The sequence below is a fragment of the Burkholderiaceae bacterium genome (assembly GCA_024235995.1).
In the GTDB taxonomy this organism is placed as follows: domain Bacteria; phylum Pseudomonadota; class Gammaproteobacteria; order Burkholderiales; family Burkholderiaceae_C; genus Ottowia.
This window is the reverse complement of sequence record JACKLI010000002.1, coordinates 1-112071: the sequence shown is the minus strand read 5'-3', so window position 1 is coordinate 112071 and position 112071 is coordinate 1. Positions and strand designations below refer to the sequence as shown.

103 protein-coding genes, 1 tRNA gene and 4 pseudogenes (1 of these 108 only partly in view) are annotated in these 112071 nt (G+C 68.4%); 37 read left to right on the top strand and 71 right to left on the bottom strand.

Annotated elements, in window-relative coordinates:
• A pseudogene (locus tag H6927_18255) lies at window positions 1–307 on the top strand (RNA pyrophosphohydrolase) (it extends 337 nt beyond the left edge of the window).
• Window positions 308–316: 9 nt separating this feature from the next.
• A complete protein-coding gene (locus H6927_18250) occupies window positions 317–841 on the top strand; it encodes a hypothetical protein (protein ID MCP5220024.1) in 525 nt (174 codons plus the stop codon).
• Here the strand turns inward: H6927_18250 and H6927_18245 are convergent.
• The 4 genes from H6927_18245 to rplU all read right to left on the bottom strand — a co-directional run bounded on the left by H6927_18245 (window position 835) and on the right by rplU (window position 3804).
• On the bottom strand, window positions 835–2007 hold the full coding sequence (locus tag H6927_18245) for a glutamate 5-kinase (protein MCP5220023.1): 1173 nt from the start codon (window positions 2005–2007) through the stop codon (window positions 835–837). The genes H6927_18250 and H6927_18245 overlap by 7 nt on opposite strands.
• A 52-nt stretch (window positions 2008–2059) precedes the next feature.
• Entirely contained in the window at window positions 2060–3124 is a 1065-nt protein-coding gene (gene obgE, locus H6927_18240; GenBank protein ID MCP5220022.1) for a GTPase ObgE, read from the bottom strand.
• Window positions 3125–3207: 83 nt separating this feature from the next.
• The gene (gene rpmA, locus H6927_18235) at window positions 3208–3471 is read right to left on the bottom strand and encodes a 50S ribosomal protein L27 (protein MCP5220021.1); all 264 of its coding nucleotides are present in this window, start codon (window positions 3469–3471) and stop codon (window positions 3208–3210) included.
• 15 nt (window positions 3472–3486) lie between these two features.
• Entirely contained in the window at window positions 3487–3804 is a 318-nt protein-coding gene (gene rplU / locus H6927_18230) for a 50S ribosomal protein L21 (GenBank protein MCP5220020.1), read from the bottom strand.
• A 238-nt stretch (window positions 3805–4042) separates the two neighbouring features.
• Between rplU and H6927_18225 the strand changes: the two genes are divergently transcribed.
• Together H6927_18225 and H6927_18220 are read left to right on the top strand one after the other, a co-directional pair.
• Window positions 4043–4972 carry a polyprenyl synthetase family protein gene (locus H6927_18225; GenBank protein MCP5220019.1) on the top strand — a complete coding sequence of 310 codons (930 nt, stop codon included), beginning with the start codon at window positions 4043–4045 and terminating at the stop codon, window positions 4970–4972.
• A 21-nt stretch (window positions 4973–4993) separates the two neighbouring features.
• A tRNA-Pro gene (locus tag H6927_18220) sits at window positions 4994–5070 on the top strand.
• A gap of 576 nt (window positions 5071–5646) precedes the next feature.
• On the opposite strand, the pseudogene H6927_18215 reads toward H6927_18220, so the two are convergent.
• Window positions 5647–5934: pseudogene (locus tag H6927_18215) on the bottom strand (hypothetical protein).
• 115 nt (window positions 5935–6049) lie between these two features.
• Here H6927_18215 and H6927_18210 point away from each other — a divergent pair.
• Complete coding sequence (locus H6927_18210; GenBank protein ID MCP5220018.1) at window positions 6050–7576, top strand: IS21 family transposase; 1527 nt, start codon at window positions 6050–6052, stop codon at window positions 7574–7576.
• Window positions 7545–8384 carry an ATP-binding protein gene (locus H6927_18205; protein MCP5220017.1) on the top strand — a complete coding sequence of 280 codons (840 nt, stop codon included), beginning with the start codon at window positions 7545–7547 and terminating at the stop codon, window positions 8382–8384. Before H6927_18210 ends, H6927_18205 begins: the two co-directional genes overlap by 32 nt.
• 14 nt (window positions 8385–8398) lie before the next feature.
• Here H6927_18205 and H6927_18200 read toward each other — a convergent pair whose 3' ends face one another.
• The 8 genes and pseudogenes from H6927_18200 to H6927_18165 form a co-directional block, all read right to left on the bottom strand.
• A complete protein-coding gene (locus H6927_18200) occupies window positions 8399–9814 on the bottom strand; it encodes an ISL3 family transposase (protein ID MCP5220016.1) in 1416 nt (471 codons plus the stop codon).
• Window positions 9815–9838: 24 nt separating this feature from the next.
• Window positions 9839–10234, bottom strand: a complete 396-nt coding sequence (locus H6927_18195; GenBank protein ID MCP5220015.1) for a hypothetical protein — start codon at window positions 10232–10234, stop codon at window positions 9839–9841.
• A gap of 66 nt (window positions 10235–10300) precedes the next feature.
• Window positions 10301–10723 carry a hypothetical protein gene (locus tag H6927_18190; GenBank protein ID MCP5220014.1) on the bottom strand — a complete coding sequence of 141 codons (423 nt, stop codon included), beginning with the start codon at window positions 10721–10723 and terminating at the stop codon, window positions 10301–10303.
• Between the two features lie 193 nt (window positions 10724–10916).
• A pseudogene (locus tag H6927_18185) lies at window positions 10917–11120 on the bottom strand (site-specific integrase).
• 191 nt (window positions 11121–11311) lie between these two features.
• Entirely contained in the window at window positions 11312–12058 is a 747-nt protein-coding gene (locus tag H6927_18180; GenBank protein MCP5220013.1) for an amino acid ABC transporter ATP-binding protein, read from the bottom strand.
• Window positions 12055–12735 carry an amino acid ABC transporter permease gene (locus H6927_18175; GenBank protein ID MCP5220012.1) on the bottom strand — a complete coding sequence of 227 codons (681 nt, stop codon included), beginning with the start codon at window positions 12733–12735 and terminating at the stop codon, window positions 12055–12057. Before H6927_18175 ends, H6927_18180 begins: the two co-directional genes overlap by 4 nt.
• A 31-nt stretch (window positions 12736–12766) precedes the next feature.
• Window positions 12767–13573, bottom strand: a complete 807-nt coding sequence (locus H6927_18170) for an amino acid ABC transporter substrate-binding protein (GenBank protein ID MCP5220011.1) — start codon at window positions 13571–13573, stop codon at window positions 12767–12769.
• A gap of 134 nt (window positions 13574–13707) precedes the next feature.
• The gene (locus H6927_18165; GenBank protein ID MCP5220010.1) at window positions 13708–14139 is read right to left on the bottom strand and encodes a MarR family transcriptional regulator; all 432 of its coding nucleotides are present in this window, start codon (window positions 14137–14139) and stop codon (window positions 13708–13710) included.
• Between the two features lie 145 nt (window positions 14140–14284).
• Between H6927_18165 and H6927_18160 the strand changes: the two genes are divergently transcribed.
• The 3 genes from H6927_18160 to H6927_18150 are packed head-to-tail and all read left to right on the top strand — an operon-like array spanning window position 14285 to window position 17624.
• Window positions 14285–15247, top strand: coding sequence for an ABC transporter substrate-binding protein (locus H6927_18160; GenBank protein MCP5220009.1), 963 nt, complete (start codon window positions 14285–14287; stop codon window positions 15245–15247).
• Between the two features lie 26 nt (window positions 15248–15273).
• The gene (locus H6927_18155; GenBank protein MCP5220008.1) at window positions 15274–16248 is read left to right on the top strand and encodes a tripartite tricarboxylate transporter substrate binding protein; all 975 of its coding nucleotides are present in this window, start codon (window positions 15274–15276) and stop codon (window positions 16246–16248) included.
• Window positions 16249–16301: 53 nt separating this feature from the next.
• Window positions 16302–17624, top strand: a complete 1323-nt coding sequence (locus H6927_18150; protein ID MCP5220007.1) for a sulfatase-like hydrolase/transferase — start codon at window positions 16302–16304, stop codon at window positions 17622–17624.
• A gap of 11 nt (window positions 17625–17635) precedes the next feature.
• Here H6927_18150 and H6927_18145 read toward each other — a convergent pair whose 3' ends face one another.
• Window positions 17636–18229 carry a DUF4124 domain-containing protein gene (locus H6927_18145; GenBank protein MCP5220006.1) on the bottom strand — a complete coding sequence of 198 codons (594 nt, stop codon included), beginning with the start codon at window positions 18227–18229 and terminating at the stop codon, window positions 17636–17638.
• A gap of 99 nt (window positions 18230–18328) precedes the next feature.
• Here H6927_18145 and H6927_18140 point away from each other — a divergent pair, with 99 nt between their 5' ends.
• On the top strand, window positions 18329–20011 hold the full coding sequence (locus tag H6927_18140) for a SulP family inorganic anion transporter (protein MCP5220005.1): 1683 nt from the start codon (window positions 18329–18331) through the stop codon (window positions 20009–20011).
• Window positions 20012–20065: 54 nt separating this feature from the next.
• Here the strand turns inward: H6927_18140 and H6927_18135 are convergent, their stop codons facing one another.
• The 16 genes from H6927_18135 to ubiE form a co-directional block, all read right to left on the bottom strand.
• The gene (locus tag H6927_18135) at window positions 20066–20947 is read right to left on the bottom strand and encodes an EamA family transporter (GenBank protein MCP5220004.1); all 882 of its coding nucleotides are present in this window, start codon (window positions 20945–20947) and stop codon (window positions 20066–20068) included.
• A gap of 22 nt (window positions 20948–20969) precedes the next feature.
• Window positions 20970–21392 (bottom strand): BLUF domain-containing protein, encoded by a 423-nt coding sequence (locus H6927_18130; protein ID MCP5220003.1) that lies wholly within the window; start codon window positions 21390–21392, stop codon window positions 20970–20972.
• A 4-nt stretch (window positions 21393–21396) separates the two neighbouring features.
• Window positions 21397–22125 (bottom strand): GTP cyclohydrolase I, encoded by a 729-nt coding sequence (locus H6927_18125; protein ID MCP5220002.1) that lies wholly within the window; start codon window positions 22123–22125, stop codon window positions 21397–21399.
• Window positions 22126–22193: 68 nt separating this feature from the next.
• On the bottom strand, window positions 22194–22967 hold the full coding sequence (locus H6927_18120; GenBank protein ID MCP5220001.1) for an endonuclease/exonuclease/phosphatase family protein: 774 nt from the start codon (window positions 22965–22967) through the stop codon (window positions 22194–22196).
• Window positions 22964–23452 carry a dihydroneopterin triphosphate diphosphatase gene (gene nudB / locus H6927_18115; protein ID MCP5220000.1) on the bottom strand — a complete coding sequence of 163 codons (489 nt, stop codon included), beginning with the start codon at window positions 23450–23452 and terminating at the stop codon, window positions 22964–22966. The genes H6927_18120 and nudB overlap by 4 nt, the downstream gene beginning before the upstream one ends.
• Before the next feature lie 22 nt (window positions 23453–23474).
• A complete protein-coding gene (locus H6927_18110) occupies window positions 23475–23804 on the bottom strand; it encodes a hypothetical protein (GenBank protein MCP5219999.1) in 330 nt (109 codons plus the stop codon).
• The gene (locus H6927_18105; protein ID MCP5219998.1) at window positions 23801–24175 is read right to left on the bottom strand and encodes a phage holin family protein; all 375 of its coding nucleotides are present in this window, start codon (window positions 24173–24175) and stop codon (window positions 23801–23803) included. The genes H6927_18110 and H6927_18105 overlap by 4 nt, the downstream gene beginning before the upstream one ends.
• A gap of 37 nt (window positions 24176–24212) precedes the next feature.
• On the bottom strand, window positions 24213–24524 hold the full coding sequence (locus H6927_18100; GenBank protein MCP5219997.1) for a DUF883 family protein: 312 nt from the start codon (window positions 24522–24524) through the stop codon (window positions 24213–24215).
• A 112-nt stretch (window positions 24525–24636) separates the two neighbouring features.
• The gene (gene aspS, locus H6927_18095) at window positions 24637–26430 is read right to left on the bottom strand and encodes an aspartate--tRNA ligase (GenBank protein MCP5219996.1); all 1794 of its coding nucleotides are present in this window, start codon (window positions 26428–26430) and stop codon (window positions 24637–24639) included.
• 30 nt (window positions 26431–26460) lie between these two features.
• Complete coding sequence (locus H6927_18090; GenBank protein MCP5219995.1) at window positions 26461–27144, bottom strand: DUF502 domain-containing protein; 684 nt, start codon at window positions 27142–27144, stop codon at window positions 26461–26463.
• A gap of 18 nt (window positions 27145–27162) precedes the next feature.
• The gene (locus H6927_18085) at window positions 27163–27507 is read right to left on the bottom strand and encodes a zinc ribbon domain-containing protein (GenBank protein ID MCP5219994.1); all 345 of its coding nucleotides are present in this window, start codon (window positions 27505–27507) and stop codon (window positions 27163–27165) included.
• 81 nt (window positions 27508–27588) lie between these two features.
• On the bottom strand, window positions 27589–29037 hold the full coding sequence (locus tag H6927_18080) for a sodium:solute symporter family protein (protein ID MCP5219993.1): 1449 nt from the start codon (window positions 29035–29037) through the stop codon (window positions 27589–27591).
• Between the two features lie 120 nt (window positions 29038–29157).
• A complete protein-coding gene (ubiB, locus tag H6927_18075; protein MCP5219992.1) occupies window positions 29158–30726 on the bottom strand; it encodes a ubiquinone biosynthesis regulatory protein kinase UbiB in 1569 nt (522 codons plus the stop codon).
• Window positions 30723–31256, bottom strand: a complete 534-nt coding sequence (locus H6927_18070) for a hypothetical protein (GenBank protein ID MCP5219991.1) — start codon at window positions 31254–31256, stop codon at window positions 30723–30725. The genes ubiB and H6927_18070 overlap by 4 nt, the downstream gene beginning before the upstream one ends.
• An 80-nt stretch (window positions 31257–31336) precedes the next feature.
• Window positions 31337–32311 carry a Tim44 domain-containing protein gene (locus H6927_18065; GenBank protein MCP5219990.1) on the bottom strand — a complete coding sequence of 325 codons (975 nt, stop codon included), beginning with the start codon at window positions 32309–32311 and terminating at the stop codon, window positions 31337–31339.
• Window positions 32312–32422: 111 nt separating this feature from the next.
• Window positions 32423–33157, bottom strand: a complete 735-nt coding sequence (gene ubiE / locus H6927_18060; GenBank protein ID MCP5219989.1) for a bifunctional demethylmenaquinone methyltransferase/2-methoxy-6-polyprenyl-1,4-benzoquinol methylase UbiE — start codon at window positions 33155–33157, stop codon at window positions 32423–32425.
• 96 nt (window positions 33158–33253) lie between these two features.
• Here ubiE and ppc point away from each other — a divergent pair, with 96 nt between their 5' ends.
• Window positions 33254–36067 carry a phosphoenolpyruvate carboxylase gene (gene ppc / locus H6927_18055; GenBank protein MCP5219988.1) on the top strand — a complete coding sequence of 938 codons (2814 nt, stop codon included), beginning with the start codon at window positions 33254–33256 and terminating at the stop codon, window positions 36065–36067.
• A gap of 15 nt (window positions 36068–36082) precedes the next feature.
• On the opposite strand, the gene H6927_18050 is transcribed toward ppc, so the two are convergent.
• The gene (locus tag H6927_18050) at window positions 36083–36544 is read right to left on the bottom strand and encodes a DUF971 domain-containing protein (GenBank protein ID MCP5219987.1); all 462 of its coding nucleotides are present in this window, start codon (window positions 36542–36544) and stop codon (window positions 36083–36085) included.
• A gap of 129 nt (window positions 36545–36673) precedes the next feature.
• On the opposite strand from H6927_18050, the gene H6927_18045 reads away from it, so the two are divergent.
• A complete protein-coding gene (locus H6927_18045; GenBank protein ID MCP5219986.1) occupies window positions 36674–37771 on the top strand; it encodes an AI-2E family transporter in 1098 nt (365 codons plus the stop codon).
• Between the two features lie 73 nt (window positions 37772–37844).
• Here H6927_18045 and H6927_18040 read toward each other — a convergent pair whose 3' ends face one another.
• Both H6927_18040 and serA read right to left on the bottom strand, forming a co-directional pair.
• On the bottom strand, window positions 37845–41720 hold the full coding sequence (locus H6927_18040) for an FAD/FMN-binding oxidoreductase (protein ID MCP5219985.1): 3876 nt from the start codon (window positions 41718–41720) through the stop codon (window positions 37845–37847).
• A gap of 256 nt (window positions 41721–41976) precedes the next feature.
• A complete protein-coding gene (gene serA / locus H6927_18035) occupies window positions 41977–43206 on the bottom strand; it encodes a phosphoglycerate dehydrogenase (GenBank protein MCP5219984.1) in 1230 nt (409 codons plus the stop codon).
• A 271-nt stretch (window positions 43207–43477) separates the two neighbouring features.
• Here serA and ugpB point away from each other — a divergent pair, with 271 nt between their 5' ends.
• The 5 genes from ugpB to ugpQ all read left to right on the top strand — a co-directional run bounded on the left by ugpB (window position 43478) and on the right by ugpQ (window position 48535).
• The gene (ugpB, locus tag H6927_18030) at window positions 43478–44794 is read left to right on the top strand and encodes a sn-glycerol-3-phosphate ABC transporter substrate-binding protein UgpB (protein ID MCP5219983.1); all 1317 of its coding nucleotides are present in this window, start codon (window positions 43478–43480) and stop codon (window positions 44792–44794) included.
• A 142-nt stretch (window positions 44795–44936) separates the two neighbouring features.
• The gene (ugpA, locus tag H6927_18025) at window positions 44937–45818 is read left to right on the top strand and encodes a sn-glycerol-3-phosphate ABC transporter permease UgpA (GenBank protein MCP5219982.1); all 882 of its coding nucleotides are present in this window, start codon (window positions 44937–44939) and stop codon (window positions 45816–45818) included.
• Between the two features lie 5 nt (window positions 45819–45823).
• Window positions 45824–46678, top strand: coding sequence for a sn-glycerol-3-phosphate ABC transporter permease UgpE (gene ugpE, locus H6927_18020; protein ID MCP5219981.1), 855 nt, complete (start codon window positions 45824–45826; stop codon window positions 46676–46678).
• 11 nt (window positions 46679–46689) lie between these two features.
• Window positions 46690–47712, top strand: coding sequence for a sn-glycerol-3-phosphate ABC transporter ATP-binding protein UgpC (gene ugpC / locus H6927_18015; protein ID MCP5219980.1), 1023 nt, complete (start codon window positions 46690–46692; stop codon window positions 47710–47712).
• 79 nt (window positions 47713–47791) lie between these two features.
• On the top strand, window positions 47792–48535 hold the full coding sequence (gene ugpQ / locus H6927_18010; GenBank protein ID MCP5219979.1) for a glycerophosphodiester phosphodiesterase: 744 nt from the start codon (window positions 47792–47794) through the stop codon (window positions 48533–48535).
• Between the two features lie 12 nt (window positions 48536–48547).
• Here the strand turns inward: ugpQ and H6927_18005 are convergent, their stop codons facing one another.
• Window positions 48548–48820 (bottom strand): hypothetical protein, encoded by a 273-nt coding sequence (locus H6927_18005; protein MCP5219978.1) that lies wholly within the window; start codon window positions 48818–48820, stop codon window positions 48548–48550.
• Between the two features lie 71 nt (window positions 48821–48891).
• Between H6927_18005 and H6927_18000 the strand changes: the two genes are divergently transcribed.
• Complete coding sequence (locus H6927_18000; GenBank protein MCP5219977.1) at window positions 48892–50184, top strand: glutamyl-tRNA reductase; 1293 nt, start codon at window positions 48892–48894, stop codon at window positions 50182–50184.
• On the opposite strand, the gene H6927_17995 is transcribed toward H6927_18000, so the two are convergent.
• The 6 genes from H6927_17995 to pilV are packed head-to-tail and all read right to left on the bottom strand — an operon-like array spanning window position 50181 to window position 57756.
• Window positions 50181–50738, bottom strand: a complete 558-nt coding sequence (locus H6927_17995; protein ID MCP5219976.1) for a GspH/FimT family pseudopilin — start codon at window positions 50736–50738, stop codon at window positions 50181–50183. The two genes, H6927_18000 and H6927_17995, sit on opposite strands and share 4 nt — an antisense overlap.
• On the bottom strand, window positions 50729–51175 hold the full coding sequence (locus H6927_17990; protein ID MCP5219975.1) for a prepilin-type N-terminal cleavage/methylation domain-containing protein: 447 nt from the start codon (window positions 51173–51175) through the stop codon (window positions 50729–50731). Before H6927_17990 ends, H6927_17995 begins: the two co-directional genes overlap by 10 nt.
• A 12-nt stretch (window positions 51176–51187) precedes the next feature.
• Window positions 51188–55312, bottom strand: a complete 4125-nt coding sequence (locus tag H6927_17985) for a hypothetical protein (GenBank protein ID MCP5219974.1) — start codon at window positions 55310–55312, stop codon at window positions 51188–51190.
• A 10-nt stretch (window positions 55313–55322) separates the two neighbouring features.
• Window positions 55323–56006 carry a hypothetical protein gene (locus H6927_17980; protein ID MCP5219973.1) on the bottom strand — a complete coding sequence of 228 codons (684 nt, stop codon included), beginning with the start codon at window positions 56004–56006 and terminating at the stop codon, window positions 55323–55325.
• 8 nt (window positions 56007–56014) lie between these two features.
• Entirely contained in the window at window positions 56015–56983 is a 969-nt protein-coding gene (locus H6927_17975; protein ID MCP5219972.1) for a PilW family protein, read from the bottom strand.
• A complete protein-coding gene (gene pilV, locus H6927_17970) occupies window positions 56980–57756 on the bottom strand; it encodes a type IV pilus modification protein PilV (GenBank protein MCP5219971.1) in 777 nt (258 codons plus the stop codon). The genes H6927_17975 and pilV overlap by 4 nt, the downstream gene beginning before the upstream one ends.
• On the opposite strand from pilV, the gene prfA reads away from it, so the two are divergent.
• The 4 genes from prfA (at window position 57755) to H6927_17950 (ending at window position 60614) form a co-directional block, all read left to right on the top strand.
• Entirely contained in the window at window positions 57755–58837 is a 1083-nt protein-coding gene (prfA, locus tag H6927_17965) for a peptide chain release factor 1 (protein ID MCP5219970.1), read from the top strand. The genes pilV and prfA overlap by 2 nt on opposite strands.
• Window positions 58838–58919: 82 nt before the next feature.
• Window positions 58920–59780 carry a peptide chain release factor N(5)-glutamine methyltransferase gene (prmC, locus tag H6927_17960; GenBank protein ID MCP5219969.1) on the top strand — a complete coding sequence of 287 codons (861 nt, stop codon included), beginning with the start codon at window positions 58920–58922 and terminating at the stop codon, window positions 59778–59780.
• A 34-nt stretch (window positions 59781–59814) separates the two neighbouring features.
• The gene (locus tag H6927_17955) at window positions 59815–60204 is read left to right on the top strand and encodes a BON domain-containing protein (protein MCP5219968.1); all 390 of its coding nucleotides are present in this window, start codon (window positions 59815–59817) and stop codon (window positions 60202–60204) included.
• Between the two features lie 56 nt (window positions 60205–60260).
• Window positions 60261–60614, top strand: coding sequence for a BON domain-containing protein (locus tag H6927_17950; GenBank protein ID MCP5219967.1), 354 nt, complete (start codon window positions 60261–60263; stop codon window positions 60612–60614).
• 137 nt (window positions 60615–60751) lie between these two features.
• On the opposite strand, the gene H6927_17945 is transcribed toward H6927_17950, so the two are convergent.
• From H6927_17945 to H6927_17890, 12 genes and pseudogenes are all read right to left on the bottom strand, one after another.
• Window positions 60752–61666 carry an SAM-dependent methyltransferase gene (locus tag H6927_17945; protein ID MCP5219966.1) on the bottom strand — a complete coding sequence of 305 codons (915 nt, stop codon included), beginning with the start codon at window positions 61664–61666 and terminating at the stop codon, window positions 60752–60754.
• Window positions 61663–62223, bottom strand: a complete 561-nt coding sequence (locus tag H6927_17940; GenBank protein MCP5219965.1) for a DUF1415 domain-containing protein — start codon at window positions 62221–62223, stop codon at window positions 61663–61665. Before H6927_17940 ends, H6927_17945 begins: the two co-directional genes overlap by 4 nt.
• Window positions 62224–62248: 25 nt before the next feature.
• On the bottom strand, window positions 62249–63454 hold the full coding sequence (locus H6927_17935) for an MFS transporter (protein ID MCP5219964.1): 1206 nt from the start codon (window positions 63452–63454) through the stop codon (window positions 62249–62251).
• Window positions 63455–63512: 58 nt separating this feature from the next.
• Window positions 63513–64667 (bottom strand): deoxyguanosinetriphosphate triphosphohydrolase, encoded by a 1155-nt coding sequence (locus H6927_17930; GenBank protein ID MCP5219963.1) that lies wholly within the window; start codon window positions 64665–64667, stop codon window positions 63513–63515.
• A 54-nt stretch (window positions 64668–64721) separates the two neighbouring features.
• Complete coding sequence (aroB, locus tag H6927_17925) at window positions 64722–65843, bottom strand: 3-dehydroquinate synthase (GenBank protein MCP5219962.1); 1122 nt, start codon at window positions 65841–65843, stop codon at window positions 64722–64724.
• Window positions 65844–65884: 41 nt separating this feature from the next.
• On the bottom strand, window positions 65885–66409 hold the full coding sequence (locus tag H6927_17920) for a shikimate kinase (GenBank protein MCP5219961.1): 525 nt from the start codon (window positions 66407–66409) through the stop codon (window positions 65885–65887).
• A gap of 69 nt (window positions 66410–66478) precedes the next feature.
• Entirely contained in the window at window positions 66479–68029 is a 1551-nt protein-coding gene (locus H6927_17915) for a putative Ig domain-containing protein (protein ID MCP5219960.1), read from the bottom strand.
• Window positions 68030–68084: 55 nt separating this feature from the next.
• Complete coding sequence (locus H6927_17910) at window positions 68085–70280, bottom strand: type IV pilus secretin PilQ (protein ID MCP5219959.1); 2196 nt, start codon at window positions 70278–70280, stop codon at window positions 68085–68087.
• Window positions 70232–70774 (bottom strand): pilus assembly protein PilP, encoded by a 543-nt coding sequence (locus H6927_17905; GenBank protein MCP5219958.1) that lies wholly within the window; start codon window positions 70772–70774, stop codon window positions 70232–70234. Before H6927_17905 ends, H6927_17910 begins: the two co-directional genes overlap by 49 nt.
• Entirely contained in the window at window positions 70774–71460 is a 687-nt protein-coding gene (locus H6927_17900; protein ID MCP5219957.1) for a type 4a pilus biogenesis protein PilO, read from the bottom strand. The genes H6927_17905 and H6927_17900 overlap by 1 nt, the downstream gene beginning before the upstream one ends.
• A gap of 52 nt (window positions 71461–71512) precedes the next feature.
• Window positions 71513–72091 (bottom strand): annotated as a pseudogene (locus tag H6927_17895) (PilN domain-containing protein).
• Window positions 72088–73158 (bottom strand): pilus assembly protein PilM, encoded by a 1071-nt coding sequence (locus tag H6927_17890; protein ID MCP5219956.1) that lies wholly within the window; start codon window positions 73156–73158, stop codon window positions 72088–72090. Before H6927_17890 ends, H6927_17895 begins: the two are co-directional and overlap by 4 nt.
• 314 nt (window positions 73159–73472) lie before the next feature.
• Here H6927_17890 and H6927_17885 point away from each other — a divergent pair, with 314 nt between their 5' ends.
• Genes H6927_17885 through lysA form a run of 3 tightly spaced genes read left to right on the top strand, consistent with a single transcriptional unit; the run spans window position 73473 to window position 77453 of the window.
• A complete protein-coding gene (locus H6927_17885) occupies window positions 73473–75875 on the top strand; it encodes a penicillin-binding protein 1A (GenBank protein ID MCP5219955.1) in 2403 nt (800 codons plus the stop codon).
• Window positions 75876–75918: 43 nt separating this feature from the next.
• Entirely contained in the window at window positions 75919–76158 is a 240-nt protein-coding gene (locus H6927_17880; GenBank protein ID MCP5219954.1) for a lipoprotein, read from the top strand.
• Window positions 76155–77453 (top strand): diaminopimelate decarboxylase, encoded by a 1299-nt coding sequence (lysA, locus tag H6927_17875; GenBank protein ID MCP5219953.1) that lies wholly within the window; start codon window positions 76155–76157, stop codon window positions 77451–77453. Before H6927_17880 ends, lysA begins: the two co-directional genes overlap by 4 nt.
• 101 nt (window positions 77454–77554) lie before the next feature.
• Here lysA and H6927_17870 read toward each other — a convergent pair whose 3' ends face one another.
• The gene (locus H6927_17870; protein ID MCP5219952.1) at window positions 77555–79189 is read right to left on the bottom strand and encodes a long-chain fatty acid--CoA ligase; all 1635 of its coding nucleotides are present in this window, start codon (window positions 79187–79189) and stop codon (window positions 77555–77557) included.
• 234 nt (window positions 79190–79423) lie between these two features.
• Here H6927_17870 and H6927_17865 point away from each other — a divergent pair, with 234 nt between their 5' ends.
• The 7 genes from H6927_17865 (at window position 79424) to H6927_17835 (ending at window position 85536) form a co-directional block, all read left to right on the top strand.
• Window positions 79424–80020, top strand: a complete 597-nt coding sequence (locus H6927_17865) for a hypothetical protein (protein ID MCP5219951.1) — start codon at window positions 79424–79426, stop codon at window positions 80018–80020.
• Window positions 80017–80571: a TlpA family protein disulfide reductase gene (locus tag H6927_17860; GenBank protein MCP5219950.1), complete on the top strand. Its 555-nt coding sequence runs from the start codon at window positions 80017–80019 to the stop codon at window positions 80569–80571. Before H6927_17865 ends, H6927_17860 begins: the two co-directional genes overlap by 4 nt.
• A 97-nt stretch (window positions 80572–80668) precedes the next feature.
• Window positions 80669–81118, top strand: a complete 450-nt coding sequence (locus tag H6927_17855; GenBank protein ID MCP5219949.1) for an acetyl-CoA carboxylase biotin carboxyl carrier protein — start codon at window positions 80669–80671, stop codon at window positions 81116–81118.
• A 19-nt stretch (window positions 81119–81137) separates the two neighbouring features.
• A complete protein-coding gene (gene accC, locus H6927_17850) occupies window positions 81138–82487 on the top strand; it encodes an acetyl-CoA carboxylase biotin carboxylase subunit (GenBank protein ID MCP5219948.1) in 1350 nt (449 codons plus the stop codon).
• Between the two features lie 90 nt (window positions 82488–82577).
• Window positions 82578–83465, top strand: a complete 888-nt coding sequence (prmA, locus tag H6927_17845; GenBank protein ID MCP5219947.1) for a 50S ribosomal protein L11 methyltransferase — start codon at window positions 82578–82580, stop codon at window positions 83463–83465.
• Between the two features lie 62 nt (window positions 83466–83527).
• Window positions 83528–84598: a zinc-ribbon domain-containing protein gene (locus tag H6927_17840; protein MCP5219946.1), complete on the top strand. Its 1071-nt coding sequence runs from the start codon at window positions 83528–83530 to the stop codon at window positions 84596–84598.
• A gap of 26 nt (window positions 84599–84624) precedes the next feature.
• Window positions 84625–85536, top strand: coding sequence for a carbohydrate kinase family protein (locus H6927_17835; protein ID MCP5219945.1), 912 nt, complete (start codon window positions 84625–84627; stop codon window positions 85534–85536).
• A gap of 111 nt (window positions 85537–85647) precedes the next feature.
• Here the strand turns inward: H6927_17835 and H6927_17830 are convergent, their stop codons facing one another.
• From H6927_17830 to ccsA, 8 genes are all read right to left on the bottom strand, one after another.
• Window positions 85648–86112 (bottom strand): histone, encoded by a 465-nt coding sequence (locus H6927_17830; protein ID MCP5219944.1) that lies wholly within the window; start codon window positions 86110–86112, stop codon window positions 85648–85650.
• A 161-nt stretch (window positions 86113–86273) separates the two neighbouring features.
• Entirely contained in the window at window positions 86274–87410 is a 1137-nt protein-coding gene (locus H6927_17825) for a ribonucleotide-diphosphate reductase subunit beta (protein MCP5219943.1), read from the bottom strand.
• Window positions 87411–87542: 132 nt separating this feature from the next.
• The gene (locus H6927_17820; protein ID MCP5219942.1) at window positions 87543–90443 is read right to left on the bottom strand and encodes a ribonucleoside-diphosphate reductase subunit alpha; all 2901 of its coding nucleotides are present in this window, start codon (window positions 90441–90443) and stop codon (window positions 87543–87545) included.
• 204 nt (window positions 90444–90647) lie between these two features.
• Window positions 90648–91253, bottom strand: a complete 606-nt coding sequence (gene ampD / locus H6927_17815) for a 1,6-anhydro-N-acetylmuramyl-L-alanine amidase AmpD (protein ID MCP5219941.1) — start codon at window positions 91251–91253, stop codon at window positions 90648–90650.
• On the bottom strand, window positions 91225–92748 hold the full coding sequence (locus H6927_17810) for a sigma-54-dependent Fis family transcriptional regulator (GenBank protein MCP5219940.1): 1524 nt from the start codon (window positions 92746–92748) through the stop codon (window positions 91225–91227). The genes ampD and H6927_17810 overlap by 29 nt, the downstream gene beginning before the upstream one ends.
• Entirely contained in the window at window positions 92748–94556 is a 1809-nt protein-coding gene (locus H6927_17805) for a PAS domain-containing sensor histidine kinase (GenBank protein MCP5219939.1), read from the bottom strand. The genes H6927_17810 and H6927_17805 overlap by 1 nt, the downstream gene beginning before the upstream one ends.
• Window positions 94549–94776, bottom strand: coding sequence for a hypothetical protein (locus H6927_17800; GenBank protein MCP5219938.1), 228 nt, complete (start codon window positions 94774–94776; stop codon window positions 94549–94551). Before H6927_17800 ends, H6927_17805 begins: the two co-directional genes overlap by 8 nt.
• Window positions 94773–95582, bottom strand: coding sequence for a cytochrome c biogenesis protein CcsA (ccsA, locus tag H6927_17795; GenBank protein ID MCP5219937.1), 810 nt, complete (start codon window positions 95580–95582; stop codon window positions 94773–94775). Before ccsA ends, H6927_17800 begins: the two co-directional genes overlap by 4 nt.
• 102 nt (window positions 95583–95684) lie before the next feature.
• Here ccsA and ffh point away from each other — a divergent pair, with 102 nt between their 5' ends.
• Window positions 95685–97103, top strand: coding sequence for a signal recognition particle protein (gene ffh, locus H6927_17790; protein ID MCP5219936.1), 1419 nt, complete (start codon window positions 95685–95687; stop codon window positions 97101–97103).
• A 368-nt stretch (window positions 97104–97471) separates the two neighbouring features.
• On the opposite strand, the gene H6927_17785 is transcribed toward ffh, so the two are convergent.
• From H6927_17785 to metC, 7 genes are all read right to left on the bottom strand, one after another.
• On the bottom strand, window positions 97472–99613 hold the full coding sequence (locus H6927_17785) for an acetate--CoA ligase family protein (GenBank protein MCP5219935.1): 2142 nt from the start codon (window positions 99611–99613) through the stop codon (window positions 97472–97474).
• Window positions 99614–99616: 3 nt separating this feature from the next.
• The gene (locus H6927_17780) at window positions 99617–100408 is read right to left on the bottom strand and encodes a DUF169 domain-containing protein (GenBank protein MCP5219934.1); all 792 of its coding nucleotides are present in this window, start codon (window positions 100406–100408) and stop codon (window positions 99617–99619) included.
• Window positions 100401–101153, bottom strand: coding sequence for an amino acid ABC transporter ATP-binding protein (locus H6927_17775; protein MCP5219933.1), 753 nt, complete (start codon window positions 101151–101153; stop codon window positions 100401–100403). Before H6927_17775 ends, H6927_17780 begins: the two co-directional genes overlap by 8 nt.
• 18 nt (window positions 101154–101171) lie before the next feature.
• A complete protein-coding gene (locus H6927_17770; protein MCP5219932.1) occupies window positions 101172–101885 on the bottom strand; it encodes an amino acid ABC transporter permease in 714 nt (237 codons plus the stop codon).
• A gap of 6 nt (window positions 101886–101891) precedes the next feature.
• Window positions 101892–102533: an amino acid ABC transporter permease gene (locus H6927_17765; GenBank protein MCP5219931.1), complete on the bottom strand. Its 642-nt coding sequence runs from the start codon at window positions 102531–102533 to the stop codon at window positions 101892–101894.
• An 87-nt stretch (window positions 102534–102620) separates the two neighbouring features.
• Window positions 102621–103448, bottom strand: coding sequence for a transporter substrate-binding domain-containing protein (locus tag H6927_17760; GenBank protein ID MCP5219930.1), 828 nt, complete (start codon window positions 103446–103448; stop codon window positions 102621–102623).
• Window positions 103449–103499: 51 nt separating this feature from the next.
• A complete protein-coding gene (gene metC / locus H6927_17755; protein MCP5219929.1) occupies window positions 103500–104687 on the bottom strand; it encodes a cystathionine beta-lyase in 1188 nt (395 codons plus the stop codon).
• On the opposite strand from metC, the gene H6927_17750 reads away from it, so the two are divergent.
• Together H6927_17750 and H6927_17745 are read left to right on the top strand one after the other, a co-directional pair.
• Window positions 104686–104847, top strand: coding sequence for a hypothetical protein (locus H6927_17750; protein ID MCP5219928.1), 162 nt, complete (start codon window positions 104686–104688; stop codon window positions 104845–104847). The two genes, metC and H6927_17750, sit on opposite strands and share 2 nt — an antisense overlap.
• 15 nt (window positions 104848–104862) lie before the next feature.
• Window positions 104863–105804 carry a LysR family transcriptional regulator gene (locus H6927_17745; GenBank protein MCP5219927.1) on the top strand — a complete coding sequence of 314 codons (942 nt, stop codon included), beginning with the start codon at window positions 104863–104865 and terminating at the stop codon, window positions 105802–105804.
• Between the two features lie 222 nt (window positions 105805–106026).
• Here H6927_17745 and H6927_17740 read toward each other — a convergent pair whose 3' ends face one another.
• Window positions 106027–108219 carry a thioredoxin family protein gene (locus H6927_17740; GenBank protein ID MCP5219926.1) on the bottom strand — a complete coding sequence of 731 codons (2193 nt, stop codon included), beginning with the start codon at window positions 108217–108219 and terminating at the stop codon, window positions 106027–106029.
• Between the two features lie 240 nt (window positions 108220–108459).
• Between H6927_17740 and H6927_17735 the strand changes: the two genes are divergently transcribed.
• Window positions 108460–109713, top strand: coding sequence for a class I SAM-dependent methyltransferase (locus H6927_17735; GenBank protein ID MCP5219925.1), 1254 nt, complete (start codon window positions 108460–108462; stop codon window positions 109711–109713).
• Between the two features lie 32 nt (window positions 109714–109745).
• On the opposite strand, the gene H6927_17730 is transcribed toward H6927_17735, so the two are convergent.
• Entirely contained in the window at window positions 109746–110234 is a 489-nt protein-coding gene (locus H6927_17730) for a DUF411 domain-containing protein (protein ID MCP5219924.1), read from the bottom strand.
• A gap of 46 nt (window positions 110235–110280) precedes the next feature.
• Entirely contained in the window at window positions 110281–111036 is a 756-nt protein-coding gene (locus tag H6927_17725; GenBank protein ID MCP5219923.1) for an alanyl-tRNA editing protein, read from the bottom strand.
• 57 nt (window positions 111037–111093) lie between these two features.
• On the opposite strand from H6927_17725, the gene H6927_17720 reads away from it, so the two are divergent.
• Window positions 111094–111924, top strand: coding sequence for a creatininase family protein (locus H6927_17720; protein ID MCP5219922.1), 831 nt, complete (start codon window positions 111094–111096; stop codon window positions 111922–111924).
• The last annotated feature ends 147 nt before the right edge of the window (window positions 111925–112071 follow it).

The window sequence follows — 112071 nt, the reverse complement described above, 5'->3', positions numbered from 1 at the left end:
TGCGCGCCACCAACCACCCCGAGTTCGACGCCTGGCGCTGGAACGACTACTGGGTGCCGCTGGACGTGGTGGTCGAGTTCAAGCGCGGCGTGTACGAGCTGGCGCTGACCGAGCTGGCGCGCTTCCTGCCGCGCCCCGAGCAACGCAACCGCTACCTGCGCGGCGGCGCCCGCATGCGCGAGCGCGGCGACGTCCCTGCCGTGCCGGCGCCCATCGCCCACAGCGGGCCCGACACGGCGCCGGGCGGCATCGAGCTGCCCCCTGGCGCCAGCCTGAGCGGCGGCCTGCGCTCGCCCCTCCTGCCCCGGAGCGGTTCATGACACGCATGGGCACCCTGGCGCGGACGCTGGCCGGCGCCGCGCTGCTGGCGCTGGCCGCGGCCGCCGGCGCGCAAACCGTCGAGCTCGAGCGCGCCGACTGGAAGGAAGACGCCCCGCCGCCCCCGCCCAGCTACAGCCTGGACCACCTGATCGAGATCGAGATGCCGCGCACCTCGACGGTGAAGATGGGGGTCGACCCGGCCACCATCAGCGTCAACGTACAGACCGGCATCGTGCGCTACGTGGTGGTGACGCGCGGCAGCTCGGCCGTCAACGCCACCTACGAAGGCATCCGCTGCGCCACGGCCGAATACCGCGTCTACGCCCGCCAGGTGCAGGGCAGCCCCTGGACCCCCAGCACCGAAAGCGCGTGGAAGCCCATGATGGGGCAAAACACCGTGATGGTGCGCCACCCCTACCAGCTGGCGCGCGGCGGCCTGTGCAACGGCACGACCGTACGCCATTCGGTGGCCGAGATCGTGCGCGCGCTGAAGACCGGCGACCAGGTGCTCTACTACTGATCGGCGCCGGCGCCCGGCTGCGTCAGCACCAGGTTGTCCCGGTGCACCATCTCGGGCCCGCCGCTGTAGCCCAGCAGCTTTTCGATGTCGCGGGACGGCCGGCGGCACAGCAGGCGCGCCTCGCTGCTTGAATAGTTGGCCAGGCCGCGCGCCAGTTCGCGGCCGGCGCCGTCGCGGATGGCGATCACGTCGCCGCGCGAAAAATCGCCTTCCGCCTGCGTCATGCCGATGGGCAGCAGGCTCTTGCCCTCGCGGCGCAGCTTGGCGGCCGCACCCTCGTCCACCGTGATGGAGCCGCGCAGCTGCAGGTGGTCGGCGATCCACTGCTTGCGCGCCTGCGTCTTGTGCGTGGGCGCCACCAGCAGGGTGCCGATGTTCTCGCCCGCCGCCAGGCGCAGCAGCGCATCGGGTTCGCGCCCCCAGGCGATCACGGTGGAGGCGCCCGAGCCCGCCGCGCGCCGCGCCGCCACGATCTTGGTCAGCATGCCGCCGGTGCCGATGCCCGAGCCGGCGCCGCCGGCCATGCGCTCCAGGGCCGGGTCGCCCGCGCGCGCCTCGTGCACGAACTCGGCCTTGGGGTCGCGCCGTGGGTCGGCCGTGTACAGCCCGCGCTGGTCGGTCAGGATGACGAGCAGGTCGGCCTCGATCAGGTTGGCCACCAGCGCGCCCAGGGTGTCGTTGTCGCCCACCTTGATCTCGTCGGTGACCACCGTGTCGTTCTCGTTGATGACCGGCAGCACCTGGTGCTGCAGCAGCGTCATCAGGGTGGAGCGCGCGTTCAGGTAGCGCTCGCGGTCGGCCAGGTCGGCGTGCGTCAGCAGCACCTGCGCGCTGCGCAGGCCCTGCTCGCTCAGCTTGGTCTCGTACATCTGCGCCAGGCCCATCTGGCCCACGGCGGCGGCGGCCTGCAGCTCGTTCACCTCGCGCGGGCGCTTGGCCCAGCCCAGGCGCTTCATGCCCTCGGCAATGGCGCCGCTGGAGACCATCACCAGCTCGCGCGGCGCCTGCCCGCCCGCGCCACGCTCCAGCAGCGCGAGCTGCCGGCACCACTCACCGATGGCCGCGGCGTCCAGCCCGCGGCCCTCGTTGGTCACCAGGCTGGAGCCCACCTTGACCACGATGCGGCGCGCCTGGCGCAGCACCTGTGCACTCGATTCTTGAATCATTTTGGCCGCCAGCCCGCATCAAAAAAGCGCGAGCAGCTATTGATTTAATAGTTCATGATTGATCAGCAAAGCGCGGATCGACGGGCTCGTCGCCCGCGTCGGCGCGCTGCACGGCATGCACGTGCTGGTAAATGGCCTGCACCAGCGGCTCGCAGCCCTCGCGCGTGAGCGCCGAAATCTCGAACACCGGCCCTTTCCAGCGCAGGCGCCGCACGAAGTCCTTGACCCGCGCGGCGCGCTCCTCAACCGGCACCATGTCCAGCTTATTGAGCACCAGCCAGCGTGGCTTGGCGTGCAGCGCCGGGTCGTATTTCTTCAGCTCGGCCACGATGGCGCGCGCCTGCGCCACCGGATCGATGCCTTCGTCGAACGGCGCGATGTCGACGATGTGCAGCAGCAAGCGCGTGCGCTGCAGGTGGCGCAGGAACTGATGGCCCAGCCCGGCGCCCTCGGAGGCGCCCTCGATCAGGCCCGGAATGTCGGCAATGACGAAGCTCTGCTCGGGCCCCACGCGCACCACGCCCAGGTTGGGGTACAGCGTGGTGAAGGGGTAGTCGGCGATCTTGGGGCGCGCGTTGCTGACGGCGGCGATGAAGGTGGACTTGCCCGCGTTGGGCATGCCCAGCAGGCCCACGTCGGCCAGCACCTTCAACTCCAGCTTCAGGCTGCGGTGCACGCCCGGCCAGCCGGGGGTCTTTTGCCGCGGCGCGCGGTTGATGGCGCTCTTGAAGCGCAGGTTGCCAAAGCCGCCGTCGCCGCCCTTGGCGATCATGATCTTCTCGCCCGCGGTCAGCAGCTCGAACAGCACCTCCCCGGTCTCGGCGTCGCTGATGATGGTGCCCACCGGCATCTTCAGCGTGATGTCGTGGCCCGCGGCGCCGAACATGTCCGAGCCCATGCCGTGCTCGCCGCGCCCGGCCTCGTGGCGGCGCGCATAGCGAAAGTCGATCAGCGTGTTGAGGTTGGCGTCGGCCAGCGCGTACACGTGGCCGCCGCGCCCGCCGTCGCCGCCGTTGGGGCCGCCGAACTCCTTGTACTTCTCGTGCCGAAACGACACGCAGCCGTTGCCACCATCGCCCGCGGCGATGTCGATGAAGGCTTCGTCGACGAATTTCATGATTGTGGGAGTTTAGGGCAGCCTCAAAAACGCCAAAGCCCCGCGGCGCGGGGCTTTGGTCTGCACCGAGGCGCCTGAAAAAATCAGGCCGCCACCGGCGTCACGATGACCGTGTGCTTGTTCAGCGCGCCCTTGGTCGCAAACGACACCTGGCCGTCGACCAGCGCGAACAGGGTGTGGTCCTTGCCCACGCCGACGTTGGTGCCGGCATGAAAGCGCGTGCCGCGCTGGCGCACGATGATCGAGCCGGCGCTGATGGACTGGCCACCAAACGCCTTCACGCCCAGCATCTTCGGTTTGGAATCGCGGCCGTTGCGGGTGGAGCCGCCGCCTTTTTTCTGTGCCATGTCGCTTTCCTTTCCTTAATTGCCGCCGTTGATGGCGCCGATCTCGAGTTCGGTGTAGTTCTGGCGATGGCCCTGGCGCTTCTGGTAGTGCTTGCGCCGGCGCATCTTGAAGATGCGCACCTTGTCGTGCCTGCCGTGCGACAGCACCTTGGCCACCACGGTGGCGCCGGACACCAGGGGCGCGCCCACCACCAGGTTGCCGCCGCTGCCGACAGCCAGAACCTGGTCGATGGTGATTTCCTGGCCTACGTCCGCAGCAATCTGTTCTACTTTGATCTTTTCGCCGGCAGCAACGCGATACTGCTTGCCACCGGTTTTTATGACCGCGTACATATGAAAACCCTCGTTGGTTGAGTCTCGCCAGACGGATTTCCGGCGAACCGCGCATTATAGAGGCTCCCGCCGATGCTGGCAAACCAGCCCCCTGGCCCAACCAAGCCACGGTAGGGCAAACCTATAATCCGGGCGCCGCACGCGGCCCTCGCCTGCGTTGTTCGACCCCTTTCTGCCGCACGCCTTGTCCGCCTCCTCCACCCCCTATCACCGCGCGCTCGAGCTGGCCGCCGCCGACATGCGCGAGGTCGATGCCACCATCGCCCGACGCCTGGACTCGGGCGTGCCGCTGGTGGGGCAGGTGGCGCGCTACATCATCGCCTCGGGCGGCAAGCGCCTGCGGCCCGTGCTGCTGCTGCTGACCTGCGGCGCGCTCGGCTGCACGAGCGAGCAGCGCTTCAACCTGGCGGCGGTGGTCGAGTTCATCCACACCGCCACGCTGCTGCACGACGACGTGGTGGACGAATCCACCCTGCGCCGCGGCAAGTCCACCGCCAACGAGGTCTTCGGCAACCCGGCCAGCGTGCTGGTGGGCGACTTCCTGTACTCGCGCGCCTTCCAGATGATGGTCGAGACCGGCAGCATGCGCGTGATGCAGATCCTGGCCGACGCCACCAACGTCATCGCCGAAGGCGAGGTGCTGCAGCTGATGAACATCCGCGACGCCGCGCTGGACGAGGCGGCGTACCTGCGCGTCATCCGCTCCAAGACCGCCAAGCTGTTCGAGGCCAGCTGCCGCCTGGCGGCGGTGCTGGCCGGCAGCCCGCCCGAGGTCGAGGCCGCCTGCGCCGAATACGGCCAGTCGCTGGGCACGGCGTTCCAGATCATCGACGACGTGCTCGACTACGAGGGCGACGCGGCCGAGCTGGGCAAGAACCTGGGCGATGACCTGCGCGAAGGCAAGGTCACCCTGCCCCTGATCGTGGCCATGCGGCGCGCCGCCGCGACCGAATCGGCCCTGGTGCGCCGCGCCATCGAATCGGGCAGCACCGACGAGCTGCCCGCCATCCTGCGCATCGTGCAGGACTGCGGCGCGCTGGAGCAGGCCCGCGACGCCGCATCCGACCAGGCCCGCCGCGCGGTCGAGGCCCTGCAGGGCTTTGCCCGCAACCCCTACACCGAGAGTTTGCTAGAATTGTCGGCTCAGCTTTTGCAGCGGCGCTCCTGATCGGGCACCCGGCAAAACCATCGGGGTGTAGCTTAGCCTGGTAGAGCGCTACGTTCGGGACGTAGAGGCCGGAGGTTCGAATCCTCTCACCCCGACCAAACAAAAAACAGAAAAGCCTAAGTGGATCAAGCACTTAGGCTTTTTTACTTTGGATCGTCATTCATGCCGATTCAAAGTAAATTCCTCCCCTCAGTGTCCCAAGGTTGTCCCAAGCGCTCGATGTCGTTATGACTCGATGGCTCGGCTTACGCCTTGACCAGTCCTGTGCATTTATCCATACTGTTGTTCATGGGTGAGAACAACACAGCGGCCCTGCCGGACACCCATGTTGCCGCTGTGTGAGCCGTTGGCTCGGGGCAGGTGAGGTTCGGGGAACGAGAGATAGCCGAACCAAGAGAGCCATCAACGCTCGGCGTGTACCCGCCAGGGTGGAGATGTTCGGGTTGCATGCGCAATGGCCCCTACATCCAGCCTCAGTGAACAAAGGCACCGTGAGGTGCGGCATCGAACGGTCGTGTCAGCCTGGTAACTCCATAAGCACGATCTGCCGCATCAACAGCACCGGCTCTCACAAGCGCGTTCGCTTGTGAGGCCTTCATGCCAATTTCACTCTCGGTCGCCGGCCTAGGCGACCCGCAAACACGTTCTCGTCGGACCAAGGGACTTGTCGCACCAAAGGCGGTCTTGAAGAACTTGTCGTACAGCTCGACGATGATCTTCTGCCGTCCCTTGGGGTCGGTGATGCCCGAGGCACGCTCGCGCACGCTGGCGTAGAAGCCTTCCAGCGTCTCGTGCTCTTTGTCCAGCGCCTGCGCCTCAAGGATGTCCATGATCTTCTGCATGGACTGGGACACGGGGTTCTTGCTGGTGAAGGCGTAGCCCTCGAACAGCGCATCAAACACGGGCTTGGTGATGATGTGCTGGGCCAGCATCTCGATGGCGTCGTTCTGGCTGACGCTGGGTGTTGATTCATTTCCAAAGCTGGGCCATTTCGGGACGCATTCACGTTGAAATTTGAGCCACGTTGCCGCTCTATCCTGCTGAATTTTTCAGCACGGGGGAGCAGGAGTGATCAACGTGAGCACATTGAGCAAGTTACGCCGCCTCGTGCTGAGGCAGGACGTGTCGGTGCGCGAGGCCAGCCGGCGCCTGGGCATCTCGCGCAACACAGCCACCAAGTGGCTCAAAGACGGGCAGATGGCCGAACCCCGATACCCGCAGCGGGTGTCGGGCCCCAGCATCCTGGATCCGTACAAGGAGCAGTTGAGCCAATGGCTCAAGGCCGATAGCCATCGCAGCAAACGCGATCGACGCGGGATCAAGGCCATGTTTGAGGCGCTGCGCGCGCAGGGCTACAGCGGCAGCCGAGGGCCGGTCTACGCCTTTGCCCAGCGCTGGCAGCAAGAGCAAGGCAACGCTGCGCGTGGTGCGGGGTTCGTGCCGCTGAGCTTCGAGTTGGGCGAGGCGTTCCAGTTCGACTGGAGCTGCGAGTACCTGTTCATCGGCGGGCTGCGCCGCCGCCTGGAAGTGGCACACACCAAGCTGGCGGCCAGTCGCGCCTTCTGCCTGGTGGCGTACTACAGCCAAGCGCACGAGATGCTGTTCGATGCGCACGCACGGGCGTTCGCCCTCTTCGGTGGCGTGCCCCGGCGGGGCATCTACGACAACATGAAGACCGCTGTGGACAAGGTCGGCCATGGCAAACAGCGCAGCGTCAATGCACGCTTCGAGGCGATGACCGGGCACTACCTGTTCGAGCCGGAGTTCTGCAACCGGGCCGCCGGCTGGGAGAAGGGGGTCGTGGAGAAGAACGTTCAGGATCGGCGCAAGGACATCTGGCGTGAGGCCAGCGAGCGGCGCTGGGGGACGCTTGGTGAACTCAACGACTGGTTGCAGCAGGCCTGCGTGAAGGCCTGGGCTGAGATGAGTCACCCGGAATGGACTCAGCTCACGGTGGCCGATGTCTGGCAGGACGAACGTGCTCGTCTCATGCCCAACCCCCGTGCGTTTGATGGCTACGTGGAGCAGCCGGTACGGGTCTCTGCGACCGCACTGATCCACTTCCAGCGCAACCGCTACAGCGTGCCGTGTGAATGGATTCATGCGGTGGTCAGTCTGCGGGCCTACGCGGATGGCCTGCTGGTGGTCGGGCCCGATGGGCGACAGGTGCGCCTGGCGCGCAGCTTCGAACGTGATCAGACGCTCTACGACTGGATGCATTACATCGCGCTCATCGAGCGAAAGCCCGGCGCGCTGCGCAACGGCGCGCCCTTCAAGACCATGCCCGAGCCACTGCAGGAAATGCAGCGCCAGTTGCTGCGCCACAGCGGTGGCGACAGGGTGATGGCGCAGGTGCTCATGGGGGTGAGCCTGCATGGACTGGAGGCCGTGGTGGTGGCGGTAGAGCTGGCGCTGCAGTCCGGGCGGGTGAGTGCCGAGCACGTGCTCAACGTGCTCTCGCGTCTGAAGGAGCAGCGCGTGCCCGAGCCACCGGTGGCCACGATGCTCAAGCTCAACACGCCGCCACTGGCCAACCTGCAGCGCTACGACGCACTGCGCAACGTCCAGCCTCATGAGGCATCACCGGAGTCCGACCATGCATGACGTCATTGATGCCCTCAAAGCGCTGGGCCTGCACGGCATGGCCAGTGCCTGGCCGGAGGTACTGGGCACCGCCCGCATGAAGTCGCTGGATCATGAGGCCGTGCTGCACCAGCTCATCAAGGCCGAGACCGCTCAGCGTGAGGTGCGTTCCATGGCTTACCAGATGCGCGTGGCGCGCTTCCCTTCGCACCGTGACCTCGCCGGCTTTGACTTCGCCCACGCGCAGCTCGACGAAGCACTGGTGCGCCAGTTGCACACCCTTCGCTTCGTGGAGTCGGCGCACAACGTGGTGCTGGTTGGTGGCCCCGGCACGGGTAAAACCCACCTGGCCACGAGCCTGGGGATCGAGGCCATTCGCATGCATGGCAAGCGGGTGCGCTTCTTCTCAACGGTGGAGCTGGTCAACGCCCTGGAGCTGGAGAAGGCGCAGAACAAGGCCGGGCAAATGGCGCACCGCCTGATGTACGTCGATCTGGTGATCCTGGATGAACTGGGCTACCTGCCATTCACGCAGTCGGGCGGCGCGATGCTGTTCCACCTGCTCTCCAAACTCTATGAGCGAACGAGCGTGGTGATCACCACCAACCTCACCTTCTCGGAGTGGAGCAGCGTCTTTGGAGACGCCAAGATGACCACGGCCTTGCTTGACCGGCTCACGCACCATTGCCACATCGTCGAGACGGGCAACGAGAGCTGGCGATTCAAGCACTCCAGTGCCGCTGGCGCGGCTCCCCCAAAGCAACGCCCAAAGAGCCAGAAAGGAGATCGAAAAACAGCAGACCCGATAGACTTATCCACAACCGAATAGTCAAAGAATCCAGGCTATCCGGATTTCTGTGTTGAAGGAGGCTTCCGGTGATTGAGTGCCTCCGTGTGGAAACCGACGTTGCACAGCCCGCAAATGAGCTGCTGCCGGCGGGTGTTGCCGCGCACCAGAACGACCACGTTCGCCTTGTCGTCCTTGGTCCGTCCCAGCTCGCAGCCGCAGCTCTGGCACCGGTTGCCCTGTTCCCGCTTCAGGAGCTGCAACTGGGTGGGGTTGGCAGGGTAGACGGTCGCCAGCCGCCACGGCTCCAGCGGCCCCTTGCCGTACAGGAGACGGGCGCGCAGCACCTCGAAGGTGTACCCCCGGCCCTGCCGGTTGATGGTCTTGGCGACCCCGTTCAGCGCCTCGGTGTAGGCGTTGGTGATGGGGTGGTCGAAGTACGCCAGAATCTCCGTCCGCCAGTTCTTCATGGCGGTCGTGAGAGTCTTGAAGTCCGCCTTCAGGCTGGCTGGGATGGTCCCCGGGAAGGCGTCGAAGGCCGCCACGGCCTGCGCCTTGGGCAGGTCGTAGATGTTGTAGAACGCCTCTTTCAGCCCGTAGGCGGCGGCCAGCTCGGGCTCGTTGGCCAGCCACATGTCCAGATTGAACCGGCCCTTCTCGGCCAGCTTGGCGTACCGCATGTTCAGCATCGCCTTGGACTGGAGCCACAGGCGCCGCTCGCCAGCCTTGCGCTGCTTCTGGAGCCGGATGCGGACCCGCTCCATGCAGTAGTTCGCCATGCGGACGACGTGGAACTTGTCGATGACCACCGGTCGGCCAGGGAACATCTGGTGCGACACGTCCCGGTACGGCCGCCACATGTCGATGGCCACGCCCTTGACCCAGTGCCGGTCCTTGAACCGGTGCAGCCACCCCGCCAAGGTCGCCTTGTCCCGGTCCGGCAGCATGTCGAGGATGCGGCGCTCCCCGATGTCCGTCAGGACGCAGCGCATCTTCCCGTCGATTTGGGTCTCGTCGATGCCCAGCCAGTCTGGCATCTCCGGCCGGTGGCTGGCCTCCAGTTCGGCCATGTACTCCGCCCCCAGCGTCCGGACCGTCTTGTCGTCGCACCCCACGTTCTCCGCGATGCGGGTGAAGGTGTCCCGCAGGCTGTGGGCCTTGATGTAGGTGGCGCAGCGCTCCGTCATGCGCCGGCCCTCCAAGATGCCGCCCAGCGGCTGCAGGAAGGTCTCCTTGCAGGAGGTGCACCGGTATCGCTGGACCTTCGCCCGCAGCTTGGCCGGCTTCCCGCGCATCGGAATGTCGACGTAAGTAGTAGCTTTGGTGCCGTGCCGGTAGATGCAGTCGAGGGTGCCGCACTTTGGGCAGGCGGTAGGCATGGGCAGCGGGTACTCCGCCTCCAGCACGTCCGCCCCGTCCTCCTCGGTGCGACCCAGCACCGTCCAGCCCTTCAGGTCGAGGATGTCCGTCATCCCCGGATTGTCGTGTGGATGGGGTCACCGCTTGTCAATGGCGGCGAGGTACTTGGCTCGGGCGGCGTTGGCTCCCGCTGCGTAGTCGGTATCACCGTCACAGCGGTCGGAAGCGATGACAGCCCGGATGCGAGACAGCTCGCGCACCAGCATTTGCTGGGTGAAGGTGGCAATCCACACCGGCACATCGTTCTCCAAGACCGTGCCCTTGATGTACTTGGGGAAGGCGGGCTTCTGCCGGACGAGCTGCTCGGCAGCGCCCAACACGTCCTGCCAAGCCGGCAGCGCCGGCCTCTGGGGCGTGTCGATGCCCATTGGCGGGTCGCACACCTCCTCTTTGCCATGCTTCGCCATCGTCTGCCGGGCCAGTTTCCTTGCAGCGTCAATCTTGGCCAGCGCGCCCTCGTAATTCTCGTTCATAGCAGGAACCTCAGGATGAACCACGCGCAGTACAGGGCTGCGCAGATGAAGAAAAAGGCAGTCAATTCACTTCTCTCGGACCAAGACTTGAGCCGCCCGGAGAACCTCGCGTGCGAAGGTGCTGGGCAGGATATTCCCCGCCGCATCGAACGACCGACCCAAGCAGTCGGCCACATCTTGGTCCGTCAGCCGAGGCATCCGGTCATCGCATCCGTTCGCGCAGGAGCCCGTCTCGTTGCAGTAGTCTGCGTGCGGACATGGGCCGGTGGTCGCCTCGCCGTGATGCCACAGGAATGCGCAGTAGGCCGCCACATCCAGTGGGTCCCCTTTTGCAACGTGCTTCCGCAGTTCCTTGCGACACTCGCCCATCCAGTCGTCAGTCGCCCACCCGTCGGAGTAGCCGTACTTCTCCTCTGCGGCGGCGAGTTTTTCCTTCAGAGCTGCGGCGAACCGGTCCACAAGGGCGGCGGTCTTAGGATGCAGTTTCACTTGGTTTCCTTTCCACACGAAAATCCGACTCAGGAGGATACTGCATGGTCACCTGTTCCACAAGTTATTCCGGAGAGCCAGAATCCATCAACCCAGTGGCTCAATATTCAACGTGATCACTGGCTCAGTTGTGCTGATGAATCAACAGCTGCTCACCGTCACCGCCGTGAATCACGCCGTCGTCGTCGATGTGATACCTTCTGAGCACTTCGCCGAGCGTGTTCTTGTCGGCCTCACGGCGATCCACGAAACCCGATGTCTCCAGCTCGCGCTCGACGGTCCTCACCCACTTCTCGGCGTCCTCCTTGTACGAGAAGGTGCGCGTCTGCGTGGGGAAGCCCCTGCGCCTCACCTTCGCCTGCCACTGCAACTCCCCGCGTTTCGTGATCGTTCCCATGTCCCGTGTCCCAAATTTGTCCCAACAAATCTGGAAGCACCTTAAAACACCAATAGAATCCGCACAAGGGCTAAGCGTTCGGGACGTAGAGGCCGGAGGTTCGAATCCTCTCACCCCGACCAGGACATCCGGCAAAAAGCCCAAGCGATCGATTCGCTTGGGCTTTTTGCTTTGGATTTGAAAACCGGCACTCAGCCGCTCGCCAGCGTCGTCACGAACTGGCGTGTGCGCGGGTCCTGGGCGGCCTCGAAGATGGCCTTGGATGGGCCGGCCTCCACCACCGCGCCATCCAGCAGGAACACCGTGTGGCTGGCCACCTGCGCGGCCAGGCGCAAATCGTGCGTGGCCATCAGCATGGTCATGCCTTCGCGGGCCAGATCGCTCAGCACGGCCACCACCTCGGCGGCCAGGCCGGGGTCGAGCGCGGAGGTGGGCTCGTCGCACAGCAGCACCGCCGGCTCGGGCGCCAGCGCGCGCGCAATGGCCACGCGCTGCTGCTGGCCGCCCGACAGGCTGGCGGGCCAGGCGTCGGCCTTGGCGCGCAAGCCCACCTTGTCGAGCAGTTGCAGGGCGCGGTCACGCGCGCGCGCCGGTTCCCAGCGCTTGACAGTGAGCAGGCCTTCCATCACGTTCTGCAGCGCCGTCTGGTGCGCAAACAACTGGAAGTTCTGGAACACCATGCCGGTCTGCTGGCGAATGCCCTGCACCGCCGCATGGGGCAGGCGCACGCCGGGGCTGAAGCGCACGGTCTGCGCGCCGATCGTCAGGCTGCCGGCGTCGGGCTGCTCCAGCAGGTTGACGCAGCGCAGCAGCGTGCTTTTGCCGCTGCCCGAGGGGCCAATGAGCGCCGTGACCTGGCCTGGCGCGATGTCCACGCTGACCGCGCGCAGCACCGCGTGCCCGGCAAACGACTTGCCAATGCCCTGCAGCGCGATCATCGCTGGCCCTCGGCAAACACCGCGTGGCGGCTGAAATAACGCTCCAGCCGCCCCTGCAGCGACGACAGCACCGAGCACAGCACCAGGTAGATCAGCGCCGCCTCGACGTACAGCACCAGCGGCTCGTAGGTGACCGAGGCGATGCGCTGCGCGGCCTGGAAGATCTCGGGCACGGTGATGACCGCGGCGAGTGACGTGTCCTTGACCAGCGCGATGAAGGAGTTGGCCAGCGGCGGCACGGCCACGCGCGCGGCCTGCGGCAGGATGGTGCGGCGCAGCGCCTGCGCGCGCGTCATGCTGAGCGAGTAGGCGGCGTCCCACTGGCCGCGGGGGATGGCCTCGATGGCGCCGCGGATCACCTCGGCGTTGTAGGCGCCGATGTTGAGCGAAAAGCCGATCAGCGCCGCCACCAGCGGGTCGAGCACGATGCCCGCGCTGGGCAGGCCGTAGAAGATGACGAACAGCTGCACCAAGAGCGGCGTGCCGCGGATCAGCCAGATGTAAAAGCGCACCAGCGCCACCAGCGGCGCAGGCCCGAACAGGCGCGCCAGCGCGGCCGCGAAAGCCAGCACCAGGCCGGCGGCAAACGACAGCAGCGCCAGCGGCACCGTGAACTTGATTCCCCCGACCAGCAAAGGCCCGAGGGATTGCCACATCAGGAGCAGCCAGTCCGGCACGATCCCTCAGTCGGTGTGCGACGGGACGCGATCAGCGGATCTTGGACGCGAGGTCTTCGCCGAAATACTGCTCGGAGATCTTCTTGTACGTGCCGTCGGCGATGAGGGCGTCGATGGCCTTGTCGATGGCGGCCTTCAGCTGCGGCTGGCCCTTGCGCATCAGCACGCCGGAGCGGCCGAACTCGGCGCTGTCGTCGCGCGCCACCACCTTCAGCTTGGCCTGGGGCTGCTGCTTCTTGAAGTCCAGGTAGGACAGGTAGTCGTTGACGGTGGCGTCCACGCGGCCCGCCAGCAGCAGCGCCACGGCGTCGTTGAAGCCCTGCACCGCCACCACCTCGGCGCCGTTGCGCTCGGCCAGCTTGGCGAAGTTGCTGCTGATGCTGTTGGCCGAGCGCTTGCCCTTCAGGTCGGCAAAGCCGTGGATGGCGTTGTTGTCCGCGCGCACGATCAGCGCGGCGGCCGAGGCGATGTAAGGCTTGGAGAAGTCGTACTTGGCCTGGCGCTCGGCCGAGATGCCGACCTGGTTGATCACCACGTCGTAGCGGTTGACGTTCAGGCCGGCAATCAGGCCGTCCCACTTGCCTTCGACGAACTCGGGCTTGACGCCCAGCTTGGCGGCGATCGCGCGGCCAATGTCGACGTCGAAGCCGACCAGCTTGTTGTCCGAGGTCTCGTGGTAGGTGAAGGGCGCGTAGGTGCCTTCGGTGCCGATGCGGATCACGCCGGCCTTCTGGATCGCGGCCAGGTCGTCGCTCGCCGCCAGGGCCGGCGCGGCCGCCAGCATGCCCAGACCGGCGCCCAGGCCCAGGGCCAGCAACAGCTTCTTCAAAATGTTCATGATGCAAATTCTCCAACAAAGGGGCGCGTCCCGCCCATGGCCGCCCGACAGACCTGAAATTGTAAGAACCGCTGGGCGTGGCCCCAAAGACTCTTTGGCGATGTGCATATGCCGCCGCGCGGCTCGACCGCCGGCTACGGCGCCCGATCGGCCCGCATCGCCTCGGCCTGCCGCTGCAGGCGCTCCAAAAACCGTACCAGCTGGCGCACCTCGCCCTCGTCCAGGGCCGACAGCAGCTCGCGGTTGATTTGCGCCACGCGCGGCAGCAGGGCGGCGTGCAGCGCGCGGCCCTGCGCCGTCAGGTGCACCAGGACCTCGCGCCGATCGCCCTCGCGCGGCGTGCGTTCGACCAGGCCCTTGGCCACCAGGCCCGTCAGCGCGCGCGAGGTGCGGGCGCGGTCCAGCGAGGCGTGGCGCGCCAGCTCGGAGGACTGCACGCCCTCGTGCGCGGCCAGTTGCGCCAGCACGCGCCACTCGCGCCGCGTGATGCCGAACTCGCCCTCGCACAGGCGCACCACCACGCTGCCCGCGCAGGCCTGCAGCTGCCACATCACGTACAGCAGCATGTCGTCCAGGGTCTGGGGATGGAGCAGATCGCGTGGGGTCATTGGGGAAATTCCGGGGATGGATTGATTTTGTCAATTCAAGGGTACGCGCCTACAGTGCTTGACCCCGGTCATTTTGCTCAACCCAGGAAGGGAACCCCTCGCCATGCTCCGACGCTCCGCACTGAAATCCGCCGCCGCGCTGGCCGCAGCTTCCATCGTCGCCCCCGCCTGGAGCCAGGACAAGGGCCCCCTGCATCTGGTCGTGCCCTACGCGCCCGGCGGCTCCAGCGACCGCACCGCCCGCATCATCGGCGACAAGCTGGGCGCCAAGCTGGGCGAGGTGGTGGTGGTCGAGAACAAGACCGGCGCCGGCGGGCGCCTGGCCATGCAGCAAAGCAAGCTGGCGCCCGCCAGCCGGCGCGAACTGGTGCTGGCCAACCCGGCCACCATCGTGGTGGCGCCGCTGGTGTTCAAGGACGCGGGCTACGACCCGCAGGCCGACTTCCAGCCCGTGGCGCAGGTCAGCGAATACGAGTTCGGCGCCGCGGTGGCCACCGCCGTGCCGGTCAAGTCGCTGTCGCACCTGCTGGCCTGGCTGCGCGCCAACCCCAAGCAGGCCAATTTCGGCGTGCCGGCCACCGGCAGCCTGCCGCACTTCTTTGCCCTGATGACCAGCGAGAAGGCGCATGTGAAGGGCCAGGTGGTGGGCTACCGCGGCTCGGGGCCGCTGATGACCGACTTGATCGGCGGCCAGGTGCCGGTGGCCTTCGACACGCTGGACACCCTGCTGCCCCAGCACGAGGCGGGCAAGCTGCACATCCTGGCCAGCTCGGGCGCCAAGCGCTCCGGCTTCGCGCCGGACGTGCCGACCTACAAGGAGTCGGGGCTGGATCTGGTGGCCACCGGCTGGAACGCCTTCTTCGCCCCGGCCAGCATGCCCAAGGCCGAGGTGGCGCGCCTGTCGCAGGCCATTGCCGAGGTGATGAAGGACGAGGACACGCGGCGCAAGTTCCACGACGCCAAGATGGTGCCGGTGTCGGCCACGGCGGCGCAGACCGCCGCCATGCTCAAGGCCTACCGCGCGCAGTGGGCGCCGGTGGTGCAGCAGTCGGGCTACCAACCCTGATCGACGAACGCAGGACGCCTTCCATCATGCTCACGACGAAACGCCTTTGGCGCGGCGCCCTGGCCGCGCTGTGCGCCGCCGCCCTGGTCGCCCCCGCGCTGGCCCAGGGCAGCTACCCTGCCAGGACGGTCCGGATCGTCAACAACTTCCCGCCCGGCGGGCCCTCGGACATCATCGCCCGCTCGATCGCCGCCGAGCTGCAAAAAACGCTCAAGCAGAGCTTCATCATCGAGAACAAACCCGGCGCCTCGGGCAACATCGGCGCCGACGCGGTGGCCAAGAGCGAGCCCGACGGCTACACCCTGCTGATCGGCATCGACACCGCCTTCACCGTCAACCCGCACATCTACAAATCGCTGCCCTTCAAGCCGGCCGACTTCAGGCCGGTGATGGTGATGGCCTCATCGGGCATGCTGGTGGGCGTGCATCCCAAGACCGGCTACAAGACCCTGGCCGAGCTGGTCGCAGCCGGTCAGAAGAAGAACATCAACTTCGCCTCCGCCGGCTCGGGCAGCCCCGGCCACCTGGCGGTAGAGATGATGAAGGAAGACACCGGCATGAAGATCACGCAGATCCCCTACAAGGGCAACAGCCCCGCCGTCAACGCCGTGCTGGCGGGCGAGGTGGACGGCGGCGTGCTGGCCACGCCCGGCATGCTGCCCTTCGTCAAGGCCGGCAAGATCACCGCGCTGGCCGTCACCAGCCGCCAGCGATCGGCGCTGGCCCCCGACATCCCCACCGTGGCCGAGGCCGGCCACAAGAACCTGGAGCAGGAGGTGCTGTACCTCGCCATGGTCCCCGCGGCCACGCCCGATGCCGTGGTGCAAACGCTGCAAAAGGCCTTCGCCGACGCGCTGGCGCAGCCCGAGGTGAAGAAGCGCCTGGTCGATCTGGACCTGTTCCAAGAGGGACTGACCGGCGCCGCGGCCAGCCAGCGCATCGCCGAGCTGTCGCAGCGCTACGAGCGGGTGATCCGCGCCACCGGCATGCACGTCGAGTGATACTCTGTTTTTGATAGCTGCTTGCGCTTGATGTATCCGGGCAAACAGACGATATGACCATCAAACGACCCAACATCCTCTACATCGTCGCCGACGACCTGGGCTACGCCGACCTGGGCTGCTACGGCGGGCGCGACGAGCCCTGGGGCCCGGTGTCGCCGGTGCTCGACCGCCTGGCCGCGCAAGGGCTGCTGCTGACCCAGGGCTACAGCAACTCGCCGGTGTGCTCGCCCACGCGCTTTGCGCTGATGACGGCGCGCTACCAGTACCGCCTGCGCGGCGCGGCCGAGGAGCCCATCAACAGCAAGAGCCGCGGCAGCACCACGCTGGGCCTGCCGCCCGATCACCCCACCCTGCCCTCGCTGCTGCGCGGCGCGGGCTACCGCACGGCGCTGATCGGCAAGTGGCACCTGGGCTTCGGGCCGCACTTCGGGCCGCAGCAGTCGGGCTACGAGGAATGCTACGGCCCGCTGGCCGGCGGGGTGGACTACTTCACCCACTGCGACTCCAGCGGCCAGCACGATCTGTGGTGCAACGGCGTGGAGCACCACGAGGACGGCTACCTGACCGACCTGCTGTCGCGCCGCACGGTCGATTACGTCGAGCGCATGGCCGCGCAGGACGCACCGTTTTTCATCAGCCTGCACTACACCGCGCCGCACTGGCCGTGGGAGACACGCGACGACGCCGAGCGCGCACCGACCATCAAGGACAACCTGTTCGACCTGGCGGCGGGCAACATCCACGTCTATCGCCGCATGATCCACCACATGGACGAGGGCATCGGCTGGATCATGGACGCGCTGCGCCGCACCGGCCAGCTGGACGACACCCTGGTCGTGTTCACCAGCGACAACGGCGGCGAGCGCTTCTCGGACAACTGGCCGCTGGTGGGCGGCAAGATGGACCTGACCGAGGGCGGCATCCGCGTGCCCTGGATCGCGCACTGGCCCGCCGTCATCCGGCCCGGCGGCGTGAGCCGGCAGCTGTGCATGACCATGGACTGGTCGGCCACCATGCTGGCGGCGGCCGGCGTGGCCGCGCACCCCGGCTATCCGCTGGACGGCGTGTCGCTGCTGCCGGTGCTGCGCGATGCGGCGCACCAGTTCGAGCGCCCGCTGCACTTCCGCATGAACCACCGCGACCAGCGCGCGCTGCGCGTGGGCGACTGGAAGTACCTGAAGGTGGACGACAACGAGTACCTGTTCAACATCCCGCAGGACGAGCGCGAGCGCGCCAACCTGGCCAGGAAGGAGCCCGAGCGGCTGCAGACGATGCGCGCCGACTGGCAGGCCTGGAACGACAGCATGCCGCCCATCCCCGAGGACGCCACGATCAGCCTGGGCTACTCCTACAAGGACATGCCCCAGCGTTGAAGGGCTTCACGTCAACGCATCGGCAGCGGCTCGGTGCCCGGCGCGTAGCTGGGCTGCGAGGCCACCGGGCGCGGCCGCACGGGCGGCGGCCGGTCGGGCCAGGGGTGCGGGCGCCAGCGCGGCGGTGGCGCCACCACGATCTCGGGCGGCGCGGGCTGCCCGCAGGCCAGCGCGGCGTTGGCGCGGGCGGTGCGGATCTGCTCCTCGCTGGCCGTCACGCTGGCGGCGCGAAAGCTCGCCTCCTCGCGCGCCACGCGGCAGGCCGCCGACTCGGACGGTGGCACGGGCGGCGGGCGCTGCGCCTCGGCGGCTCGCGCCGCGTCCAGCCGGTCCTGCTCGCGCTGCACAGCCTGCTCGCGCTCCTGCAGGCCGCGCTCGCGCGCCTGCTGCGCACGCTCGGCGTCCAGGCGCAGCTGCTCGTCGGTGGGCCTGGGCACCACGGTGGCGCCGCCCTTGCAGGGCTGGTCGGTGTAGAGCGTGCGCCCGCTGGCCGCGTCCACGCATTTGTAGGCCTGGGCGGCGGCGGCCAAGGGCAGGCCCAGCGCCAGGGCGACAAGAGTGGCGAGCGCGCCCGGCAGCCAGCGCGAGGTGGGGATGGGTATCATCGTTCTCCCGACAAGGACAGTGACACGCGCGCGTTTTTTGCGGCGCACCTGCGCAATGTAACGTCCGACGCTCGCCCGCGCTGACATCCACGACACCCCATGTCCCTGCCCCCCGGCCTGACCCGTCGCCTGCCCTTTCTGCGCTGGCCGCGCCCGACCCGGGCCTTGTTGCGGGGCGAGGCCCTGGCCGGCCTGACGGTGGGGCTGATGGTGATCCCGCAAGGCGTGGCCTATGCGCAGCTGGCCGGCATGCCGCTGATCACGGGCATCTACGCCTCGCTGCTGCCGGCGCTGGTGGCGGTGCTGTTCTCGGCCTCGGCGCGGCTGTCGGTGGGACCGGTGGCCCTGACCAGCCTGCTGATCTACGCCGGCCTGGCGCCGCTGGCGCAGCCGGGCAGCCCCGAGTGGGTGGACCTGGCGGTGTGGCTGGCGCTGCTGTCGGGCGCGCTGCAGGCGGCGCTGGGCCTGGCGCGCTTCGGCTGGCTGCTCAACCTGGTCAACTCGCCCGTGCTGACGGCCTTCACGCAGGCGGCGGCGGTGCTGATCGTCAGCTCGCAGCTGCCGGCGCTGCTGGGCTTGGCCGGCGGCTGGACGGGCCTGCTGGCGCAGCCGGCCATCAACCCCGCGGCGGCGGCCTTCGGACTGGCGTCGCTGGCGCTGCTGTGGCTGGCGCGGCGCTGGCGCCCGGCCTTTCCCAGCATCCTGGTGATCGTGCTGATCGCCGCCGGCGTGAGCTGGCTGACCGGCTTCGAGGCCACGGGCGGCAAGGTGATCGGCGCGCTGCCCTCGGGCCTGCCCTCGCTGTACATCCCCACCTGGCCGGGCTGGCAGGCGCTGGGGCAGCTGGTGCTGCCCACGCTGGTGGTCACCCTGATCAGCTTTCTGGAGACCGCCTCCAGCGCCAAGGTGGACAACCAGCGCAAGGGCGAGCGCTGGGACCAGGACCAGGACCTGATCGGCCAGGGCCTGGCCAAGATCGCCTCGGGCCTGTCGGGCGCGTTTGCCACCAGCTCGTCGTTCTCGCGCTCGGCGCTCAACCTGTACGCCGGTGCGCAGACCGGCTGGGCCACGGTCTTCTCGGTGGCGGTGGTGCTGCTGGCGCTGCTGCTGTTCACGCCGACGCTGCGCCACGTGCCGCAGGCGGTGCTGGCGGCCATCGTGGTGGTGGCCGTGGTGGGGCTGATCCGGCCGCGCGAGTTCGTGCGCCTGTGGCGCATCTCGCGCGTGGAGGGCGTGATCGCCGCGCTGACGTTTGCCATCACCATCGCCGCCGCGCCGCGGCTGTACTGGGGCGTGCTGGCCGGCGTGCTGATGGCGCTGTCGCACTACCTGTACCGCAACCTGCACCCGCGCATCATCGAGGTGGGCCTGCACCCCGACGGCACCCTGCGCGACCGCCACCTGTGGCAGTTGCCGCCGCTGGCGCCGCACACGCTGGCCCTGCGCATGGACGCGGCGCTGGACTTTGCCAGCGCCGGCGCCTTCGAACGCTGCGTGGTGGAGTACCTGAGCGAGCACCCCGGCACCCGCCAGGTCTGCCTGCTGGCGCAGCCCATCAACCACATCGACGCCACCGGCGCCGAGGTGTTTGCCCGCGTGCTGGCCTTGCTGGAGCAGCGCGGCGTGCGCCTGCTGGTCAGCGGCCTGAAGCTGCCGGCCGACCAGGTACTGCGCGCCGCCGGCGCCCTGGTGCCCTCGCCGCTGCTGCAGCTGTGGCGCACCGACGCCGAGGCGCTGGCCGCGCTGCAGCAGCCCGCCGGCGCAGTCGCCCAATGCTCATAAATCAATAGCTTTTCGCGCTTGTTCCATGCGGGCAAGCGGTTGATTTGGTTCAATTCAACCCAGCGCCAGCAACACCACGCCCGCGCCGATCAGCAGCGCCCCCGCCACGCGCACCACGCGGTCGCCCTCGCCCAGCAGGCGCCCGCCGATCAGGGCGGCAAACAGCATCGACACCTCGCGCGCCGGCGCCACGTGCGACAGCGGCGCCTGCTGCACGGCGTAGAGCACCAGCACATAGGCCACGGGGCTGAACAGGCCCACGACCAAAGCGCCGCGCCACTGCGCGCGCCACAGCCGCGCGGTGGCGGCGCGGTCGCGCCAGGCCACGGGCGCCAGCAGCAGCACGCGCCCGGCATTGCCCACGTAATCCACCAGGATGGGCGAAAGCACCAGCACCTTCACCGCGTAGCCGTCCACCACGGTGTAGGCGGCAATCCACACGCCGGTAAGCAGGCCGTAAGTCAGGCCGCGGTGCAGTTGCACCCGTGCTGCGGACGAAGCGGCGGGGCGCCACAGCCGCGCGCCCCCCGCGATCAAGACCACCCCCAGCACCACGCCCAGCACCCCCAGCACGCCAGGCAGGGTGACGGCCTCGCCCAGCAGCAGCACCGCGCCGATGGACGACAGCAGCGGCCCGGTGCCGCGCGCCAGCGGGTACACCACCGTCAGGTCGGCGGCGCGGTAGCCGCGCAGCAGGGTGACGAAATACACCACGTGCAGCACGGCGCTGACGCCCACCACGGCCCATTCGGCCGCGCCCCAGGCCGGCACGGCGCCCCAGCCCAGCCACAGGCCCAACGGCGCCCAGACGATGAACATCCACACCGAGGTGAAGAAGGCAAAACGGGCGTCGCCGCCCGTTTTCTTGGCCATGATGTTCCAGCCGGCATGGATCAGGCCGGCCAGCAGCACCAGGGCCAGCGCCTGCGCCGACATGGCGGGTCAGAGGCTCAGGTGTTCAGGTATGGCACAGGATGCTGGCCGTGGCCATCAGCTCGTCGAGCAAGGCCATCGACACCTTGCCGGAGACGGCGTAGGGGTCGAGCTCGGCGCGCTCGGAGTATTTGAGCAGCACGCTGGCGTTGACGCGGCTGACGTCCACCAGGCCCATGGTCCAGCCGCCGAAACGGCGCTCGACGATTTCCTCGTAGTGCAGCAGCACCACGTCCTTGTGGCGCGCGTCGCGCGAGATGGTGCCGTACAGGTCGCTCACCGCCTGGCGGCCGCCCTCGATGGCCTGCATGAACACGCCGCCGCCATACACCAGGATGCCGGTCACGCCGCTGTCCTGGTTGTGGCGCCGGGCCGATTCGAGAATGGCTTGCACGGCCGGCTGGGTGTTGTCCACCGCGCGGCTGGCGTAAAGCAGGCGTACCAGCATGGTCTCAGGCTTCCCGGGGAATGAGGGACAAGAATTCGCGCCGCAGGTTGGCGTCCTTCAGGAACACGCCGCGCATGACGGAGTTCATCATCTTGCTGTCCATGTCCTTGACGCCGCGCCAGGCCATGCAGAAGTGCGAGGCCTGCATGACCAGCGCCAGGCCGTCGGGCTTGGTCTTGTGCTGGATCAGGTCGGCCAGCTGCACCACGGCCTCTTCCTGGATCTGCGGGCGGCCCATGATCCACTCGGCCAGGCGCGCGTACTTGGACAGGCCGATGACGTTGGTGTGCTCGTTGGGCATCACGCCGATCCACAGCTTGCCGATGATGGGGCACAGGTGGTGGCTGCAGGCCGAGCGCACGGTGATGGGGCCGACGATCATCAGCTCGTTGAGGTGCTCGGCGTTGGGAAACTCGGTGATCGTGGGCGCGGGCGTGTAGCGGCCGTGGAACACCTCGTTGAGGTACATCTTGGCCACGCGGCGGGCGGTCTTGTCGGTGTTGTGGTCGCGCTCGGTGTCGATCACCAGGCTGTCGAGCACCGCCTGCATCCTGCCTTCGACCTCGTCGAGCAGGCGCTCGAGCTCGCCGGGCTGGATGAACTCGGCGATGTTGTCGTTGGCGTTGAAACGCTGGCCGGCCGCGCGGATGCGCTCGCGAATCTTGACCGAGACGGGGGTTCCCTCGTCGGCGGACGCGGCGTGCAAGGGGGTGGCGGGGAGAATGCGGCTCATGAAGCGGTGATGGTAGCAGCAGCGGCGCGGGCGCGTAGAACTATGATTTTGAGAGCATGCTGCGCTTGTCAGACATGGGCTGCGAGCTGAAACTCCGCGATCAGCGGCAGGTGATCCGACATGCGCCGCCACACCCGCCCGCGCGGCGCCTGCAGGCTCAGCGGCAGCATGCCGCGGGCGTAGATGTGGTCCAGCTGCGCCACCGGAAAGCGCGAGGGGTAGGTCAGCGTGCGCTCGCCCTCGAAGCCCTTGAGCGCGTCCACGCGCAGCAGGCGCTGCACGCGCGTGCCCCAGTCGTTGAAGTCGCCCGCCACCAGCAAGGCCTCGTCCAGCGGCACCTCGCGCGCGATGTAGCGGCGCAGCTGCAGCGCCTGGCGCAGGCGGCTGGCCGGAATCAGGCCGAAGTGCACCACGATGACGTGCAGCGGCGCGCCCAGCACGCGCAGCTCGGCGTGCAGCAGGCCGCGCTGCTCGAAGCGGTGGTCGGACATGTTCTCGTGCCGCACGTGGATGATGGGCCAGCGCGTGAGCAGCGCGTTGCCGTGCTCGCCGTCCCTGGTGACGGCGTTGGTGTGGTAGGCCGCCTCGTAGCCCAGCGGCGCCAGAAAATCGGCCTGCGGCAGCGCCGGCCAGCGCTCGAAGTACTGCGCCTCGCGGCGGTTCTCGGCGCGCACCTCCTGCAGGCAGACGATGTCGGCGTCCAGGCTGTCGACGGCCAGCGCCAGGTTGTGGATCTCCAGGCGGCGCGCCGGCCCGATGCCCTGCACGCCCTTGTGGATGTTGTAGGTGGCCACGCGCAGGCGCTGCGGCCCCAGGATGTCGCCGGACGGGGCCTCGATCATGGCGCCGCCCCCTGGGCGAAGCGCGGCAGCAGCAGGCAGGCCTCGGCGTTGGTGTAGGAATAGCAGCGGTCGGCCGCCGCGCGCCAGGGCAGCCACACGTAGTCCGTGTGCTCGCGCGCATTCAGCTGCACCGCCGCGCCGGCGGGCACGCGCAGGCCGAACACGTGCTCGACGTTGCGCGTCACGCCCGGCGCGTAGCGCGCACGCCAGCGCGGGTAGATGTCGTAGACGTTTTCCAGGTTCCAGTCGGTCAGCGCGCAGCCCGGCGCGGTGGCATCCAGCCCCGTCTCCTCGCGCACCTCGCGCACCGCCGTCTGGGCGAGGGGTTCGTCCTCGCAGTCCTTGCTGCCGGTGACCGACTGCCAGAACTCGGCCTCGATGTCGGCGCGGCGCAGCAGCAGCACGTCCAGCGCGGCGGTGTGGATCACCACCAGCACCGACTGGGGAATCTTGTAGGGCCTGGGCGTGGTCTTGGGCTGCGGCATGATGGCGCGGGCCCTCGCTGGATCACATCAACTGACGCAGCAGCGCGCGCGCGACGGGCTGCACGCGCCGGTACGCCTGCCAGCCGGCCCAGGCGCGCGCGCCCAGGCCCATCACCAGGCGCGGGCGCACCAGCGCCGCGCCGGCCAGGGCGGCGGCGCCCAGCAGCACCCAGCTGCGCTGGCTGCGCACCGCCCGCGCGCCGCCACGCACCCGGTCGACGGCGCGAAAGGCCGGGCGCAACACCTGGGCGCGCGCGCCGATCTGCTCGCGCAGCTGGGCCGAGCGCAGCAGCAGGTGCTCGCGCCGGGCGGCCCGCTCGCGCGCACGGGCATGGGAGGTGCCGTCGGTCATGAACGCAGCCGCTCCCGGTCGGCCTGCAGCTCCTGGATGCTGGAGCGGAACAGGCGCAGCCCGCGGCGCAGGCGCTGCCAGGCCAGCAAGGCCAGCACCGCGCCGCCGCCCAGGAAGGCGGTGGTGAAGATGCCCAGGGCCAGCAGGCGCTGGCTGTCCCACAGCAGGACGGTGAGAAACAGCGCCAGGAAGATCAGGCCGAAGCTGAGCAGCACCACCGCCAGTGCGGCCTGCAGGCCCAGCGCCAGCAGCTGGCCGATGTCCTCGCGCGCCTCCAGGCTGAGCAGCTCCAGCCGCACCTGGACGAGCTCGACCGCGTCGGCCAGCAACTGGCGCACCCGCGCCAGGGTGCCTTCGGTGCCTGCGCTCACGCCGCGCCCGCCGAAGCCTTGGGTCCGCGTGCCCGGCTCAACGACGGCCCAGCAGCACGCCGATCAGCATGCCGACGGCGGCCGCGGCGCCGATGGAGGACCAGGGGTTCTCGTGCACGTAGTCGTCGGTGGCGTTCATCGCGCGGCGGGCGCCCGCGCGCAGGGCGGCGTCAGCGTCGGCCAGCTTCTCGCGCGCCACCGCCAGGTTCTGCTTGGCGCGCGCGCGCAGCTCGGTGATGCGGCTGTCGCTGTCACCGGCGGTGGCGGCCAGCAAATCCTCGGCGTCGGAAATCACGCGGCGCAGGTTGGCGGCAAGCTCTTCCTTGGCTTCCACGGCGGTGTCGGCCATCTCGGACAGGTTGGACATCAGGGGACCTCCTTGACAAAGAATTCATCGTAGCAGAGGCTTTCCGGCCACACCGCGGCCACGCCCCAAGGCCAGGGGCGCGACGCGGGCTCGGCTACGCCGCGGCGGGGTTGCGCAGCCGGATGTGCAGCTCGCGCAGCTGCTTTTCGTCCACGGGCGAAGGCGCCTGCGTCAGCAGGTCCTGCGCGCGCTGGGTCTTGGGGAAGGCGATCACGTCGCGGATGGATTCGGCGCCGGTCATCAGGGTGATCAGCCGGTCCAGGCCGAAGGCCAGGCCGCCATGCGGGGGCGCGCCGTACTGCAGCGCATCGAGCAGGTAGCCGAACTTGGCACGCGCGTCCTCGGGGCCGATCTTGAGCGCGGCAAACACCTTGCTCTGCACCTCGGCGCGGTGGATGCGCACCGAGCCGCCACCCAGCTCCCAGCCGTTGAGCACCATGTCGTAGGCCTTGGCGATGCATTTGCCAGGGTCGGTGTCCATCAGGTTCTCGTGGCCGTCCTTGGGGGAAGTGAAAGGGTGGTGCACGGCCACCCAGCGGTCGTCTTCCTCGTCGTGCTCGAACATCGGAAAGTCAACCACCCACAGCGGCGCCCAGCGGTCCTCGAACAGGCCGCTTTTCTTGCCGAATTCGCTGTGGCCGATCTTCAGGCGCAGCGCGCCGATGGCGTCGTTGACGATCTTGGCCTTGTCGGCGCCGAAGAACAGCGCGTCGCCGTCCTGCGCGCCGGTGCGGCGGATGATTTCGGCCAGCGCCGCGTCGTGGATGTTCTTGACGATGGGCGACTGCAAGCCCTCGCGACCCTTGGCCACCTCGTTAACCTTGATCCAGGCCAGGCCCTTGGCGCCGTAGATCTTGACGAACTCGGTGTAGCCGTCGATCTCGCCGCGCGAGATCTGCGCGCCGCCAGGCACGCGCAGGGCCACGACGCGCCCGCCCGGCGTGGTGGCCGGGCCGGAAAAGACCTTGAAGTCCACGTCCTTCATGACGTCGGTGAGTTCGGTGAACTCGAGCCTGACGCGCAAATCGGGCTTGTCGGAGCCGAAGCGGTGCATGGCCTCGCCGTAGGCCATGACGGGGAACTCGCCCAGGTCCACCCCCAGCTGCGCCTGGAACACTTCCTTGATCATGCGCTGGAAGATGGCGCGGATTTCCTCCTCGTCCAGGAACGAGGTCTCGCAGTCGATCTGCGTGAACTCGGGCTGGCGGTCGGCGCGCAGGTCCTCGTCGCGGAAGCACTTGGTGATCTGGTAGTAACGGTCGTAGCCCGCCACCATCAGCATCTGCTTGTACAGCTGGGGCGACTGGGGCAACGCGTAGAACTGGCCGTCGTGTACGCGGCTGGGCACCAGGTAGTCGCGCGCGCCCTCGGGCGTGCTCTTGCCCAGCATGGGGGTCTCGATGTCGACGAAACCCTGCTGGTCGAGGAAGTTGCGCACCTGGATCGCCGTCTTGTAGCGCAGCATCATGTTGCGCTGCATGGCCGGGCGGCGCAGGTCCATCACGCGGTGCGTCAGGCGCGTGGTCTCCGACAGGTTGTCGTCGTCCAGCGGAAACGGCGGCGTGACCGAGGCGTTGAGCACCGTCAGCTCCTGGCACAGCACCTCGATCTGGCCGCTCTTGAGCTGCTCGTTGACGGTGCCCGCCGGGCGCGCGCACACCAGGCCCACCACGCGCACGCAGAACTCGTTGCGAATGTCCTCGGCCACCTTGAACATCTCGGGGCGGTCGGGGTCGCACACCACCTGCACGTAGCCCTCGCGGTCGCGCAGGTCGATGAAGATGACACCGCCGTGGTCGCGCCGGCGGTTGACCCAGCCGCACAGGCTGACGGTTTGGCCCAGCAGGGCTTCGGTCACGAGACCGCAGTAATGGCTACGCATGGACATGGGCAGGGAGACTTTCGGACGGTCGGTGAATCAGGGATCGGGGTGCGCCGCCGCGCGCTCGGGAAGCACCGGCGGCGACAGCGGCACGCGCGCCGGCGGCGGCGCGACCACGCCCATGGAGATGACGTACTTGAGCGCCTCGTCCACGCTCATGGCAAGCTCCACCACGTCGGCGCGCGGCACGATCAGGAAAAAACCCGAGGTCGGGTTGGGCGTGGTGGGCACGTACACGCTCAGGTGGCCTTCGCCCAGGTGGGCCGCCACCTCGCCGCTGGGCTGGCCGGTGAGAAAGGCGATGGTCCAGGCGCCATGGCGCGGGTACTGGATCAGCAGCGCCTTGGAAAACGCGTGGCCCGAGCCGGAAAACAGCGTGTCCGACACCTGCTTGACGCTGGTGTAGATGCTGCGCACCACCGGAATGCGCGCCATCAGCCGGTCCCACTGGCGCACCGCCCACTGGCCGAACATGTTGGCCACGAACAGGCCCGTGGCGACGATGACGATGGCCACCAGGATCACGCCCAGGCCGGGCACGTGGCGCAGCTGAGTGGCCAGCGGCTGCAGCGGCGGCACCATGGTCTCGAAGGCCGTCAGCACGCCGCGAAACACGCCGTCGAGCAGGCCCACCAGCCACAGCAGCACCCACACGGTGACGCTCATGGGCAACCACACCAACAGGCCGGTGATGAAGTATTGCCGCAGGCGGGACATCATGGACGGGCGGCGCGGGTGTCAGGTGGTGGCCGAGCCGCCGGCCGCCGGGGCGGGCGCGGGGGCCGGTGCCGGGGCGGGCGATGGCGCCGCCACCGCGGGAGCCTCGGCCGCCGGCGCAGGGGCCGCGCCCGTGCCGCCCTCGTTGCCAGCCGCCTTGCCGTCGGCGGCCGGCGCGCTGCCCTCGTTGCGGAAGTCGGTCACGTACCAGCCCGAGCCCTTGAGCTGAAAGCTGGCCGCCGTCACCTGCTTGGCAAAGCGCGGCTGGCCGCAGGAGGGGCAGACCGTCAGCGGGGCATCGGAGAGTTTTTGCAGCACGTCCTTGGCAAAGCCGCAGGCGGTGCACTTGTACGCATAAATGGGCATGACGACACGACTTTCAGTCGGACGAAAAACCTTAAATTATAGGCCGCGTCCCATGCATGCACGGCCCGGCCGGATACGCCCTCACCCCGCGCTGGCGGCGTAGTGGTGGACGTGGCCCTTGTGGTCGGGCAGCCACTGCGGCGCCAGCGAGCCGGCCACCATGCCCGCCAGCGCGGCCAGCACGCCGGCCAGCTGCTGCGGAAAGGCCTCGTTCAGCATGGGGCTGGCGACGAACAGCAGCCACACGCCGATGCCCAGCGCCATGGCCAGCAGCGCGCCCTGGGTGGTGGCGCGCTTCCAGTAGACGCCGAAGGCCAGCGGCACGAAGGCGCCGACCAGCGGCAGCTGGTAGGCCCCCGACACCAGCTCGTAGATCGACGAGCCTTCCATGGTGATCGAGTAGATCAGCACGCAGACGGTGAACACCAGCACGCTGATGCGCATGGCCTTGAGCGTCTGGGCGTCGCTCATGCCGGGCTTGAGATTGCGCAGGATGTTCTCGACGAAGGTGGTCGAGGGCGCCAGCAGGGTGGCCGAGGCGGTGGACATGATGGCCGACAGCAGCGCGCCGAAGAACGCCACCTGCAGCGCCACCGGCATGTGCTGCATCACCAGGGTGGGCAGCACCTTCTGCGGGTCGTCGGCCAGCAGGCCGGCGGTGCCGGGCATAACCAGCAGCGCGGCGATGACCACGAACATGGGCACGAAGGCAAACGCGATGTACAGCAGCCCGCCGATCACCGGGCCGCGGCGCGCCGTCCGGGCGCTGTTGGAGGACATCACGCGCTGGAACACGTCCTGCTGCGGGATGGAGCCCAGCATCATGGTTATGGCGGCGGCCAAGAAGAAGGTCCACTTCTTGACGCCGCCGGTGGGAAAGAACTGGAACTTGCCCTCGCGCGCGGCGTAGTCGATCACCTTGCCGGCGCCGCCCGCCAGCTCGCCCGCGTACCAGGCGATCAGCACCAGGCCGACGGTGATGACGATCATCTGCACGAAGTCGGTCAGCGCCACCGACCACATGCCGCCGTACAGCGTGTAGACCAGCACGATCAGGGTGCCGATGACCATGCCCCAGGCCAGCGGGATGGCGCCGCTGCTCAGCAGGTTGAACACCAGGCCCAGCGCCGTCACCTGCGCGCCCACCCAGCCCAGGTAGCTGAAGATGATGATGGCCGAGCACAGCACCTCGACCGTGCGGCCGAAGCGCCGGCGGTAGTAGTCGCCGATGGTGATGATGTCCATCGCGTACAGCTTGCGCGCGAAGAACACGCCCACCAGCACCAGGCACAGCCCGGCGCCGAACGGGTCTTCCACCGTGCCGCCCAGCCCCTCCTTGACGAAGCGCGCCGGCGCGCCCAGCACCGTCTCGGCGCCGAACCAGGTGGCGAAGGTGGTGGCGATGACGACGGCCAGCGGCAGCGTGCGCCCGGCCACCGCGTAGTCGGCCGTGTTGTGCACCCGCCGCGCGGCCAGCAGGCCGATGGCGATGGACGCCAGCAGGTACAGGACGATGAAGCTCACCAGCATGCGTTGTCTCCAGGCCAAGGAACGGGGGTCAGCGCGGACGCGCGATTGTCGCTGTTTTTGACGACTCTTCTTTTGATAGCTGCTCGCGCAGATCCGGTGCTGTCTGCAGCCTGTTTTTTCTTAAAAAAGCAGCACCCGCACCAGGATCTGCATCACGATCAGCCCCAGCACGAAGCCGATGGCGCCGTACAGCAGCGCCTGCAGCAGGCGGTTGGTGCGCCGCTGCTCGGCCAGCAGCAGGCGCAGCTCGGCGTCGTGGGGCTGGCGGGTGTTCTGGCGCAGGTATTCGTGCAGCAGGCGCGGCAGGTCGGGCAGCATGCGCGCGTAGTACGGCGCCTGCTCGCGCAGCTCGCGCCACAGGCGCTTGGGGCCCACCTGCTCGAGCATCCACTTCTCCAGGAAGGGCTTGGCCGTACTCCACAGGTCCAGCTCGGGGTCCAGTTCGCGGCCCAGACCCTCGATGTTCAGCAGCGTCTTCTGCAGCAGCACCAGCTGCGGCTGGATCTCGACGTGAAAGCGCCGCGAGGTCTGGAACAGCCGCATCAGCACCATGCCCAGCGAGATGTCCTTGAGCGGGCGGTCGAAGTAAGGCTCGCACACGCTGCGGATGGCCGATTCCAGCTCGTCGATGCGCGTGCCGGGCGGCACCCAGCCGCTTTCCACGTGCAGCTCGGCCACGCGCTTGTAGTCGCGCCGGAAGAAGGCGGTGAAGTTCTGCGCCAGGTATTCCTTGTCGTACTCGGTGAGCGTGCCGACGATGCCGAAGTCCAGCGAGATGTAGCGCCCGAAGGTGGCGGGATCGACGCTGACCATGATGTTGCCCGGGTGCATGTCGGCATGGAAAAAACCGTCGCGAAACACCTGGGTGAAGAAGATGGTCACGCCGTCGCGCGCCAGCTGCGGGATGTCCACGCCCGCGGCGCGCAGGCGCTCGACCTGGCCGATCGGGATGCCGCTCATGCGCTCCATCACGATCACGTCGGAGCGGCACAGCTCCCAGAACATCTCGGGGATCAGCACCAGGTTCAGCCCGGCCATGTTGCGCCGCAGCTGCGCGGCGCTGGCGGCCTCGCGCACCAGGTCCAGCTCGTCGTGCAGGTATTTGTCGAACTCGCCCACCACCTCGCGCGGCTTCAGGCGCTTGCCGTCGGCGGACAGGCGCTCGATCCAGCCGGCCATCATGCGGATCAGCTGCAGGTCCTGCTCGATCACCTTGAGCATGCCCGGGCGCAGCACCTTGACGGCCACCTCGCGCTCGCGGCCCTGCCCGTCGACCAGCGTGGCGAAGTGCACCTGCGCAATGGACGCGCTGGCCACCGGCTCGCGCTCGAAATGCGTGAACAGCTCGCCCACCGGCCTACGGAACGCCCGCTCGATGGTGGCAATGGCCACCTCGGCCGGAAAGGGCGGCACGCGGTCCTGCAGCAGCGCCAGCTCGTCGGCAATGTCCAGCGGCAGCAGGTCGCGCCGGGTGGACAACACCTGGCCGAACTTGACGAAGATGGGGCCCAGCTGCTCCAGCGCCTCGCGCAGGCGCTGGCCGCGCGGGGCCGACAGGTCGCGCCCGATGCGGGCGATGCGCCCCAGCAGCCGCAGGCCGGGATGCTGAAAACTGGTCAGCACCAGCTCGTCCAGGCCATGGCGCAGGGCCACCCAGACGATGGTGATGGCGCGCACCAGGCGCATCACGCCTTGCCCACGCCCGGCAGCCGGCTGGCCAGCTGGCGCAGGGCCTGCGCGATGGCGCGCCCGCCCCCGGCCAGGGTGTGGGCCGGCGCGTCGCCGATCAGGCGGGCCAGGTCTTCCTCGGCGTCCCAGCGCACGTTGTCGACCAGCCAGCTCACCTCGGCGGCAAACTGAACGTCGCCCTCGATGCGCACGCCGGGCCGCTCGCCGCGCAGCGTGTCCTTCAGCAAATCCAGCGGCGAGCCGTCGGTCACGGTCAAGAGCAGGTCGGCCTCGGCCACCGGCGCGCGCTCGCACAGGCCGGCCGGCGTGGCCGCCAGCTGCATCGAGAACGCCCCCCACTGCAGCTTGACCACGCGCCCGCTCTGGCGCGCCAGCCGCGCCTGGGCCTCGGGCTCCTGCATCAGCACGTGGTTGAGAAACAGCACCAGGCGGTGCTGCAGCTCGTCGACCAGCCAGTCGGGAGCCTTCAGGCCCGCGCCGAGCCGGGCCAGGCCCTCGGTGAGAAAGGAAAAAGGAGACGGCGCATTCATGATGTCCCGATTATTGATGACGAATGGACCAAAAAAAAACGGCGCCCCGAAAGGCGCCGCCGTTCAAGTCGTGGGCCGCGTCATTGCAGGGCCTGCACCCCGGCCACCAGCCAGCCGCCGCGCCCGCTCCTGGGCTTGGTCATGTTCCAGACCTCGCGGAAGGGGTTGAGGCCGGAGGATGCGTCCTCGCGGATCATGCCGCTGAACTCGACGCTGGCCATGTACACGTCGCCCTGCTCCTCGATGCCCAGCAGCTGGGCCTCCAGCATGGCCACCTCGGTGGTGTTGGCCTGGCCGGGGGCGGTGCGCTCGCGCTCGGCCAGCTGGCTCTGGATTTCGGCCAGCATCTCGTCGGTCATCATGGCGCGCAGGGTGGGAATGTCGGAGTGGTCCCAGGCCTGCTGCAGCGCCATGAAGTTGCGCTTGGCGGCCTCGGTGAAGCCGGCGACGTCGAAGTCGGCCGGAATGCCCCAGCCTTGCGAGCCCTTGAGCGCCGAGCCGATCATGGAGCCGCCGGCCGCGCCGCCGCCCAGTGCGGCGCCCTGCACGTCCCACGGGCGGGCCGAGGCGTCGTTGCCGACCTTGGTGGGGTTGTACTGCGGCGGGCTGACCGGGTCGGCCGCGCCGGCGCCCTGGTAGGCCATGGGACGTGGCCCCGCGCCGCCCTGGCGCCCGCGCCGCAGCATGCCGATGACCGCCATGGCGGCCAGCACCAGCAGGCCGATCAGCAGGATGTTGCCGAACCCGGCGCCCAGGCCCAGCGAGTGGGCCAGCCAGGCCAGGCCCAGACCGGCGGCCAGGCCGCCCAGCATGCCCGCCCAGGGCTTGCGCGCGGCCGCGCCGGCGGCCCCGGCACCCGCGGCGTTGGCCGGGTTGGTGGCCTGGCTGGGCGCGGCGGGCGGCGTGGCTTGGCGCTGGGTGACGTTGCCGGACTGGCGACCGAAGGACTTGCCGCCGCCCAGGCGCTTGGCCTCGGCGTCGAAGCTGAAGGCGCCCACCAGGAACACTGCCAAAAGCAGGGTCAGCAAGCGCGCAAGAAGGTGATGGTGCTTCATCCGAGGTGATCTCCCTGGGTCAGATGGATGGAATCGATCGAAAACAAATCATGCCTGAAAACCCGCATGCCGTCCTGGTTTTGGCCCTTGCGGGGCCCCACGGCAGGCGCGTCAGCCACATTTGACGCCGACATGCAGCGCCACCACCCCCGCGGTCAGGTTGTGGTAGTCCACGTGGCCAAACCCATTGACCTTCATCAGGGCCTTGAGTTCCGCCTGTCCGGGGTGCATGCGGATGGATTCGGCCAGGTAGCGGTAACTTTCGGCGTCGCCGGCCACCAGCTGCCCCAGGCGCGGCAGCACGCCGAACGAATACAGGTCGTACGCCTTGCGCAGCGGCGCGGCCACCTGCGAGAACTCCAGCACCAGCAGGCGCCCGCCGGGGCGCAGCACGCGTGCCATCTCGCGCAGGGCGGCGTCCTTGTGCGTCATGTTGCGCAGGCCGAAGGCGACGCTGACCAGGTCGAAGTGGCCGCTGTCGAAGGGCAGGCGCTCGGCGTCGCACACCACGGTGGGCAGGATGGTGCCGGCGTCCAGCAGGCGGTCGCGCCCGGTGCGCAGCATGGCCTCGTTGATGTCGGTGTGCACCACTTCGCCCGTGGCGCCCACTTTTTTGGCAAAGGCCAGCGCCAGATCGCCCGTGCCGCCGGCGATGTCCAGCACGCGCTGGCCGGGCTGCGGGTTGGCCACCATCAGCGTGTAGCGCTTCCACAGCCGGTGCAGGCCGCCCGACATCAGGTCGTTCATCAGGTCGTAGCGCGAGGCCACCGAGTCGAACACGCCGCGCACGCGCCGCGCCTTGTCGCGCTCGTCGACCGTCTCATAACCAAAGTGCGTGCTCGTCATGCCAGTTTGCCTCGATGTCCAGCGCCGGCATGGCGCTACCATGCGGCTTCCCTGCGACTGTAGCGCAGCCGCCGCGCGCGCCCACCCCCACCGCCCATGACCGCCACCGCCAAGAAGGCCGACAAGGATCGGCCGCTGATCGACGACATCCGCCTGCTCGGGCGCATCCTGGGCGAGGTGATCCGCGAGCAGGAGGGCGAGGCCGCCTACGCGCTGGTGGAAAAGATCCGCCAGCTGTCGGTGGCCTACCGGCGCGACGCCGACGCCGCGGCCGACGCGGCGCTGAAGAAGCTGCTGAAGTCGCTCTCGGGCGAGCAGACGGTGAGCGTGATCCGCGCCTTCACCTACTTCAGCCACCTGGCCAACCTGGCCGAGGACCGGCACCACATCCGCCGCCGCGCCGTGCACGAGCGCGCCGGCAGCGCCCAGGAGGGCAGCATCGAGGTGGCGCTGGCGCGCCTGCGCGCGGCCGGCATCGCGCCCGGCGCGGTGGCGCGCACGCTGGCGGCCAGCCACGTGTCGCCCGTGCTGACGGCCCACCCCACCGAGGTGCAGCGCAAGAGCATCCTGGACGCCGAGCGCGAAATTGCCCAGCTGCTGGCCGAGCGCGACGACCTGCGCGAGCGCGCGCAGCTGTTCAAGGCCGGCCGCGACGCGCTCAGCCCGCGCCAGCTGGCCGCCAACGAAGCGCAGCTGCGCGCCCGCGTGGCCCAGCTGTGGCAGACGCGCCTGCTGCGCTACAGCAAGCTCACGGTGGCCGACGAGATCGAGAACGCCCTGTCGTATTACGAGAGCACCTTCCTGCGCGAGATCCCCAGGATCTACGCCGACCTGGAGCGCGAGCTGGGGCCGCAGCACGCCGTGGCGCCCTTCCTGCGCATGGGCCAGTGGATCGGCGGCGACCGCGACGGCAACCCCAACGTGGGCGCCGACACCCTAGCGCTGGCACTGCGCCGCCAGGCCGAGGTGGCGCTGCGCCACCACCTGGCCGAGGTGCACCACCTGGGGCGCGAGCTGTCGCTGTCCAGCAAGCTGGTCGAGGTCACGCCCGCCATGCGGCTGCTTACCGAGCGCTCGCCCGACACCAGCGCGCACCGCGACGACGAGCCCTACCGCCGCGCGCTGACCGGCGTGTACGCGCGCCTGGCCGCCACCTTGCACGAGCTGACCGGCGGCGAGGCCGCGCGCCACGCCGTCGCGCCGCAAGGCGCGTACGCCAGCGCCGAGGAGTTCCTGCAGGACCTGCGCACGCTCGACACCTCGCTGCGCTCGCACCGCGGCGCCGCGCTGGCGGCCGGGCGCCTGCAGCCGCTGATCCGCGCGGTGGAGGTGTTCGGCTTTCACCTGGCCACGGTGGACTTGCGGCAAAGCTCGGACCAGCACGAGCGCGTGCTGGCCGAGCTGCTGGCCACGGCGCGCATCGAGCCCGACTACGCCGCGCTCGACGAGGCGCAGCGCCGCGCCCTGCTGCTCGGCCTGCTGAACGACGCGCGCCCGCTGCGCGTGCCCGGCGCCCCCTACAGCGAGCACACACGCGGCGAGCTGGCCATCTTCGAGACCGCCGCGCAGGTGCTGCGCCGCTACGGCCGCGCCGCCATCCGGCACTGCATCATCAGCCACACCGAGACGGTCAGCGACCTGCTGGAGGTGCTGCTGCTGCAAAAGGAAACGGCCCTGCTGCACGGCACGCTCGACACCGAAGCAACCGCCGACCTGATCGTGGTGCCCCTGTTCGAGACCATCGCCGACCTGCGCAACGCCGCGCCCATCATGCGCGAGTTCTACCAGCTGCCCGGCGTGGCCGCGCTGGTGGCGCGCAGCGGCGGCGAGCAGGACATCATGCTGGGCTACAGCGACAGCAACAAGGACGGCGGCATCTTCACCAGCAACTGGGAGCTGTACCGCGCCGAGATCGCGCTGGTGGCGCTGTTTGACGAATTGAACGCCGGCCAGGCCGGCGTACCCATCCGCCTGCGCATGTTCCACGGCCGCGGCGGCACCGTGGGGCGCGGCGGCGGGCCCAGCTACCAGGCCATCCTGGCGCAGCCGCCGGGCACGGTGCGCGGGCAGATCCGCCTGACCGAGCAGGGCGAGGTCATCGCCAGCAAGTACGCCAACCCCGAGATCGGCCGGCGCAACCTGGAAACCCTGGTGGCCGCCACGCTGGAAGCCACGCTGCTGCAGCCCACCCAGCCGGCCAGCCCGGCTTTTCTGGCGGCGGCCGAGCAGCTCTCGCAAGCCAGCATGGCGGCGTATCGCGCGCTGGTGTACGAGACACCGGGCTTCACCGACTATTTCTTCAGCGCCACGCCGATCCGCGAGATCGCCCAGCTCAACCTGGGTTCACGCCCCGCCTCGCGCAAGCCCAGCCAGAAGATCGAGGACTTGCGCGCCATTCCCTGGGGCTTCAGCTGGGGCCAGTGCCGGCTCACGCTGCCGGGCTGGTTCGGCTTCGGCACGGCGGTGCAGGCCTTCATCCACGCGCACGGCGCCAAGCCCGCGGCCCAGCTGGCCCTGCTGCGCCGGATGCACCGGCAGTGGCCGTTCTTTCGCACCCTGCTGTCCAACATGGACATGGTGCTGGCCAAGAGCGACCTGGCCCTGGCCAGGCGCTACAGCGCGCTGGTGCAGGACGCCCGGCTGCGCAAGCAGGTGTTCGCCGCCATCGAGGCCGAGTGGCAGCGCACCAGCGAGGCGCTCGCGCGCATCACCGGCGAGCGCCAGCGCCTGGCGGCCAACACCGCGCTGGCGCGCTCGATTCGCCACCGCTTTCCCTACATCGACCCGCTGCACCACCTGCAGGTCGAGCTGATCCGCCGCTGGCGCGCCGGCCAGCACGACGACCGGGTGCAGACCGGCATCCACATCAGCATCAACGGCATCGCGGCGGGGCTCCGCAACACCGGTTAACCTGCGGCCGCCCGCTCAATGCGGCCGCTTGGCGTGAAACGTCATGGGCTGCGCCGGGGCCTTGCCCAGCGTGGGCATGGGGGTGTCGCGGTCGCGCCCGGCCGCGGCCAGGCGTGCCTCGTAGTCGCGCCACAGCGCCTCCTGGTCGGCGCCCAGGTGGCGCAGGTATTCCCAGGTGAAGATGCCGCTTTCGTGCCCGTCCGAGAAGCGCGGCTGCACCGCGTAGTTGCCCACCGGGGCGATGGCAGTGATGTCGATGTCGCGCTTGCCGGTCTGCAGCACCGCCTGGCCGGGGCCGTGGCCCTGCACCTCGGCCGAGGGCGAATACACGCGCATCAGCTCGAACGGGATGCGATGGACCGTGCCGTCGGCCCACGCCAGCTCCAGCACGCGCGACCTGGCGTGCACGGTGATCGACTCGGGCGGCGGGGCGGAAGCGGATTTCTGGGCGACGGGGGAAGGGTTGGAGGTAGCCATCGGTGGTCACTCGTTCGTATTGCCGCATCGATTGTGACGCGCCCGCCGCCGATGGCCAGCACCACGGCGGCAATGGCCCTGCCGGCGTTCTGCTAATCTTTGCGCCCCGTCCGCCCCACCGCCCGTCTCGTGAACACCCCTGCCCTGCAACGCGCCGTCTTCCTGCTGCTGCTGACCGGGGTCACCGTGGCTTTCTGCTGGGTCATCTCGCCGTTCTTCGGCGCGGTGTTCTGGGCCATGGTGCTGACGCTGATGTTCATGCCCCTGCAGCGGCGCCTGTGCGTGGCCCTGCGCGGGCGCGCCACGCTGGCGGCCGTCGGCACGCTGCTGATCTGCCTGCTGATCGTGGTGGTGCCGCTGATCCTGATCATCGGCGCCATGGTGGACGAGGCGGCCAGCTTCAGCCAGCGGGTGCGCGGCGGCGGGCTGGACCTGCGCGCCTACTTCCAGCAGGTGGTGGACGCGCTGCCGGCCTGGGTGCACGGCCTGATGGGCCGCTTTGGCCTGGTCAGCCTGCAGGACGTGATGGACAAGCTGTCGGCCGCGCTGGTGCAGGGCGGCCAGGCGCTGACGGCGCGCGCGCTGGCCATCGGGCAGAACACGCTGCTGGTGGTGGTCAACCTGGGCATCATGCTGTACCTGCTGTTTTTCTTCCTGCGCGACGGGCGCGATCTGGCGCGCTTGATTCGCGGCGCCATCCCCATGCAGCCGGCGCACACCAACTACCTGCTGCACAAGTTCGCCACCGTGGTGCGCGCCACCGTCAAGGGCACGGTGGTGGTGGCGCTGGTGCAGGGCCTGCTGGGCGGGCTGGCCTTTGCGGTGCTGGGCATCGGCGGCGCGGTGCTGTGGGGCGTGACCATGGCGGTGCTGTCGCTGGTGCCGGCGGTGGGCGCGGCGCTGATCTGGGCGCCGGTGGCCATCTACCTGCTGGCCACCGGCTCGGCGGTGGCGGGCATCGGCCTGGCCGCGTGGGGCGCGGGCGTGATGGGCATGGTGGACAACGTGCTGCGCCCCATTTTGGTGGGCAAGGAGACCAAGCTGCCGGACTTTCTGGTGCTGCTGTCGACCATCGGCGGCATTTCGATCTTCGGGCTCAACGGCTTCGTCATCGGCCCGGCCATCGCGGCGCTGTTCGTCGCCGCCTGGGCGCTGTTCAACGTGGCCGAGGAAGAAGAGGCGCCACCGGCCAGCAGCCCGACGCCCGCGCCGCCGCCCGAGCCCTGAGCTGGGGTTTTTGATTCAAATCAGGCTGCAGCCCCCACCAATCAAGCGCAGTCAGCTATCGTTTCGATGGTCATCAAACCAGCACCCGCTCGATGCCGCCCGCGTTGGCGCGCGCCACGTAGTCGGGCAGCCAGTTCTCGCCCAGGATGTGGCGCGCCATCTCGATGACGATGTAGTCGGCCTCCAGCAGGCCGTTGCTCAGGTCGTCCTCGTAGCGCTTGAGGCCCTGCAGGCAGCTGGGGCAGCTGGTCAGGATCTTGACGTTGGCCTTCTCGCCCACGGCGCCGCTGGCGCGCAGGGCGGCCTCGCCCTTCTTGATCTCCTGCTCCTTGCGAAAGCGCACCTGGGTGGAGATGTCGGGGCGCGTGACGCCCAGCGTGCCCGACTCGCCGCAGCAGCGCTCGCTCTTGACGACCTGCTCGCCGATCAGCGCCTTGACGGTCTTCATCGAGTCCTGCTGCTTCATCGGGTCGTGGCAGGGCTGGTGGTACAGGTAGGCGCCCTGCTGGGCCGCCGGCAGGGTGATGCCTTTTTCCAGCAGGTATTCGTGGATGTCGACGATGCGGCAGCCCGGAAAGATCTGCTCGAAGCGGTAGTCGGCCAGCTGGTCGTAGCAGGTGCCGCAGCTGACCACCACGGTCTTGATGTCCAGGTAGTTCAGCGTGGTGGCCACGCGGTGCAGCAGCACGCGGTTGTCGGTGATCATCTTCTCGGCGGCGTCGAACTGGCCGCTGCCGCGCTGCGGATAGCCGCAGCACACGTAGCCGGGCGGCAGCACGGTCTGCACGCCGGCGTGCCACAGCATGGCCTGGGTGGCCAGGCCGACCTGGCTGAACAAGCGCTCGGAGCCGCAGCCCGGAAAGTAGAACACCGCCTCGCTGTCGGTGGTGGTCGCCCTGGGGTCGCGGATGACGGGCACGTAGGCGCGGTCTTCGATGTCCAGCAGCGCGCGCGCCGTCTTCTTGGGCAGGCCGCCGGGCATCTTCTTGTTGACGAAGTGGACCACCTGCTCGCGCAGCGGCGCCGGCCCCACGGTGGCGGGCGGGTGCGCGGTCTGCTGGCGGCCGGCCACCTTCAGCAGATCGACCACCGCGCGCTGCGCCGGAAAGGCCACGCCCGTCATCACCGCGCGCGCGGCGTTGATGACGCGCGGCTCGGTGGCGTTCAAAAAGGCCATGGCCGCCGCCTTGCCGGGCCGGAAGCTCTGCTGGCCCATCTTGCGCAGCAGGTTGCGCATGGCCATGGTCACGTCGCCAAAGTCGATCTTGACCGGGCACGGCGCCAGGCAGCGGTGGCACACGGTGCAGTGGTCGGCCACGTCCTCGAACTCGCTCCAGTGCGCCAGGCTGACGCCGCGGCGCGTCTGCTCCTCGTACAGGAAGGCCTCGATCAACAGCGAGGTGGCCAGGATCTTGTTGCGCGGGCTGTACAGCAGGTTGGCGCGCGGCACGTGGGTGCTGCAGTCGGGCTTGCACTTGCCGCAGCGCAGGCAGTCCTTGATGGAGTCGGCGATGGCGCCCAGATCGCTTTGCTGCAGCAGCAGCGACTCGTGCCCCATCAGGCCGAAGCTGGGCGTGTAGGCGTTGGTCAGATCGGCCGCCAGCGCGCGTCCACCGGGCGCAAGCAGCTCCTTGTTCCGTAGCAACTTGCCGCGGTTGAAGCGCCCCTCGGGGTCCACCTTGCGCTTGTACTCGGCAAACGGCGCCAGCTCCTCGTCGCTCAGGTACTGCAGCTTGGTGATGCCGATGCCGTGCTCGCCGCTGATCACGCCATCCAGGCTGCGCGCCAGCTGCATCACGCGGTCCACCGCCTGGTGCGCGGTCTGCAGCATGGCGTAGTTGTCGCTGTGCACGGGAATGTTGGTGTGCACGTTGCCGTCGCCCGCGTGCATGTGCAGGGCGATCCACACGCGGCCCTTGAGCACGCGCTGCTGGATCTCGCCCAGGGCGGCCAGCAGCGGCTCGAAGTCGCTGCCGGTGAAGATGCCTTGCAGCGGCGCGCGGATCTGCGTCTTCCAGCTGGCGCGCAGGCTGTGGTCCTGCAGCTGGGGAAACAGCAGCTCCACGTCGCGCAGCCAGCCCTGCCACAGCGTGCGCGCCTGGCGCACCACGTCCAGCGCCAGTTCCACCTTCTCGTGCAGCAGCTCGGGCGGCGGCGGCTCGGCGCTGGCCGGGCCCAGGGGCAGCTTGCCGCCTTGCAGGAAGGCCTCCAGCGCGTCGGCCAGCTCGATCTTGTTGCGCAGGGAGAGCTCGATGTTGATGCGCTCGATGCCGTCGGTGTACTCGGCCATGCGCGGCAGCGGAATCACCACGTCCTCGTTGATCTTGAAGGCGTTGGTGTGGCGGCTGATGGCAGCCGTTTTCTTGCGGTCGGCCCAGAATTTCTTGCGCGCCTCGGGCGCCACGGCGACGAAGCCCTCGCCCGCGCGCGAGTTGGCGATGCGCACCACCTCGCTGGTGGCGCGCGCCACGGCGTCCGCGTCGTCGCCCGCAATGTCGCCCACCAGCACCATCTTGGGCAGGCCGCCGCGCTTGCTCTTGGTGCTGTAGCCCACGGCACGCAGGTAGCGGTCGTCCAGGTGCTCCAGGCCGGCGAGCAAGGTCCCTGTGCGCTTTTGCTCCGCGAACATGAAGTCCTTGATCTCGACGATGCTGGGCACGGCGTCCTTGGCGTGGCCGAAAAACTCCAGGCACACGGTGCGCGTGTGCTCGGGCATGCGGTGCAGCACCCAGCGCGCGCTGGTGATCAGGCCGTCGCAGCCTTCCTTTTGCACACCCGGCAGGCCGGCCAGGAACTTGTCGGTCACGTCCTTGCCCAGGCCGGCCTTGCGAAACTGCGCGCCGGGAATGTCCAGGCGCTCGGTCTTGACCAAGGTCTTGCCGCTGGCGTCGAAGTACTGCAGCTCGAAGCTGGCCAGCTCGGCGTCGTGGATCTTGCCCAGGTTGTGGCCCACGCGCGTGACCTCCAGCCAGCCGCCATCGGGCGTGACCATGCGCCAGCTGGCCAGGTTGTCCAGCGCCGTGCCCCACAGCACGGCCTTCTTGCCGCCGGCGTTCATGGCGATGTTGCCGCCGATGCAGCTGGCCTCGGCGCTGGTCGGGTCCACCGCAAACACCAGGCCCGCGTCCTCGGCCGCGTCGGCCACGCGCTGCGTCACCACGCCGGCCTCGGTCCAGAGGGTGGGCACCTCGTGGTCGAGCCCGGGCAGGCGCACGCGCTCGACCGCGCCCATGCCCAGCAGCTTTTCGGTGTTGATGACGGCGCTCTTCCAGTCCAGCGCGATGGCGCCGCCGGTGTAGCCGGTGCCGCCGCCACGCGGAATGATGGTGAGGCCCAGCTCGATGCAGCCGGCCACCAGCGCGGCCATCTCGGCCTCGCTGTCGGGCGTGAGCACCACCAGCGGAAACTCCACCCGCCAGTCGGTGGCGTCGGTCACGTGGCTGACGCGCGACAGGCCGTCGAACTTGATGTTGTCCTTGTGCGTGTGGCGTCCCAGCACGCGCGCGGCGCGCCGGCGCAGCTCGGCCACCTTGTCGAAGGAGCGGTCGAAGGCGTCCACCACGCGCCGGGCGGCGGCCAGCAGATCGCCCACCAGCGCATCGCGGGCGGCGTCATCCTCGGGGTGGCGGCGCTTGTCGATCTCGGCCAGGCGGTGGCGCAGCGCCTGCACCAGCAGGCGCCGGCGCTTGGGGCTGTCCAGCAGGTCGTCCTGCAGATAGGGGTTGCGCCGCACCACCCAGATGTCGCCCAGCACCTCGTACAGCATGCGCGCCGAGCGGCCGGTGTGGCGCTCGGCCCGCAGCACCTGCAGCAGCTCCCAGGCGCGCGCGCCCAGCAGGCGCAGCACGATCTCGCGGTCGGAAAAGCTGGTGTAGTTGTACGGAATCTCGCGCAGGCGCGCGGGCTCGGCAAGGGGCGCGGTGGCAAGCGGCGCAAGCGGGGCGTTCATCGGCGGCTCTGGGGCGGGGCCGATGGCATTCGGCCCACAAACTCGTGGGCCGTCGATTTTAGGTCAGGCCCTCCCCATTGGCTGCGAACACCTGGCACCGCCGGCAGCACAAGAATCTGAAAGAGCCCGATGGCCGCGAAGCAGGCCATGCCAGCGAACGCCGTGGCCGGACCTGCGCCGGCCACTGGCGTTGTCCCCCCTCCAAGCGATAGCGCCAGAGAGGGGGGAAGGCGCGCAGCGACTCAGGGGGGTGTCACTAAAACAGCACGCGGCAGCGGATGGTGCCCGGAACGTCCGCCAGGTGTTGCAGCGCCACGTCCGACGATTCGGCGTCCAGGTCGATCACCACGTAGCCGATGTCGGCGTTGGTCTGCAGGTGCTGGGCGGCGATGTTGATGTGGTTGTCCGAGAACACGCGGTTGATGGCCGAGAGCACCCCCGGCACGTTGCGGTGCACGTGCAGGATGCGGTGCTTGCCGGGGTGCGCGGGCAGCGCCACCTCGGGGAAGTTGACCGAGGTGATGGTGCTGCCGTTGTCGCTGTACTTGGCCAGCTTCTCGGCCACCTCCAGGCCGATGTTGGCCTGCGCCTCCAGCGTGGAGCCGCCGATGTGCGGCGTGAGGATCACGTGGTCCAGCCCGCGCAGGGGCGAGACGAACTCGTCCTTGTTGCTCTTGGGCTCGGCGGGGAACACGTCGATGGCCGCGCCCGCCAGCCGGCCGGCCTTCAGCGCCGCGGCCAGCGGCTCGATCTCGACCACCGTGCCGCGCGAGGCGTTGATGAACACCGCGCCCGGCTTGAGCGCGGCGATCTCGGCGGCGCCGATCATCCACTGCGTGGACGGCAGCTGCGGCACGTGCAGGCTGACCACGTCGGCAGCCCGCAGCAGCTCCTGCAGGCTGCGCACCTGCTGCGCGTTGCCCAGCGGCAGCTTGGTGACCACGTCGTGGAAGATCACGCGCATGCCCAGGCCCTCGGCCAGCACCGACAGCTGCGTGCCGATGTTGCCGTAGCCGACGATGCCCAGCGTCTTGCCGCGGATCTCGTGCGAATCGTCGGCGCTCTTGAGCCAGCCGCCGCGGTGCGCCGCCGCGTTGCGCGCCGGGATACCGCGCAGCAGCAGGATGGCCTCGGCCAGCACCAGCTCGGCCACCGAGCGGGTGTTGGAGTACGGCGCGTTGAACACCGCGATGCCCTGCTGGCTGGCGGCCTTCAGGTCGATCTGGTTGGTGCCGATGCAGAACGCCCCGATGGCCACCAGCCTGGGCGCGTGCGCCAGCACCTCGGCCGTCAGCTGCGTGCGCGAGCGGATGCCCACGAAGTGCGCGTCGGCCAGCTTGTGCTTCAGCTCATCGCCTTCCAGCGCCTTGGGCAGCAGCTCGATCTGCGAATAGCCGGCGCCGCGCAGCACCTCCTGGGCGTGGGGGTGTATGCCCTCCAGCAACAGAAATTTGATCTTGCTCTTGTCCAGCGAGGTCTTGGGCATGGGTTTCAGTCAGAAAAATGCAGGGAACGGGTGCGCGCCGGCGGCGGCTGCGCGACGGAAGCCGGCCATTGTGCACCGCAGCAATATCCTTGGCGGCCTCCCTGTTTTGTGGGCGCGCGGGGCGGGCGGGCCGGGCCCGAACGGGTTATCCCGCTTGCCGCCAGGCCCGCCGGTGTGCGAAAACGTCACAGTCGCGCGGCATCATGGGGCCCGCGATCCGCGCATGCACGGGCGGCAACGCCCTGATTTCAAATTTTCCAGAGGAGTTCTCATGCGATTCAAATCCCTGGCGCTGGCTGGCGCCGCCGTCCTGTCCCTCGGCCTGGCCGGGCCCGCGCACGCGCAGACCGAAATCCAGTGGTGGCACTCCATGGGCGGCGCCCTGGGCGAATGGGTGACCGACCTGGCCAACCAGTTCAACGCCAGCCAGAAGGAATACAAGGTGGTGCCCACCTTCAAGGGCAGCTATGGCGAGTCGATGACGGCGGCCATCGCGGCCTTCCGCGCCGGCAACGCGCCCGACATCCTGCAGGTGTTCGAGGTCGGCACCGCCACCATGATGTACAGCAAGGGCGCCATCAAGCCCGTGGCCGAGGTGATGAAGCTGGCCAACGTCAACTTCGACCCCAAGGCCTACGTGCCCGCCGTGGCCGGCTACTACACCGCACCCAACGGGCAGATGCTGAGCTTTCCCTTCAACAGCTCGACGGCGGTGTTCTATTACAACAAGGACGCCTTCAAGGCCGCCGGCCTGGACCCGAACAAGCCGCCCAAGACCTGGCCCGAGGTGGCGCTGGCCGCCGGCAAGCTCAAGGCCTCCGGCCACAAGTGTCCGTTCACCACCAGCTGGATCAGCTGGACGCAGCTGGAGAACTTCTCGGCCTGGCACAACGTGCTGTTCTCCTCGCTCAACAACGGCTTCGGCGGCCTGGGCACGCGGTTGCAGGTCAACAGCCCGCTGCACCTGCGCCACTTCGAGAACCTGGCAGCCATGGCCAAGAACGGCCAGTTCGTCTACAAGGGCCGCGACAACGCGGCCGACGCCACCATGGTCTCGGGCGAATGCGCCATGGGCACGTTCTCGGCCGGCCTGCTGGGCAACCTCAAGCGCAACGCCAAGTTCGAGTTCGGCGTCAGCACCCTGCCCTACTACCCCGACGTGCCCGGCGCGCCGCAGAACTCCGTGATCGGCGGCGCCAGCCTGTGGGTCATGTCGGGCAAGAAGCCTGAGGTGTACAAGGGCGTGGGCAAGTTCCTGGCCTATCTGTCGCAACCCGAAGTGGCCGCCGCCAGCCACCAGCGCACCGGCTACCTGCCGGTGACCAAGGCCGCCTACGAGCTGACCGAAAAGAGCGGCTTCTACAAGAAGAACCCAGGCGCCGAGGTGGCGGTGGAGCAGATGATCAAGAAGACCACCGACAAGTCGCGCGGCATCCGCATCGGCAACTTCCTGCAGGTGCGCACCATCGCCGACGAGGAAACCGAGAACATCTGGTCCGGCAAGAAGACGCCCAAGGAGGCGCTGGACGCCATCGTCAAGCGCGGCAACGAGCAGCTGGAGCGCTTCCAAAAGGCCAACGGCGGCTGATGCGCAGCAGGCGGGCGGCCAGCCCGGGTTTTCAAGCCAAATCCGGCCTTGGCCCCCGCCGATCATGCCCAATAAGCTATCGTTTTCATAGTTTCCGGCGCACTCCTCGGGTCCCGCTCGGTTCACGCTACCATCGCTGCCCATGGAAAAACGCGTTCGCTTCAAGTCGGCCTGGCTGCCCTGGCTGCTGGTGGCCCCGCAGATGGCGATCGTGCTGGTGTTCTTCTTCTGGCCCGCGGGGCAGACCCTGTACCAGAGCGTGCTGCAGGAAGACGCCTTCGGCGCCTCCAGCCAGTTCGTCGGCTGGGCCAACTTCGAGCAGCTGTGGAACGACCCCAGCTACCTGGCGTCGGCACGCACCACCGCCGTGTTCTCCATCCTGGTGGCGGTGTTCGGCATCTGCATCGCGCTGCTGCTGGCGGTGATGGCCAACCGCGTGGTGCGCGGCGCCCTGGTGTACCGCACCCTGCTGATCTGGCCCTACGCCGTGGCGCCCGTGGTGGCCGGCCTGCTGTGGCTGATGATGTTCGCCTCGCCCTGGGGCGTGATCTCGCACCTGCTGCAGGCGCTGGGCTACGACTGGAACCACCTGCTGAACAGCCGCGACGCGATGACGCTGATCGTGATCGCCGCGGTGTGGAAGCAGATTTCCTACAACTTCCTGTTCTTCCTGGCCGGCCTGCAGTCGGTGCCCTCCTCGGTGCTCGAGGCCGCCACCATCGACGGCGCCACGCCCTGGCGGCGCTTCTGGACCATCGTGTTCCCGCTGCTCTCGCCCACCACCTTCTTCCTGCTGGTGATGAACGTGATCTACGCCTTCTTCGACACCTTCGCCATCGTCGACGCCGCCACGCACGGCGGCCCGGGCAAGGACACCGCCATCCTGGTCTACCGCGTGTACTACGACGGCTTCAAGGCGCTGGACATGGGCGGCTCGGCCGCGCAGTCGGCGGTGCTGATGGCGGTGGTGATCCTGCTCACCGTCTTTCAGTTCCGCTTCGTCGAGAAAAAGGTCCAGTACTGATCATGATGGTTGAACGCCGCCCCGTGCTGGACTTCGTCTCCCACGCCGTGCTCATCCTGGGCGTGGCGGTGGTGGCGTTTCCGGTGTTCATCGCCATCGTCATGTCCACCCAGACGGCCGACCAGATCGCCGGCAGCAACCCGCTGTCGCTGGTGCCGGGCGGCAACATCGTCGAGAGCTACCGCCTGGCCCTGATGGGCGGCAAGACCCACAGCGGCTCCACCATTGCGGCCGGCTGGCCCATGCTGTGGGTGAGCTTCGTGGTGGCCATGGTGATCGCGCTGGGCAAGATCGCCATTTCCATCATCTCGGCCTTTGCCATCGTCTACTTCCGCTTTCCCTTCCGCGGCCTGGTGTTCTGGACCATCTTCATCACCCTGATGCTGCCGGTGGAGGTGCGCATCGGCCCGACCTACCAGGTGGTGGCCGACCTGCGCCTGATCAACACCTACGCTGGCCTGACGGTGCCGCTGATCGCCTCGGCCACCGCCACCTTCCTGTTCCGCCAATTTTTCCTGACGGTGCCCGACGAGCTGGCCGAGGCCGCGCGCATCGACGGCGCCGGGCCGATGCGCTTTTTCAAGGATATCCTGCTGCCGCTGTCCAAGACCAGCATGGCCGCCCTGTTCGTGATCCAGTTCATCTACGGCTGGAACCAGTACCTGTGGCCCCTGATCGCGACCACCAGCGAGGACATGTACCCCATCGTGCTGGGCATCAAGCGGGCCATCTTCGGCGAGATCTACGTCGAGTGGAACGTGGTGATGGCCACCGCCATCCTGGCCATGCTGCCACCGGCGGTGGTGGTGATCCTGATGCAGAAGTGGTTCGTCAAGGGCCTGGTGGATACCGAGAAATAAACCGTCAAGACATGGCCGCCATCCAATTCAACAACGTCATCAAGCGCTACGGCAGCGGCCCCAAGGCCAACCAGGTCATCCACGGCGTGACCGCCCACGTCGACGACGGCGAGTTCGTCGTCATCGTCGGCCCCTCGGGCTGCGGCAAGTCCACCCTGCTGCGCATGGTGGCGGGGCTGGAGGAGATCACCGAAGGCGAGATCTCGATCGGCGAGCGCGTGGTCAACGACCTGGAGCCGTCCGAGCGCGACATCGCCATGGTGTTCCAGAACTACGCGCTGTACCCGCACATGAGCGTGTTCGACAACATGGCCTATGGGCTGAAGATCAAGAAGGTGCCCGCCAGCGACATCCGTGCCCGGGTGGACAAGGCCGCCGGCATCCTGGAGCTGGGCGGCCTGCTGCAACGCAAGCCGCGCGAACTGTCGGGCGGCCAGCGCCAGCGCGTGGCCATGGGGCGCGCCATCGTGCGCCAGCCGCAGGTTTTCCTGTTCGACGAGCCGCTGTCCAACCTGGACGCCAAGCTGCGCGCGCAGACCCGGCTGGAGATCGAGAAGCTGCACCGCGAGCTGGGCATCACGTCCCTCTTCGTCACCCACGACCAGGTCGAGGCCATGACCCTGGCCCAGCGCATGATCGTGATGAACGCCGGCCGCATGGAGCAGTTCGGCACGCCCGACGAGGTCTACCACCGCCCGGCCAGCACCTTCGTGGCCGGCTTCATCGGCGCGCCGCCCATGAACCTGCTGACCGGCATCGAAGGCGTGCGCGAAGGCGTGCTGCTGGGCATCCGCCCCGAGCACCTGCGCGTGGCCGACTCCGGCGGCTGGCAATTGCACGTGCAGACCGTGGAGATGCTGGGCGCCGAGCGCCTGATCTACGGCCACCTGAACGGCCCGCAAGGCCCCTGGACCATTTTGCGCATGAACGAAACCGAGGCGCCGCCGGCGCCCGGCCAGCAGTTGCACGTGCTGCCGCTGGAAGACCGCATCCACGGCTTCGATGCCGCCACGGGCCTGCGCATCGAAGCCTGAGGGGAGGTTCAGCGTTCAGCGTTTGGCGTTGAGCGTTCCCGCCCACGCTCAACGCCAAACGCTGAACGCCCAACCTCCCATGACCCCCTGGCCCTACCCCTTCTGGATCGCCCACCGCGGCGCCGGCAAGCTGGCGCCCGAGAACACGCTGGCCGCCTTTCGCCACGGCGCGGCGCAGGGCTACCGCATGTTCGAGTGCGACGCCAAGCTGTCGGCCGACGGCGTGCTGTTTCTGCTGCACGACGACACGCTGGAGCGCACGACCAACGGCCAGGGCATCGCCGGCAAGCAGCCCTGGGGCGCGCTGGCCCAGCTGGACGCCGGCAGCTGGCATTCGCGCGCCTACGCCGGCGAGCCGCTGCCCACGCTGGAGCGCATCGCCCGCTTTTGCCTGCGCAACCGGTACCACCTGGACATCGAGATCAAGCCCACCCCGGGCCTGGAAGAGTCCACCGGCCAGGCCGTCGCCACCCTGGCCGCGCGCCTGTGGCAGGGCGCCGCCGTGCCGCCGCTGCTGACCTCCTTCAAGCCCGCATCGCTGGCCGGCGCCCGGCAGGCCGCGCCGCAACTGCCGCGCGGCCTGCTGCTGGACACGCTGTGGGACGGCTGGCTGGACACCGCCCGGCAGCTGGGCTGCGTGGCCATCGTCTGCAACCACGCGCTGTGGGACGCGGGCACCGTCGCCCAGGTCAAGGCCGCCGGCATGCGGGCCTTGAGCTACACCGTCAACGACGAATGGGCCGCCCAGCGCCTCATCGATCTGGGCACCGACGGCGTGGTGACCGACCGGGTGGACCTGTTCAGCCCGGCGGCGTCGCCCTGACCCGGGACAAGCTCAGCGCCGGCGCGTCAGCCAGGCCTGGCAGGCGGCACTGGCCAGCACCAGCGCGGCGTAGGTGGCCATGCGCCCGTCGTGCCCGCTCAAGACCAAGCCGCCCACCAAAACCGCCAGGCAAACCATGAAATTGATAGCTGCTTGGGCAGGCCAGGCAAGCGCCTTGGCCTTTTTGGGCCCCAAAAAACGGCTGGCCAGCACCATGGCCGGGGCCAACACCAGCGCCGGGGCGACAAAGCCGGCCACATGCCACGTGAAATCGAGCCAATCCATGGTTTTGATATGAGTCAAGCCCTGGCGAGGCTGCCGCACCTGAACCCGCATCAAATTTTATAATCGACCGCATGGCCGTCTGGGCATTGGGACTCAACCACAACACCGCGCCGCTCGATCTGCGCGGTCGTTTTGCGTTTGCACTCGACGCCATCGCGCCCGCACTCAAGGGCCTGCGCGAGCAGCACCTGCGCCACCCCGAGGCCGCCATCCTGTCCACCTGCAACCGCACCGAGGTGTATTGCGCGTCCGAGCAGGTGCAGACCGACCACACCCTGGGCTGGCTGGCGCAGGCCGGCCACGTGCCGGTCGACGCGCTGCGCCAGCACACCTACACCCTGCAGGGCGACGCCACCGCGCGCCACGCCTTTCGCGTCGCCAGCGGGCTGGACAGCATGGTGCTGGGCGAGCCGCAAATCCTGGGCCAACTGAAGGACGCCGTGCGCGCCGCCGAGGACGCCGGCGCCCTGGGCAGCACCCTCAGCCAGCTGTTTCAGCGCAGCTTTGCCGTCGCCAAGCAGGTGCGCAGCTCGACCGAGATCGGCGCCCACTCCATCAGCATGGCCGCCGCCGCCGTGCGCCTGGCGGGCAACCTGTTCGAGGACCTGGGCCGCACGCGCGTGCTGTTCGTCGGCGCCGGCGAAATGATCGAGCTGGCCGCCACCCACTTTGCCGCGCGCCAGCCGCTGTCCATCGCCATCGCCAACCGCACGCTCGAGCGCGGCGAAAAGCTGGCCAGCCGCTTTGGCGCCCAGGTCATGCGCCTGGCCGAGCTGCCCGAGCGCCTGCACGAGTTCGACATCGTCGTCAGCTGCACCGCCAGCCAACTGCCCATCCTCGGCCTGGGCGCCGTCGAGCGCACCCTCAAACGGCGCCGCCACCGCCCCATGTTCATGGTCGACCTGGCCGTGCCGCGCGACATCGAGCCCGAGATCAAGCAGCTGCCCGACGTCTACCTGTACACCGTCGACGACCTGGCCCAGGTGGTGCAAACCGGCCAGGCCAGCCGCCAGGCCGCCGTGGCGCAAGCCGAGGTCATCATCGACGCCGGCGTGCAAAGCTTCATGCACTGGCTGGACCAGCGCGACCCCGCCCGCGGCACGGTGCCCCTCATCCGCCAGCTCAACGCCCAGGCCGACCAATGGCGCGCGCTGGAACTGGCCCGCGCCCGCAAGCGCCTGGCCAAGGGCGAGGACGTCGAGGCCGTGCTGGAAGCCCTGTCGCGCGGGCTGACGCAAAAGATGCTGCACGGCGCCATGGCCGAGCTGCACGCCGCCGCGCCCGAGGCGCGCGACGACACGGCGCAGGCCATCGAGCGGTTGTTCTTGCGGGGTGACCGCTTGCCCAACCAGGGCAAGAACTAACAGGCGTCGGCGCCCTGGCCGCAAATACGGGTGCGGCCGATCTTGTCGAACACCACGCACCGATCTCGGCTGGTTACCGTGGACTTCAGCGGGATACCGCCATTGCCATACACACCGCCAACGTAGAGAAACCCGTCCGCGCCGTAGGCGAACTTCGTCTTGTTGGTGCAATTGCTGGAGGGGCTGGCGTTGATCCCCACCGAATCAGGCAGCGGCGTACCGGTGGCGATCAGTTCGTCGTCTGCGGCAACGTAACTGAAGTCTCCATTCTTGTCGATGTAGATGCGCCAGCCGCTGAGCCAATCCGAACCCGATGCGGGCTCCAGCACCACCCTGGCGTTGCGGCTGATGGCTGCACTGCGTGCGGTCATGCTCGCACCGATCAAGTCCGACGTGGCCCCCGCCAAGGCCTGGTTGGCCGCAAACTCACGCAGGGACGGCGCGGCCAGCGTGGCCAGGATGGCCACCATGGCCACCACGACCATCAGCTCGATCAGGGTGAACCCCTTTGAGCGCCGGCTCGAGCCGCGCGAAGAAAGTCGGTCTACCAGCATGCTTTCTCCGTCGTGGTGCGCGTACCGCCGATGGAGCAGCCACGCGCGCCGTTGCTGTCCACGTAGAGGTACTCAATACCCTTCGGGTCGCTGTACTTGGGTGTCGAGCGCGCCTCGATGCATTGAGCCACGGTCTGGCCCGTGTCGCAGATGACCGCCGAGATCGTGCATGCGCTGCTGGCCGCGTTGTCACCCGAGAAGTTCTTGACCTTGGCCGCCGCCGGCGGCGCGCTGGCCGCGATGTAGGTGTTGTACTGGCCGAAGTAGCGCTCTTCCTGCTGCATGGTCTGCAAGGCGCCCGAGCGACACTCCGAGCGCTTGCCCTTGGCAATCTGTTCGAGATAGGAGGGATAGGCGATGGCCGCCAAAATGGCCACGATCGCCACCGTGATCATCACCTCGATCAGCGTGAACCCGCGTGCTTGCTTGGTGTGCATCACAAAGTCCGATCAAAAGTTCTTGATCTCGCGCCAGCCCACCCGGCCCGCGGGGATCTTGGTTGCCACCATCGGGCCTTGCGCCACCGTCGGATCGTTGGCCCCACTTCCACCCACCGCGCTGACCGGCCTGGAATAGATCGTCAGGTCGCGCCGCCCGGTCGGCAGTCGGGTCGTGTAGGTATAGGCGTCGGTTGCCGAAAGGTCGAGCGCCACGATGCGTGGCCGGCTGAGCGGTCGCGACCGAAAGTCGCGCGTGCTGCGGCTGGTGCCATACAGGTTGTCAAACGTCATGATCGCGCCCGTGCCATTGGCCGAGCAGTCGGCTGGCGGCACGAAGGAATTGACCGCGGTGTAGCCGAAGCGCGTATCGGGCTCCACCACCACCCGTTCACCGGCAACGGGCAAATCCAGGTACCAGCCGCGGTACTTCGGCGCGGCCGTCGTCCCTCCGTTGCCAAAGACAAACGATGCGCTGCCATCGGTCACGCCCGTAGCCGTGAACTTGCGCTCCAGAAACTTGGAGCGACCCAGTTGGTAACTGGAGGCTCCACTGCCCAGGTCATCCCAAATGCCATAAACGCTGTTGCCTTCGGTGGTGGCTGCATCACCGGTTTCGATGTATTTGCCGGTACCAACAATCACCATGTAGCCATCGCTCAAGCCCGGTGCCACCTGCGGAATCGTGGTGATGGGCTGTGACTTGTTGTTCTTGTCCTTCAATATGGCCAGCGGCTTGGCAGATCCGCTCTTCTTGATTGCCTCGGCTGCCAAGGACGCAGTCAGGCCATTCAGGAAATCGAACTTCCAGAGATTGCCATAGGTGTCCCCGGCATAGAAGATCACGGCGTTGCCTTGGACATCGGTTGCGACACCAGGGTTGGTGAGCGCGGCCGCCTTGATGGTGCCTGCCGGCGCTGGCAATTTCATCTTGTAATAGTTGGTGTTCTCAGCCCAGGCTGCCGATGGCGATTTGTCCACACTCAGCAAAAACAGTGCCTGTGCGCCGTCGGTGCTGGCGTACCCGTCGGCCTTGTAGTTGTTGTAGCCACTGCTGACGGCCACGAACCACCGATAGGTCGGATCAGCCCCCGCGTCACCCGGGATCTTCATGCGCACCAGCTTGGGAGACCCGACGACGTTGCCCATGTCCGGATCATCCCGATCGGTGAACTCGAACAGGACATTGTCCTTGGAGAAGCTTGTCGGATCGGTCACGTTCAGCGCAAAAACACCCTGCGCACCCCCTCCCATGCCGGACACGAGAAGCGTCTTCCACTGCAGCTTCCCATCGCCATCCACCTGCTGCGCCTCGCTGACCAGCGGAATCGCGTCGACAAAGGGACGATAGGAATAGTCCGCCGCGGCCAGCAAGTGGGCCGACTCGGCCACGGCACGTGGCATGTAGGCAAACAGCTCCTTGCCGTCACTGGCCTGAAAGGCGTGCAGGAAGCCGTCGTTGGCCCCCACGTAAACCGTGGCTGTGCGCGTCTTCTGCGTGGCGGCAAACTGGGCAAAGCCGTCGCCCGTCACGTCACTGTCGACACCCTGCTTGTAAACCGGCCCGGAGTTGACGATAGCGCCGAGGATGGACGTTCTGGCGCGCAGGTAGCCGCCCGCCGTTCCCGCCTCCAGCGACCGGTCGCCACGCAGCCAGTTGATCGTGGCGTTCTGCATGTCCGAGTCGGAAATCGCCGCCGGTGCACCCGTGGGCTTGATGGCCAGGGACGCCAGCACGTCGGCGTCCAGCTTGGTTTTGTCGGCAACCGTCAGCACCTGCCCACCCTGATTAAGGGAGTCGCGCGAGTAGGTAAACAATTTGCGATCGGCCGGCTTGATCTGCGGATCGGTCACCGCGCCGGTGGCCGTCGAGCCATCGGTCAGGATCTTGCCCGCGTCCCACAGCGTCGAAGCGATGGTCAGATCGCCCGTCGACTGGCTGAACGTCATCTTGGCCTTCAGCAAGCGGCCGCTCCAGGTCTTCGAATCGAACTGGGGCACGAACATGGCGCCATCGGGCGAAGCCGTGCTGAAGTTGACCGAGCTCAATCCCATAACCGAGCTGGGCGTGATGCTGCCGCCAATCGAATTGAAGAAGCGCGACACGCCCTCCATCATCTTTTTGGCCTGGCTGGCAATCACATAGCCATCGGGTGTATTCGGCCCGCCGGCATATTCCCAGCGCGTGTTGTCCAGCGCGCCGGTCAGAATGTTGCGGAACGGTTGGCCGTCGAGTTGCTCATTCGCACCCAGTGCCCCAGTGGCCAGCGGGTCCAGACGATTCAGCTTGGAGCCGTCGGTGTTGTTGAACCACCCGTATTTGCCGGCCAGATAAAAACTGCTCTGGCGTGGCTTGATACCACGTGGATTGTCATCTTCGATGGATCCATTGCCACCTTCATCGACGTCGATCGTAAAGGTATTCACCCGAACGAGGCTTTTGCTTTTGCCCTCGGCATCGTTGTCGTTGCGGATGGCCTGCGTGTGTGCCCAGTAAGCCGCACCAGCCCAATAATAGGCAGAGTGACCGCCCGAACCCGTCCTCTTGCTGTTCAGGTTGTCATTGGACGCATTCGGATTCGGATTGCCGCTGGTCGGAACGCTGACCCCGAATGAATTGTTGTAGGTGGCATTCGCATTGGTTTCGAACTGAGATATGGTTTTCGTCCAATCAACCGCATTGAAGGTTCCACCCCCAAGCAAGGACTCAACCGCACGAGCCGGGTCTTGCGTATCCGTCGTGGTCGAACCCGCCCCGCCATGTCCAGGCAATTGCTTGTCATAGTGGGTGTTGACATCCCCAATCACCAACGTGTAATTTTTGCGTTGACAGGCATTGCCGATCGGGTCGCTCCAGGTGGTATAAACCGGAAAACCATCTTCCTTGCCTGAATAATTGCTGACTGCTGCCGGTGTCGGGCCCAGGCCCATGTAATAGCGAAGCGACTCGTAATACAATTCCCCCACCGGGTCAAGGCCTTTGTAATAACCCTTGGTTGGCCCGGTGGTTCCAAATCGATTCACGTAGTTGATGACACCACTGTAGGTAAATGACGTCGCATTTTTTGGGTTGTTGACAAAAACACCCGTCACTTGATCCCATTCTTTTTGGCTATTGGGGACCAAGACACCAGAACTGTTGGGCAGCGTCGGGCCTACATAGCCCATGGGCGCACGCAACACGCCGCCGTAACGGGTATCGGAATTGTCAGCGAGATAACCGAAGGCCGCCAAACGTGTACCATCGGATTTTTTCTGAATTTCACCAATGGGCTTGTAATTGCCGTTGGGATAACGCGTACACAAGTCGGTTCGGCTCTGCGCTTCTGTGTTGGTGCAAACCTGCACGCGTGCATACATCGGCAGGTAAACTGTCTTTTTATTGACAATTTGAGATGGGTTCAGTTCATAGTTTTTTGCAGGATTTCCACAATCCAAACCATTCCCCGTCGTCGTCCCGAACCAAATCCTGTCCAGGCAACTCCCGCCGTATACGTAGTTGCTGCCAGAAGCTGGCGTTCCATTGGGCATCACCTTGCCCAGCAACGACTTATTGATCTTGTGTACTGGAAAATAAGTCCCATCGTTGAGACCCCAGCCGTTATAAAGATACGCGCGCTCGAGCACCGTGGTGCCGGCCGTATCGAGCACCCGGTTGCCGCCCGTCAGGGCCAGGCGCAAAACGTCGATGGCGGAAGTGGCCACGTAGTTGAGCAGGTTGCCACTGTAGGCATTGGAGCAGTAACCACTGCTGTCGGTCGCCCCCGTCCGGTAAAAATATTCGCCCCCAAGCGCCGAGCCATCATTGGCATCCTTGTACAGGTAGCAACTGTTGATGTCCCAATACCCAATGTAGGGGTGATTCACCAGGTCGTGCACATATTCAGCATCGCGATAGGCGGCACCCACCGTCGGAAATTCGACCGACAGGGCCAGCGAGACGTTGGAAGGCTCCTCCTGCTTGGCGCTGGGCGTGGAGCCGAGGTCCACCGTGTTGGGCAAGGTGCTTTGCGAGGATGCGATGCGCAACCCCGCCGTCCCCGCAAGCAGGGTCAGGGTGACGAAGACCACCGAGCGCAGCCAGGTTCTGGAAATGCCCTTGCGACCGGGATTGGCTGGTTTGACTGTTTGATTCATGACGTCTCCTTCAGCTCCTGCACGTCTTTTCGAGCACTGGCTTGTAAATCTCACCTTCCAGCATCACCTTGGTATTGGGGTTGACGCCGTAGCCCAAGGCATAAACCTTGTAGGCCGCCTCGACCTCGAAGGTCTGCTTGTTACGCAGAATCTGCACCTTGGCCGGCGAGGACTGGACAATGATGTATTTGGGTGGCTTGGCCGGCGTGGGAGGTTTGACACTGGTTGAACCGTCACCGGTTGCAAATTGAGCACTGCGACCCGTGAATTCGCCGTATTTCACGTAGACACGCGTCGCGTCGTTGGTATCTTCCCAGTTGATCACTTCGTACATGGGTTTGGTGCTACCTATAACCTGCTCGCAAAAACCGCGCCGATCGGTGTTGGCGCTGCAGTTGGGCTCCGGATAGAACGCGACGTCCTTGTTGCCGAACTTGCAGCCACGGGCCTTGGAGTTCTGGGCCAGCGCCAGCGTGGCATCCATGATGTCGAGTTCGGCGTCGTTCAAGGCCAGCTCGGCCGCCTGAAACGCAACCTGGTGATCGCGGTCGTTGCGTGCGGCCTTGTCGCCCAGCAGGGTGCTGCGCGCAGCAAACAGGGCCGCCGTGATGGCGATGGTCATCATCAAGAGAACGAAAACCAGGGCCACACCACGCTGCGGTCGCTGGAGAGGGGTTTTTTTGGGCAGGCTCATGACAGGCATCACATCGAGTTGCGCAACATGAAAGTGGTCGTGTAGACCCGGCGCAGGCGTCCATCGTCGGGCGGCGTGAACTCCAGGCCATCGGCCGTCTGACCATCGCTGAAGTCCTTGCCCAGCGGATACAACTTGTCGCCCGAGGCGGCTTGCGCGCTGCCCGGCGGACCACGAACAATCAGCCCCACGCGCACGGCCTTGACGTAGGGCCAGTTGCCAGCGCCCACATCGGCGGCGCTGACCCAGCGGTCCGGCACGCCATCGCGCACGCAGGGCGACCCCTGGCAGTCCACGCCGTACATCACCTTGAAGACCTCGACGCCTCGCGCCATGGGATTGCTCAGACGCTTCCAGCCCGCCGGAGAGTCGGGCTGGTAATACTCCTCGGAGCAATAAAGCTCGGGCTCGTCCTTGTACGTCGCGACCCAGAAGATGCTCATGCCCAACTGGGTCTCGTCATCCGTAAGGGCCACGCTGTTGCCGCCACAGGTCTTCACGCTGCCGTTGCCGCGACCCTGCTGGCGCGCCTGGGCGGTGTCGCTCGCGCCATTGAACCGAATCGCCAGGCTGTCACTGCTGTTGACCCCACCGCTGCTGGCCTCGCCAACTTCACCCTGAGTGGAGGCAACTTTGGAGTCGTCAAACCCCAGGATCGGACACGGCTTGGTATCCGAGCTACCCACACACAGGTCGAACGGATTGGACAGCGTGCGCCGCGTCAGGCCGGCGTCGCTTTCCTCGGGCACGGCTCCGGGGTAGCCCGCGTCGTGGATGGCCTGGCCGATCAACTCGAACGCAAAGCGTGCGGTGTCGTCGAGGCTTTGCGAGGCGTCCACCGTACGTTTGCTGGACGAGTTGACCGAATACAGCGCCACGGTCGCCATGGTGACCATCAGCATGAGGACGATGGCGACCAGCAACTCGACCAAGGTCAAGCCGCGCTGCCTGCGGGGGGCGATCGACCGCACGGTCATGGCGTGGCTCCCGGCGGGGGCGTTCCTACGTAGTCGCGCAGGTTGCCCATCACCGAAACCGCAAACCGCGGCCGATCGGCGGTCATCCAATTCGTATCGACGCTGCTGCCCTTGGATCCAACGGGCGGCTTGCCCAGCCAGCCCATCTTGATCAGCACCGTCGCTCCGGCTTGATCGCACCCGCCCCATTCCAGCTCACCCGCTGCGTTGCGCGGCGTGGAATCACGGCACACCTCGGCGCGCCCCTCGGGCAGGGTGCCGGTGGACTTGACGCGCAGCGCCCAGTCGTCTCGCGCGGCGGTCAGGAGCGCGTCCGGGGTGCAATTTTTGTCGGCGCCGGTGCAGTTGTTGGCGACTCCAGTGGAGAAGGAATCGGTATCGACCATCAAGGTGTTGGTCGAGGTTGCCGTCGCCGACGAGGTCGAGGAAACGCCATCGGGAATCATCTGCATCAGCTCTCCGTATTCGCGCGCCATCGCCCCTGCCACGACCGAGTTGGAGGAGTACTGGGTGGATTGCATGGACGACAGCATCATCCCGACAGCCCCGAGCATTCCAAACGCGAAGATCACCAGGGCGACGAGAACCTCGACCAAGGTAAACCCACTCTGCAGACGAGATGAGCGCATGTTCATGACCGCAAGTCTGCAGACATCCGCCGTCCGGCGCGAGCGTGGCCCGACCAGCGGCTCGAAACGGGGGACGAACGGACTCGACCGAGAAACAATCGTTGCGCCCGGAACAACGACAATGGCGGCTTTCGCCGTTTGCATGAAGCCCTTCGTCCGCGACCAACTCCAGCGCTACGCCGACCGCCTGGGCGAGCTGGACTTTCTGCTCTCCCGCCCGGACGTCATGGCCGACATGACCCAGTTCATGGCCCTGTCGCGCGAGCACACCGAGGTGGCCGCCGTCGCCGGCCGCTGGGCGCGCTACCAGCAGCGTGAACGTGACCTGGGCGCGGCGCAGGACATGCTGGCCGACCCCGACATGGCCGAGCTGGCGCGCGAGGAGATCGCCGCCGCCCAGGCCGAGCTGGCCGAGCTGGACGCCGAGCTGCAGCGCATGCTGCTGCCCAAGGACCCCGACGACGCGCGCAACGCCTTCCTTGAAATCCGCGCCGGCACCGGCGGCGACGAGTCGGCGCTGTTCGCGGGCGACCTGGCGCGCATGTACACGCGCTACGCGCAGGGGCGCGGCTGGCGGGTGGAGCTGATGAGCGAGTCGCCGGCCGAGCTGGGGGGCTACAAGGAAGTGGTGTTGCGCATTGCGGGCGAGGGCGTGTACGGCACCCTGCGCTTCGAGTCGGGCGGGCACCGCGTGCAGCGCGTGCCGGTGACCGAGACGCAGGGCCGCATCCACACCAGCGCGGCCACGGTGGCGGTGATGCCCGAGCCGGACGAGGCGCAGGCCATCACGCTCAACCCGGCGGACCTGCGCATCGACACCTTTCGCGCCAGCGGCGCGGGCGGCCAGCACATCAACAAGACCGATTCGGCCGTGCGCGTGGTGCACCTGCCCACCGGCCTGGTGGCCGAGTGCCAGGACGGGCGCAGCCAGCACGCCAACAAGGCGCAGGCGCTGCGCGTGCTGCAGGCGCGCCTGCAGGACAAGGAGCGCGGCGAACGCGCCGCCAAGGAAGCCGCCACGCGCAAGGGCCTGATCGGCAGCGGCGACCGCAGCGACCGCATCCGCACCTACAACTTTCCGCAAGGGCGCGTGACCGACCACCGCATCAACCTCACGCTGTACAAGCTGGCGCTGGTGATGGAGGGCGATTTGCAGGACATCGTCGACGCGCTGCAGGCCGCGCACCAGGCCGAGCAGATGGCCGAGCTGGAGGGACAGGTGTGATGCAGATTTATAAGCAAAATCGGCCTGTAGCCTGGATCGATCAAGCGCAAGCAGCTATTTTGTTGATAGCATGACTGCCGAGATGCGCCACCGGCCGCTCTCCCCAAAGGGGCGAGGAAGCACGCTGGCCCAGGCGCTGGCGATGGCGCAACAGCAAGGCCTGCCCCGCATCGACGCGCAGATGCTGCTGCTGCACGTGCTGGGCCGCGCCACGCATGACCGCGCCTGGCTGATCGCGCACGACGGCGATGCGCTGGCCCCAGGCGCTGCCGCCCCATTCGGCGCCCTGTGCGCGCGCCGCCTGCGCGGCGAGCCGGTGGCCTACCTGACCGGCACCAAGGCCTTTCACGGCCTGACGCTGCACGTCGATGCCCGCGTGCTCGACCCGCGCGACGACACCGAGACGCTGGTGGATTGGGCGCTGGACCTGCTGCCGGCCGACCAGCCCGCGCGCGTGCTGGACCTGGGCACCGGCAGCGGCGCCATCGCCCTGGCGCTGGCCGCCGCCCGCCCGCGCGCCGACGTGTGGGCGGTGGACGCCAGCGCCGACGCGCTGGCCGTGGCCCGGGCCAACGGCCAGCGGCTGGGCCTGGCCGTGAACTGGCGCCACGGCGACTGGCTGGCGCCGGTGGCCGGCGAGCGCTTTGACCTGATCGTCAGCAACCCCCCCTACATCGCCGAAAGCGACCCGCACCTGGCCGCGCTGGCGCACGAGCCGCGCCAGGCCCTGGCCAGCGGCCCGGACGGCCTGCGCGACCTGCGCGCCCTCTGCGCCGCCGCCCCGGCCCAGCTGCGGCCCGGCGGCTGGCTGCTGCTGGAGCACGGCCACGACCAGGCCGCCGCCGTGCGCGCGCTGCTGCAGCAGGCCGGCCTGGGCCAGGTGCAGTCGCGGCGCGACCTGGCCGGCATCGAGCGCTGCTCGGGCGGCCAGCGGCCCGCTTGACAGTGGCCGACCCATTGGTTGGACAATGCGCTCCATGCCACATGCCGCCAAGCTCCGCCTCGCCCCCACGTCCCTGGCCCTCGCCGCCTGCGCCCTGCTGGCCGCCTGCAGCGGCGGCACGCCCTGGGGCGCCACGCCGCAAAACCTGCCGGTGACCCTGCCCGACCTGAGCCGCGCCGGCCAGGTGGTGGACGGCGCCTCGGGCTCCACCGCCGGCGCGCTGCGCGTGGCCGAGCGCGTGCACCAGGCGCTGGAGGCCGACCCGCAACTGGCGGGCCAGGGCCTGAGCGTGGAAGGCCTGGAAGGCGGCCTGATCGTGCTGGGCGGCCCCGTGCGCGGCACGGGCGACCGCCAGCGCGCCATCGACACGGCGCGCCGCGTGCCCGGCGTCAGCCAGGTGGTCGACCGCATGCGCACGCCCTGACGGGGTACGCCGGCATTTCTGGGATGATGGGCGGCGTTTCATCCAAGGAGATTTTCATGACCCACCCCACCCCATGGTTGCGCGGCCTGGCCGCTGGCGGCGCCCTGGCCACCCTCGCCATCGCCGCCGGCTGCGCCGGGGGTACCTACGACGCCGCCGGAGGCTCCTTGTACAACCGCGACACCCAACGCCAGATGCAGAACCAGGACCTCGCCGACCGCGTGCGCGCCGCGCTGCGCTCCGACCCGCGCGTGGGTGCCGAGGGCCTGCAGGTGCAGGCCCTGGGCGAGGGCAAGGTCCAGATCAGCGGCACGCCCGCCAATGGCCTGCTGGGGCGCGAGCTGGCCATGCGCCTGGCGCGCAGCGTGCCGGGCGTGACGGCGGTGTTCAACAACATGACGATGAATTGACACCCACCCCCGTTGCTCCACTCGCTGCGCGATGTTTCGGCATCCCCCCTCGAGGGGACATCGCCAGTGACCGGGGAGACCCCGGCCACGGCGATCGCTGGCATGGCCTGCTCCGCGGCCGTTCGGCTCTTTGAGTTTCAGTCGCTCGTCGCGGCGCGCGCATAGCGCGTGGTCGCCAGGCCCTGCAGGCCGAACTGCGCCAGCAACGCGTGCAGCCGCTCGGCGGCGCTGCGCTTTTTGTGGCCGGTGTGGCGGGCGATGATCAGCTCGTTCTTCAGGCTGTGCTCCCAGCCCACCAGCTCGGTCACGGTCACGCTGTAGCCCTGCGATTCCAGGTACAGGCAGCGCAGCACGTTGGTCAGTTGGCTGCCCAGCTCGCGCGTATGCAGCGGGTGGCGCCACAGCTCGGCCAACGGCGTGCGCGACAGCTGCAGGGCCTTGTTCTGGCGCAGGCAGGCGGCCAGTTCGGCCTGGCAGCAGGGCACCAGCACCATGGCCTGCGCCTGCTTGGCCAGGCCGAAGGCGATGGCGTCGTCGGTGGCGCTGTCGCAGGCGTGCAGCGCCGTCACCAGGTCGAAGCGCTCGGGCAGATCGCCCTGCTGCGCCGCGTCGGCCGCCGCGATGTTGAGAAAGCGCATGCGCTCGAAGCCCAGGCGCCGAGCCAGCGCGCGCGAGCGTTCCACCAGCTCGGCACGCGTCTCGATGCCGTAGAGGGTGCCGCTGCCGTGGGGCTTGAACCACAGGTCGTACAGGATGAAGCCCAGGTAGGACTTGCCCGCGCCGTGGTCGGCCAGCGTCAGCTCGGCGCCGTGCGGGGCCAGCTCGTCCAGGATGGGCTCGATGAAGTGCACCAGGTGCTCGACCTGCTTGAGCTTGCGCCGCGAGTCCTGGTTGAGCCGCCCGTCGCGGGTGAGGATGTGCAGCTCCTTCAGCAGCTCCACCGACTGGCCCGGGCGCAATTCGGCCAGCACCGGGTTTTCGGATTGATTGGGGCCGCTGGCCCGCACCGGATGTGCCCGATCAGCTCTTTTTTTGGGAGCAACCGGGTTCATGTTTCGGACGGCCCCACGTCCAGCGCGGCCCAGCCCTCGGGCCCCAGCTTTTCCAGCGTGGCCATGTTGGCCTCGTAGATCGCCTCGGCCTCGGGAAAGGCCTCCACCGCGCGGTCCACGCTGGCCTCGCGCAGCAGGTGCAGCGTGGGGTACGGCGAGCGGTTGGTGGCGTTGGTGATGTCGCCCTCCTCGGTGCCGGCAAACTGAAAGCGCGGGTGAAAGGGCGCGATCTGCAGCACGCCGGCCAGGCCCAGCTCGTCCAGCAGCGCCTCGGCGTCATCCAGCACGTCGTTGAAGTCCAGGAAGTCGGCCAGCTGGTCGGGCACGATCAGCAGCGTGGTCTCACGCTCGTTGGGATCGGCGGCGGCCAGGGCCTGCAGTTCGGTGCGCAAGGCGGCCAGCAGCTCGCGGCGCCCGCCGCCGCTGCACACGGCGTAGTGGACCTGGCCCTTGACGTGGGGCGCCTTGGCGAAGGGACACAGGTTCAGGCCGATGACGGCACGCTCCAGCCAGCGGCGGGTGTCGGCAATGGCGGTTTCGGGGGTGATGGTGGGCATGGCCGAATTACACCACCGCCGTGGCTCAACGACGCACGCCGTAGCGCTGCAGCGCCCACGCCAGCACCAGGCCGACGGCGCCGTACGTGCCGGTCACGGCCCAGGTCCAGTCCCAGCCGCCCACGCGGCTGGCCACCCAGGCGACCACCGGCGGGCCGCTCATCTGGCCGATGGCCGACCACTGCTGGATCCAGCCCACGGTGGTGGCGATGTGGCCCTCGCCCGGCGCCACGCGCGGCGCCAGGGCAAACAGGGCGCCCGGGATCAGGCCGCCCACGGTGGAAAACAGCAGCGCCCCGCCGTAGCGCAGCACCGGCGCATCGACGGTGGCGCTGCCGAAGGCCAGCCACGCGCCCACGGCCATGGCGGCAAAGCCCGACCACAGCACGGTGCGAGCGTTGACCCCCCGGTGCAGCAGGCGCCCGGCGCCGATGTTGCCCACCATGTTGACGGCCGCCACGGTGGCCGTCAGCACCGCGCCCAGCGCCCCGCCCCAGCCCGACTGCTGGTACAGCGTGGGCAGAAAGCCGATGACGGCCAGCCACTGCGCCGCGTACACCGCAAAGCACAGCGCCGCCAGCCAGGGCCCCGGCGCGCGCAGCGTGGTGGCCAGACGGCGGTGCCAGGGCTCGGCGGCCGGCACGTCGCCGGCCCGCGCCGGCGCGCGCACGTCGCGCGGCACGGCCTGCGGCAGCCAGACCAGCATGGCGGCGGTGCACAGCGCCGTCAGCACCCACCAGCCGCGCCAGCCCAGCACGCCGATCAGCAGCGGCCCGGCCAGCAGGGCCAGCGCGGTGCCGAAGGGCATGTAGGTGCTCCACACGCCCAGCATGCGCGTCAGCCGCCCCGGCGCCACGGCGCGCCGCAGCAGGCTGGGCGCGGGCACGGTGGTCAGCAGAAAGCCCACGCCCTCGATGGCGCGCAGCAGCAGCAGGTCGGTGGCGTCGCGTGCGGCGGCGCCGGCCAGGCCGGCGGCGGTCAGCAGCGCCAGGCCGGTGAGCATGCAGCGGCGCAGGCCCACGCCGTCGGCCAGCAGGCCGGCCACCAGGCCCAGCAGCACGGCGCCCAGCTGCACCAGCGACAGCAGAAAGCCCGCCTGCACCAGGCCGATGCCCATGGCCTGCTGCAGCGCGGGCACGGCCGGCGGCAGCTTGCCCACGTGCAGGGCGGCGGCCACGCCGGCCAGCACGATGACCCAGGGCGCCCGGGCGCTGAAGCCGTTGGCCGTCACTGGACGACCCTCCGCGCTGCGCGCTGCGGGATTCGCGCTTGGGAGCGGCCCCGCGCGCTCATGCAAACAGCCTTTGCCCGGTCAGGCGCTCGTGCTCGCGCAGGGCGAAGCGGTCGGTCATGCCGGCGATGTAGTCGGCCACGGCGCGCGGGCGGTCGGCGCCGTCGGCAAACTCGGGCGGCAGCTCGCCGGGCGTGGCCAGGTAGGTGGCGAACAGATCGCGCACCACCTGCTGGCCGCGTGTGGTGGTGTCCAGCACCTGCGGGTGGCGGTAGAGGTTGGCGAACAGAAAGCGCTTGAGCGTGGTGGACTGCGCGCGCATGGCCACGTCAAAACACACCAGCGGCGCCTGGCCGCGCGCGGCGTCGGCGTCCGCCGGCGCGGCGGCCTCGATGGCGGCGCGCGTGGCGGCGATCACGTCGTAGACCTGGGCCGAGAGCATGCGGCGGATCGACTCGTACAGCAGGCGCCGGCCCATGGCCGGCTCGGTCAGGCGCGGGTGCTCGTGCAGCGCCGCGGCCTGATGCTGCGCGAACAGCGGCACCGCGGCCAGTTGGTCGAGCGTGAGCAGGCCCGAGCGCACGCCGTCGTCGATGTCGTGCGCGTTGTAGGCGATCTCGTCGGCCAGGTTGGCCAGCTGCGCCTCCAGGCTGGGCTGGGTATGGTCGAGAAAGCGGCGCCCTATGCCGCCGGGCTCGCGCGCCTCGATGCGCTGCGCGTGGGCCAGCGAGCAGTGCTTGAGGATACCCTCGCGCGTCTCGAAGGTGAGGTTCAGCCCATCGTGCTCGGGGTAGCGGTGCTCCAGCGTGTCGACCACGCGCAGGCTTTGCAGGTTGTGCTCGAAGCCGCCGTGCTCGGCCATGCACTCGCCCAGCGCGTCCTGCCCGGCGTGGCCGAAGGGCGTGTGGCCCAGGTCGTGCGCCAGGGCGATGGCCTCGACCAGGTCCTCGTGCAGACCCAAAGCGCGGGCAATGTCGCGCGCCAGCTGTGCCACCTCCAGCGAGTGCGTCAGGCGCGTGCGGAACAAATCGCCCTCGTGGTTGAGGAACACCTGCGTCTTGTAGACCAGGCGGCGAAACGCGCTGGAGTGCACGATGCGGTCGCGGTCGCGCTGAAAGGCGTTGCGCGTGGGCGCGGGCGTGACCGGGTGCCGCCGGCCGCGCGATCGGGCAGGGTCGCTGGCGTAGGGAGCCAGAGCGCCGGGTTCATGAATCAAATGGGCCTCCAGCCGGCATCCATTCAGCCCAAATAGCTATCATATTGATAGTTACCCAGCGCAACACCGGTCGATCACCTGGCGCACCAGCGCATCGGGCGCGGCGCGCACGGCGGCGCGGCCCGGGCCATCGATGACGACGAAGCGGATCTCGCCGCCCTCGGCCTTCTTGTCCACGCGCATCAGCTGCAGGTAGCGGCCAGCGTTGTCCTGCGCGTCGATCACGGCGCCGCGCACCGGCAGGCCGGCGCGCTCGATCAGCGTGCGCAGGCGCCGCACGAAGGCGGCGTCGACCAGGCCCAGCTCGCGCGAGAGCTCGGCCGCCATCACCATGCCGGCGGCCACGCCCTCGCCGTGCAGCCAGGCGCCGTAACCCATGCCCGCCTCGATGGCATGGCCGAAGGTGTGGCCAAAGTTGAGGATGGCGCGCAGGCCGGCCTCGCGCTCGTCCTGCCCCACCACCTCGGCCTTGATCTCGCAGCTGCGCTGCACGGCGTGCGCCAGCGCGTCGGCGTCCAGCGCGCGCAGGGCGTCGATGTGCGATTCGATCCAGTCGAAGAAGGCCATGTCGGCGATCGGGCCGTACTTGATGACCTCGGCCAGGCCGGCCGACAGCTCGCGCGCCGGCAGCGTGCGCAGCGCATCCAGGTCGCACACCACCAGGCGCGGCTGGTGGAAAGCGCCGATCATGTTCTTGCCCAGCGGGTGGTTGATGGCGGTCTTGCCGCCCACCGACGAATCGACCTGCGCCAGCAGCGTGGTGGGCACCTGCACGAAGGGCACGCCGCGCATGTAGCAGGCGGCGGCAAAGCCGGTCATGTCGCCCACCACGCCGCCGCCCAGCGCGTACAGCACGGTCTTGCGGTCGGCGCCGTGGGTCAGCAGCGCATCGAAGATCCGGTTGAGTGTGGCCCAGTCCTTGTGCTGCTCGCCGTCGGGCAGCGCCAGTTGGTGCACCTGGCGATGGCGCCCGGCCAGGGCCTGCGCCAGGGCTTGGGCGTAGAGCGGCGCGACGGTCTGGTTGCTGACGATGAGCGCGTCGCTGCCCTTGGGTGCCGCCGCATAGGATGCCGCCTCGCCCAGCAGGCCGGCGCCGATCAGGATGGGGTAGCTGCGCTCGCCCAGCGCGATGGCGACTTGCCGCGGGGCCGAGAGGTCTTGCGTTGCTTGCATAGGGCACTCAGTTTAGACGGTGCCACGCCTGAGGCACCCGCTCAGGGCGCCGCGCCGCCCGGCGGCATCAGCTCCAGCTGCATCATGATGCGTCCCACCAGCATCGACATCGACGAGCCGTGGGTGTCCAGCACGAAGTGCGCGCACTGGCGGTACAGAGGGTCGCGCTCGGCATACAGCGCGCGCAGGCGCGCCAGCGGGTCGTCCACCTGCAGCAGGGGCCGCTTGGTGTCGTGCCGCAGGCGCCGAAACAGCGTCTCGGGCGAGCTGCGCAGGTAGATCACGGTGCCGCGCTCGTGCAGGTGCTGGCGGTTGAGCGGCCGCAGCACCGCGCCGCCGCCCGTGGCCAGCACGCCCGGCGGGCCCTGCGTCAGCTCGTCGATCACCGCCTGCTCGACGTCGCGAAACGCCGCCTCACCCTCGCGGTCGAAGTAGTCGCGGATCAGGCAACCCAGGCGCTGCTCGATCACCGTGTCGGAATCGGCAAACGGCAGTTGCATGCGGCGCGCCAGCGAGCGCCCCACGGTGGACTTGCCGCTGCCGGGCATGCCGATGAGAACTATCATAAAAAAAGCCCCGGTCAACCGGGGCAGGATGATAAGCGGTGGGCCCGACTCCCGGCCCACCTCTCTACGCTATGGACACACTCCCAGCGACACGGTTCGACTCACGGTTGCCGAGTCTCGTGTCGCCGTGACCACGAAGTTGTACGTGGTGCAGGCTGCAACAGTGGGTGCTGTTCCGGTAAGCGCGCCACTCACGGCTCCACCTGTCAGTCCGCCAGGCAAGTTCGTGTATGTCCACACCAAGGGTTTGGATGTGTCACCGCCGCTTGCAGAAAAAATGTACGCGTAGCTCGTATTGGACGTCGCACCAGGCAGCGCGCAGGGAACGTTCACATCGCTGCCGCAACCGCTCAAATTGATGGACAGCGGAGCCGGCACCGGGGCGGGCGGCGGCGGCGGTGCCGGCGGCGTGGGAGCGGCCGCGACGGCGATCGAGATGTTCGCGGTCTGCGACGTGCCCGCGCTGTCGGTCACGCGGATGGCCACCGAAACCGTGCCCGGTGGGTCCATGCTGGGCGTACCACTGATCAAGCCGGAGCTGCTCAGCGTCAGACCCGACGGCATGCGCCCCAGCGCCTGCCAGGTGTAAGGTGCCACGCCGCCCGTGACGCTGAGCACGTAGCTGTACGGCACGTCGTTGGTGGCGCCGGGCGGCGTGATGTCGGCGAAGGCGAGCGGATCGGCGTTGACCACGGGCGCGCCCTGCGTCGCCGTGACCACCACCAGGCTGGTGATGGGGTCCTGGATGCCGTTGCTGACGTCGTTGTCCAGTCGATCGGTCACCAGTTCGAGCAGGATCGGGCCCTCCTGCGAGCCGCTGGACAGCGAGAACAGGCCAACACCGCCCGTGGTTTGCAGTTGCAGCACGCTGCCCTGCTTGCCATTGGCCAGCAGGCGCGCGCCCTGGGCCGCGGGAGTCACCGAGCGGATGCTGACCTGGAGGTTGGCGTGGCCGCTGCCAGGAACGGGCTGGTTGGCATCGTCCCAGATGTAGGCGTTGACCGCCGTGCTGGTGCGCGCGTTGTAGAGGTTGCCCTGCACACCCAGCGTCGGGTAAGTGGCGATGGCCACCACGCTGGCGGCCTTGCCGGAACCCGCGCCGCCGCCCACCGTGATGTTGACGCTGGTGCTGACTTCGCGGTTGGCGCGCGGATCATGCACCGAGCAGGTGATGGTGGCCACACCGGCCTGGTCGCTGGCGTGGAAGTGGAAGGAAGCGCCGCCGGCGTTGGAAGGCAGCGTGATGCTGCGATAGGCGTTGGGAACCTTGATCGTCCCGCCATTGCCGTCGGGAACGTCGTGTTCGTGTTCCGAATTGCCGTCCAGGTAATACAGGGGCCCCGAGGGAAGGCCGTAGGCCGTGTTGCAGGCGAAGATGTCGGTGCCGCCCGGAATCGGTGCGTCACCCTTCTTGGCGTTGACGTAGAGCGTGGTGGTGAAGGGATGTTGCGGGCCGATGCCGACCGGATAGCCGGCGGTGTTCAACGGCAGGCTGGTCTGCTCGGCCACCAGGGTGATCGAATAGGACTCGGGCGTATCCCCGGGGCTGCCGCCCCCGCCACCACACCCGGCCAGCAGCGCGGCAGCGGCCAGGCCCACGATTCCAATCAACTTTCGCATAGGGTCAACTCGGTTAGGACAACAAATCGATGAACGGAGCCTGCGGGCCGGGTGGTCAGCGCACCGCGCCGCGGTCTGAAATCATCTTCGGCGTGATGAACACCAGCATTTCCTGCTTCTGGGCCTGGCGCGTGCGCTGCTTGAACAGGTTGCCCAGCACGGGCACGTCGCCCAGCAAGGGCACCTTGTTTTCCTGGTCGGTCTCGGTCAGCTCGAAGATGCCGCCGATCACCACGGTGCCGCCGTTCTCGACCAGCACCTGGGTCTTGACGCGCTTGGTGTTGATGGACATGGCGCCTTCAACCACGCCGCCGGGGCTGTCCTTGTTGACATCCAGATCGAGGATGATGTTGCCCTCGGGCGTGATCTGCGGCGTGACCTCGAGCTTGAGCACAGCCTTGCGGAAGGCCACCGCCGTGGCGCCGCTGCTGGTGGCCTGCTGGTAGGCAAACTCGGTGCCCTGCTCAATCAGCGCCTTGGTCTGGTCGGCCGTGACCACGCGCGGGCTGGAAACGATCTTGCCCTTGCCGTCGGCCTCCAGCGCGGACAGCTCCAGGTTGAGGAAGCGGTTGGCGGCCGAACTGAACAGCGAGATGGCGAAGCTGGCCGGCGAGGCACCTGCCAGGCCCAGCGCGGGCAGGCTCAGAAACTGCGAGGTGGTCGAGGTGAGGCCGCCCGCGTCGGTCTGGCCGGTGGTCGAGGTGATGGCGTTGTAGTTGCCGCCAAAGGCCAGACGGTTGCTGCCCACGGCGTAGCCCGGGTCGCCGCCGCGCACGCCGCGCAGGTCAGCGCCGCCCAGCTTGACGCCCAAGGACTTGCCGAAGGTGTCGGTGGCCTCGACGATGCGCGCCTCGATCAGCACCTGGCGCACCGGCACGTCCAGCTTGGTGATCATATCCTGAATCTGCTCCAGGCGCGAGGGGATGTCAGAGATGAACAGCTGGTTGGTGCGCGGTTCGGCGATGACGCTGCCACGCGAGCTGAGCAGGCTGCCCGAGTTGGCGGCGCCGCCGCCGCCACCGCCGGAGCCGGAGGACGAGATCAACTGCTGCTTGATGTCCTCAGCCTTGGTGTAGTTGAGCTGGAAAGACTGGGTGCGCAGCGGCTCCAGGTTGCGGATGGCGGCCTGGGCTTCCAGGTCGGCCTTTTCCTTGGCGGCCATTTCATCTTTGGGCGCGATCTGCAGCACATTGCCCACGCGCTTCATGCCCAGGTTCTTGGCCTGCAGGATGATGTCCAGCGCCTGGTCCCAGGGCACGTCCTTCAGGCGCAGTGTCAGGTTGCCCTGGACCGAGTCGGAGGTGACGATGTTGAAGTTGGTGAAGTCGGCGATCACCTGCAGCAGCGAGCGCACGTCGATGTCCTGGAAGTTCAACGACAGCTTCTCGCCGCGGTAGCCCTGCCCCTGGGTCAGCTTGTCGGGGTTGGACTTTTGCTGGCGCACCTCGACCACCAGCTGCTTGTCGCTCTGGTAGGCGCTGTGCTCCCATGCGCCCTTGGGCTCGATCACCATGCGCACGCGGTCGCCCGACTGCACGGTGGTGATGGTTTGCACGGGGGTGCCGAAGTCGGACACGTCGAGCTTGCGGCGCAGGCCTTCGGGCAGGCTGGTCTTCAGGAACTCGACCACCAGCTTTTGCCCCTGCTGCTTGATGTCCACGCCCACCTGGTCGCTGGGCAGGTCGACCACCACGCGCCCGGCGTTGTCGGTGCTGCGGCGAAAGTCGATGCCTTGCAGCGGCTGCTCGGTGTCGACGTGGCTTTCGGCAAACGCGCTGGTGGCGGGCGCCGGCGTGGCACTGGCGGCCACGGTCCCCAGCGTGACCAGCACCGCGCGGCCCTGCAACTCGGTCTGGTAGGTGGTGGGCTGCTTGAGGTTGAGCACCACGCGGGTACGGTTGCTGCCCTGCGCCACGTTGGCGCCGCGCAGATTGCCCTGGTCGATGGCGATGTTGCTGTGCGCCAGGCCGCTGACGACACCGGGGAAGTCGAGCGCGATGCGCGCCGGCGACTGCACCGCAAAACCAGCGGGCGGCGCGATCAGGGCTTCGTTCAGTTCGATGCGGACGACTTCGGCGCCGCCCTGAATCGAGCTCGTGATCGACTCGATCCGCGCCTGGGCCATGGCCATCGTGGTGGCCCCGAAGGCCATCAAGCCCAGCGCAGCCACGCGCACCTGCCGGCCGTTCGGCATCCACTTGCTCATCGTTTTTTCTCCTGCAACTGCAACTGGGCGTTGCGCTCGATCCATTCGCCGGCAGCGTCCTGCACAATTTCCCGCAAACCCACGTCGCTTTCGCTGATCTGGGTTACCCGCCCGTAGTTTTGACCCAGGTAGTCGCCCACCTTGACCTGGTAGAGCAGCTTGTCGACCCGCACCAACGCCACCCGCTTGCCGCCGCGGTCGAGGCTGCCCACCATGGACATGGCGTCCAGCGGAAAAGCCTCGAGCGGCTCCTTGCGCCGATTGAGCTCGGGCGCGATCAGCGAGTCGCCCGAGCCCTTGACGCCGGACTCGCGCCGCAGCGCCTGCGTCAGGCGTTCGTGGCCGAAAGGATCAGCCGCCGCGGACTCGGTGTAGTCCTGCGGCACGTATTTCTTGGGCTCGGCCAGGGGCGTGACCTTGGGCACCATCTGGTGCCTTTGCTCGGCCATCCACTGCCGCAAGTCCTCCTGCGCCGGCTCGCAGCCGCCCAGCAGGGCGGCCACGCCACAGGCCAGGACCCACCATCCAGCGCGCGCCATCATTTCTTGGCTCCCGGCTTGGCTGCAGCCTTTTGCTGCGCCGCAATCTCTTCGGGGTCAAGGTAGCGGAAGGTCTTGGCCGTGGCCTCCAGCACCAGCATGCCGGACTTGTCCTTGTCGCCGCTGGGCACCACCGACAGGTTGTTGAGCGTGACGATGCGTGACAGATGGGCAATGTCGGAGCTGAAAGCGCCGATGTCGTGGTAGCGGCCGGTCACCTTGAGGGCGATGGGCAGCTCCGCGTAGTAATCCTTGGCCACCAGATGCCCTGGCCGGAACAACTCGAACTGCAGGCTGCGGCCCAGGCCCGCCTGGTTGATGTCCGACAGCAGGGCATCCATCTCGGCCTTGTTGGGCAACTGCTTTTCGAGCAGGTTAACGTATTGCAGCACCTGCACGCGCTGCTTCTTCAGCTCTTCCAGGCTGACGGCCTTCTGCAGCTTGCCGCGGTAGTCGTTGCGCAGGGTCAGCTCCCTGGCCTGATCGCCTTCGAGCTCTTCATTGACACCCTTGAGCCAGGCGAACCAGAGGATGACCACCATCACCGCCGCGACCAGCACCAGCAGTGCGTAGCGCGGCAGTGCCGGCCAGGACGATGGATCGCGCGTATCGAGACCACGGAACTGCCCGCTCAATCCCTCGAACGCTTGCCGAAAATCGATGTTGGATGAAGACTTGCGAGCCATGACGCTGGAGCCCTTTGCTCACGCGGGGACGTTGGCCGGCCGCGGCGCCGGGTGCGGCTGCCTTCGCATCGCTGGCGCGCTGCAACTGGACGCGGATGGTGAAGTTGTAAACGCGGCGCTGCTCGCGCGGGCCCAATCCGAGGTTCTTGGCAACGATCTCGATCAGCTCGGGTTTGGTGATCCACGGACTGGCGCGCGACAGGTTGCGCAGCAGCTCGGATACGCGCTCGTTGGACTGCGCCACGCCCTCGAGCAGGACGTTCTGGTTTTCCTGCTTGATCTTGCTCAGGTACAGGCCGTCGGGCAACTGCCGGACAGCCTCGTTGAGCAAATGCACCGGCATGTTGCGGTCGGCCTGCAGGTTCTCGACCGCCTCCTGGCGCGCCTTCAGGGCCGCGATCTCGCTTTGCAGCGAGGCAACTTCCTTGATTTCCTGGTCCAGCTTGGCGATCTCGCGCGTCAGGAAGGCGTTGCGGGCCTGCTGCTCGTCGATGCGTCCCTGCAGCCACAGGTAAGCCAGCCCCGCGATCAGGGCGCCGATGACCACCGCGCCGACCAGGGAGCCGTTGAACACCTGGCGCGCACGCTTGCGCGCCATCTCCCGATGGGGCAGCAGGTTGAGCAAAATCATCGCAAAAACCTCCGCATGGCCAGGCCACAGGCGGTCAGGTAGGACGGTGCCTCGCGCAGCACCTTCTGCTCGCGCACGCCACGCCCCAGTTCCATGCCATCGAACGGATTGATCATCTGGCACGGGAACGAGGTGGCCTCCGTGATGGCCTCGGTCAGGCCGTGCAGGCCGGCGCTGCCGCCGGCCAGCAGGATCATGTCCACCCGGTTGTGCGGCGTGCTGGTGAAGAAGAACTTGAGCGCGCGCTCGACTTCCTGCGCCAGGTTCTGGACAAACGGGGCCAGCACGGTCTGGGCATAGTCTTCGGGCAACTCGTTGGCGCGCTTCTTGGCCTCGGCCTCCTCGGCGGTGAAGCCATACTGGCGCATCAGCAGCTGGGTGAGCTGCGCACCACCAAACACCTGGTCGCGCTCGTACAGCAACTCGTCCTCGCGCAGCACCTGCAGGGTGGAGGACAGGCCACCGATCTCGAACAGGGCCACCACGGCATTGGCGCCGCCACCGGGCAGCTGCTCGAGCACCCGCGCCGCGGCCAGGCGCGACGCATAGGACTCGACGTCCATCACCATGGGCGTGAGCCCGATGGCCTCGGCCAGGCCCTGGCGGTCCTCGACCTTTTCCTTGCGCGAGGCGGCGATCATGACCTCGACATCGCCGGCCGAACTGGGGCTGGGGCCGATGACGCAGAAATCCAGGCTGACCTCGTCGAGCGAGAACGGGATGTACTGGTTGGCCTCGAGCTCGACCTGGGCCTCCAGCTCGCGCTCGCTCAACCCGCCGGGTAAAATGATCTTCTTGCTGATGACCAGCGAGGCCGGCAGCGCCATGGCGACGTTCTTGGCCTTGGTGCCGCTTTTCTTGATCAGGCGGCGCGCGGCGTCGACCACTTCGTCGAACTTCTCGAAGTTGCCCTCGTTGATCCAGCCGCGCTCGAGCGGCTCGATCGCGCAACGATCCAGCGTGAAGCGACCGGCGCGATCGCGGGACAGCTCGACCAGCTTGATGCTGGATGCGCTCACATCCAGCCCCACCAGGGGGGCCGGCTGACGATCGAACAGCGAACCCATGTTCAAAGCAGTATCCGGTTACTTTCTATTGCAGAAGTAGAACACACTTAATAAATTGATTGAATGCTATCAGCACACCGGCCAGTGGAAAAAGCCCGTCAACGTGGCTTTTCATCCTTGACGTTGTCAAAAACCGACGATCGGGCGTGCTGTAACAGTTTTTGCCAACGGGTGCCGGCCGTTGCAGCCTGCTGACGTGCACACCGGCAGGCCTGCCGCCACAATCGGGCGCCGACGCCATGGGACCGAGCCCGCGTCGGGGTTCGGTGCGTTGCCGCACCCCGCTCCTTTCGACGAACTCCTTCCCGTTTCACATGCCTGCTGACCGCTCAACCCATTCTTCCGAGCCGCGCGCGCCCCGCAGCGCCCGCTGGCCCGCCTGGCTTGCCAAGGGACTGCTGTGGGCCGGCGGTACCGTGGTGGCCCTGGCCTTGTGCGCCGGTCTGGCAGGCCTGATGGCCCTGGCCATCGCCTACCCGAACCTGCCCGACGTCTCGGGCCTGTCCAACTACCACCCCAAGCTGCCATTGCGGGTGTACACCGCCGAAGGCCAGCTCATCGGCGAGTTCGGCGAGGAGCGGCGCACCCTCACGCCGATCGGCCAAATCCCGAAGGTGATGAAAGATGCCGTCCTGGCGATCGAAGATGCGCGCTTTTACGAGCACAACGGCATCGATTACGTGGGCGTGCTGCGCGCCGCGCTGGCCAACCTGGGGCGTGAGAAGAGCCAGGGCGCGTCCACCATCACCATGCAGGTGGCGCGCAACGTGTACCTCACGTCGGAGAAGACCTACACGCGCAAGATCTACGAGATGCTGCTCACGCTCAAGCTGGAGCACCAGCTGACCAAGGACCAGATCCTGGAGATCTACATGAACCAGATCTTCCTGGGCAATCGCGCCTACGGCTTTGCCGCCGCCGCCGAGACCTATTTCGGCAAGCCGCTGAAGGACGTGACCATCGCCGAGGCGGCGATGCTGGCGGGCATTCCCAAGTTCCCGTCCACCGCCAACCCGATCGCCAACTTCGCCCGCGCCAAGGAGCGCCAGCTGCACATCATCGACCGCATGGTCGAGAACGGCTTCATCACCGCCGAGCAGGCGGCGCAGGCCAAGGCGCAGGAGCTGCACATCCGCCCCAGCAGCAGCCGCGACCGCGTGCACGCCGAGTACGTGGCCGAGATGGTGCGCCGCATGATGTTCGAGCAGTACGGCGAGCAGACCTACGTGCGCGGCCTGAAGGTCTACACCAGCATCAAGGCCGACGACCAGCAGGCGGCCTACGACGCCTTGCGCCGCGGCATCATGGACTACGAGCGCCGCCAGGCCTACCGGGGCCCCGAAAAGTTCGTCGACCTGCCCAAGGCCGCCGACGAGCGCGAGGCCTTCATCGGCGACACGCTGGCCGACTACCCGGACATCGGCGATCTGTCGGCTGCCGTGGTCACCCAGGCCAGCGAGCGCAAGATCGAAGCGGTGCTGGCCGGTGGCGACACCATCGAGATCACCGGCAACGGCCTGCGCGCGGCCCGCTCGGGCCTGTCGCCGCGCGCGGCGCCGGCGGTGCAAATCCGCCCCGGCGCGGTGATCCGCGTGGTGCGCAAGGACGACAACAGCTGGGACGTGGCCCAGTTGCCCGAGGTCGAGGGCGCGCTGGTGGCGCTCGATCCGCGCGACGGCGCCGTCAAGGCCCTGGTGGGCGGCTTCGACTACGGCAAGAACAAGTTCAACCACGTCACGCAGGCCTGGCGCCAGCCCGGCTCGGGCTTCAAGCCCTTCGTGTACTCGGCGGCGCTCGAAAAGGGCTTTTCGCCCACCACCATCGTCGACGACGCGCCGCTGTTCTTCGACGCCAGCGTCACCGGCGGCCAGCCCTGGGAGCCCAAGAACTACGAGGGCGGCTTCGAGGGCCCGATGACGCTCAAGCGCGGCCTGGCGCGCTCGCGCAACATGATCTCGATCCGCGTGCTGCAGGCCATCACGCCGCGCTACGCGCAGGACTGGATCGCCCACTTCGGCTTCGATCCCGACAAGCACCCGCCCTACCTGACCATGGCGCTGGGCGCCGGCTCGGTCACGCCGATGCAGATGGCCACCGGCTTTGCGGTGTTCGCCAACGGCGGCTGGCGCGTCAACCCCTACCTCATCACGCGCGTCACCGACCACACCGGCAAGGTGCTGGTCGAAAGCCACCCTACGCCGCCCACGGAGGACAACCGCGCCATCAACGCGCGCAACGCCTTCGTCATGAACACCATGCTCAACGAGGTGGCGCGCAGCGGCACGGCGGCGCGCGCGCAGGCCACGCTCAAGCGGCCCGACCTGTACGGCAAGACGGGGACCACCAACGACTCGATGGACGCCTGGTTCACCGGCTACCAGCCGACGCTGGTGGCCTCGGTGTGGATCGGCTACGACACGCCGCGCAACCTGGGCACACGCGAGACGGGCGGCGGCCTGTCGCTGCCGATCTGGATCAACTTCATGCAGACGGCGCTCAAGGGCGTGCCGGTGGCGCAGCTCAAGCCCCCGGCGGGCGTGACCAAGGTGGGCGACGACTGGCTGTACGACGAGTACGCGCATGGCGGCGGCATCGCCAACCTGGACGGCGCCGGACGGCAAGAGCCCGAGGCCCCGGCCGAGATCGGCAGCCCCCTGGGCGCCGCCGCGCCGGCCGGCGGCGAGCGCAACCGCATCCTGGATCTGTTCAAGAACTAGCAAGGCGGCGGGCGCACGCCGGCGCGTCACTAGAATCCGCGCCATGCCGCTTCTGCCCCCACCGCTTGCCCGCATCGCCTTGGCCATCCTGGCCGCCGCGGCGCTGAGCGCCTGCGGCCAGAAGGGGCCGCTCTTCATTCCCAGCACCCCGGCCGCGGCGCAGCGCGCCACGCTGCCGCAAACCGTGTTCGGCGGCGCGGCCGCCGCGCCCACGGCGCCCGCCAGCCGGGCGCCCGCCGCGGTACCGCCACCACCCCTGCCCAACCTGCCCGAGATCCAATGACACCGTCCGCACCCGCGCACGCCGACGCTCCCCTGCCCGGCACCCCCTTCGTCGCGTACCGCGACGGCCAGTTGATGCTGGAGGACGTGGCGCTGGCCGAGCTGGCGCAGCGCCACGGCACGCCGCTGTTCGTGTATTCCAAGGCCGCCATGCTGGGCGCGCTGGCCGCCTACCAGCGCGGCCTGGCAGGACGCGAGGCGCTGATCTGCTACGCCATGAAGGCCAACTCGACGCTGGCCGTGCTGAAGGTCTTTGCCGACGCCGGCTGCGGCTTCGACATTGTCTCGGGCGGCGAGCTGGAGCGCGTGCTGGCCGCCGGCGGCGCGGCCGGCAAGATCGTGTTCTCGGGCATCGGCAAGACGCGCGCCGAGATCCGCCGCGCGCTCGAGGCGGGCATCCGCTGCTTCAACGTCGAGAGCCTGGCCGAGCTGGACGTCATCGACGAGGTGGCCCGGGCCTGTGGCCGGCGCGCGCCCGTCAGCATCCGCGTCAACCCGAACGTGGACGCCCGCACGCATCCCTACATCTCCACCGGCCTGAAGGGCAACAAGTTCGGCATCGCGCACGAGCAGGCGCTGGCCGCCTACCGGCACGCCGCCCGCCTGCCGGGGCTGCAGGTGGCGGGCATCGACTGCCACATCGGCTCGCAGATCACCGAGGTCGCGCCCTACGTGGAGGCGCTCGACCGCGTGCTGGACCTGGTGGACGCCATCGAGTCCGACGGCATCCGCATCCACCACATCGACCTGGGCGGCGGCCTGGGCATCGACTACGCGGGCGACACGCCCCCCGCCGCCGACACGCTGTGGGCCGCCCTGCTGGCGCGCCTGGACGCGCGCGGCTATGGCGGCCGGGCGCTGATGATCGAGCCCGGCCGCTCGCTGGTGGGCAATGCCGGCCTGTGCCTGACCGAGGTGCTGTACCTCAAGCCCAGCGAGCACAAGAATTTCTGCATCGTCGACGCCGCCATGAACGACCTGCCGCGCCCGGCGCTGTACGAGGCCTTTCACCGCATCGTGCCGCTGCGCCAGGCAGCGCCCGGCGCGGCCGCGACCGTCTACGACGTGGTGGGCCCGGTGTGCGAAAGCGGCGACTGGCTGGGCCGCGACCGGCCCCTGGCGGTGCAGCCCGGCGAGCACCTGGCCGTGCTGTCGGCCGGCGCCTATTGCATGAGCATGGCCAGCAACTACAACACCCGCCCGCGCGCGGCCGAGGTGCTGGTCGATGGCGCGCAGGCGCGCGTGGTGCGCCGGCGCGAGGCGGTGCAGGATTTGTGGCGGGGCGAAACCGTTTGACGTCCGGCTTGGGCCTGATTTCAAGCCAAATCAGCCTCTGGCCCGCTTGAATCAATCCGATTAAGCTATCGATTTCATAGTATCTGAAAGCACCGCGCGGCTCAGTTCGGAAATCTTTCGCGCAGCTTGAGCTTCCAGAACTTGCCGGTCGAGGTGCGCGGCACGGCGTCGATGAATTCGTAGCGCTCGGGCAGCTGCCACCTGGCGAAGGACTTGGCCAGCAGCAGGGCGTCCAGCGCCTCGGGCGTCGCCTGCTCGCCCGGCTTGAGCACCACGCAGGCCAGCGGGCGCTCGCCCCACTTCGCGTCGGGGATGGCGACGACGGCCGCCTCGGCCACGGCCGGGTGGGCCATCAGCGCGTTCTCCAGGTCGACCGAACTGATCCACTCGCCGCCCGACTTGATCAGGTCCTTGGTGCGGTCGCTGATCTTGACGAAGCCCAGCGCGTCCACGCTGGCCACGTCGCCGGTGCGCAGCCAGCCGTCGTCGGTGAACTTGTCGGCGGGCGATCCGACCTGGTGGTAGCTGCCCGTGATGAAGGGCCCGCGCACCTGGATCTCGCCCACGCTGTGGCCGTCCCAGGGCTGGTCGCGGCCGTCGTCGCCGCGCGCGCGCAGCTCCACCAGCGGCACGGGCACGCCGGCCATGGCCGCACGCCGGTATTTCTCGTCGGCCGAGGCGCCCTGCAGCTCGGCGCGCGGGTAGCTGACGGTGGCCACCGGGCTGGTCTCGGTCATGCCCCAGCCCTGCATGATCCAGATGCCGTGGGCGTCGAAGGCGCGGATCAGCGCCTCGGGCACGGCCGCGCCGCCGACCAGCGAGCGCAGGCCGGTGGGCAGCTTCCAGCGGCCGGCGTTGGCCGAGCCGGGCTTGAGCGAGGCGTCGTAGGTCTGGATCAGCGTCATCCAGATGGTGGGCACGCCCAGCGCCAGCGTGGGCGGCTCGGCGGTCATCAGGTCGAGCAGGTCGTCGGGGTGCATGTGCGGGCCCGGAAACACCAGCTTGGCGCCCATCATGACCGCCATGTAGGGCATGCCCCAGCTGTTGGCGTGGAACATGGGCGTGACGGGCAGCACCACGTCGCTGCCGTGCACGCCGCAAAAGTCCGGCAGGCTGCCCACCAGCGAATGCAGCACGGTGGAGCGGTGCGAATACACCACCCCCTTGGGCCGGCCGGTGGTGCCGCTGGTGTAACACATGGCCACCGGGTCGTTCTCGTCGTGCGGGGTGTAGGCCAGGCCGTCCGGGTCGGCGCCGGCCAGCAGCGCCTCGTAGTCCAGCAGGCCCTCGGGCGCCGGCTGGCCGCCCGAAAAGGGAAACACGATGACCTGCTCGAACGCATGGCGGTGCTTGAACTGCTCGTACAGCGGCAGCAGCACGTCGTCGATCACCAGGAAGCGGTCCTGCGCGTCGCCGGCGATCCAGCCGATCTCCTCCGGCGCCAGGCGCAGGTTCAGCGTGTGCATCACCCCGCCCGCGGCCGGAATGCCGAAGTAGCACTCCAGGTGCGCATGGTGGTTCCAGCACAGCGTGGCCACGCGATCGCCCTTGCGCAGCCCCAGCCCTTGCAGCGCCGACGCCAGCGCCCGCGTGCGACGGTAAAACGCGCCGTAGCTGTGGCGCACCAGCGACTTGTCGGGCCGGCGCGAGACGATCTCGTTGCCGGCAAACAGCCGCCCCGCCCGCTCCAGCAGGTGGTTGAGCGACAGCGGCGCGTTCATCATCGTGCTTTGCATCGTGCCTCCTTGGCGTGTTGCCTTGAATCGACTTTACGCCGGCAGCCGACGTGAGAGGGTGAGAGGCAATCCCCCATGCCCGCCTTGCACGCCAAAACGCCGCCCATCGTCGTTGCAAATACTCGCCATGGCCCCAGCCATGACTGCGTTTTGCGCCTTGATGGACAGCATTCTGACGCGCCTTTCGGGCACGGTCGATTTCCTCTCACCCTCTGAGCGGGCACAATGCGCCCCATGGAAACCCTGAGGCAAGAACTGGCCGCCACCGCCGCGCGGCTGGTGGTGGAAGAAGGCCTGGACTACGGCAGCGCCAAACGGCGCGCGCACAAGCAGTTGGGCGCGCCGGCGCGCACGGCCCTGCCCGACAACGACGCGATCGAAACCGAAGTGCGCGCTTACATCGACCTGTTCCACGCCGACACCCAGCCCGGCGAGCTGCAGGCCTTGCGGCAGCTGGCCCTGGCCTGGATGCAGCGCCTGGCCGCCTTTCGCCCGCACATCCAGGGCGCCGTGTGGAACGGCACCGCCACGCGCCGCAGCGACATTCATCTGCAGCTGTACTGCAACGACCCCAAGTCGGCCGAGATCGCGCTGATCGACCGCGGCGTGCGCTACGACGTGCGCCCCGCGGCCGGCAGGCCCGGCCCGGCGGCGGACGTGCTCAGCTTTTCGGCGCCCTGCCCCGAGCTGGGCGAGCCCATCGGCATCCATCTGACGATCCAGGACTACGACGCCCTGCGCGGCGCGCTCAGGCCGGGCGCCGACGGCCGCCCCCGCCAGGGCGATGCCGCGGCGCTGGCCGCGCGGCTGAACGACGAGGCCTGTGCATGAGCGCCGAACGCCAGCCCGGCGCAGCAGCCCCCGCTGCTGGCAACCCCACCCGCCGCTGGGCCCTGGCCGCCGCGGTGGGCGCTGCCGCCGGCATTGCCGGCGCCACCCTGGCCTGGCGGCGTTTCGCGCTGCACGAGCCCGACACCAGCGATCTGTGGCAGCACCGCTTCAGCACGCCCGCCGGCGCTCCCCTGGCCATGGCCGACCTGAAGGGCCGCCCGCTGCTGATCAACTTCTGGGCCACCTGGTGCCCGCCCTGCGTGGAAGAAATGCCGCTGCTAAGCCGTTTCTACACGCAAACCAAGGACAACGGCTGGCAAATGCTTGGATTGGCCATCGATCAGGTCGATCTGGTCCAGCGCTTCCTGGCCCGCACCCCGGTCAGCTACCCCATTGCCATGGCCGGCCCCACCGGCGTCGAATGGACGAAAAAGCTGGGAAATGCCGCCGGTGGACTGCCTTTTACCGTGGTATTCGATCGACAAGGCGCCATCCAGCACCGCAAGCTGGGCCAGTTGAAGCCCGAGGATCTGGCCGCCTGGCTGCGCTGAAAAGCGCCGCCCCGTCCCTGCGGGCCATGAAACAAAAAGTCGAACTTGGCCTTAAGTTCGATAAAATGGCTGCAATTTCCACGAAAGCGTTTCAAAAATGGACCTGCGAAAACTCAAGACCTTGATCGACCTGGTGTCCGAGTCGAACGTGTCCGAGCTCGAGATCACCGAGGCCGAGGGCAAGGTGCGCATCGTCAAGGCCGGCCTGGCCGCTCCCGCCGTGGCTGCCGTGCCCGTACAGGCCGTCCCGGTGGCGGCGCCCGCCGCCGTGGCCGCGCCCGTGGCGGCGGCGCCAGCCGAACCGGCGGTCACCGGTTTCGTCGTCAAGTCGCCCATGGTCGGCACCTTCTACCGCTCGGCCAGCCCGGGGGGCAGCCCGTTCGTCGAGGTGGGCCAGAAAGTCAACGAGGGCGACGTGATCTGCATCATCGAGGCGATGAAGATCCTCAACGAGATCGAGGCCGAGAAGTCCGGCACCATCACCCAGGTGCTGGGCGAAAACGGCCAGGCGGTCGAGTACGGGCAGCCGCTGTTCGTCATCGAATAACGAACCGCGGAGCCAGCGGATGTTCAAGAAGATTCTGGTCGCCAATCGGGGCGAGATCGCGTTACGCGTTCAGCGCGCCTGCCGCGAGCTGGGCATCAAGGCCGTGATGGTCTATTCGGAGGCCGACAAGGACGCCAAGTACGTGCGCCTGGCCGACGAGGCCGTGTGCATCGGCCCGGCGCCCTCGGGGCAGAGCTACCTCAACATGCCGGCCATCATCTCGGCCGCCGAGGTGACCGACGCCGAGGCCATCCACCCCGGCTACGGCTTTCTGAGCGAGAACGCCGACTTCGCCGAGCGCGTGGAGCAAAGCGGCTTCCAGTTCATCGGCCCCACGCCGCAGTCGATCCGCATCATGGGCGACAAGGTGTCGGCCAAGCAGGCCATGACCAAGGCCGGCGTGCCCTGCGTGCCCGGCTCCGACGGCGAGCTGCCCGACGACCCGGCGGCCGTGCGCCGCATCGCCAAGGCCATCGGCTACCCGGTCATCATCAAGGCCGCCGGCGGCGGCGGCGGGCGCGGCATGCGCGTGGTGCACACCGAGGCGGCGCTGCTGGGCGCGGTACAGACCACCAAGGCCGAGGCCGCGGCCGCCTTCAACAACCCGGCGGTGTACATGGAGAAGTTTCTCCAGAACCCGCGCCACATCGAAATCCAGATCCTGGCCGACAAGCACAAGAACGCGGTCTACCTGGGCGAGCGCGACTGCTCCATGCAGCGGCGCCACCAGAAGGTGATCGAGGAAGCGCCGGCACCCGGCATTCCGCGCCGCCAGATCGAGCGCATCGGCGAGCGCTGCGTGGCTGCCTGCAAGAAGATCGGCTACCGCGGCGCCGGCACCTTCGAGTTCCTGTACGAAAACGGCGAGTTCTACTTCATCGAGATGAACACCCGCGTGCAGGTGGAGCACCCGGTCACCGAATGGATCACCGGCGTGGACATCGTGCGCACGCAGATCATGGTCGCGGCCGGCGAGAAGCTGCCCTTCACCCAGCGGCAGATCCAGTTGCGCGGCCACGCCATCGAGTGCCGCGTCAACGCCGAGGACCCGTTCAAGTTCACGCCCTCGCCCGGGCGCATCACGCTGTGGCACCCGCCGGGCGGGCCGGGCGTGCGGGTCGATTCGCACGTCTACAACAACTACTTCGTGCCGCCCAACTACGACTCGATGATCGGCAAGATCATTGCCTATGGCGACACGCGCGAGCAGGCCATCGCCCGCATGCAGACGGCGCTGCTGGAGACCGTGGTCGAAGGCATCCAGACCAACATCCCGCTGCACCGCAACCTGCTGGTGGACGCGCGCTTTCGCGAAGGCGGCACCAACATCCACTACCTGGAAAAATGGCTGGCCGAGCGCGGCAAGTAGACAGGCCTGCAGGCCCGGTTTTTCAAGCCCAATCGGCTTGCAGCCGGCGTCCATCAAGCGCAACAAGCTCTATTTTCAATAGTATCCGAGATGTTTGAACTGCGCCTGGTCTGCCCCGAATCGGCCGTCGAGCCGATCAGCGACGCGCTGGAGGCGCTGGATGCACTCAGCGTCAGCGCCGAGGACGCCGACGCCGACACCCAGGCCGAGCAGGCCCTGTTCGGCGAGCCCGGCCTGCCGCCACCGGCGCCCGGCTGGGCGCGCACCGCCGTGGTGGCGCTGTTCACGCAGGAAGCCGCCGCGCGCGAAGCCGCCGCGCTGCTGGCCGCGCAGGACTTTTTTGCCGGCAGCCAGGTGCAGTCGGTGGCGCCGGTGCCCGAGCGGGACTGGGTGCTTCTCACGCAGTCGCAGTTCGACCCGGTGGCCATCACGCCCGAATTCTGGATCGTGCCGAGCTGGCACGAGGTGCCGGCCGCCGCCACGCGCGTGATCCGGCTGGACCCCGGCCTGGCCTTCGGCACCGGCACCCACCCCACCACGCGCATGTGCCTGCGCTGGCTGGCCGCGCATCCGCCGGCGGACCAGCGCGTGCTGGACTACGGCTGTGGCTCGGGCATCCTGGCCATCGGCGCCGCCCTGCACGGCGCCCGCGCGGTGGACGCGGTGGACATCGACCCAGCGGCCGTGCAGTCCACCCAGGCCAACGCGGCGGCCAACGGCGTGCCCATCCACAGCGGCCTGCCCGATGCAGCCCACGGCCTGTACGACACGGTGCTGGCCAACATCCTGGCCACGCCGCTGAAGGTGCTGGCGCCCCTGCTGTGCGCCCACGTGGCCGCTGGTGGCGCGCTGGTGCTGGCCGGCATCCTGGAGCGGCAGACCGAGGAGCTGCAGCAGACCTATCGCCCCTGGCTCGCCCTGCAGGTGGCCGACACGCAGGAAGGCTGGGTGCTGATGACGGCCATGCGACCGGGCTGAAGCCCAGGCCGCGTCCCTACAATCGCCGCCATGCCTGCCGCAACGACACCGCCGCCCGTGGCATGAGCCTGGTCACGCGCTGCCCCTCCTGCTCGACCCTGTTCAAGGTCGTTCCGGACCAGATCCGCATCGCCGCCGGCTGGGTGCGCTGCGGCCACTGCGGCGTGGTGTTCGACGCCTCGACGCACCTGCTGCCACGGGAAGCCTCGACGGCCCCGGCACCCGCAAACGCCCCCGTCGCGCCAGCGCCGGTCCAGGAGCCCCCAGCGGCCGCGCCACCGCCGCCGCCACCGGTGCCTTGGGTCGAAGCCCCCCCAGCGCCGCCGCAGGCGATGGCGGCAGGCCCGTCCACCGAGCTCCCGCAGGAGCATCCGCCCGAAGCCGCATCGGCCACCGCGCCAAGCGCCGAGCCCGCGCGCGACGAGGCACCCGAAGACCCGGATGCGGAGCCGTCCGGTCTCCCCTCGCTGGATCCCGATCCCCTCGAGCTCCACTCGGCCTATACGCACGCCACCGAGCCGGCGCTGCTCGACCCCCTGGAGACCGAGACGCCCTGGCCCGAACGGCCACACCCCGACGATGAGCCGGCATCGGAAGCCGCGCCGCTGGAAGCGCCGCCCTCCTTCGTCGCCGCGGCGCGCCGCCGCGCGTTCTGGGCCTCGCGCCCGGTGCGCGCCCTGTTGTGGCTGGTGGCCGCGCTGGGCGTGCTGGCGCTGGCGGGCCAGTGGGTGATGGGCCAGCGCGACTGGCTGGCCGCGCGCGCACCGCAGTCGGCCCCGGTGCTGCGCGCGCTGTGCGCCCCCCTGGGCTGCCAGATCCGGCCCTACCGGCAGCTCGACGCCATCGTCATCGACAGCTCGGCCTTCAACCGGGTGGCCGGCTCCGAGTTTCGCTTCAGCGTCAGCCTGCGCAACAGCGCCGACTGGCCGGTGGCCAGCCCGGCGCTGGAGCTGGTCCTGACGGACCGCGACAACCAGCCCCTGCTGCGGCGCGTGCTGACCCCGGCCGAGCTGGGCGCGCCACCCGCGCTGGCGCCGCGTGGCGACTTCAGCACCCGCCAGGGCATGACGATCGGTGCCCCCGTCGATGCCAACGCGGTGGCAGGCTATCGCCTGACCGCCTTCTATCCCTGACCTTCATCGCACCTCCTCCCCACACCATGGCAAGCTTGATTTGCGGCTCCCTCGCGTTCGACACCATCATGAGCTTCGAGGGGCGCTTTGCACAGCAGATCCTGCCCGAGCAGCTGCACATCCTGAACGTCTCGTTCCTGGTGCCCCAGCTGCGCCGCGACTTCGGCGGCTGCGCCGGCAACATCGCCTACGCCATGCGCCAGCTGGGCGGCACGCCGCTGCCCATGGCCACGGTGGGGCACGACGGCGCCGGCTACCTGCAGCGCCTGCACGACCAGGGCATCAGCACCGAGTTCGTGCGCGAGGTGGCCGGCACCTACACCGCGCAGGCCATGATCATGACCGACCGCGACAACAACCAGATCACGGCCTTTCACCCCGGCGCCATGATGCAGGCGCACGTCAACCGCATCGCGGCGCGGCCGGACATCCGCCTGGGCATCATCTCCCCGGACGGGCGCGACGCCATGCTGCAGCACGCCGAGCAGTTCCATGCCGCCGGCATCCCCTTCGTGTTCGACCCCGGCCAGGGCCTGCCCATGTTCGACGGCGCCGAGCTGGCGCACTTCGTGACGCTGGCCAGCTGGGTGGCGGTGAATGACTACGAAGGCCAGATGCTGTGCGACCGCGTGGGCTCGACGCCGGCCGAGCTGTCCCGGCGCGTGCGCGCGCTGGTCGTCACGCGCGGCGCCGAGGGCTGCGACGTGTGGGAGGACGGCGTGCGCACCCACGTTCCCGCCGTCGAGCCGCAGCGCGTGGTCGACCCCACCGGCTGCGGCGATGCCTGGCGCGGCGCGCTGCTGTGGGGGCTGGAGCAAGGCTGGTCGATGGCGCGCTGCGCCGTGCTGGGCAACCGCCTGGGCGCGCTCAAGGTCGCGGCCAGCGGCCCGCAGAACTACACGGTGGATCGCGCCGTGCTGCTGGGCGAACCCGCGTAGTTCACGCGCGCCCATCCACCACCGGGCAACGAAAAACCCGCACGCCGGGACTGCGCGTGCGGGTCGAGTGCGTCTGCCGGCACCCAGGAGGCACCGGCAGCGGCCGTCCGATCAGGGCTTGGCGGCCGTGGGGAACGGCCACGCGGCCTGAGGGCTCAGCGTGGTCTTGGGCGCAGGGGCAGGCTTCTTGGCCGGCGCGGCTTTCTTGGCCGCGGCCTTCTTGGCCGGCGCGGCCTTCTTGGCGGCGACCTTCTTCACCACGGCCTTCTTGGCGGGCGCGGCCTTCTTGGCTGCAACCTTCTTCACCGCGGCCTTCTTGGCCGGGGCCGCCTTCTTCGCTACCGCCTTCTTGGCCGGAGCGGCTTTTTTCGCCGCGGCCTTCTTGGCCGGAGCCGCCTTCTTCGCTGCCGCCTTCTTGGCCGGAGCCGCCTTCTTGGCTACGGCCTTCTTGGCCGGAGCGGCTTTCTTCGCCGCGGCCTTCTTGGCCGGAGCCGCCTTCTTCGCTGCCGCCTTCTTGGCCGGAGCCGCCTTCTTCGCCACGGCCTTCTTCGCGGCCGGTTTCTTCGCAGTTGCCATTTTTTTCTCCTTGATCAAGTTGAACAATCAACAGCAGGAAACGCTTCGCGCCTGTTGGGACACGCGAAACGATTCATGACCCTGGATACAGTCCAAGACCATGAACACGAACGCCGCCTGCAGGCGGCCAACGGGAAGCGCGCACGCGGCTCGTCACCCGTTCAATCCCATGACAGCGCGCCACCGGTCTGGTACTCGATGACGCGGGTTTCGAAGAAGTTGCGTTCCTTCTTCAGGTCGATCATTTCGCTCATCCAGGGAAACGGGTTCTCGGCGCCCGGGTAGAGCGTCTCCAGCCCGATCTGGGTGGCACGGCGGTTGGCGATGTAGCGCAGGTAGCCCTTGAACATGGAGGCGTTCAGGCCCAGCACGCCGCGCGGCATGGTGTCCTCGGCGTAGCGGTATTCCAGCTCGACGGCGCGCTCGAACAGAGCCTTGATCTCGGCCTTGAACGCGGGCGTCCACAGCTGCGGGTTCTCCAGCTTGATCTGGTTGATCAGGTCGATGCCGAAGTTGCAGTGCATGGACTCGTCGCGCAGGATGTACTGGTACTGCTCGGCCGCGCCGGTCATCTTGTTCTGCCGGCCCAGCGCCAGGATCTGCGTGAAGCCGACGTAGAAGAACAGGCCCTCCATCAGGCAGGCGAAGACGATCAGGCTTTTCAGCAGCTTTTGATCGGCCTCGGGCATACCGGTGGCAAAGGCCGGGTCCATGATGGCGTCAATGAAGGGGATCAGGAACTCGTCCTTGGCGCGGATGGAGTCGATCTCGTGATAGGCGTTGAAGATCTCGGCCTCGTCCAGGCCCAGCGATTCGACGATGTATTGGTAGGCGTGGGTGTGGATGGCCTCCTCGAAGGCCTGGCGCAGCAGGAACTGGCGGCACTCGGGCGCCGTGATGTGGCGGTAGGTGCCCAGCACGATGTTGTTGGCGGCCAGCGAATCGGCGGTGACGAAGAAGCCCAGGTTGCGCTTGACGATGCGGCGCTCGTCCTCGCTCAGGCCCGTGGGCGACTTCCACAGCGCGATGTCGCGGTTCATGTTGATTTCCTGCGGCATCCAGTGGTTGGCGCAGGTGGCCAGGTACTTTTCCCAGGCCCACTTGTACTTGAACGGCACCAGCTGGTTGACATCGGTGTGGCCGTTGATGATGCGCTTGTCGGCGGCGTTGACGCGCCGGCCACCGCCCTCGCTGCGCGCGGCGACCGGCGACACGGGTTGCGCGGGCGTCCACGGCACCACCGACTGCAGCCGCGGCTGCGGCGTGATGCGTGCGGTGTCTTCGCTCCAGTTCAACATGATTTTTCCAATGCTCCGATTATGGGAGCAACATGACGAAATGCAAAGCATTCGTGCACGTTGAACTCCACCGAATGACAAGAATGTGTTGCGGCCAGGCATCGCATCGCGCGGCGCGGCCGCTGCGCGCGATCACTGACAGGCCTCGCAACCGGGATCGTCGATGGCGCAGAACCGGATGTCGGTGGCTGCCTCGATGGCGTCGAGCGCGGGCTCGTGCACCGGCGCCGCATGGCCTGCCTGCAGGCCGCCGTCGCGCTCGTGGCTGCTGGGCACGGCGTTCAGGCGGCCCGACGAGATGGTGGACTTCTCGGCCTGCGTGGCGCTGGTGGTGCGCAGGTAGTAGGTGGTCTTCACGCCGCGCAGCCACGCGAGCTTGTAGGTGTCGTCCAGCTTCTTGCCCGAGGCGCCGGCCATGTAGATGTTCAGGCTCTGCGCCTGGTCGATCCACTTCTGGCGCCGCGCGGCGCACTCCACCAGCCACTGGGGCTGCACCTCAAAGGCGGTGGCGTACAGCTGCTTGATGTCGGCGGGCACGCGGTCGATGGCGGCCAGCGAGCCGTCGAAGTGCTTGAGGTCCATCACCATCACCTCGTCCCACAGGCCCAGGCGCTTCAGGTCGCGCACCAGGTGGTGGTTGATGATGGTGAACTCGCCCGACAGGTTGCTCTTGACCGACAGGTTGCCGAAGCAGGGCTCGATGGAGGCGTCGACGCCCACGATGTTGCTGATGGTGGCGGTGGGCGCGATGGCCACGCAGTTGCTGTTGCGCATGCCATCGCGGGCGATCTTGCGGCGCAGCGCGTCCCAGTCCAGCGTGGCCGAGCGGTCGACTTCGACGTAGCCGCCACGCGCCTGCTCCAGCAGCTCGAGGGTGTCCAGCGGCAGCACGCCCTGGTCCCACAGCGAGCCCTTGTAGGACGCATAGCGCCCGCGCTCGGCCGCCAGCTCGGTCGAGGCCCAGTAGGCGTGGTAGCAGACCGCCTCCATCGACTGGTCGGCGAACTGCACCGCCTGCTCGCTGGCGTAGGGAATGCGCAGCGCGTACAGCGCGTCCTGGAAACCCATCAGCCCCAAGCCCACCGGGCGGTGGCGCAGGTTGGCGTCGCGCGCCTTCTTGACGGCGTAGTAGTTGATGTCGATGACGTTGTCGAGCATGCGCATGGCCGTCTGCACGGTGCGCTGCAGCTTCTCATGATCGATGGCGCCATCCTTGATGTGGCGCGGCAGGTTGACCGAGCCCAGGTTGCACACCGCCGTCTCGCTGTCGCTGGTGTTGAGCGTGATCTCGGTGCACAGGTTGCTGGAATGCACCACGCCGGCGTGCTGCTGCGGCGAGCGGAGGTTGCAGGCGTCCTTGAAGGTGATCCAGGGATGGCCGGTCTCGAACAGCATCGAGAGCATCTTGCGCCACAGGTCCACCGCGGGCAGGGTCTTGCTGGGCCTGATCTCGCCGCGCGCGGCCTTGGCCTCGTAGGCGACGTAGGCCTGCTCGAACGCGGTGCCGAACTTGTCGTGCAGGTCGGGCACGTCGGAGGGCGAGAACAGCGTCCACGGGCCCTTTTCCATCACGCGGCGCATGAACAGGTCGGGCACCCAGTTGGCGGTGTTCATGTCGTGCGTGCGGCGGCGGTCGTCGCCCGTGTTCTTGCGCAGCTCCAGGAACTCCTCGATGTCCAGGTGCCAGGTCTCCAGGTAGGCGCAGACGGCGCCCTTGCGCTTGCCGCCCTGGTTGACAGCCACCGCCGTGTCGTTGACCACCTTCAGGAACGGCACCACGCCTTGCGACTCGCCGTTGGTGCCCTTGATGTGGCTGCCCAGGGCGCGCACGCGCGTCCAGTCGTTGCCCAGGCCGCCGGCGTACTTGGACAGCAGGGCGTTCTCCTTGATCGACTCGTAGATGCCGTCCAGCTCGTCGGGCACCGTGGTCAGGTAGCAGCTGGACAACTGCGAGCGCCGCGTGCCGCTGTTGAACAGCGTGGGCGTGCTGCTCATGAAATCGAAGGACGAGAGCACCTCGTAGAACTCGATCGCGCGCGCCTCGCGGTCGATCTCGTTCAATGCCAGGCCCATGGCCACGCGCATGAAGAAGACCTGCGGCAGCTCGATGCGCTGCTTGCGCACGTGCAGGAAGTAGCGGTCGTACAGGGTCTGCAGGCCCAGGTAGTCGAACTGCAGGTCGCGCTCGGGCTTGAGCGCCGCGCCCAGGCGCGCCAGGTCGAACTGCAGCAGGCGCTCGTCCAGCAGCTCGTGCTCGACCCCGCGCTGGATGCAGCGCGGAAAGGCCTGGGCGTAGGCGCCGGCCAGTTGCGGCAGGCCCACGCCCTCGCCCAGCACCTCCTGCGCGATGGTGTGCAGCAGCAGGCGCGCGGTGACGTGGGTGTAGTCGGGCTCGCGCTCGATCAGGGTGCGCGCGGCCAGGATGGCGGCCTTGTACACCTCCTCGATGGGCACGCCGTCGTACAGGTTGCGCAGCGTCTCGGCCAGGATGGGCTCGGCGCTGACCTCGGCGTCCAGGCCGGCGCAGGCTTGAGCCAAAAGGGCTTGCAGCGCGGACAGATCCAGCGCCACGCGCTCGCCATTTTGTAGCACATGCAAAACCGGCGCTGCCGCGGCCAGCGCGCCCTTGTGCTGCGCGCGCTCCTGGGCGCGGCGCTCGCGGTACAGCACGTAGGCGCGCGCCACCTCGTGGTGGCCGCCGCGCATCAGGGCCAGCTCGACCTGGTCCTGCACGTCCTCGATGTGGAAGGTGCCGCCGGCCGGGCGCGAGCGCATCAGCGCGCGCACCACGGTCTGGGTCAGCTGGTCGACCAGCTCGCGCACGCTGGCCGAGGCGGCGCCCTGCGCGCCATGCACGGCCAGGAAGGCCTTCATCATCGCCACGGCGATCTTGGGCGGCTCGAAGCGCACCACGGCGCCGTTGCGCCGCATGATCTGGTAGTGGGTCAGAGGATCGGTGGTGGCCACGGGCTCGACGGGAGCAGCGGGCGTGGCGGGCACGGTGACGGGCGCGGTGCTGCGGGCAGTTTGCATGCGTGTCTCTCGGAAGGTGCGGAAGGGGTCTCGAACGGCTCGAAGCGGGCGCCGGACGCGGGCGCATGGTGTGCTTTGCTTCGGGTGGGCACACTATATCTAGTGTTTGATCAAAGCACAACACACAAGCTATGGTGTATTGCACATTTCGAACCCGCAGCCACGCCCGCGGCCGCGAATGGCCGCCGAATGAAAACAAACGGCTCAGCCCAGAACGCCGTCGGGATAGAAGGCGCGTGGCCAGCGCAGCGCGCGCTGCAGCGCGCGCCAGTCGAAGCCGGGTCCGGGATCGTGCTTGCGGCCGGGCGCGATGTGCTCGTGGCCGGCGATGGCGTCGATCGGGTGGTGGCGGCGCAAGGCCTGGCACAGGCGCGCCAGGCACGCGTACTGCGCGCTCTCGAACGTGCCGCCCTCCAGGCCTTCCAGCTCGATCCCCACCGAGTGGTCGTTGCAGTTGGCACGCCCGCGATGGCAGGACGCGCCGGCGTGCCACGCGCGCTCGTCGGTGCTGACGAACTGCCACAGCTCGCCGCTGCGCCGGATGAAGAAGTGCGCCGACACCCGAAGGCCGCGCAGGCCCTGAAAGTAGGGGTGCGCGTCCCAGTCCAGCGTGTTGGTGAACAGCGCCTGCACCTGCGGGCCGCCGAACTCGCCCGGCGGCAGGCTGATCGAATGCACCACGATCAGCGAGACGGGCGTGCCCACGGGCCGTGGCCCGCGGTTGGGCGACGGCAGGGCCTGCGCCGGCGCGTACCAGCCCTGCCGCCAGGGCGAGGAAGCGTCAGCGCGGGGCCGGGGCACGGGCGCCATCGCCCTCCGCCAGGGAGATGCCCAGGCGCTGCAGGCGCCAGCGCAAGGGGCGCGCACCCAGGCCCAGGCGCTGCGCCGCCGCCGCCAGGTCAAGGCCCGATTCATGAAGCGCCTGCACCAGCACCTGGCGTTCCTGCTCGTCCAGCCACGCCGCCAGGCCCTGGCCCCGCACCGGCGCCTGAAGCTGCGGCGCAGCCGGCGCCAGCGGCGCGGCCGCGGGCAGCTGCGCGGGCTGCGAATGCACGGCGCCGTACGGCATCTCACCCGGCGCCGTGCCCAGTGGGTCCAAATCGCCCAGGCCGGAATCGCGCGCGCCGCCCAAGGCCACCGTGCGGTACAGCAGGTTCTCCAGCTCGCGCACGTTGCCGGCCAGCGGCGCCTGCATGATGGCGGCCAGTTGCTCGGGCGTCAGCTCGATCGCCGGCACGCCGGACTCGTGCGCGATGCGCGCCAGCAGCACCTGGCTCAGCGCGGCGATGTCCTCGCGCCGCTCGCGCAGCGGCGGAATGACGATCTCGATCACGTTCAGGCGATAGAACAAATCCTGCCGGAAGGTGCCGCCGTGCACGGCCGCGGCCAGGTTCTTGTGCGTGGCGCTGACGATGCGCACGTCCACCGGCTCTTCCTGCGTGGCCCCCAGCGGGCGCACGCTGCGCTCCTGGATGGCGCGCAGCAGCTTGGCCTGCATGGCCAGGGGCAGGTCGCCGATCTCGTCCAGGAACAGCGTGCCGCCGGCCGCGGCCTGGAAGAAGCCCTCGCGGTCCTGCATGGCGCCGGTGTAGGAGCCCTTGCGCGCGCCGAAGAATTCGGCCTCGAGCAGGTTGTCCGGAATGGCGCCGCAGTTGACCGGCACGAACGGCCCCTCATGGCGATGGCTGCAGGCGTGCACGGCGCGTGCCACCAGCTCCTTGCCGGTGCCCGACTCGCCGTGCACCAGCACCGGCGCCATGCTGCGCGCCACCTTGGCGATGCGCCGCTTGACCGAGCGCATGACCGCCGACTCGCCCACCAGGCGCGCCAGCGCCTGCCGGCCCGGCGGCTCGTCGTCCGCCGGGAGCGGCGGCGGAACATCGGCCGCCGGCAGCGGCGCCGGCACCGTCACCGGCTCGGGCGCCTGCAGCGCCGACTGCACGACGGTGCGAAACTGCCGCAGATCGACCGGCTTGGTCAGGTAGTCGAAGGCCCCGCTCTTGAGCGCCTCCACCGCGTTCTCGGGCGAGCCGTAGGCGGTGATCATGATGCAGCGCTCGCGCCGCTGGCCGGCCGCCAGGTAGCGCAGCAAGGCCAGCCCGTCGCCGTCGGGCAGGCGCATGTCGGTGATGACGGCGTCGAAGGTCTGGTCGGCCAGGCACTGGCGCGCCTGCGCCAGCGTGCCCGCGGTGCGCACCTGATGCCCCTCGCGCAGCAGCGTCAGCTCGTACAGCGTGCACAGGTCGGGCTCGTCGTCCACCACCAGGATGCGCGCCGGGGCGGCCCGTTGCAGATGGGCATTCATCAGAAGCTGGACTCCCCGAAGCTGGAACTGGAAAAACTGCCCGGCGCCCGGCGCATCTGGATGCTGAACGCGTTGCCCTCCACGGGCTGTCCCGCACGCACTCGCACCGTGCGCTCGTGCGCCAGCTCGGCGCCGTGGCGCTCGCACAGCTCGCGGCAGATGAACAGACCCAGGCCGCTGGAGCGGCTCTCGGACGACGAGAAGGGCTCGAACAGATGGCTCTGCACGACCGGATCGAGCGGCGCGCCGTCGCTCCACACGCTCAGCAGCACCGGCCCGTGGCGAATCGCCTGCGTCGTCACCTGGATGGCGCCGGGCCGCACGCTGGCGTAGCGCGCGGCGTTGTCCAGCAGGTTGACCAGCAGGCGACGCAGATGCTCGCGCGCAAAGCGCACCGTCAGCTCGGGCGCCAGCAGGTGCAGCTCCAGCCGGGCGCCGGCGCCATGCTGCGCGGCCCACTCGGCGCAGAAAGCCTCGGTCTCGTCGTTCAGCACCAGGCCCTCGGTCTCGTCGGCCAGGCCGGGTGCACGCGCCACGTCCAGCACGTCGTCCACGATGTGCGCCAGCCGCCGGGCGTTTTGCCGGATCATGTCCGTCAGGCGCTGCTGCGCGGGCTCGGCCAGCTCCTCGGCCAGCAGGGCGTTGGCCTGGCTGATGGCCGCCAGCGGGTTGCGGAACTCGTGCGCCACGGCGGCCGACATGCGGCCCATGGCGGCCAGCTTCTCGGTGCGCAGCTGGGCCTGCATGCCGCGCAGGTCCTGCAGGAACACCACGCACAGCCGCGCCTCGTCCTCGGCGCCCAGCGAGGGCGTGCGCTCAGTGCGCACCTTGAGCTGGCTGGCGGCCTGGTCCTCGTGGTGCAGGATGATCTCGGTGCCGTCCACGACGTGGCCCTCGAACGTCAGCCGCACCAGGTCGGCCAGCTGCACCCAGGCGGGATGATCGGCCAGGCCGAACACACGCGGCGTCACCTCCAGGTCGGAGCCCAGCATGCCGCGCGCCGCCGGGTTGGCGGCGTGCACCACGCCAGCGGCGTCGACCACCAGCACGCCATCGGCCAGCGTCTCGATCACCAGGTTGTTGACCAGCGACTGCATGCGCACCTCGGCGCGGCTGCGCACCGTCAGCTGCTGCTCGCGCGCCAGACGCAGCGCCAGGGTGTTGGTCAGCCACGCCAGCGCCAGCAGGCCGCAGCCCATCAGGCCGGCCTGGGCCACCTCGGCCGTGCCGGCCCACAGGCTGGCGCGCGCGCCAATCGCCGCATCGCCCAGCATCAGCAGCGCCGCCAGCGCCGCCGTGCCCAGCGCCAGCGTGCGCGTGCCCAGGATGGCGGCCATCAGCACCGGCAGCGCCAGCAGCGGCGTGTAGTGGATGCCGGCCGCGATCTCCTGCGTCATCAGCGCCGCCACGAACAGCAGGTCGGCGCCGGCGGTGTAGAACCACTGGCCGTCGAACGAGCGCCCCGGCCCCTGCGGCGTGGCCAGCCAACGCTCCAGCATCGTCAGCACCGCGTAGGCGGCGGTGAGCGCCATCGCCCAGGTCGGCACCGGCTGCGCCAGCGCGTGGGCGCTCAACTGCAACGCCAGCAAGGCCAGCGCCAGCAGCAGGCGCGCCGACATGAAGGCCTTCCACAGGCGCACGAAGCCGCCGCGATCGGCCGGCGGCGGCCCGGGCCAGGCCGGCGCCGCGTGGGCCGGCGCCACCACGGGGCGCGCCCTGGCGTCGAACCAGCCCGAGCGGGGCCAGCCCGAATCGGCACGCCGCACGCTCCCGGCGGGTGGCGTGCGCGAGGACGCCCACTCAGCCACCTTCGGCCTCCCGCCGGTGCGCCTCGCCGCAGTAGACGCCGGCGCGCCCGGCGACCGCGCTGGACTGCGGCACGTGCACGCCGCAGCGGGCGCAGGCCACCATGGGCTGCACAGCGTCGGCGCGCCGGGCCGGCGGCGCCGCGGGCGCATCCACGCGCTGCCCGCGCCGCCACAGCCAGACGCCGAACAGCACCACCAGCAGGACCACCAGCAGCTTCATGGCGTGCGCCCCAGCAGCACTTCCATCACGAAGCGCGAGCCCACGTAGCCCAGCAGCAGCAGCAGCGCGCCGACGTTGAGCATGCGCACCGCGCGCCGGCCGCGCCAGCCCAGGCGCCAGTGGCCCAGCAGCAGCGCGGCAAACACGATCCACGACAGCAGGGTGAACACGTTCTTGTGCGTCCAGCGCCAGCCCACGTGGGCCGGGCCGTACAGCTGCTCGCCGAACAGCAGGCCGGCCACCAGGGTCAGCGTCAGCAGCACGAAGCCGGCGCCGATGAAGCGGAACATCAGCCGCTCCAGCGTCAGCAGCGGCACGCCGCCCTCCTGCCCCGGCGCCGCCTGGCGCATCTGCCGCTCGGCGCGGCTCATCAGCCAGCCGTGGGCGACGGCGGCGGCAAACAGGCCGTAGGCCGACAGGCCCAGGGCCGAGTGCAGGCCCAGGAGCGGCGACGAGGTGGCCGGCAGCGGCGCGCCCGGAAACAGCAGCGCCAGCACGATGGTCAGGCTGCCGAAACCGGCCATCGCCCAGCGCGCGGGCAGGCGCGGGTAGAGCCGGCGCTCGATCACGTAGACCGTCAGCGCCAGCCACACGGTGATTGACAGCGACTGGGCAAAGCCGAAGCGCGGCTGGTGTGTCAGCTGCACCCAGGCCAGCTGCGCGCCGTGCAGGATCCAGGCCAGCGTCAGCACGCGCCGCGCGCTGACAGCGCCGATCGCCCGGGCCGCCAGCGCCGGCACCGCATAGGCCAGCGCCGCCGCCAGGCCCAGCAGCCACGCGACGAAAGGGGCACTGGCTAGAATCATGAGCATGGAGTTTAGCGGCTTGCCCGTGGCCGGCAGGCCGCCGCAAGCTCCCCCTTTTCCAGTCCCACCCGCCGCACGCGCGCACGCGCTGCGCCCCCTCGCATGGCCTCCACCCTCACCGACAAACTCTCCGGCCTGGTCAAGAAGATCAGCGGCCAGGCCCGCATCACCGAAAGCAACGTGCAGGACATGCTGCGCGAGGTACGCATGGCCCTGCTGGAGGCCGACGTGGCCCTGCCCGTGGTGCGCGACTTCATCGCCCGCGTCAAGGACAAGGCGCTGGGCCAGCAGGTGCTGGGCAGCCTCAAGCCCGGCCAGGCGCTGGTGGGCATCGTCAACCAGGAGCTGGCCGCCACCATGGGCGAGGGCGTGGCCGACCTCAACCTGGCCGCCCAGCCCCCCGCGGTGGTGCTGATGGCCGGCCTGCAGGGCGCCGGCAAGACCACCACCACGGCCAAGCTGGCGCGCCACCTGATCCAGAAGCGCAAGAAAAAGGTGCTGACGGTGTCGGGCGACGTGTACCGGCCGGCGGCCATCGAGCAGCTCAAGACCGTGACCGCGCAGGCCGGGGCCGACTGGTTCCCGTCCAGCCCCGACCAGAAGCCGGTGGACATCGCGCGCGCCGCGCTGGACCACGCGCGCAAGCACTTCTACGACGTGCTGCTGGTGGACACCGCCGGCCGCCTGGCCATCGACGAGGCCCTGATGGCCGAGATCAAGGCGCTGCACGCGGCTTTGAATCCGGTCGAGACGCTGTTCGTGGTCGACGCCATGCAGGGCCAGGACGCGGCCAACACCGCCAAGGCTTTCAGCGAGGCGCTGCCGCTGACCGGCATCGTGCTGACCAAGATGGACGGCGACTCGCGCGGCGGCGCGGCGCTGTCGGTGCGGCAGATCACCGGCGCGCCGATCAAGTTTGCCGGCGTCAGCGAAAAGATCGACGGCCTGGAGGTGTTCGACGCCCAGCGCCACGCCGGCCGCATCCTGGGCATGGGCGACGTGCTGGCGCTGGTCGAGCAGGTGACGGCGGGCGTGGACATCGAGGCCGCCAAGAAGCTGGCCGAAAAAGTCAAGAGCGGCAGCGGGTTCGATCTGCAGGACTTCCTGGGCCAGCTGCAGCAGATGAAGCAGATGGGCGGGCTGTCGAGCCTGATGGACAAGCTGCCCACGCAGATGGCCGCCAATGCCAGCGAGGCCGACCTGACGCGCGCCGAAAAGGACGTGCGCCGCAAGGAGGGCATCATCAACAGCATGACGCCCGAGGAGCGCCGCAAGCCCGAGCTGCTCAAGGCCAGCCGCAAGCGCCGCATCGCCGCCGGCGCCGGCGTGCAGGTGCAGGAGGTCAACCGCCTGCTGAAAGAGTTCGAGCAGATGCAGGCCATGATGAAGCAGATGAAGGGCGGCGGCCTGATGAAGATGATGCGCCGCATGGGCGGCATGAAGGGCCTGATGGGCGGTGGCGGCATGCCGCCGCTGCCGCCGGGCGTGGGTGGGCCGACTGGGGGCAAGCGGCCCATCTGACCAGGGTCCGGGCAATGCGATGGAAACCGAGCCAAATGCGGCTCCAGCCGGCACAAACAAAGCGCGATAAGCTATTTTTTAAATAGCATTTGAAGGGATGCATGCATCGCGTTCGACGCAGCGCGGGCTTTTCATCGTCGGGCCGTCCAAAGATGAAATCACCCCTGGAACGGAAAAGCCCGAGGCCACGCCCAGGGCGCCGACCATGCTCCAGCCGTTGACCGGGACCCATACCCGGCTCGGCACGACCCAGCCCTGCGCGTGGGTATGCAGCATCCTTCTGGCGCTCACGTCACCGCCAGGCTCGGCCTGGCAGTACCCATGCCCGTGCTGATGAACACCCCCCAAGCGCGGAGCCGAGGTTCGCGTCAGCGCCGCGGCCGCGCCACCCAGCGTGCGCGCGCATCGGCGGCCACTGCGCGGGCGCCCTGCACCCGCAAGGGGTTGATGTCCAACTCGGCCAGGTGTGGTCCGAGTTGGGCGGCCAGCATCGAGACCTGGTGCACGATCCGCGCCAGCTTGGGCAGGTCAGCCTTCTCGCGCCCGCGAAAGCCGTCCAGCAGTGGAAAGTAGCGCAGTGACCGCAACGCCTGCTCGGCGGCCCGGAGGCTCACGGGCGCCGGCAGCAGGCACGTGTCCTTGGTCAGCTCCACCAGCGTTCCACCGGTTCCCACCAACACGAAGGGGCCGAACTGTTCGTCGTACACGGTGCCGATCATCAGCTCGGCGTCGCCCTGCACCATGGGCTGCACCAGGCAGCCCTGGAACCGGGCACCAACGCATCGGGCCGCCGCCTCGATCTGCCCGTACGCCGCGCGCACGGCATCGGCATCGGCCAGGTCGAGTTTGACGCCGCCCATGTCGCTCTTGTGTGTCACGCTCTCGGCCACGATCTTGAGCACCACCGGGTAACCCAGCCGGTCGGCGGCGCACACGGCAGCCTGGGCATCGGCCGCCAGCTCGCCTGCCGCCACGTCGATGCCCGTCAGAGCCAGCAACTCCTTGCTGGTGTCTTCGTCCAGCAGGCCGTCCGGCAACGCTTGCGTGAAGGCCTGCAGTTGCGCCGACAGCGCAGGCACCGCCTCCACCGGGTCGGGACCGTCGTGGTTGCGCAGCCATTGCAGGTCGCGTAGGGTCAGGAAGGCTTCATGCTGGCTGGGGAAAAAGGGCGCACCCAATGCGAGCAGCGCTTGGCGCATGTCCTCGGTGATGCCGCTGGCGCAGTTGACCACCAGTGCCGGCTTGCCGTGCTTGCGACCCAGCTCGGTGAACAGCCTGGCGATGTCGTCCATCCGGCCTTGCGGCGTCATCAGATAGGCGCAGGCGCCAACGGACGGATCGGCGAAGATGGGCTCCATCGAGCCAACCAGCAAATCCGGCCGGTTCCTGCCGGCGCCGGAGGCCGCCGCGCCCATGTCATACGGCAATTGCTGGTTGCTTTCGGTGAAGAAGGGAGCCAGCGCGGTGCGCGTGGCCGCGCTCAGCTCGCCAGGGACCAGGCCATAGTCCGAAAGCGCGTCGCTGCCGAGCGCGCCCTGTCCGCCCGAACCGCTGAACAGGGCCACACCAGGTACGGGCGGCAGGGGAAAGGCCTGCAGCGCCTGTGCCGTCAGCAGCATCTGCAGTGCGTCGGTCTGCACCAGGATGCCCTCGCCGCGGCAGCGCGCCAGGAAAGTATCGTAGGCCCCGGCCATGCTGGCGGTGTGCGAGGCCACGGCCTTCTGTCCGTGCGGCGTGCGGCCGGCCTTGGTAACCAGCACCGGCTTGCCGGCCGCCCGCGCCCGGCGGGCAATGGCCAACATGCGTTCCACCGAGCGGGCGCTTTCCATGTACAGGCAGATCACGTCGGTGGCCGGGTCGTCCACCAGGTAGTCGAAGAAATCGCAGATTTCCAGGTCGGCCTGGTTGCCCAGCGACACGCAACTGCTGAAACCCGCGCCCACGAAGCCGGCGCGGGCGATCATCGCCCCCACCACCGCGCCGCTCTGGCTCACCAGACCGATACGGCCGCGCGGGATGTTGCTGAAGGATTCCACGAGCGCGGTGGAATTGAGCAACGCCATGTTCTCGTTGGCGTTGAGCACGCCCATGCAGTTGGGGCCAATCATGGCGATGCCCGCCTGGCGCGCCACGGCCAGCACGCGCTCCTGCTTGGCGGCGCCTTCGGCACCCGATTCGGCGAACTGGGAGGTAACCACCATCGCGGCACGCACGCCAGCCGCCCCGCACTCGCGCATGGCCTGCTCCACGGCATCCACGCCGATGGAGATCACGGCCAGATCGATCGGCTGCCCGATCTCACCCACGCTGCGGTAGGCGCGCAAGCCCTGGATGGTCTCGGCCTTCGGATTGACGGGATAGATCGCGCCCGGGTATTTGAACTTCTGCAACACGTGCATCAGGACGCCGCCCCACTTGACAACGTCGTCGGACGCGCCGATGAAGGCAATGGAGCGCGGATTGAGGATGGCGCGGATGCCCGCACCAGTCCGCTCGGTGTTGGTCGTCATGGTTTACTTCCTGCCGTAGCTCACAGACATCCCGGCGCGCACGTCGGACTGCACTTCATACGGCGGGATGGGGTAGCGCAAGCCATTGCGCGCCAGGGCTTCCAGGCCCTCGACCGCCTTGGCCAGATCGACCGGCTTGAGGGCCATCAGCAGTTCGTCGTCGGGCACGCCCCCATAGCGCCGCTCGGGAAAGCACGGCAGCGACAGGCTCGGCTCGCCCGTTGCCAGCGCACGGCCCCAGGAGTCGGCGCAGGCCGACTCGCCCACGGCGCCCCACTCGAGCTTGCGGTAGCCCTTCCACTGCAGGCCGTTGATCAGCAGGATCATCTGCGCGGGATTGGCATACACCAGACAGATGTCGGGGTTCAACCGGCCGCTGGCCAGCGGCGAAACCGCCATGGCCTTGTAGCGCCCATAGGGCACGCAGTGCATGGCCCGCTGATGCGCACCGGCATCCTCCTCGGTGGCGAACCACACCCCGGCGAAGGGCTTACCCGCCTTCCACTCCTCGTCCTGGGGTGCCAGGCCGATGACAGCGCCGCACTGAGGTCCGACCAGATCGGCGGCCGTGATGCCCACGGTGAACCCCAGGCGCGCCGCCTGCCCCATGATCTGGTCGGTGGTGTAGATGGCGCCGCCGGGCCGCCGGATCTTGGGCACGGCCTCCATATCCTCCACGCGCTCGAACATCTGGACGCCGATCGGCGTGGTTTTCAGCCGCAGCAGGCGAAACAGGTGCTCGGCCAGAACCGCGCCGTCGATCGCCGGGGCCGGAACAGTGGAAACGTCAGGCATGTCGAACCTCCGAAAGAAAAGCCTTCGCGCGGGCGGTGCGCGTCGCCGTGAAGAACTGCTCGGGCGTCGCATCCTCGATGATCTGGCCATCCGCCATGAAAACGATGCGATCGGCCACCTCGCGCGCAAAACCCATCTCATGCGTCACGCACAGCAGGGTCATCCCCTCGTGGGCCAGCTCGCGGATCACGGCCAGCACCTCGCCCACCATCTCCGGGTCCAGCGCGCTGGTCGGTTCGTCGAACAGGATGATGGGCGGCTGCATGGCCAGGGTGCGGGCAATGGCCACGCGCTGCTGCTGCCCGCCCGAGAGTTGATTGGGCGAGGCGTCGGCCTTCGAGGCCAGTCCCACACGCGTCAGCAGCGCCATCGCGCGCTCCCTGGCCTCGGGCTCCGAGAGCTTGAGCAGATGACGCGGCGCCAGGCAGATGTTGTCCATCACCGACAGGTGCGGGAACAGGTTGAAGCTCTGGAACACGAAGCCGACCCGCTGGCGCATCGCGTTCACGTCCTTGGCCGAGTGGCCGGTCTCGCGGCCCTCGATGAGAATGCTGCCGGCCTCGATCGTCTCCAGCCGGGTGATGGTGCGCAGCAGCGTCGACTTGCCCGAGCCCGAGGGGCCGCAGATAACGACCACCTCGCCCTGCAGGAAGTCGATGGAGACATCCTTCAGGACCAGGTTGTCGCCGAAGCGTTTGCTGACACCCCGGAACTCGATGGCTTTTGGTTTGTCGGAGATTGACATAACGTCGTCGATGGGGTTTCAAGCCTGAGACGTCGGGATCTCGTTCGCGGCGGCGCGGGCCACGCCCGCGAACCTCCGCTCCAGATGCCGCCCCAGGATGGTCAACGGATAGCACAGCACGAAATAGGCCATACCCAGCAGCGTGAAGATGGCAATGGCCTGGTTGCCCAGCATGTCGTTCAGGCTCATGAACTCCAGCGTCATCTCGTGCATGCCGATCACCGAACCAAGGGCGGTTTCCTTAATCAGCAGCACCAGCTGGCTGACGATGCTGGGCGTCATGTTGCGCAGCGACTGCGGCAGGATCACCCGCCGCAGCGCCTGTGCGTGCGACAGCCCCAGCGATCGCGCGGCCTCGTACTGGCCCTTGGGCAACGCCTCGATCCCGGCGCGGATGGCCTGCGACAGATAGGCACCGTTGAACAGGGTAAGGACCACCAGCACCACCAGCCACAGGGGCGCGCCCTTGATCATCAGCGGCAGCAGGAAATAGATCCACAGCAAGTGGATGATCAAGGGCACGCTGCGCATGTAGAACACGAACAGCTCCACCACGCGCATCAGCGGCCGCCACGGGCTGATGAGGCCGAGACACACGATCAGGCCAGCCGGCAACGCGAGCGCCAGGCCGGCGACGGCCAGGATCAGCGTCAGCGCCAGGCCGCCCAGCGGGCCATCGGGGTAATAGCCGATGGTCAGCTGCACCCAGTAGGTTTGCAGGATGTCCCACATCGCTCGTCACTTCCTCGGAAAGCGGCGCTGATACCACTGGCCAAGCCCCGTCAGCACGACGGCGACGAGCAGGAAAAAGACCGTGGTGAAGGCATAGACGCCCGCGCTCAGGAAGGATGCGTCCTGCACGGCCTGGGTAACGAAGGCCAGCTCGCCCACGCCGATCATCATGGCCACGGTGGTGTTCTTGGTGATCGTCATGGCCTGGCCCAACAGCGGCGGCACCGTGGCGCGCAAAGCCTGGGGCAGGATGACCAGCCGGAAGGTATCGAAGAAGCCGAAGCCCAGGGAATTGGCGGCTTCCGCCTGTCCGCGCGGAATGCCCCGGATGCCGCTGCGCAGGTCTTCCGAGATGAAGGCCGCCGAGTACAGGATCAGCGCGGCCAGCGCCGCGTAGAAGCCCACGTCGTGCTTGTACAGCGCGCGCCTGGTTTCATCGGGCAGCATCTCCGGCACCGCGAAGTACCAGAACATCAGGTGCACCAGCAGGGGGATCGTCCGCACCAGTTCCACGTAGACGGTGGCAGGTACCCGGATCCAGCGCGACGGCGCCAACCTGCAAAACGCCACCACCATGCCCAGCAGCAGCCCGCCGATCAGAGCCCCAGCCGTCAGAGCCAGGGTTGTCTCGATGCCCTTGAGCAGCATGTCCCGGTACTCCGGCCGGAACATCACGCCCCATTGGATGGATGTCAAGGCGTTCACGAGCCCCGCGCCTCCGTGAGCACAAGCCGATCAGGGCTGCTTGTAGGGCGCGAAGACGAACTCGCGCTTCATCTTCAGGTCGGAATCCTTGCCAAACCAGTGGTCGAATATCTGCGCCGCCTTGCCCGACTTTTCCAGGTCGGCGAGGGTCTCGTTCACGGCAGCCCGCACCCTCGCTTCGCCCTTACGCACGCCGATGCCGATCTGCTGGACGTCAACCGGCTGGTCGAGGATGCGCCACTGGTTGTGCTTGGTGCCGATCAATCCGAGAAGCGTGGTCTCGTCCCCAACCATGGACTCCACCTTGCCCTGCTCCAGGGCCAGAAAGGCGTTGGCCGGCGAAGGAAAAACCTTCAGATCGACACCCTTGGCCACCTTGGGCACCTTGACCTCGTGGTTGGAGCCGCTGATGCCCGACATGCGCTTGCCCGGAAGATCGGCAAAGCTCTTGATGGACGAGGACGCCGGAACCATGACCTTCACGGGAACGGAGAAATAGTTGTCGCTGAAATCGACCAGCTCGGCACGCTCCGGCGTGTGAGTGAGGTTGGCCAGCGCGATGTCGGTTCGGCCGGACTGCAAATCGGTGATGCGGGTGGCGCCCGTGATGAAAACCAGCTCCGGCTTGACGCCGATCCTGGCGGCCACGGCATCGCAGATGTCCACGTCATAGCCCACGAACTTGCGCGTCTTCGGATCTTCCACGAAGGAGAACGGCTTGTACTGCGAACCCACGCCGCACTTGAGCACGCCCGACGCCTTGATGTCGTCGAGCTGGTCGGCATGCGCCGCCGTGCCCGCCACGCCGAGCAGCACGGCCAGCGCGCCCAGATGTATCGCTCGAATCTTGGATTTCATGTTTGCCTCTTGAGTCGTTATGGAAAAGTTAAGTTGCCAGGCACCACCGCGTCAATCCCTGCAGGCCGAAAGACGCTCCAGCCCGGCGGCCAGATCGGCAATCAGGTCCTGAGGGTGCTCCAGGCCAACGTGCATGCGCAGGCAGACGTCGCCCGGGGCAACCGGGCTGCTTGCGCGATGGCCGCCCGGCTTCACGGGCACGATCAGGCTCTCGAAGCCGCCCCAGCTGAATCCCATCTTGAACAGAACCATGCCATCGAGCATGGCCGTCACGGCGGCTTCGGAAGCCGGCTTCAGCACCAGGCCGAACAAGCCGCTGGCGCCCTGGAAATCGCGCTTCCACAGTTCATGGCCGCGCGCGCCCGGCAGAGCGGGATACAGCACCTCGCGCACCGATGGCTGCTCGCTCAACCATCGGGCCACCTGCATCGCCCCTTCCTGGTGCTGCCGTAGCCGCACCGCCAAGGTACGCAGGCCGCGCAGGCCCAGAAACGCGTCGTCCGGGGACACCGTGAGGCCCAGGGCACCGTGAAAGGCTCGGACCTGCTGGTACAGATCCCGCGTGCGCGCCACGATCACGCCCATCAGTGCATCCGAATGGCCCACGACGTACTTGGTCAGCGAATGAATGGACAGATCCACCCCGTGCCTCAGCGCCTGGAAATTCAGCGCCGTCCCCCAGGTGTTGTCCATCAGAACCCTGGCGCCGGCGGCATGGGCTGCGGCGCAGATCGCCGGAATATCCTGCACCTCGAAAGTCCCCGAGCCCGGCGACTCGGTGTACACGACCGTGGTGTTCGGCTGAATCAGCGCGGCGATACCGGCGCCGATCAGGGGCGGGTAGTAGGTGGTGCTCACGCCCTGGCTCTTGAGCACCGCCTCACAGAAATTGCGCACCGGCGGGTAAACGCTGTCCACAACCAGGACGTGATCGCCGGGCTTCACGCTGGCCATCATGGCCGTGGTGATGGCCGACAGCCCGGAAGGCGTCAGCATCGAATTGGCGCCTCCCTCAAGTTCGGCGAGCGCGGCCTCGAGGGCACGGGTGGTGGGTGTTCCCCACCGGCCGTAGGCCCGATGTCCGCTCGAGTTCCTGAGTTGCTCCACGGAATCGAAAATCACGGTGGAGCCACGGTAGGGCGGGATGTTGACCAATCCACTGGACAGCCGGGCGTCACGCCCCACATGGGTCACGGACGTTTCGGGATGCATGGGGGAGGCGGTGGAGATGTCACTCATGGAACGCAAGCTGAATGAAATACACGGGCCATGGCTGGCGATGGGTGGGCCGGGTGTCGCGTGCACCAAGCAGAGGAGCCTCTCCGGCACGATCGAAGTCAGTATATTGATGCGCCATACATGCGCCAATAGCAAATCTTTCAATTCATTTTTTTATTGATGCAACAATCAAGCCATGGCCCCTGACGATCTGACCTTGATCTCGGTGTTTGTGCGAGTGGCCCGCTGCATGAGTTTTTCCGGCGCGGCGGCGGAATTGCAGGTGTCCCCGGGCACGGTCAGCCGGCAGATCGCCAGGCTGGAGAAAAAAATGGGCGTCCAACTCCTGGAGCGAAGCACCCGCAAGGTCGCCTTGACGGAGATCGGAAGCACCTTTTACGAATCCAGCAGCCACGTCCTGCAGCTGGCAGAGGAGTCCATTGCCCAGGTACAGGACCTCCAGTCCGAGCCGCGCGGAACGCTGCGCTTGACAGCCCCCATGCTGTTCAGCGTCAAGCACCTGGGCCCACTGATCTCGCGCTTTTCCGAGCGCTACCCGAACGTCGACGTCCGTCTCAAGACGTCCGACCAGTTGGAAAGCCTGTCCCAGGGCGACCTCGACATTGCCGTGCGGATCACCAACCACCTCGACGATGGCGTCATCGCCAAGCGGCTGACGAGCATCCACTGGGCCGTCTGCGCCAGTCCCAGGTACCTGGCCCGGCACCGGGCACCCAACACGCCAGCCGACCTCGCGGAACACGAGTGCTACCACTATCCAAGCGTCATCAAGCATGGGCGCTGGAGCTTCGCGCGGGGCGACTCGGTGTACAGCGTGCCCGTCCACGCCCGCTTTCATGTCAACAGCAGCCAGATCATTGCGGACCACGCACTCGCCGGCCTGGGCGTTGCCTTGCTGCCGACCTATCTCGTCGGCGAGCATCTCAAATCCGGCACGCTCAAGCCCCTGCTGCCGGACTATCTTCCCACCATCAACAGTGCGCTGTACGCCCTGTACCTGCCCAACCGGTACATGACGGCCAAGGTGCACTGCTTTCTCGAGATGCTCCAGGAAACCTTCGTCGACCCGCCCTACTGGGACATGCCGGCATCATCCGATCGGCAGGCAAAAGACTGAAGTACTCCGAATCTCGTCCCGACAAGCAACTCGAAAGAGGGCTTCACGCCCGCCCTGCTCGGCAAAGCCCCTTGCACCACCCACGCCCACACCACCGGGGGCCGAAATGGGCCTCGGGTCGACTCCGAACGCCTGCAGGATCGCGGTGCGCGACCATCATGTCCACCCGGCACGGAGCGCTCCGCCGTGACCATCGTCCGAGACCATTGGGACGCCGTGGTGCTACGACTTCAGCGCCGCCAGCGCGCCCTTCACGTCGGCCGCGCTGAGCACCTCGGAAAACACCACCGGCGCCTGCCCCGGCGCCAGCAGCACGTACACCGGCACGCCGCTGCGGCCCAGCCTTTGCAGCTCGGCGCTGATGACCGCATCGCGCCGCGTCCAGTCGGCGCGCAGGGTCTGCACGCGGGCGGCGTCCATGGCGGCCAGCACCTCGGCGCTGGCCAGCGTGGTCTTCTTGTTGTACTGGCAGGTCACGCACCAGGCGGCGGTGAAGTCGACGAACACCGGCCGGCCCTCGCCCAGCAGCGCCTGCACGCGCGCGGGCGACCAGGGCTGCCAGCGCTCCCCTGCCGCCGCGGCCTGGGCCGGCGCGGCGGCGGGATCGGCGGCTGAGTCGGCGCCGCGCAGCACGTTGGGGCCGATGGCCTGGGCCAGGAAGGCGGTGAAGGCCAGCGCCAGCGACGCGATCACCCAGCGCGCGCGCCCCGCCAGGCCCAGCGCCCACAGCAGCAGCGCCAGCGCCACCCACAGCGCCAGCAGCGCGCCCGCGCCGTCGATGCCGCTTTGCTGGCCCAGCACCCACAGCAGCCACACGGCGGTGCCGAACATGGGAAAGGCCATGAACTTCTTGAACACGTCCATCCACGCGCCGGGCCGCGGCAGCGCGCGCGCCACCGCCGGCAGCCAGCTGGCCGCCAGGTAGGGCAGCGCCATGCCCAGCCCCAGGGCGGCAAACAGCGCCAGCGCCTGCGCCGCCGGCAGCCCCACGGCCAGCCCCAGCGAGGCCCCCATGAAGGGCGCCGTGCAGGGCGAGGCCACGGCCACCGCCAGCACGCCCGACAGCCCGGCGTCGACCACCGGATGGCGCGCCTGCAGCGTGGCCACGCCGCTGGGCAGGAAGCGGCCGAACTCGAACACCCCCGCCAGGTTCAGCCCCAGCACGGCAAACAGCGTGCCCAGCAGCGCCACCACCAGCGGCGACTGCAGCTGAAAGCCCCAGCCCAGCTGCTCGCCGGCGGCGCGCAGCGCCAGCATCAGCGCACCCAGGGCGACGAAGGACAGCACCACGCCCGTGCTGTAGGCCAGGCCGCTGATGCGGTGCGCGCGCCGGTCGTCGCCATGGCGGGCAAAGCCCAGCACCTTGATGGCCAGCACCGGAAACACGCAGGGCATGAGGTTGAGCAGCATGCCGCCCACCAGCGCGCCCAGCAGCGCCCACGCGAAGGTGGCCACCGGCACGGCCGATGGCGCGCTGCGAGGCGCGGCCGGGGCGCCGCCCGGCACGCCGCGCGCGGCGTTGGCGGCCAGCGCGGCCTCCAGCGCGGGCGACACGCCGGCCGCCGGGGCCGGCGCGGGCCAGGTGCCGCCGACGGCGGCGTCGGCGCGCCAGCCCTGGCCGTTGTCGGCCACCAGCACCAGCGGCATCTGGGCGGGGCTGCCGGCGCGGTCGGGCGACAGGGGCACGTCGGCCGTCCACACCGCGCCGTCCCAGCGCTGCGTCCAGGTGCGCGGGCCGGGCGCGTCGCCCCGCGTGGCGGCGGTCAGCAGGATGTTGGGCGTCTCGGGAAACAGCTCCAGCGCCTGCCCGCGCACCGCATCCGGCAGGCCGGTGATGCGCACCTGCAGGCGCTCGCCGGCCACCTGCGCCTGCTGCGCGCCCGTCAATTCGGCAGGCTGGCTCTTCAGCGCCGCCTCGAAGGCGGGGCCGTCCAGCGCGGTGGAGCTGCGCAGCGGCAGGCGCAGCGCGAACTCGCCCTCCTGCGGAATGCACTCCTGGCGGCACACCAGCCAGCTGGCCTTCAGGCCGATGTCCATCGACTCGACCAGCGGGCCGGGCTTGTAGTCGGGCGTGACGATCAGCGGCACCGGCAGCAGCACGGTGCCCTCGTAGCCGTAGTTGGCCAGGTTGGCGATGGGGATTTTGCGGGGCAGCGGCCAGGCGATGTCGCCGGCCATCACGCCGGGCGGCAGCGTCCACTGCAGCTCGGTGGGCAGGCCCGAGTCGCCGGAGTTCTTCCAGTAGGTGTGCCAGCCCGGCTGGTGCGTGATCTGCAGGCCCACCCAGACCGTGCCCGGTGCGCCCGTGGCTGCGGCACCGGTGGGCACGCCCTGCGGCGCCCAGGCCAGCAGCCGGGCACGCACCTGCTCGGTGGAAACCTCGGATTTGGAGCCGATTTGAGCCCTGGCGCCCATGGGGAAAGCGCCAGCAGCTATCAAACATGCAGCAAAAGCAGTCAGGAGAAAAGTGCGCAGCGCGTTCATCGGAGGGTATTTTCGGCAATTCAATCAGAGCACGCCGCGCGCGCAAGGTTCCGGCCCGGCCGGCGGGGCTGCAAAGTTGGCCCAGCCATGTTAAGTTTGATGCTGCAAGCCAGGGCACGCCGCCGGCATGACCTGGCCCACAGACCAAGGAGCCCCAGGAGACCCAGCGCGATGCAACTGTCAGCCTCGTCCCCGTTCGATGCCACCCTCAACCACTGGGCCGAGCGCCTGCGCGCGCGGCTCGACGTGCCGGTGCTGGTGCGCTGGAAGGCCGGCACTGGCCTGAAGCTGGGCCGCTTCGACAGCCCGCGCGTGACGCTGGACGTGCGCGACGCCAAGGGCGCGGCGGCGCTGCTGTCCCCCTCGCTGGACAGCCTGGGCGAGGCCTACGTCGAAGGCCACCTGGACGTCACCGGCACGGTGCAGGACATCATCGACGTCGCGCATCGCCTGGCGACCGCGGGCGGCGGCGCCGACCCCGACAAGGCCGGCTGGATGGGCCGCATGGTGCGCCGGGTGGCCGATGCGCGGCACCACAGCAAGAACGAGGACCGCGCCGCCATCCACTACCACTACGACGTCTCCAACGCCTTCTACGCCCAGTGGCTGGACCCGGCCATGGTGTACTCGTGCGCCTACTTCGAGACCGGCACCGAGACGCTGGAGCAGGCGCAGCAGAAAAAGATCGACCACATCCTGGCCAAGCTGCGCGTGGAGCCCGGCCAGCGCCTGCTGGACATCGGCTGCGGCTGGGGCGCGCTGGTGCTGCGCGCGGCGCAGAAGTTCGGCGCGCGCTGCGTGGGGATCACGCTGTCGCAAAACCAGTTCGACCTGGCCTGCGAACGCGTGCGCGCCGCCGGCCTCGCGGACCGCGTCGAGATCCGGCTGCAGGACTACCGCGACGTCACCGAGACGTTCGACTGCATCACCAGCGTGGGCATGTGCGAGCACGTCGGGCTGAAGAACCTGGAGCCCTACTTCCAGATCATCCACGACCGCCTGGCGCCCGGCGGCTGGGCGCTGAACCACGGCATCACCTCCACCGACGCCGACAACGCCGAGACCAGCCACGGCGGCGGGCGCTTCATCGACCGCTACGTGTTCCCGCAGGGCGAGCTGCCGCACGTCAGCCTGGTGCTGTCGACCCTGCAGCGCGGCGGACTGGAGCCGGTGGACGCCGAAAGCCTGCGCCGCCACTACGCGCGCACCCTGCAGTGCTGGAGCGACAACTTCGAGGCCGGAGGCGAGCACTTGAAAAGCCTGGTGGACGAGAAGAAGTGGCGCATCTGGCGCATGTACCTGGTCGGCTGCCAGTGGGCCTTCGAGCACGACGAGATTTCGCTCTTCCAGGTGCTGTGCCGCCGCGCCGGCCAAAGCGCCACCACCTTGCCCTGGTCGCGCCGGTTCATGTACGGCGGCGCCTGAGCGCGGGGCGCACCCCTCCCGGGGCCAATGCGTCAGCCGTGCTTCTGGTACACGCGGCTCGTGCCGTCGCGCAGCACCAGCACGGTGTCGTAGCGGTCGCGCCGCCCGCCGTAGACCGCGCCGTCCATGCCGGGCGAGCCCACCGGCATGCCCGGCACCGCCAGGCCCAGCGCGTCGGGGCGCTCGCGCAGCAGGCGCCGCACCTCGGCCGCGCCCACGTGGCCCTCGATCACGTAGCCGCCCACCAGGGCCGTGTGGCAGGAGCCGTATTTCGTCGCCAGCCCCAACCGGGCGCGCACGGCGTTGTTGCCGCCGTCGTGCGCGGTCACGGCAAAGCCGTTTTGTTCCATGTGCGCGATCCAGTCGTGGCAGCAGCCGCAACTGGCGTCCTTCCAGACTTCGACCGCCGTGGCCTTGGGCGCGCGCTGCGCCCACAGGGGGCCGCCGGCCACGGCGGCCACGCCGGCGGCGGCCCAGCGCAGGGCATGGCGGCGCGATGAGGGGGACGCGGGCAGAGTCATATCGGTCTGGTTCATGGGGGAGTTCGATTCGCCGGTGGCGCAAAGTTCAATCGATCAGCCCCAGCACCACGCGCCGCGTCATGGCACTCTTCTTTTCGATCTTGGTCACCACCACGGTACCGATCTCGGCGGTGTTGGCCACGTGGGTGCCGCCGCAGGGCTGCAGGTCGATCAGGGGCCCCGCGCCCGCGGGCGCGCCGATGCGGATGGTGCGCACCGTGCCGCTGCCGCGCGGCGGCTGCACGCTCATGCTCTTGACCAGCTCGGGGTGCGCGTCCAGCTCGGCGTCCGTCACCGCGCCCACCACCACCGGCAGGCCGGCGGCCACCAGGCGCGCCAGGCCGGCCGTGAGCTGCTCCCTGTCCAGCGGCTCGCTCATGTGAAAGTCGATGCGCGCATGCTCGGGCGTGATCGAGCAGCCGTTGACCGGCACCGGCACCAGGTGGCACAGCAGGTGCGAGGCGGTGTGAAAGCGCATCAGCCGCCGGCGGCGCGGCATGTCGATGCGGGCCGTGACGGTGTCGCCAACATTCAATTTTGATAGCGCATCCGGCTGATCGGGCGCCGGCCAATGCACGATTCGACCCGTAATCCGGCCTTCGGCATCCTTTTCCTTGCGGGTGTCGGCGATGGCGATGCGCGTGCCGTCCGCGGTCTGCAGCCAACCCGCGTCGCCCGCCTGCCCGCCGCCCAGCGGGTAGAACACGGTGCGGTCCAGCACCACGCCGGCCTCGCCCACGGCCAGCACCCGGGCGGCGCAGTGTTCGAGTGTTGCGTTTTGGCGAAAGAGTTCCTCGGTCATGACGGCCATGGTAGCAAGCGATGCATCGGATTTGTGAGTGTGCGTAAGATGGCGATCATGTCTGCTCTGCCTCCCCGAACCCGCCAGTGGTCGGACCTGACGACCACCGACTTCGCCTCGCTGGACCTGAACCGGACCATCGCGGTGCTGCCGCTGGGCGCCACCGAGCAGCACGGGCCCCACCTGCCGCTGTCGGTGGACGCCAACCTGGCGCACAGCATGGTGCAGGCGGCCACGCCCCACCTGCCGCCCGACCTGCCGGTGCTGTTCTTGCCGGTGCAGCGCGTCGGCTACAGCCCCGAGCACGCGGCCTTTGCCGGCACGCTGAGCCTGAAGGCCGAGACCGTGATCCACCTGTGGACCGACATCGCCGAGAGCGTGCTGGCCAGCGGCGTGCGCAAGCTGGTGCTGTTCAACACCCACGGCGGCAACACGGGCCTGATGGACGTGGTGGCGCGCGACTGGCGCAACCGCCTGGGCATGCTGGTGTACAGCACCAGCTGGTTCAACCTGCCCCTGCTGGAGGCCGACGGCAAGGACGCCATGGAGCGCTTTCCGGCGGCCGAGCAGCGCTTTGGCGTGCACGGCGGCCAGGTCGAGACCTCGATGATGCTGGCGCTCAAGCCGCGGCTGGTGCGCCAGTCCCGGTTCAAGAGCTTCGCGTCCACCTCCGAGCAGCGCGCACGCGACTACCCCACGCTGGGCAATGGCCGCAGCGCCAAGCTGGCCTGGGCCGCGCAGGACCTCAACCCCGAGGGCGCCGCCGGCAACGCCGCCGCCGCCGACCTGGAGGACGGCCTGGCCCTGATCGACGCCGCCGGCCGCGCGCTGGCCACCCTGCTGCGCGAGGTCGATCGCCTGCCGGCCAACACGCTGCGGCCGGTCTGACGGCAGCAGCCGTCGGCAAGCTGTCCCCCGCGCCCCGGGCAGCGCTCCGCACCGCGCCGGGCTGACTAGGGCCTGTTCACGCCATGAAAGGGGTCGCGAAGCTCATGACAGCCCGCCCATCAAGGCGCGCGCCGCCGTGCGTGCGTT

Excerpts from the sequence above, each read along its gene's own strand:
- accC (MCP5219948.1), top strand. The coding sequence starts at position 81,138 with ATGTTCAAGAAGATTCTGGTCGCCAATCGGGGCGAGATCGCGTTACGC.
- aspS (MCP5219996.1), bottom strand. The coding sequence starts at position 26,430 with ATGTCCATGCGTAGCCATTACTGCGGTCTCGTGACCGAAGCCCTGCTG.
- ugpC (MCP5219980.1), top strand. The coding sequence starts at position 46,690 with ATGGCCGCCATCCAATTCAACAACGTCATCAAGCGCTACGGCAGCGGC.
- H6927_17725 (MCP5219923.1), bottom strand. The coding sequence starts at position 111,036 with ATGACCGAGGAACTCTTTCGCCAAAACGCAACACTCGAACACTGCGCC.
- H6927_17990 (MCP5219975.1), bottom strand. The coding sequence starts at position 51,175 with ATGCACACCAAGCAAGCACGCGGGTTCACGCTGATCGAGGTGATGATC.
- rplU (MCP5220020.1), bottom strand. The coding sequence starts at position 3,804 with ATGTACGCGGTCATAAAAACCGGTGGCAAGCAGTATCGCGTTGCTGCC.
- H6927_17760 (MCP5219930.1), bottom strand. The coding sequence starts at position 103,448 with ATGAAATCCAAGATTCGAGCGATACATCTGGGCGCGCTGGCCGTGCTG.
- H6927_17745 (MCP5219927.1), top strand. The coding sequence starts at position 104,863 with ATGGCCCCTGACGATCTGACCTTGATCTCGGTGTTTGTGCGAGTGGCC.
- H6927_18090 (MCP5219995.1), bottom strand. The coding sequence starts at position 27,144 with ATGATGTCCCGCCTGCGGCAATACTTCATCACCGGCCTGTTGGTGTGG.
- H6927_17865 (MCP5219951.1), top strand. The coding sequence starts at position 79,424 with ATGGAAACCCTGAGGCAAGAACTGGCCGCCACCGCCGCGCGGCTGGTG.
- H6927_18250 (MCP5220024.1), top strand. The coding sequence starts at position 317 with ATGACACGCATGGGCACCCTGGCGCGGACGCTGGCCGGCGCCGCGCTG.
- prmC (MCP5219969.1), top strand. The coding sequence starts at position 58,920 with ATGCGCCACCGGCCGCTCTCCCCAAAGGGGCGAGGAAGCACGCTGGCC.
- H6927_17955 (MCP5219968.1), top strand. The coding sequence starts at position 59,815 with ATGCCACATGCCGCCAAGCTCCGCCTCGCCCCCACGTCCCTGGCCCTC.
- H6927_18065 (MCP5219990.1), bottom strand. The coding sequence starts at position 32,311 with ATGAAGCACCATCACCTTCTTGCGCGCTTGCTGACCCTGCTTTTGGCA.
- H6927_18125 (MCP5220002.1), bottom strand. The coding sequence starts at position 22,125 with ATGAGCCGCATTCTCCCCGCCACCCCCTTGCACGCCGCGTCCGCCGAC.
- aroB (MCP5219962.1), bottom strand. The coding sequence starts at position 65,843 with ATGCAAGCAACGCAAGACCTCTCGGCCCCGCGGCAAGTCGCCATCGCG.
- H6927_17870 (MCP5219952.1), bottom strand. The coding sequence starts at position 79,189 with ATGCAAAGCACGATGATGAACGCGCCGCTGTCGCTCAACCACCTGCTG.
- H6927_17750 (MCP5219928.1), top strand. The coding sequence starts at position 104,686 with ATGGAACGCAAGCTGAATGAAATACACGGGCCATGGCTGGCGATGGGT.
- H6927_17910 (MCP5219959.1), bottom strand. The coding sequence starts at position 70,280 with ATGGATCGAGCGCAACGCCCAGTTGCAGTTGCAGGAGAAAAAACGATG.
- pilV (MCP5219971.1), bottom strand. The coding sequence starts at position 57,756 with ATGCAAACGGCGAAAGCCGCCATTGTCGTTGTTCCGGGCGCAACGATT.
- ugpE (MCP5219981.1), top strand. The coding sequence starts at position 45,824 with ATGGTTGAACGCCGCCCCGTGCTGGACTTCGTCTCCCACGCCGTGCTC.
- H6927_17840 (MCP5219946.1), top strand. The coding sequence starts at position 83,528 with ATGAGCCTGGTCACGCGCTGCCCCTCCTGCTCGACCCTGTTCAAGGTC.
- H6927_17860 (MCP5219950.1), top strand. The coding sequence starts at position 80,017 with ATGAGCGCCGAACGCCAGCCCGGCGCAGCAGCCCCCGCTGCTGGCAAC.
- H6927_18165 (MCP5220010.1), bottom strand. The coding sequence starts at position 14,139 with ATGCTGCTGTACGTGATGTGGCAGCTGCAGGCCTGCGCGGGCAGCGTG.
- H6927_18245 (MCP5220023.1), bottom strand. The coding sequence starts at position 2,007 with ATGATTCAAGAATCGAGTGCACAGGTGCTGCGCCAGGCGCGCCGCATC.
- H6927_18145 (MCP5220006.1), bottom strand. The coding sequence starts at position 18,229 with ATGATACCCATCCCCACCTCGCGCTGGCTGCCGGGCGCGCTCGCCACT.
- H6927_17820 (MCP5219942.1), bottom strand. The coding sequence starts at position 90,443 with ATGCAAACTGCCCGCAGCACCGCGCCCGTCACCGTGCCCGCCACGCCC.
- H6927_17890 (MCP5219956.1), bottom strand. The coding sequence starts at position 73,158 with ATGGGTTCGCTGTTCGATCGTCAGCCGGCCCCCCTGGTGGGGCTGGAT.
- H6927_17830 (MCP5219944.1), bottom strand. The coding sequence starts at position 86,112 with ATGGCAACTGCGAAGAAACCGGCCGCGAAGAAGGCCGTGGCGAAGAAG.
- H6927_17995 (MCP5219976.1), bottom strand. The coding sequence starts at position 50,738 with ATGCTGGTAGACCGACTTTCTTCGCGCGGCTCGAGCCGGCGCTCAAAG.
- prfA (MCP5219970.1), top strand. The coding sequence starts at position 57,755 with ATGAAGCCCTTCGTCCGCGACCAACTCCAGCGCTACGCCGACCGCCTG.
- H6927_17835 (MCP5219945.1), top strand. The coding sequence starts at position 84,625 with ATGGCAAGCTTGATTTGCGGCTCCCTCGCGTTCGACACCATCATGAGC.
- ppc (MCP5219988.1), top strand. The coding sequence starts at position 33,254 with ATGACCGCCACCGCCAAGAAGGCCGACAAGGATCGGCCGCTGATCGAC.
- H6927_18040 (MCP5219985.1), bottom strand. The coding sequence starts at position 41,720 with ATGAACGCCCCGCTTGCGCCGCTTGCCACCGCGCCCCTTGCCGAGCCC.
- H6927_18160 (MCP5220009.1), top strand. The coding sequence starts at position 14,285 with ATGCTCCGACGCTCCGCACTGAAATCCGCCGCCGCGCTGGCCGCAGCT.
- H6927_17765 (MCP5219931.1), bottom strand. The coding sequence starts at position 102,533 with ATGCTGCTCAAGGGCATCGAGACAACCCTGGCTCTGACGGCTGGGGCT.
- H6927_17915 (MCP5219960.1), bottom strand. The coding sequence starts at position 68,029 with ATGCGAAAGTTGATTGGAATCGTGGGCCTGGCCGCTGCCGCGCTGCTG.
- H6927_17825 (MCP5219943.1), bottom strand. The coding sequence starts at position 87,410 with ATGTTGAACTGGAGCGAAGACACCGCACGCATCACGCCGCAGCCGCGG.
- H6927_18150 (MCP5220007.1), top strand. The coding sequence starts at position 16,302 with ATGACCATCAAACGACCCAACATCCTCTACATCGTCGCCGACGACCTG.
- ccsA (MCP5219937.1), bottom strand. The coding sequence starts at position 95,582 with ATGATTCTAGCCAGTGCCCCTTTCGTCGCGTGGCTGCTGGGCCTGGCG.
- ugpA (MCP5219982.1), top strand. The coding sequence starts at position 44,937 with ATGGAAAAACGCGTTCGCTTCAAGTCGGCCTGGCTGCCCTGGCTGCTG.
- H6927_18050 (MCP5219987.1), bottom strand. The coding sequence starts at position 36,544 with ATGGCTACCTCCAACCCTTCCCCCGTCGCCCAGAAATCCGCTTCCGCC.
- H6927_17980 (MCP5219973.1), bottom strand. The coding sequence starts at position 56,006 with ATGAGCCTGCCCAAAAAAACCCCTCTCCAGCGACCGCAGCGTGGTGTG.
- H6927_18080 (MCP5219993.1), bottom strand. The coding sequence starts at position 29,037 with ATGCTGGTGAGCTTCATCGTCCTGTACCTGCTGGCGTCCATCGCCATC.
- prmA (MCP5219947.1), top strand. The coding sequence starts at position 82,578 with ATGTTTGAACTGCGCCTGGTCTGCCCCGAATCGGCCGTCGAGCCGATC.
- H6927_18200 (MCP5220016.1), bottom strand. The coding sequence starts at position 9,814 with ATGACGGACATCCTCGACCTGAAGGGCTGGACGGTGCTGGGTCGCACC.
- H6927_18225 (MCP5220019.1), top strand. The coding sequence starts at position 4,043 with ATGCGCGAGGTCGATGCCACCATCGCCCGACGCCTGGACTCGGGCGTG.
- ugpB (MCP5219983.1), top strand. The coding sequence starts at position 43,478 with ATGCGATTCAAATCCCTGGCGCTGGCTGGCGCCGCCGTCCTGTCCCTC.
- H6927_18130 (MCP5220003.1), bottom strand. The coding sequence starts at position 21,392 with ATGCTGGTACGCCTGCTTTACGCCAGCCGCGCGGTGGACAACACCCAG.
- H6927_18140 (MCP5220005.1), top strand. The coding sequence starts at position 18,329 with ATGTCCCTGCCCCCCGGCCTGACCCGTCGCCTGCCCTTTCTGCGCTGG.
- H6927_17885 (MCP5219955.1), top strand. The coding sequence starts at position 73,473 with ATGCCTGCTGACCGCTCAACCCATTCTTCCGAGCCGCGCGCGCCCCGC.
- H6927_18205 (MCP5220017.1), top strand. The coding sequence starts at position 7,545 with ATGAGGCATCACCGGAGTCCGACCATGCATGACGTCATTGATGCCCTC.
- H6927_18085 (MCP5219994.1), bottom strand. The coding sequence starts at position 27,507 with ATGCCCATTTATGCGTACAAGTGCACCGCCTGCGGCTTTGCCAAGGAC.
- H6927_17985 (MCP5219974.1), bottom strand. The coding sequence starts at position 55,312 with ATGAATCAAACAGTCAAACCAGCCAATCCCGGTCGCAAGGGCATTTCC.
- H6927_17975 (MCP5219972.1), bottom strand. The coding sequence starts at position 56,983 with ATGACCGTGCGGTCGATCGCCCCCCGCAGGCAGCGCGGCTTGACCTTG.
- H6927_18135 (MCP5220004.1), bottom strand. The coding sequence starts at position 20,947 with ATGTCGGCGCAGGCGCTGGCCCTGGTGCTGCTGGCCGGCCTGATCCAT.
- H6927_17730 (MCP5219924.1), bottom strand. The coding sequence starts at position 110,234 with ATGACTCTGCCCGCGTCCCCCTCATCGCGCCGCCATGCCCTGCGCTGG.
- H6927_17880 (MCP5219954.1), top strand. The coding sequence starts at position 75,919 with ATGCCGCTTCTGCCCCCACCGCTTGCCCGCATCGCCTTGGCCATCCTG.
- lysA (MCP5219953.1), top strand. The coding sequence starts at position 76,155 with ATGACACCGTCCGCACCCGCGCACGCCGACGCTCCCCTGCCCGGCACC.
- ffh (MCP5219936.1), top strand. The coding sequence starts at position 95,685 with ATGGCCTCCACCCTCACCGACAAACTCTCCGGCCTGGTCAAGAAGATC.
- H6927_17810 (MCP5219940.1), bottom strand. The coding sequence starts at position 92,748 with ATGAATGCCCATCTGCAACGGGCCGCCCCGGCGCGCATCCTGGTGGTG.
- H6927_17855 (MCP5219949.1), top strand. The coding sequence starts at position 80,669 with ATGGACCTGCGAAAACTCAAGACCTTGATCGACCTGGTGTCCGAGTCG.
- ubiE (MCP5219989.1), bottom strand. The coding sequence starts at position 33,157 with ATGACGAGCACGCACTTTGGTTATGAGACGGTCGACGAGCGCGACAAG.
- obgE (MCP5220022.1), bottom strand. The coding sequence starts at position 3,124 with ATGAAATTCGTCGACGAAGCCTTCATCGACATCGCCGCGGGCGATGGT.
- H6927_17900 (MCP5219957.1), bottom strand. The coding sequence starts at position 71,460 with ATGGCTCGCAAGTCTTCATCCAACATCGATTTTCGGCAAGCGTTCGAG.
- nudB (MCP5220000.1), bottom strand. The coding sequence starts at position 23,452 with ATGCCGCAGCCCAAGACCACGCCCAGGCCCTACAAGATTCCCCAGTCG.
- H6927_18005 (MCP5219978.1), bottom strand. The coding sequence starts at position 48,820 with ATGGATTGGCTCGATTTCACGTGGCATGTGGCCGGCTTTGTCGCCCCG.
- metC (MCP5219929.1), bottom strand. The coding sequence starts at position 104,687 with ATGAGTGACATCTCCACCGCCTCCCCCATGCATCCCGAAACGTCCGTG.
- H6927_17740 (MCP5219926.1), bottom strand. The coding sequence starts at position 108,219 with ATGGGCGCCAGGGCTCAAATCGGCTCCAAATCCGAGGTTTCCACCGAG.
- H6927_17920 (MCP5219961.1), bottom strand. The coding sequence starts at position 66,409 with ATGATAGTTCTCATCGGCATGCCCGGCAGCGGCAAGTCCACCGTGGGG.
- H6927_17905 (MCP5219958.1), bottom strand. The coding sequence starts at position 70,774 with ATGGCGCGCGCTGGATGGTGGGTCCTGGCCTGTGGCGTGGCCGCCCTG.
- H6927_17940 (MCP5219965.1), bottom strand. The coding sequence starts at position 62,223 with ATGCCCACCATCACCCCCGAAACCGCCATTGCCGACACCCGCCGCTGG.
- H6927_18110 (MCP5219999.1), bottom strand. The coding sequence starts at position 23,804 with ATGACCGACGGCACCTCCCATGCCCGTGCGCGCGAGCGGGCCGCCCGG.
- H6927_17950 (MCP5219967.1), top strand. The coding sequence starts at position 60,261 with ATGACCCACCCCACCCCATGGTTGCGCGGCCTGGCCGCTGGCGGCGCC.
- ugpQ (MCP5219979.1), top strand. The coding sequence starts at position 47,792 with ATGACCCCCTGGCCCTACCCCTTCTGGATCGCCCACCGCGGCGCCGGC.
- H6927_17945 (MCP5219966.1), bottom strand. The coding sequence starts at position 61,666 with ATGAACCCGGTTGCTCCCAAAAAAAGAGCTGATCGGGCACATCCGGTG.
- ampD (MCP5219941.1), bottom strand. The coding sequence starts at position 91,253 with ATGGCGCCCGTGCCCCGGCCCCGCGCTGACGCTTCCTCGCCCTGGCGG.
- H6927_18170 (MCP5220011.1), bottom strand. The coding sequence starts at position 13,573 with ATGAACATTTTGAAGAAGCTGTTGCTGGCCCTGGGCCTGGGCGCCGGT.
- H6927_17800 (MCP5219938.1), bottom strand. The coding sequence starts at position 94,776 with ATGAAGCTGCTGGTGGTCCTGCTGGTGGTGCTGTTCGGCGTCTGGCTG.
- H6927_18070 (MCP5219991.1), bottom strand. The coding sequence starts at position 31,256 with ATGAATGCGCCGTCTCCTTTTTCCTTTCTCACCGAGGGCCTGGCCCGG.
- H6927_18155 (MCP5220008.1), top strand. The coding sequence starts at position 15,274 with ATGCTCACGACGAAACGCCTTTGGCGCGGCGCCCTGGCCGCGCTGTGC.
- H6927_17775 (MCP5219933.1), bottom strand. The coding sequence starts at position 101,153 with ATGTCAATCTCCGACAAACCAAAAGCCATCGAGTTCCGGGGTGTCAGC.
- serA (MCP5219984.1), bottom strand. The coding sequence starts at position 43,206 with ATGCCCAAGACCTCGCTGGACAAGAGCAAGATCAAATTTCTGTTGCTG.
- H6927_18000 (MCP5219977.1), top strand. The coding sequence starts at position 48,892 with ATGGCCGTCTGGGCATTGGGACTCAACCACAACACCGCGCCGCTCGAT.
- H6927_18195 (MCP5220015.1), bottom strand. The coding sequence starts at position 10,234 with ATGAACGAGAATTACGAGGGCGCGCTGGCCAAGATTGACGCTGCAAGG.
- H6927_17780 (MCP5219934.1), bottom strand. The coding sequence starts at position 100,408 with ATGCCTGACGTTTCCACTGTTCCGGCCCCGGCGATCGACGGCGCGGTT.
- H6927_17785 (MCP5219935.1), bottom strand. The coding sequence starts at position 99,613 with ATGACGACCAACACCGAGCGGACTGGTGCGGGCATCCGCGCCATCCTC.
- H6927_18120 (MCP5220001.1), bottom strand. The coding sequence starts at position 22,967 with ATGATCGAGGCCCCGTCCGGCGACATCCTGGGGCCGCAGCGCCTGCGC.
- H6927_17720 (MCP5219922.1), top strand. The coding sequence starts at position 111,094 with ATGTCTGCTCTGCCTCCCCGAACCCGCCAGTGGTCGGACCTGACGACC.
- H6927_17770 (MCP5219932.1), bottom strand. The coding sequence starts at position 101,885 with ATGTGGGACATCCTGCAAACCTACTGGGTGCAGCTGACCATCGGCTAT.
- rpmA (MCP5220021.1), bottom strand. The coding sequence starts at position 3,471 with ATGGCACAGAAAAAAGGCGGCGGCTCCACCCGCAACGGCCGCGATTCC.
- H6927_17735 (MCP5219925.1), top strand. The coding sequence starts at position 108,460 with ATGCAACTGTCAGCCTCGTCCCCGTTCGATGCCACCCTCAACCACTGG.
- H6927_18180 (MCP5220013.1), bottom strand. The coding sequence starts at position 12,058 with ATGATCGCGCTGCAGGGCATTGGCAAGTCGTTTGCCGGGCACGCGGTG.
- H6927_18100 (MCP5219997.1), bottom strand. The coding sequence starts at position 24,524 with ATGGCCGACACCGCCGTGGAAGCCAAGGAAGAGCTTGCCGCCAACCTG.